Source organism: Paracoccus sp. KR1-242 (assembly GCF_049446195.1).
In the GTDB taxonomy this organism is placed as follows: Bacteria; Pseudomonadota; Alphaproteobacteria; order Rhodobacterales; family Rhodobacteraceae; genus Paracoccus; species Paracoccus broussonetiae.
Window position 1 is genome coordinate 1 of the sequence record NZ_JBMSED010000014.1, and the last position, 113223, is coordinate 113223.

Here is a 113223-nt window from a genome sequence, read left to right on the forward strand (position 1 = left end):
ATCCCGTCCCGAGCCAGCGTCGCCGTCTCGGTGAGCGGGTATTTACGGACCAACCCAAATACCCGCAAGGGCAAAAGTGACGGAAATAGATATTAAATTGCAACTTGTTGATTATAAACGGTAATGTCTCCTCCGCCGGATCGGTGATGCGGCAGAGGTAGATTGCGACAGCGGATCACGCACCCGCACGCCGCGCCGCGCTCCGGCCCGCCCTGGGCAGAAACCTCAGCAAACGCAGGGCCAAAAGCACCAGAATCAAACCCAGCATCGTCAACGGCTTCGATTCCCACAGCTTCAGCGCCCAAAGCCAGTGCACGGAGACAAGAACCCCTACCCCTCGACTCGCATATCGCAGGCCACCGCTAAAGGCTCGACAGGCAAAACAACGCGCCGCCCAAGCGTGAGTGGCGAAAAAGGATGAGATGAGGAAACTAAGGTGATCGCGGCATGCTCTCGGTGCATACACAGCCACTAATAGATCGCAGGACGCCGCGATGGTGATGCCCTCAAGGTGTCAACTCGCTGACCGCACACCACGCGGTACATTCTTGGCCCCGGAAAAACAGAAGATTGCCAATTGGCAATTTCCTACTTCGCTAAGATCTCGCTTCGAAGGAACTCGTCAAGCGCGATCCGCAGCGCGGCTTCGGAAATGCCGCTTTTGAACTCCAGCCGGATCTTGTCGCCGCGGCGCTGCATCGTGACTTGCGCATCTTTGGCTTCACCAAACGTACGCCGCTCGGGCGCCGGTTTCTCGCCATTCGCAGCGACCTGAAGACGATGCAGCACCTTCGACACCGGGATAAGCGCCCCCTGCCCCGCTCGTGCCTCGATCTGCTGAGCGGCAATCGATCGGGCTTCAGCCAGCACCCTATCGCCTGCCTCTTGCAGAAGCGGGCGCAGACCCCTCGCGTGAAGTTCTTTCAGATCGGTGATCTGCGGCCAGGCCTGAACCACTTCCTCTGGCAAGCGGGCCAGATACAGATAGCGCGACAACCACGCCTCCGAGACTTCCAACCGGGCCGCCATCGCCTTCTGCTTGCCACCATAATAAAGCTCGAGCGCCTGAAGGTAATCCCGCGCCCGCTCATAATCGGACAGATCGGCCCGATCCCGGTTCTCGATGTCGGCGAGGCGGAATGCCTCTTCATCGCTGAGATCGCGAACCTCGATCAGATACCGAAATTGCGGATAATTGTTCGCGCGCAACCACGACACCGCGAAATGGCGCCGCGCTCCGCAGATGACCTCGTACTCCGCCCCCTGCCCCGCCGGCAGCCTGCGCACGATCGCGGGAAATTCCTGTTGGCCCTGCGCGCGGATGCTGTCGATCAGGTCACGGCAGTTACCCTCGTTCAGCAAATCATAGGCACGGTTGTGCCGATGCCACATGGCGCACCGCTCGGGATCCACCCAGCGCAGCAGCTTCTCTTCACGTTCACCACTTTCGGCAAGCGCATTCGAACGCTTCAGAAAGCGGGTCCCGGCCTTCTCCGCCCCAGCCCCGTCAGAAATGTCTTTCAGGACGTCGTCAAAAATCGCATTGTGTCGCTTGCTCACAGCAGCCCCTCCTTACGCAGGTTTTGATGATGGCTGGGCCAGGTCTTTCTGGCCAGCAACTCGACCTCGCGCCCCACGGCATCAAGATAGGCCCGGCAGCGCTTATGCGTCTCGGTCCTGCTGGCGGGACCGGTCAGCTCATAAACGGTCATCAGATTTGCTGTTGCATTGTCGATCTCCGCCGAGTCCTTCAACACCGCGCTCAGCATATCCTGCGGGAAAACCGCATCCATCATCCGCTTGATCGCCTGATGCGCCGATTTCTGATCGTTCATCTTGCTGGTCAGGATCCGGATGAAGCTGTATTCGCGCTGCCCGCCGTGGCGCGCGAGTTCAGCCAAAGTGGCCTCCATCATCTTCAGGAAGTGGGCAGTGGAGGCGAAATCGATGTTGTTCGGGGGCGCGGGGATTAGCAAAGCGTTGGCTGCGCGCAGCACCGACAGCGAAAGCATCCCCAAGGCAGGTGGTGGGTCCAGCAGAACGATATCGAACTGGTCGGCGATTGAAGCAACCCCTTCACGTAGGCGATCCAGGATGAATGCCGGATCACGGGCCATGCGGGCGGCAAACTCATACTCGGCATCATAAAGGCCAAGGTTGGCGGGGATCAGCGCGATTCCCGGCCAATAGGTCGCACGCAAGGCATAATGCAGGGTCTTCGGCCCCCCGTGCTGCAGAAAGGGATAGAGCGTGTCTTCTTCTTCGTCGATGTCGACATCGGGATTGAGCCCGAACACCGCCGTTGTCGAAGCCTGGGAATCGCAGTCGACGACGCAGACCCGGTAGCCCTTCAATGCGAAATACTGCGCCAGGTGGACGACAGCCGTTGATTTGCCGACGCCGCCCTTGAAGTTCTGAACCGCCAGGATCAGCGGGGGATCCTCGGCCGTGCGATGGGGCAAGGTTCCGAAAACCTCCCGCATCCGGTTGACCTCGGCCAGAGAGTAGCCGTTGCGGCGACCCGTTGCTTCGTCCTTTGCAGGCTCGGGCAAGCGACCGTCAGCTTCCGCGTCGCGGATTGCCTTCTCCGACCTCCCGACCATTTCGGCGGCTGTGCGAACATTGTAGATCAGGTCCAGACGTTTTTGTGTGCCGGGGGCAAAGACGCGTTCGCGCAATCTTTCGATTACCGTCGTTGCGCGGCGGCTGAGTACGCCAAGTTCATCCAACGTCACGGGGGGGAGGACTGGTGTCATGATGGCCTGACTTATGTGCAGTTTGCGAGAGTATGTCGCAACCGCAAGAACGGGTAAAGTTCGGATTTCGGACATGAATGGAGGAAAAGCCGATAGTTTCCGATTGGGCCTTTGCAGATGCGAGGTTCGCCACGATAAGCCATTAACACGGTAGGACACGCGTTCCAGCGCCCAATTTGTAAGGTTTGGAGCGCAGCCCTAAGAAGGATCCTTCCTTTCTGTGGATAGTATGAACAACCATGTTTGTTCGGATTCATAAGATTCCAGATTCATCTAGATGAAACCATTGAATCTCATGCCAAAATTCTCCGTCCTCATACTTGTTGGGATGATTTGCCTTACTTCTTGGGCGAGATTCCTTACGAATCGGGCGAGATTGCCTTACCTTTCGGGGAGGTGCAAAACCTTACAGATCGGGTGCGTCGTAATCTGTGGTCGAATGCCTGATTTTTCTCTTTTAAAAGCAAGACACTGCGAATCACTTGCCTGCCATGCCCGCCGACTTGCCTTACATTCTGGGTGAGGTTGCCTGGCGAACTATCAACCTAGTTGAAATCTTACCTCATCAGCGATACAAACGTAAGGGTTGTGAGGTAACGGATATGGCTGAGGGCAAAATTCGCACGATTGAGGCAAGACCGAATGCCGAGAGCCTCATCAAGCCCGGAGAGCTGGTTGATCTGATTGAGGTCACTCCGCTTAGCCTCAACGACCGAAGGATCTACAACCAGCTTCTGGAGAATGCCTGGGATGCGATCGACAAACCGGTAACGCATCTGATTGCGAAATCGGTCCTGCGGGGCAGTCATAACTCGAACGACCGGGTGGGCGATAGCCTTGAACGTCTGATGTCAGCTATCGTCAAGGTCGCGGTGATCTGGGACGGGGAGCCCGCGGTCGAGCGAGTGCAACTGCTCGGCGGTAACCTGGAAAGTGGACGCGCTGACGGCCTGTTGGAATACGAGATTCCGGCGCGCTTGCGAAAAATCATTCGCAACAGTCAGGTCTTTGCGCGCCTGCAGCGTGAAGTGATGTTCGCATTGTCGTCGAAATACGCGCTGACGCTTTATGAGATGGTGCAAAAGCGCGGGAATCTTCGTTGGAAGGCGTCCGAGAAGTTCACCTTGGAAGCACTGCGTGGCATCATGGGGGTTCCCAAGGGCAAGCTGACCAGCTGGTCGAACCTCAAGTTGCGGGCCATCGATCCCGCGGTGGCCGAAGTGAACGCGCTTTCGGATTTCATGGTCGAGATCGTGGCGATCAAGACGGGCAGGGCGGTGACACATGTCGAACTTCGCTGGTGGCGAAAGGACGGCGATGCATCGGGCGCCGCTGATCGGGCGTTGCAATTCTCCAAGGTAGGCCGGCGGGTCCGGGTCGAGGGCAAGACCGAACATGTCTCGGTCGAACCTGCACCGGAAGTTCGGCCCCGTCCGGCCTGGCTGGATTCCCGCGGGGTCCCGCTTCATACTTCGACGTATGAGACGGCGCGTCTTCGCCACCCTGGCTATGACATCTACTTCGTAGAGGGTGAGTGGCGCGCCTGGGCCGCGGGGAGGGAGCCAGCAAGAGATCCCGATCGCGCTTTCCTTGCATTCTTTCGTAGCTATGCTGAGAAGAACCCGCTTTAGGAAAATTGCCAACTGGCAATTTTGAAGTCGCTTGTGCGCGAAGGCAGGAGTGGTTGCGACATTACGCCATCGATGGGGGCGAACCCAGCGCCTCCGCGCGGAAATTCACTGCTTTCGAACATACCCAGTCAGACGGGAGGATCCGCAGAGGAACGTGGAAGGCGCCGCCTTGGTGATCCGCATAAGTGAATAAAAATGCGGATACACTATGCAACGAGCCTTGCCTACTTTCCGCCTTGGAATTCCACACAAGGAGGACCGGTGCCCCTCATTCTGACGCACAGCCCCAATCAGATAGTTTCGAATATCTTCATAATTGATGATAATAATGAATTTGCCCAAATAATCCCGCGCTTCTTACCCTTGAATTGACCGGAATGGCCAAGGGGATGGAGACGGTCGGGCGGACTTGTTCCGTTCGGCTGGGATGGGAACACGGCGCGGGCTTCGCCTTGCAGTGATCGGATCGCCTGGGAGGGTGCTGGGCATCCTTACAGGGTGAACGGGCAATGATCCTGAACGCCGCTACCCATCAGCCGCCTGCCCCGAAACAGGAAGAAATCCGGCGGGAGAACGATTTTAACGGGGAGTGGCAATATGAATCTGTTCGATTTTCGGCACACGGCTCTTGCGGGAGCTATCGGAGTGGCCGCGCTTAGCCTGGGTGCGAGCGCGTCCATGGCTGATGAGTTCAAGATGGGCCTGCTGGTCCCCGGTTCGGTGTCCGAGGAGGGGTGGAACCGCATCGGATACAACGCGCTGAAAGGCGTCGAAGAGCAACTCGGCGCGAAGGTCAGCTATGTCGAGCTGCAACAGAACCCGGCCTCATTCGAGAAAGCGTTCCGCGACTATGCAAGCCAAGGCTATCAGATCATCCTGGGCCACGGCTTCGAACTGCAGGATGCCGCGCTGGAGGTGGCGCCGGATTTTCCTGATACCACTTTCCTGATCTCGTCCAGCGACATTCACGAAGGCAATGTCATCGGCCTGAACACCGATACCAGCCAGCCCTTCTACCTGATGGGGGTGATTGCGGCGAAGATGGGCAAGAAAGCCGGACTGATCGGCGGCATGGAGATCCCGCCGATCCAGCAGGCCTTCGCGGGGTTCAAGGCAGGGGCGAAAAGCGTCAATCCGGAGTTCCAGGTCAGCGAAGCCTATATCGGCAATTTCACCGATACCGCGGCGACCAAGGAAGCCGCGCTCAGCATGATTGCCCAAGGGGCCGATTTTGTCGTCCCGAACGCCTCGGGCGCGACGGTCGGGGCCTATCAGGGCATTGCCGAGGCGGGAGATCAGGTCAAAAGCTTCAGCATCTATACCGATTTCACCGGGGTCGCGCCGAAGAACATCCTGGGGCTTTACGTCGCTGATTACGCGCAAGGTGTCGTCGAGGTGGTGCGCGCGATCCGCGAAGGCAATGCTCCGACCACCAATGTTGCCTTCGGCCTCAAGGATCCCAAGGTCATCAGCTTCCATTTCCGCGACGACAATCCCCAGGTCAGCGTGCCCGAGGATATTCGCAAGGATGTTGCCGCCGTCGTCGCCGATATCTCGGCGGGCAAGATCGACACGATGCCGCAATGATGTGAAGGCCGCGGCACCAACAGGTGTCGCGGCGTCATAACTTGCAGGGAGTTTCTTGCTCATGACGCAGATAGAACAATCGGGGCGGGGGCTCTCGGGGCCTGACCCGCTGCGCCGAACGGCACAGGCGTTGCGCGATGCGCTGCTCGCTGCGCTTTTTCCCATCGTTGCCGTCGCCATCGCGCTGGCATTTGGCGCCGTGCTGCTTTTCATCAGCGGTTTCAACGGGTGGGACGTGATCAACGTGATGCTGCTTGGGGTCTTCCAGGATCTCCGCTCGGTGTCCGAGGTATTGCTGAAGGCCGTGCCGTTGATCCTGATCGGGGCCGGGCTATGTGTCGCGTTCCGTGCCAACATGTGGAACATCGGGGCCGAGGGTCAGTTCTATGCCGGGGCCGTCACGGCGACCCTGGTCGGGACCAGCTTTTCGGGCCTTGACGCCTGGATCTATGTTCCGCTGGTGATGCTGGCGGGCGCGTTGGGCGGATCTTTATGGGCCGGGATCGCCGGTTGGCTCAAGGTCCGCTTCGGCGCCAGCGAGATCGTGACCACGATCATGATGAACTATATCGCGCTGATCGGGACAAGCTGGCTGGTCACTGGCCCGATGAAGGACAGCAAGGCGACCTATCCGCAGTCGCCGCGCCTTTTCCGTGAAGCCTATATCCCCGACCTGATCCCCGGCACCCGGTTGCATATCGGGCTGGCGGTGGCGCTGGTTCTGGCACTGGTGCTTTACATCTATCTTTATAAATCCAGCGCTGGCTATGCGACGCGTGTCGTCGGGATCAATCCGAACGCGGCGCGCTATGCGGGCATGAACGCGGGCCGCAAGATGCTGATCGCCATGTGCATCAGTGGCGCAATGGCAGGCCTTGCCGGCGCGTTCGAGGTCGCGGGCGTCACCCACCGCCTCTACCAGAACATCTCGCCCGGCTACGGGTTCGAGGGGATCGCGGTGGCGCTGCTCGCCGTCAACAACCCCTTGGGCGCGATTCTCTCGGGCACGCTTTTCGCCGTGCTGCGCTCGGGCTCGGAACTGATGCAGATCACCTCGCAGGTCCCGCAGGTGCTGGTCTCGGTCATTCAGGGCGTCGTCATCCTGTCGGTGGTTTCCTTCGCTGCGCTGAAGCTGCGGCGCAACCGGTAACAGAGGGTATAGGCAATGGATCAAGCGATTACGCTGGGGTTCTTCGCGACCCTGATCGGCGCGGCCTGGCGGCTGGCGACGCCCCTGATCTTCGCCTCGATCGGCGAGGTCATATCGGAACGGGCAGGGGTCCTGAATATCGGGATCGAGGGCACGATGGCCACGGGGGCCTTCTGCGGCTTTGCGGCGGCCTTCGCCAGCGGGAACCTTGCCCTTGGACTGGCGGCAGGCATTCTGGCCGGAATGATTTTCGGGCTGATCTTCGGCTTTTTCACGATCACGGTGAAAGCCGACCAGATCGTTGTCGGCGCCGCGATCAACATGCTGGGGCTGGGCCTGACGGGGTTTCTGTTCCGGACCTATTACGTCTCGACCGGGATGGGGGTCGAGATCGCCAAGCCCGTGCATCTTCCCGTCCTGAGCAATCTGCCATTCCTTGGCGAGGCGCTGTTTCGCCAGAACCTCATCGTCTATGCGACCATACCCGTCGCGATCCTTGCGGCGATCCTGCTGTATCGCACCAGCTTTGGCCTGACGCTGCGCGCGGTGGGGGATCATCCCAAGGCCGTGGACGTGGCGGGTCGCAGTGTCGGGGCCTATCGCTACGGCGCTGTCGTGATCGGCAGCGCGCTGGCGGGCCTTGCCGGAGCCTTCTTGACGCTTGGCCACTCCAACCAGTTTGTCGAGGGCATGACCTCGGGTCGGGGGTTCATCGCGCTGGCCGTGGTGGTCTTTGCCCGCTGGTCGCCAATCGGGGCGTTCTTTGTCTCGCTGCTTTTCGGGGTCTTCTATGCGCTGCAACTGCAGCTTCAGGCCCAGCCGATGCTGAACATCCCGTATCAGGCGCTGCAGGTGCTGCCCTATGTCATGACCATCCTGGCGCTGGTGATCGTGCGCGGCAAGAATTTCGCCCCGCGCAAGCTGGGCGTGCCCTATGGCGAGAGGTAGGAAGATGAATGCCCAACCCTTTCTGAAGATGGACGACATCCATAAGTCGTTCGGCAGCCTCATGGTCAGCAATGGCGTCACGCTGGAGGTCGAGCAGGGCGAGATCCACGCACTTCTGGGCGAGAATGGCGCCGGCAAAAGCGTGCTGATGAGCATCCTTTTCGGCATCCTGCGTCCGAATAGCGGCGAGATCACCTACAAGGGTCAACCGCTTCACCTGTCCTCGCCACGCGAGGCGCGCAGGCACCGCATCGGCATGGTGCATCAACACTTCATGCTGGTTCCAAACCTGACCGTCGCCGAGAACTATGTGCTGGGTCAGGGCAGCCCTCTGCGTCTGATCCGCGACATGGGTGCGGTGCATGCCCGCATCCGCGAACTCAGCGACCGCTATGGGCTGGACGTGCGTCCCGACGCTGTGATCGAGGATCTTTCGGTCGGCGAACAGCAGCGGGTCGAGATCCTGAAGGTCCTGTTTCACGGCGTGGACCTGTTGATCCTGGATGAGCCGACGGCGGTTCTGACGCCTCAGGAAACCGACCGGCTGCTGATTTTGATGCGCGAGCTGGTCCGCGACGGCAAGACGATCATCTTCATCTCGCACAAGCTGGACGAGGTGATGCGGGTCTCGGATCGGATCAGTGTCATGCGCGACTGTCGGGTGGTGCATACGACACGTGTCATGGACACCGATCCGCGCGAACTGGCGCGGCTGATGGTCGGGCGCGATGTCCTGATGGAACTGCCGCGCGGCCCATCCAAACCCGGTGAGGTGGTGCTGTCGGTCAGCAACCTGAACGTCCAAAGCGAATTGGGTTTGCCAGCGCTGAAGAATGTCGACCTGACCGTCCGGAGGGGAGAGATCGTCGGCATTGCAGGCGTTTCAGGAAACGGCCAGACCGAGCTGGCACTTGCGCTGGCGGGGTTGCTGCCGGTGGAAAGCGGGCGGATCGAACTGGACGGGCAAGACATCACGGGCCTCAGCCCGGCCCAGATCAACGCCCGTTCGTTCGCCCATGTCCCCGAAGACCGGCACAAGATGGGCATCCTCTTGCCGCTGAACCTGGCAGAGAACGCGATCCTGCATTGCCATGATGCCGCGCCCTTTGCGCGGCGGGGCATGTTGCAGAGGCGTCGGATCATCGAACACACCCGTTCGCTGATCCGACGCTTCCGTATCAAGACCCCGGATGAAACCGAAAGGATCGGGAACCTGTCCGGCGGCAACCAGCAAAAGCTGGTCGTGGCACGGGAATTGGCACGCGACCCGGATTTCATTCTTGTCAGCCAACTGACGCGCGGCATCGACATCGGCGCGATCGAGTTCATCCTGCAAGAGATGTTGCGCCAGCGCGATGCCGGTCGCGCCATCCTGCTGATCTCGACCGAGCTGGAGGAGCTTTTCGCCGTCTGCGACCGTATCCTGGTCATGTGCCATGCCGAGATTCTGGGCGAAGTGCCACCGGATCGCAGCCGTCTTGAAGAGGTGGGCCTGATGATGGCGGGCAAGAAACCTGCGGTCGAATGCGCGCAGGAGGTTGCAACCCCCGTTCCCGCCAAGTCATCTTGCTGACCACAGGATAACGACCGGGCGGGCAGCATGAACATCACGCTTCGCCAGTTGCGCGCCTTTCTCGCAGTGGCAGAGCTTGGGCGTTTCAATCTGGCGGCCAATCATCTGGGGCTGACGCAATCGGCCGTCAGCATCCTGATCCGCGAACTTGAAAGCGAAATGGGGGTGCGGCTGTTCGACCGCCATACGCGCATGGTGAGCGTTTCGGTCATGGGGCAGGAATTTCTGCCCCAGGCCCGCAAGGTGCTGGAGGATCTGGACCAGGCCACCCGCAGCGTGCGCGACAGCGCCGCGCTGAAAAGTGGCCAGGTGACGATCGCTGCAGCGATCGTTCTGGCCGCGACCATCGTCCCCCCGCTTCTGGCCGAGTTCCTGCGCCTGCATCCCGGCGTCACCGTGCAATTACGCGACATGCCCGAAGAACGGATCCGCTTGGCCTTGAAGCGGAATGAGGTCGATCTTGCCATTGGCACGCAGGTCGACGAAGACCCCGAACTGACCTCGACCCCCGTGACCCATGACCGCCTGATGCTGATCTGCCATGCTGATCATCCGCTCGCGCGGCAAAGAAAGGTCCGCTGGGCCGATCTGGAAGGCGAAAGGATGATCGTCCTGGCGCAGGAAAACCCCCTGCGCGAGATCGTCGTGCGCACGATGATCCAGGTCGTCCCCGATTTTCGCCCCAGCTACGAGGTGCGCTTTTCCTCGACCGCGATCAGCATGATCTCGGCCGGGATGGGGGTGTCGGTTCTGCCTGAAAACTCTCGGCTGCTGACTTCGGACGTGCGCGTGCGTTCGGTCGGTCTGGTCGAGCCGGATATCGGTCGCGAGGTCGGCCTGCTTCAGCACCGCTATCGTTCGCTTTCGCCCGCGGCCTCGCTTTTGCGCGAGATGATCCTGCAACGCTTTGCCGCTCAATAGGCCCTATCGCGGGGTTTCGCGCGGTGTGGAGCCCGGTGGCTGAGGTGCCATTCGTCGCAGGATGGTCAGGAAATTTCCCAGCGTGGGCGAGGGGGGCTCGTCGCGATAGATCGCGTAAAGCGGCACCTGAGGCGAATGCGGGACAATCTTCCGAAAGACGACATTCGGCTGCGCCAGACGCCGAATCGTTGCCGGCAAAAGCGCCACCCCCATATTCGCGCCGACAAGGCTCAGCAGCGATTGCACTTCGACCACCTGCTGGCGGATCTGGGGGGTGAAGCCGGCCTGCACGCAGCATTGATACAGGAACCCGGCAAAGCGTGACTGGTCCAGCCCGAACATGACGAAGGGCTGGTCGCGCAAATCCTCCAGCGCCAGGGCCGAGCGGTTCGCCAGCCGGTGCGAGCTGGGCAGAGCGACCATCAGGTCTTCGTGCATGATGATTTCGTTCTTGGCGCCGGCGATATCCGGTGGCAGGCGGAACAGGCAGACATCCAATCGCTTGTCCAGCAAAGCCTCGGTCTGGCGCTGCGGGGTCGCCTCGTGGAGCTGCCATTCGACTTCGGGGTGACGGATACGGAACGCTTCCAGCGCAGCGGGAACCGTGCCAACCAGGGACGAACTTGTGACCCCGATGTCCAACCTGCCCAGCTGCCCGCGCGCGGTCAGTCGCGCGACATTGACGGCTTTTTCCAATTGCTCGAAGACCAGTGGCACCTGTGCGCGGAAGGCTTCCCCGGTCGGGGTCAGCACCGCCCCCTGATGGCTGCGGATGAACAATTCGGCGCCCAACTGCTCCTCCAGTTGACGGATCTGTTGGCTCAGCGGCGGTTGGGACATGTTCAAGCGCGCAGCCGCGCGGCCGAAATGCAGCTCTTCGGCCAGCACCATGAAATATCGCAGCACCCTCAGGTTGAACTGCCGAATGTCGATCTTCTCCATACCAAACTCTTTGAATTCGACGGCGATGCGGTCAACCCAGCGGGCCAAGATCCTCGGGGCGATCTACGTCCAAGGCTTGTGCGGCGGCAATGTGGATCAGCTGGTCATCGGGCAGCTGGGCAATGAATGCGCGGGCGCCGAAATCGCCTTCGTGATCGGAGAGGGCGGTGGCGAATGCGGCCGCAGGAATGAAGGCGGGCGGAAGACGCGACCGCCCGTCGGTGCAGGCCCCGCCCGCGGGCATCCCCAACAGTCGCTCCAGAAGCGCGGCGTCGATATTCGGCATGTCGCCCAAGGCAAGCAGCAACCCGTCCGCACCCGTCCGCCGTGCATGATCCAGCGCCAGCCGAAATGAACGGGACATGGGCAGGCCGGGGGCGATTGTCAGGCGCGTGAAGCCATTGGGAAGAATGTCGGCGACCTGGGGCGAAGACACCACCGCGACCCGCTCGGCCACATCCGCTTCGGCCAAGGCCTCTGCCGCCCAGCTGACCAGTGGCCTGCCCCGCCAGGGGGCCAGCAGCTTGTCGCTGTCGCCGAAGCGGACCGACCGCCCCGCCGCCAGCAATGCCGCGACATATCTCATGTCACACGCCGGGCGCTGATCGTGTCACCGGCTGCGGCCATGACTTCGGCCAGGACCGAAATCGCAAGCTGCCCCGGATCGCGGGCCGAGGGGATCAGACCGATCGGACCGCGCACGCGGGTGCAGTCGGCGGCCGGAACGCCCAGTTCCGCCAGCTGACTGAGGCGGTTCCTTTGCGTGGCCCGGCTGCCCTGCGCGCCGATATAGAAGGCGGGCCGGGCCAGAACCTGGCGCAGGATCGCGGGCTCATGATCGTGATCGTGATAGAAAAGCACCGCCGCGCAGCGTTCGTCCGGCATCAACTCATCCATGTCGGGCAGGGGGCCAAGCCTGCGGACATTGCAGCCCATCCCTTCGGCCAGCGCCAGGCTTTGGTCTTCATGCGACAGCAGCATGTGGTCATGATGCAGCGAATGCACCAGTTCGGCAAAGACCGCCGCCTCTGGTCCGGCACCGAAGATGACGAAGCGCAGTCCGGCCCGGAAGGACAGCGCCAGTCCCCGACCTTCGCCAAGGCAAAGCCGCCCGCTATCCGACAGCGTCAGCGCGACATGGCGTCGCGCGGCGCGCATCCGGGACAACTCGACCAGGGCCTCATGATCGCGCAGCAGGAACAGCATCACCTCGATGGCACCGCCACAGGGCAGGCGCAGATCAAGGAAGGGAGAGCCCTCGCCATAACGCAGACGGATCGTCTGGCCATCGTCACGGACCCGCCGCGCATGGACCATCAGGTCAGCCTCGATGCAGCCCGAACTCAGCGCCCCCGCGATGCGACCGTCCGCGGCCAGGGCCATGGACGCGCCGCGGCGACGATAGGCCGGGCCCTGCGTTTCGGTCATCACCGTCATCACAGTGCCGGGACCGAACTCCAAAGCAGCTTCCCATGGATCAAGCAGGGCGGGGTGGCGACTGCGGGCGGCCACGAAGGCGTGGGGGTTCTGTATCACGAAGCCTCCTGATCATGGTGTCCAGCTTCGCTCGTCTGCCTTGGCCATGATGAGCGGGTGTGACTGAATTGTTGACAATGTTTCCCGCTCCACGCAAGCTATAAATTGTCGACAATCTGGTGATGGCATGGCTGAGACCTTTTTTCCTGGTGAAAACGACGACATGGCCCGCCGCACCAAAAGTGGCAGCGCGGCCGAGGCGCGGGTGGTCCGGTTGATCATGCAGGGCATTCAGCAGCATGTGACCCCGCCCGGACACCGGCTGGTCGAACGCGAGCTGACTGAAGCCGCGCGCGCCAACCGGCAGGCAGTGCGCAACGCGCTGCTGCGACTGTCGCAGGCGGGACTGGTCGAACTGACGCCGAATCGTGGTGCCACCGTCACCCAATGTTCGCCCAAGACCACGCGAGAGATCATGCAGGCCCGCATCATCAATGAGGGCGCGGCACTGCGGATGCTGGCGGACCGCCTGGACCAGCCGGGATCGGAACGCCTGATGGAGATCCTGCGGCAAGAGGCAGCGGCCTATGACGAGGGCATGATTGCCGAGGCGCGGCATTTCTCGCGCGAGTTCCACATCGCCTTCACCGAGATGGCGGGCAATGCGACCATCGCGCGCTTCATGCGTGAATTGATCGATTGCCAGCCGCTGCTGGGGGCGCAGACCCCGAAGGGGCCGTCACTGTTTTCCGGCGTCATTGCCCATACCAAGACGCTTGCCGCCCTTCAGCAGGGCGACGGCATTGCGGCCGAAGCGGCCAATACTGAGCTTTTGCGTCAGCTCGAGCGTGAATTCCTGCGCGAAATCGCTGGCGCTTAGGAAAGGACATCCCGGCGTAGCCCCGAACGGTAAGCGGCCAAACATCAGACCAATGAGCCGGAGGAGGGCGAATTGCGGAGATTTGAGTACCACGAGCCGATGACCCTGGAGGAGGCGTCAACGCTTTTGACGACACTGGGCGAGGGGGCTTTTTTCCTGGCCGGCGGCACCGACCTGTTCGTCGAGATCCGCGAACGTCTGCGCGAGGTCAGGCACCTGGTGAACATCAAGCGCGTGCCGGGTCTGGATCGGATCGATTATTCTGACACGGGCGGGTTGCGCTTTGGGGCGCTGGTGACCGCGGGCCAGCTTGAGGCATCCGAAGCGGTGATCGCGCATTATCCGAACCTGCGGGCCGCGCTGCGCCAGCTTGCCTCGATTCAGGTGCGCAACCGCGCGACGGTGATCGGAAACATCTGCCGCGCCTCGCCGTCTGCCGATACCATTCCGCCGCTGATCGCGGATGGCGCCAGCGTCGAGACCTATCGCATCGGCGGCGGACGCTCGATCCCGATGGCCGAGTTCTTCACCGGTCCCGGCCGCTCGGTGCTGGAAAAGGGCGAAATCGTGGTGGCGGTGACAGTTCCCGCGCCCATGCCGGGCAGCCTGCGCGCCTATATCAAGCATGGCCGCCGCAAGGCGATGGAACTGGCCACTGTCGGCGTCGCCGTCAGCCTGGACACAGCGGGCGGTGTCTGCACGGGCGCGCGTATCGCCCTTGGCGCAGTCGGTCCGGTTGTGCTGCGGGCACCCCTGGCCGAAGCGCTTCTGGTCGGATCGAAACTGGACGCGGCGACCGTCGCCGCCGCCGCAGAGCAGGCGATGCAGGAATGCACGCCGATCAGCAATGTCCGCAGCTCGGCCGAGTATCGGCGCGAAATGGTCGGGGTTTTGACCCGGCGTGCGGTCTCGCAAGCCCAGGAGGTCGCGGCATGACGAAAATTCATCTGGAGTTCACCGTCAATGGCGAGGCGCGTAGCGCCAGCGTGGACGGCTATCGTTCGCTTCTGGACACGCTGCGCGAGGAACTGGGCCTGACGGGCACCAAGAAGGGCTGTGATGTCGGCGATTGCGGGGCCTGCACCGTCATGGTGAACGGCGAGCCGGTCAATGCCTGCCTGATGCTGGCGGCCGAGGCGCAGGGCGCCCGGATCGTCACTGTCGAAGGGCTGCAATCCGGCCCCGACGACCTGCACCCCCTGCAGGAGGCGTTCATGGAGCACGGGGCCTCGCAATGCGGCTTCTGCACGCCCGGCATCCTGATGATGGCCAAGAACCTGCTGGACCAGAACCCGCTGCCCACGGATGAGGAAATCCGTTTCGGGTTGTCGGGCAACATCTGCCGCTGCACCGGTTACACGAAGATCTTCGAGGCGATCCGCACCGCCGGTCAGCGCATGGCGGCGGCCAGCTCCGCGGATGCGGCAGGCTGTGGTTGTGGTTGCCGGACCGAAATCCGGATCAAGCGTCGCGAACCCATCTCGGCGGAGGGTTGAGCCGATGACCAAGCAGGATTTCCGCATCGTCGGCAAAAGCGTCAAGCGCGCCGACGTGATCGAAAAGGTCACGGGCAAGGGCAAGTATACGGGCGACTACCACTGGCCGGGTCTTTTGCACGGCAAGATCAAGCGCTCCGAGATCGGCCACGCGCGCATCAAGCATATCGACGTGTCGAAGGCGCTGGCCTATCCCGGCGTCAAGGCGGTTCTGACCCACCATGACGTGCCAAAAGTGCTGCATTACGGATCGCCGCACCCGCGCTCGGCCTCTTGCACCAAGGACCAGTATATCCTTGAGGACAAGGTCCGCTTCTGGGGCGAAGGCGTCGCTGCCGTTGCTGCCATCAGCGAGGAGATCGCCGACGAGGCGCTGGACCTGATCGAGGTTGAATACGAGCCGCTGCCCGGTGTTTACGACGTGGACAGCGCCCAGCTGCCCGGCGCACCACAGATCCACGAGGTCGGCCCGGGCGGCAACCTAGTCATCCCACCCGTCCATGTCGAACGTGGCGATGTCGATGCCGGCTTTGCCAAGGCCGACCTGATCCTGGAAGGCGAGTTCGAGGGCGGCCGGCCGGTCCCGACCTATATGGAGCCGAATATCTGCGTCGCGGACTGGGACGGGTCGAACAAGCTGACCTTCTGGACCTCGACCCAGACCTCTTTCATGGTGCGCGGTGCGCTGGCCGAGGTGCTGGGCTTGCCTCTGAACAAGGTCCGCGTTCTGGTGGATCACATGGGCGGGGGATTCGGGGCCAAGCAGGACCTGTTCCAGCACGAATTCCTGTGCGCGCTGCTGGCCAAGAAATGCCGCCGCGCGGTCAAGATGGAATTTACCCGGCGCGAGACCTTCATCGCTGGCCGTTCGCGCCACCCCTTCAAGCTGAAGCTGAAACAGGGGTTCCGCAAGGACGGCACGTTGGTCGCCCGCGACATGCAGATCATCTATGAATCCGGGGCCTATGGCTCGCACAGTCCCGGTGTCACCACAGTCGGCACCTTCTCGGCCACCTCGCTTTTCCGGGTCGAGAACGTGCGGGTGAACGGGCGCGCGGTCTATACCAACACGCCCATTGCAGGGGCATATCGCGGCTATGGCGTGGTCCAGACCTATTTCGCGCTGGATATCCAAATGGACGAGGCGGCCGAAAAACTTGGCATCGACCCCGCCGAGATGCGCCTGCGGAACGCGGTACGCGAGGGCGACATCGCGCCGTCGGGCCATCCGATCATTGGCCGCGGGCTGGAAGCCTGCATCAGCCACGGCATCAAGGCCTTCGACTGGGCGGCCACGCGCGACAATCCTGATCGCAGCGACCCGCTGCACCCCGCCATCCGCAAGGGTTGGGGGGTCGGCTGCGAAATGCACGGATCGTCAGCCTATCCCGGCATCAAGGAACAGGGCAATGCGACCGTCAAGATGAACGAGGATGGCAGCGTGACCCTGCTGACCGGCGCCGCCGGCCTAGGCACCGGGGCGCATACCGCGCTGGCGCAGATCGTGGCCGAGGAACTGGGCGTGACCTTTGAATCGGTCTCGGTCGTGCATGGGGACACCGATGTCGTACCCTGGGATATCGGTGCCTTCGCCAGTCATACGACCTATCTCGTCGGCTCGGCCGCGCGGATCGCGGCGGCCAAGGTGCGGGCGAGGGTTCTGGCCCGCGCTGCCGAGAAATTGCAGGAACAGGTCGAGCATCTTCAGATGGTCGACGGCATCATCACTGTCGACGGCAAGCCCGGTCAGTCGCTGACCGTGTTCGAGGCGATGGGCCCCTCTCGGGGGATTCCGGCGGAGCACCTGATTGACACCGGCAGCTACAATCCCACCAAGTCCTATTCCTTCGCGGCCCATTTCGTCGAGGTCGCGGTGGATACCGAAACCGGCATCATCGAATGCCGCAAGGTGATGCCCGTGCATGATGTGGGGCGCGTGATCCACCCCATTGCCGCCCAAGGTCAGATCGAAGGCGGCATCCAGCAGGGGATCGGCCATACCCTGACCGAGGATTACATCATCGACCGCTCCAACGGCAGGTCGTTGAATGCGGGGTTGGTGGATTACAAGATGCCGCTTTCCATGGACATGCCGGATATCCAGACCATCATCCTTGAGGCGGCGCCGGATCCGGGCGGTCCCTGGGGCGCCAAGGGGGTGGGCGAGGATCCGATCATCGCCATCGGTCCGGCCATTGCCAACGCGGTTTACGACGCGATCGGCGTGCGGTTCCACCACTATCCGATCACGCCCGAGGATGTCTTGAACGGCCTGCGCAGCAAGGCTGCCGAAGACAAGACCTGTTGACGCCAACGGGCCGGCGGTCGTGCCGTCGGCCCAATGTTCTTGCCCCTAGGCTGATAAGCCGCGCGGTGAGGTCTGGATTGCGCGCTGCACGAATTCGCGAAACAGCCGGCAGGCGGGCGCGAGTGAATTGTCGCTGCGCTGGATCAACGAGATCTTGCGCGCGATCACCGGCTCGGACGGCATGATCGTCACCAGCCCGACGCTGTGGGCCAAAGGCTTGACGGTCGAGGTCATGACGGCCACGCCCAGTCCCGCCTCGACCATGCCGATGATCGTCAGGGGCAGCGCGACCTGAAGCGAGCGATGCAGCTTCAACTCCATTCCGATCCGCGCCATTTCGGCCTCAAGCCTTTCGCGGATCGGATTGCCGCGCTGGGGCCCGATCAGCGTTTCCTCGGCCAGATCCTGCCAGCGCAAGGCGCTGCGCTGTGCCAGCGGATGTTCGGGGCGCATCACAACCAGAAATGCGTCGGTCAGCAGTTCGGTCCCCACAACCTCGCTGTCGCGCTCGGAAACCGTGCCCAGCCCCAGATCCGCGGCCCCGGACTTGACCATCTCGATGACCACCCGCTCGGGGACGTCATGCATGGAGACGTCGATATTGGGATAGCGCAGATGGAACCCCTTGATCAGACGCGGCAAGGTCAGCGCCGCCTGTAGCGTGCCCGAGGCGATGGTCACGCGCCCGCGGCTGAAATCGTTCAGCTCGCGAGCGTTCTCGACCAACCGGTCCAGATCTCCGACCGCCTGGCGGGCGACGGCCAGGGCCTCGGTCCCGGCCTGCGTCAACCGCAAAAGCCGGGTGTGGCGGTCAAACAGCCGCAACCCAAGATTGGTCTCAAGCTGGCCGATCAGCGTGCTGACGGCGGATTGCGACAGACCCAACCGTTCTGCCGCGCGGGTGAATTGTCCGGTTTCGGCCACCGCGACAAAGGCCCTGAACTGTTTGAGTGTCGGTTCCATACTTAACATTCATAAGGATACTAGATTAATAAAGTAAATTGTGCCGATTGATAAATGAATTTCCTTCCCGCCAGAATGATCCCTGCATGAGGAGGACATGCAGGATTTTCACGTTGTCGGGGAGGGGAAGAGACATGAGCGGGACCCTGGAAGCAAAGGCCGTGGTCTGGGAGGACGAAAGAAGAAAAGCAGGGGATGCAGGCAAGGTCTCGGCGGCCGCGGCGGTCCCCGATCCCATCGAGGAAATGATGCCGGTTCCCAAGCTGTTCGCGCTGGGTCTGCAGCATGTGATGGTGATGTATGCCGGTGCGGTCGCGGTGCCGCTGCTGATCGGCCATTCGCTGAACCTGACCAAGGACCAGGTCGCGCTTCTGGTCAGTGCGGACCTGTTCTGCTGCGGTATCGTGACCCTGATCCAGTGCCTTGGGATATGGAAATTCGGGGCGCGCCTGCCGGTCATGATGGGCATCAGCTTCACCGCCGTGCCGATCATCATAGGGATCGGCAGCAATCCCGATCTGGGGATGCCCGGCGTCTTTGGTGCCGCGATCGGTTCGGGTGTCTTCACCGTCATCGCAGCCTGGTTCTTTGGCAAATGGGCGCGGTTCTTCCCTTCGGTCGTCACGGGCACGGTGATGCTGGTGATCGGCGTGTCGCTGATGCGGGTGGGGATCAACTGGGCGGCCGGGGGCAACCCCACGATCCGCACGGCCGAGGGCGTGGTCCCGAACCCGGCCTATGGCGATCCCTTTGCGCTGTCGGTCGCCGCGCTGGTGCTGCTGACGATCCTGCTGGTGACGCGCTTCTGCCGGGGATTCTATGCCAACCTCGCCGTGCTGTTCGGCATCACGCTGGGCTTCATTGTCGCCATCGCGGCGGGGCGGGTCGATTTTCAGGGCGTCGGGGATGCGCATTGGGTCAGCATCGTGACACCCTTCGCCTTCGGTGCCCCGGTGTTCAACCTGTCGGGCACCATCGCGCTGAGCCTGGTGATGATCGTGATGATGATCGAGGCGACGGGGCAGTTCCTGGCAATCGGTGACATGGCCGGACAGAAGATCTCGGAAGAGCGCCTGGCCCGCGGCCTGCGGACGGATGGGATCGGCAATATCATCGGCGGCATCTTCAACACCTTCACCTATACCACCTATGCCCAGAACGTCGGGCTGCTTCAGATCACCGGGGTTCTCAGCCGCTTCGTCGTGGCGGCCGGCGCGGTGATCCTGATCCTGCTGGGCTGCCTGCCCAAGGTTGCCTTCATCTCGGCCTCGATCCCCAGCTATGTCATCGGTGGGGCGGCGCTGGTGATGTTCGGGATGGTTTCGGCAACCGGGGTCAAGATTCTGGCGCGGGTCGATTTCGTGCAGAACCGGCGAAACATCTATATCGTCGCGGTCAGCCTGGCGCTGTCCATGATTCCCCTGATCGCGCCGACCATGTTCGACCGGACTCCGAAATTCATCCAGGAAATCTTCCATAGCGGTATCCTGGTCGGCACGTTCTCGGCCCTGCTGCTGAACCTTCTCTTCAACGGCATCCCCCAGCGGGAAACCGAGATCGCCGACCGCGTTCACTGAGTTATTGGAAATGCTGCAAATGGCCGGGCATTGCTCCGGCCATTTGTCATTGCCCGCTCATGTCAATACGCAGGCGCTTCGCCCCATCAGTTAATCGATTGACAGGTCCACCATGCCAAGTTAATCGATAAACGAAATCGCTGGTGCTTTGGGAGGAGCCTCGCCGATATCGCAGGGAAACGACAACCCGGTCAGTTGTTTGACCGGCGTCTTTCTGGCCGCGATGACGGTTGGCGCCACTCGGGAGGGAGTGGATGGCGTCTGGTCGTAAGAAGAACTCTGTAGCCCTGGTCGACGTCGCGCGCGAAGCGGGCGTGTCGACTGCCACGGTCAGTCTTGCCCTGCAGGAAGGCAGCCGGATTTCGGCGGAAACCAGAGAACGCGTCCGCAAGGCGGTCGAGAAGACGGGCTATCGCTATAACCGCTTCGCGGCCAAGCTGCGCACCGGGCAGTCGCGTACCATCGGCTTGCTGATCACCGACATCTCAAACCCCTATTTTGCAGCCTTGGCCTCGGGGGTGGAAACCGTTCTGGACGCGCATGGCTACATGACGTTCCTGGTCAACTCCGGGGACCAAAGCGCGCGTCAGTCCCGGCAGCTGAGCACCCTGATGGAGCACGGGGTGGATGGACTTCTGCTCAGCCCGGCCGAGGGCACGGATGTCCACAGCGTCTCCGAGCTGATCCAGAGCGGGCGGCCCGTCGTCCAGGTTTCGCGCTGGGTTGCGAACCTGCCCTGCGACATCGTTGCGCCCGACAACACCGCCATGGCCAAGGAACTGACCCGCCATCTGCTGATGCTGGGCCATCGCCGAATCGGGTTCCTGGGCGGGACCGAGGGCAGGTCGGCCCGGATCGAGCGACTGGCAGGCTATAGTCAGGCGCTGGCCGCGGCGGGTATTCCGCTTGATCCCGCGCTGACCCCGACAGGGGCTCCGACCAGGGACAATGGCGCCCTGCTGCTGCGCGAGGTCATGGCGATCGACAACCCGCCGACCGCGGTGATCTGCTATCACGACCTGATGGCGCTGGGTGCACTTCGCGCGGCGCGGGATCTGGGTCTGAAGGTCGGATCCGACTTCGCCATCGTCGGCTTCGACGACATAACCGAGGCCGCGCTGTCCATTCCATCTCTGACGACCGTCCATATCGACGCGGAAAGCATCGGGAGGGCTGCGGCGACGCAGCTGCTTGCCCGTCTGGACGGCGACGCAGCAGAGCCGCGCCACCTGACGATCCCCGCGCATCTGGTGGTGCGGGAATCCTGCGGAGGGGCGCGGCGCCAATAACGGAACCGGCAACGAAACGGGATCCGTCCAACAGGGACCTTTGAGGGAGGAACCAAATGCCTGAACTGAGACACTTGAAGGGTGCGGCCCTGGCAGGGGCGGCCTTGCTGATGGGGATGTCGTCGATCGCTTCTGCCGGCAACGACACCTCGGGCAAGAAGATCGCCTTCTCCAACTCCTTCGCCGGAAACTCCTTCCGGCAGGTGATGGTGAAAAGCTGGGAATCGGGCACCGAGGCCGCAAAAGCTGCCGGGGTGATCGGCGATGCGGCGGTGATCGGCGCCAACAACAACGCGACCGAACAGGCCGCGCAGATGCAGAACCTGATCCTTGAAGGCTATGACGCGATCGTCATCAATGCGGCCTCGCCCACGGCGCTGAACGGTGTCGTCAAGCAGGCCTGCGACGCGGGTATCGTGGTCGTCGCCTTCGACGGTGTCGTGACCGAGCCTTGTGCCTATGTCGTCAACTATGACTGGAAGCGGGTCGGCAGCTCTCAGGTCGACTATCTCTCGAAGCGCCTTGGCGGCAAGGGCACGCTTCTGGAGGTCCGGGGCATCGCCGGAAACTCGGTCGACGACGACATCAGCAACGGCGTCCACGAAGCGCTGACCGCATTCCCCGACACGAAGATCGCGGGCAGCGTGCATGGCGACTTCACCCAGACCGTGGCACAGCGCGAAGTTGCCGGCATCCTGCCAAGCCTGCCCAAGATCGATGCGGTCGTCACCCAGGGCGGCGACGGATATGGCACCGCCCAGGCTTTTGCGGCCGCGAACCGCGATGAGCCGATCATCATCATGGGCAACCGCGAGGATGAGCTGAGCTGGTGGAAGGAACAGCACGACAAGAACGGTTACGAGACGATGTCGATCTCGGCAACGCCGGGCGTGTCCATGGTTGCGTTCTGGGTCGCCCAGCAGATCCTGGCGGGCAAGGAAGTGCCGAAATTCGTCGGCGTGCCCTTCCTGCGCATCGATCAACCTGACCTGGATGCCTGGCTTTCCGTCACGGAAAAGGGCGGCGTCACCAACCCGACCTATACGCAGGAATGGGTATCCCAGCTGATCGAGGCGAACGCCAAGCACGCGGACCTGCCGGCGATCCCGGCCCCGACGAAGTAAGCTCAGGTGACTGCAAAGGCAAAAGACATGGTCGCGGCGCAGGCCGCGACCCGTGACGCCGCGGTGATCGTCTCTGGGGTTTCACGGTCGTTCGGTTCGGTCCGCGCACTTTCCGACGCCACACTGACGGTCGGAAAGGGCGAGAAACTTGGCCTCGTCGGCCATAATGGCGCGGGCAAGTCGACCCTGATGAATGTCCTGTCCGGCGTGCTCCGGCCGGATGCCGGCACCATCAGGGTCGGAACCGAAGTCTATTCTCAGGTGACGCCGGCGCAGCTGCATCGGCTGGGCATTCGCTGCGTCTTTCAGGAACTGTCGCTATGCCCGAACCTGACCGCGGTCGAGAACACGCTGGTCCGGCAGGGGAAGCTGGGGCGCTGGGGCTGGCGCAAGCGGGCACGCGCCCTGATCGCCGCCTCGCTGGACCGGATATTCCCGGGCCACGGCATCGATATCGGCCGCCCCGTGGGAGAGCTGGACATCGCCCAGCGGCAGATGGTCGAAATCGCCGAGGCCTTCGCCGGTCGACCCTCGGATATCCGGCTGGTCATCCTAGACGAGCCGACAAGTTCGCTGGATGCCAGGGTCGCGGACCAGTTGATGGCCTTTCTGGACATCGCGTCCAAGGACGGGATCGCCACCATCCTGATCAGCCACCGCCTGAACGAGATCCTGTCCTTTACCGAAAGGGTGGTGGTCATGGTCGATGGCCGGATCGTCGGGGATGTCGCCACGGCCGACCTGACGCGACCGGCCCTTGTCGGGATGATGGGCCATCTGGAGGCCGCAGGTCCGGAAAGCACCGTCGCTGCCCGGGCCGAAACCTCGGCCGAAATCGTCCTTCGCGTCGAGGGGGGCGAGGACTCTTTGAGACTGGTGCTGAGAAAGGGCGAGGTTGTCGGGCTTGCCGGGCTGGACGGGCACGGACAGCGCCACACGCTGCAACAGATCTTCGACGCGGCGGCGCGCGGGCAGGCGGGTCTTGCGAAAGGTTCGGCGGCCTATGTCGCCGGCGACCGCCAGACCGAGGGCGTGTTCCCCGTCTGGTCGGTCAGCGAGAATGCGACGGTGCGCGCGCTTCGCGACGTGTCCAGATATGGTGTCATCGATCTTGCGCGCGAACGCGAGATCGCCGCCCGATGGTTCCGGCGCATCGGCGTGCGCACGGCGGGACTGGATGCAAGGATCGGAACGCTGTCGGGCGGAAACCAGCAGAAGATCCTGTTCGCGCGGGCGTTGGCCAGCAGCGCCCCGTTGATCCTGCTGGACGATCCCATGCGCGGCGTCGATGTCGGCACCAAGTCCGAGGTCTATGCCCTGATCCGGGCCGAGGCGCAGGCGGGCCGGTCCTTTGTCTGGTATTCCACCGAAACCGAAGAGCTGGGCAATTGCGACCGGGTCTATGTCTTCCGCGAGGGCCGGATCGTCGCCGTCCTCGAGGCGGATGAGGTGAACGAGGAAAGCATCCTGCGCGCCTCGTTCGCAGACCGGCCGGAACCTCGGATCGCATTGGAGGCCGCCTATGTTTGAGGCGCTTGGACAACGCCCCGCTGATCTGCTGCGTTCGCTGCTGCCGGTCATCGGGCTGGTCGCGGTGATGTTGGGGATCTACAGCTATCGCCCTAACGCGGCCAGCTATATCGGCTTCAACCTGCTGCTGACCTATGCGATCCCGGTCGCGCTGGCGGCATTCGCGCAGATGTTCATCATCGCGGCAGGGGATATCGACCTGTCGATCGGCAACTTCGTCAGCCTGGTCACCTGCATCGTCGCGGTTGTCCTGCCCGCGTCCCCGGTGCTGGGCGGGGCGATCCTGCTGCTGCTGGTCCTGGCGTATGCCGCAATGGGGATGCTGATCCATGCCCGGCGGCTGCCCTCGATCGTGGTCACGCTTGGGTTCTCTTTCATCTGGCTAGGCATCGCGGTCCTGATCCTGCCGCGTCCGGGTGGGCTCGCCCCCGATTGGTTGGCTGCGCTGGTCCGCATCCGCACCCCGCTGGCTCCGCTGCCGGTCTGGGCGCTGTTCGTGCTTAGCCTGCTGGGGCATCTCCTGCTGCAACGCTGGTCCTTTGGCATCGTGCTGCGCGGAGTCGGGGGAAACCCCAAGGCGGTGGCGCGAGCGGGCTGGTCCGTGCTGCGGGCCAAGGCCGTGCTTTACGGGCTGGCGGGGTTCTTCGGCGTGCTTTCGGGCCTGGTCCTGACCGGGATCGCGACCTCGGGCGATGCCAACCTGGCCCCCAACTATACGCTGCTCAGCGTCGCGGCGGTCATCCTGGGCGGCGGCGAATTTGTCGGCGGCAAGGTCTCGCCCGTCGGGACGGTGCTGGGGGCGATGACGCTGGTGCTGATGAATTCGCTGCTGACCTTCATGAACGTCAACTCCGACTGGCAACTTGCGGCGCAAGGCCTGATCCTGATCGCCGTGCTGGCGGCCCGGACCGCAATCTCGAAACTCGAAACCCGGAGCGCACATGGCCATGCCAAGCTCAGCATTGGGCGATAGCCTGAGCCGCAGGCCCTGGGCCTGGTCCTTCATCGGTGCGGCCGTGGTCTGGCTGCTGACGCTTGGACTTTCGAACGGGGCCGGGGCGGTGCAGTCACTGCAGGCGGCACTGTTCTTCGCGATGTTCTATGCCATCGTGGGCCTTGGCCAGATGTTCGTGATCACCTCGGGGCCGGGCAATATCGACCTTTCGGTGCCAAGCGTCATGACGCTGGCCGGGCTGGTCGGCATGGCGGTCATGGCCCAGAACAATGCCGCGATCCTGCCCGGCCTTGGCGGAGCCCTCGCCATCGGGCTTGTCATCGGCGCCGTCAATTTCGGCCTGATCGCGCTGCTTCGCATCCCGCCGATCGTGGCCACCCTGGCGATGAGCTTTATCGTCCAGTCCGTCGCCATTGCCGCGGGCGGCGCGGCGACGTTGAAACCGCCGGCACTGCTGAACCAGATCGCCGTCGTGCGCTTTCTGGGGGTGCCGGTGCTGCCCTTCCTGATGATCGCGGTTGCGGGGCTGATGGTGATGGTCCTGCGTCGCACTCTGTTCGGACGAGCCGTTCTGGCGGTCGGACAAAGCGAGCGCGCGGCGTGGCTTGCCGGCTTGAACGCGGGGCGCACGCGCTTTTACGTCTATGTCCTGTCGGGCGGATTGGCGGCGCTTGCAGGCGTCCTGCTGGCTGCCTTCTCAGGCGGGGCGTCGCTGGATATCGGCAGCCAGTATCAATTGGCCTCGATTGCGGTCGTGGTCGTGGGCGGCACCAGCGTGCTTGGCGGGCGTGCCTATCCGCAGGGCGTCTGGGGCGCGTCGCTTTTCCTTTATGCATTGGTGAACCTGCTGAACCTGGCGGTCGTGAAGTTCGGGCTTGGTTCGGCCGGACCCGGAATCCGCCTTATCCTGACCGGAGTCATGATCGTCGCCATCGTGGCGATTGCCCGTGACGCTGACTGATACATCGGAGCCTGAATTGAAACCTGAAGTCGTTCTGGTCGGCCCGCTCATGGAGAGCGTCATGGCCGAACTTGACAGATCATACCTTGCGCGCCGTCTGTATGGCGCCGAAGCCGACGGTACCTTTGAACGGGCCCGCATCCGCGCGGTCGTGACCGATGGCGCGCTTGGTGCCGGGCGGACCCTGCTTGAGCAATATCCCAATGCCGAGATGGTCGGCGTCTTCGGTGTCGGCACGGATGCGATCGATCTTGGCTATGCGCGCGAGCGCGGAATTGCGGTCTCGAACACGCCCGATGTCCTGACCGATGATGTCGCCGATCTTGCGCTGCTTCTGATGCTGTCGGTGGCGCGTCGCCAGATTACCGCGGACCGCTTTGTGCGGGACGGCAACTGGGGCAGGGCGGGGCTGCCGCTTGCCAGCCGCTTCAGCGGCAAGAAGGTCGGGATTCTGGGCCTTGGCCGCGTGGGCCGGGCGGTTGCAGAGCGCTGCGAGGCGTTCGGTTGCCGGATCGGCCATGTCACGCCCTCGGCCCGCGACGGGTCCTATCTGCGCTATCCAAGCCTGATCGAGATGGCGCGGGACGTCGACTTCCTTGTCGTCACCGCTGCGGGCGGGGCCGGGACGGGCGGGATGGTCGATGCGGGCGTGCTTGAGGCGCTGGGACCGGAGGGGGCGCTGATCAACGTCTCGCGTGGCAGCATCGTGGAGGAGTCCGCGCTGGTTTCGGCGCTCAGCTCGGGGCGGCTGGGGGCGGCGGGGCTGGATGTCTTCGCCGACGAGCCGACCGTCCCGGCAGAGTTGCTGTGCATGGAAAACGTGGTGCTGAGCCCGCATCGGGCAAGCGCCACGGTCGAGACGCGGCAGGCGATGGGGCGGCTGCTTCTGGACAACCTCGCCGCCCATTTCTCGGGCCGGGCGTTGCTGACCCCGGTGGCCTGAAGCTGGCGGGGCGCCCTTCGAAGAAATCGGCCGCATCCAATGGGTGTAGCCACGATAAGAACTTTCGCGACGGACAGGAATATGAGCGACTTTCAGATCATCGACCAGCGCTTCGGCAAATACGTGATGGGCAATGCCCCGGTCGAACGCCTCGCCACCGGATTTCGCTGGGTCGAGGGGCCGGTCTGGTTCGGAGACGCCGGGCATCTGCTGTTCAGCGACATCCCGAATGACCGCATCATGCGCTGGTCCGACAGTAGCGGGCTCAGCGTGTATCGCCAGCCTGCCGGGTTCACCAACGGCCACACGCGCGACCGCGAAGGGCGTCTTGTCAGTTGCGAGCACGGCAACCGGCGGATCAGCCGCACCGAGCTGGATGGTCGCGTCGTGACGCTGGTCGACCGTTTTCAAGGCAAGCGTCTCAATTCGCCCAACGACGTGGTTGTCAGGTCCGACGGCACGATCTGGTTCACCGATCCGCCCTATGGGATCATGACCGATTACGAAGGGGACAAGGCTGATAGCGAGACCGGGCAGGATGTCGTCTACAGGTTCGATCCGCGGGATGGCTCGATCGAGGTGATTTGCGATGCGGCGGTCAAGCCGAACGGGCTGGCCTTTTCCCCCGATGAGCGGACCTTCTATCTGGCCGATACCGGTGGCACGCACCAGCCGGGCCTGCCGGGGCGCATCTGGGCCTTCGACGTCGCAGCGGATGGCCGCGGTCTGTCGCATCCGCGCAGCTTCGCCACCATTGCACAGGGTTTCGCGGACGGATTCCGCTGCGATGTCGAGGGCAATGTCTGGACCAGTGCCGGCACGGGCGTGGAGTGCTACCTGCCGGACGGGACGCTGATCGGGCGCATCGAGATCGGCGAGACCGTGGCCAACATCACCTTTGGCGGGCCAAAGAAGAACCGGCTGTTCATCTGCGCCTCGACGTCGCTTTACGCGATCTATCTGAACGCCCGCGGCGCGCAGCACCCTTGACCCGGCGCGGACAGGGCGATTGCCAGACCCGGCAATCGTCCTGTGCCTTGCCGGACTAGGCGCGGGTTTCGTCCAGCGTGGCGATGTCCTCGGGCGTCAGCTGCAGCGCAGCTGCCCGTGCGAAATTCGCCACCTGATCGGGGTTGGTCGCGCTTGCGATGGGGGCGGTCACGCCGGGCGCGGCCATCAGCCACGCCAGTGCGACCTCGGCGCAGGTTGCCCCGTGGCGATCCGCGACGCGGTCCAGCGCGGCCAGCACCTTTTCGCCGCGCGGCGTCATGTACTTCTGGACCGCACCGCCGCGCTTCGATTTGCCCAGATCCTCGGTGCCGCGATACTTGCCCGACAGGAAGCCCGAGGCGAGGCTGAAATAGGTCACGACGCCCAGCCCCTCGGCACGGCACAGGTCCTGTAACGGCCCCTCGAACCGCGCGCGGTCATACAGGTTATATTCCGGTTGCAGCACCTGATAGGCGGGCAGGTTCCCGGTCCGCGCCATCTCCAGCGATTGCGAAAGCTGGTCGGCATCGACGTTCGACACGCCGATCGCCTTGACCTTTCCCGCCTGTATCAGCTTCTGGAACGCGCCCAAAGTCTCGGCATAGGGGGTGCCCAAAGGATCGGGCCAATGGGCGAAATACAGGTCGATGGACTCGACCCCCAGCCGTGACAGCGACTTCTCGACCGCGTTCAGGATATAAGCTTCGGTCAACCCGCCTTCATGCGGACCGCCGGTGACGGAACCCACCTTGGTAAAGATCTTGACCCGGTCGCGCATTCCGGGCCGCGCCTTCAGCCAATTGCCGATGACCGTTTCGGATTCACCACCCTTGTTGCCGGGCGCCCATGCGGAATAGCAGTCGGCCGTGTCGATCGTGTCGAAGCCATGATCGACAAAGGCGTCCAGCACCTTGAAGCTGGTCTGTTCATCGATGGTCCAACCGAAGACGTTGCCGCCAAAGACCAGCGGGGCCACCTGAAGGCCGGTCTTCCCGAGGGGGCGTTTCTGCATGATGTGCTCCTGCTTTTGGATCGGGCCAGCGCCGCGTGGGCGAGCATCGTGCGGCATGGGATGCCAGTTTCGGGTTGCGGGCAAGGGGGGATGACAGGGGCGCCGAGAATGCGCGGGGTCACCGTTTTTGTGCCATTGCTCTAATTTAGTGAGACAAAAAGTATCAAAAAACATTTTGACTCGTGAAGTCCGGGTGGGGCAGCATCCCCGAAGCCGGTGCGAAGGGAAGAGGCCGCCGGCTTCCATCGTTACGGGGCGCGCGCAGCCCGCGCCCGCTTGCCAGGTGCAGCCCGAAATCCAGGGGAGGAGAAGCCATGCCTGATCAATCCGCAAACGGCGAGTTGCCGCAGAAGGATCCGAGCGTCGACGCATCGCGCCGAGGCCTGCTGAAAGCCGCCGGGGCGACCGCGCTGGGAACCGTTCTTGGGATGGTTGTCCCGTTCGGGCGCAATCCCGGTGCGGGTCTTGTTCCCGCCGCGCTGGCGCAGGATACCGGTCTTGACCTGATGGCCGGAAAGCAGGGGCTGGTGGTGCTGGGCGACCGTCCGCTTAATGCGGAAACCCCGGCGCATCTGCTTGACGACGACGTCACCCCCTATGAACGCCTGTTCATCCGCATGAACGGCCTCGTTCCCCAGACTGCGCTGGATCAGAACGCCGAGGGGTGGACCTTGACCATCGATGGCGAGGTCGAGACTCCGCTGGAGTTGACCATCGACGAGCTGAAATCCGGTTTCGAGAATGTCACGCGGCGGCTGGTAATCGAATGCGGTGGCAATGGGCGCGCATTCTTCCAACCCGGAACATCGGGCAACCAATGGACCGTCGGTGCGGTCGGTTGCCCCGAATGGACCGGTGTGCGGCTGGCCGACGTGCTGAAGAAAGCGGGAGTCAAGGAAAGCGCGGTCTATACCGGGCATTACGGCAATGACGTGCATCTGAGCGGTGATGAGGAAAAGGTCGTCATCTCGCGCGGGGTGCCGATCGCGAAGGCGCTGGAAGAGGATGCGATCATTGCCTGGGCGATGAACGGGCAGCCGCTGTCGGCGCTGCATGGATTTCCCTTGCGGTTGATCGTGCCCGGCTATCCGGCCTCGGCCTCGCAGAAGTATCTCAACCGCATCTGGATCCGCGACAAGGAACATGATGGCGCGAAAATGACCGGAGATTCATATCGCATTCCGGCATATCCCGTCGCGCCCGGTACCGAGGTGCCGGAAAAGGACATGGTGATCCTGACCGACATGCCGGTGAAATCCATCGTCACCTTCCCCGAGACCGGGGCCGAGGTGAAGGCGGGCGCGCCGACCGAGGTCCGGGGTCATGCATGGTGCGGCAAGGGCGACGTGGCAGCGGTGCAGATCTCGTTGGATTTGGGCCAGACCTGGCAAGAGGCGCAACTGGAACCCGCGCCGAACCGCTTCTCCTGGCAACGGTGGCGGGCCAGTGTGACATTGCCCCAAAGTGGATATCACGAGGTCTGGGCGCGGGCGATCGACCAGGACGGCATCGGCCAGCCGCCTTTGGCGCCTGTCTGGAATCCGCGCGGATATGCCAACAATATCCAGCACCGCATCGCGCTGGTCGCGGTGGGCTAGTCAGATGGTTCACGCGATGTCCAATATCTTGACGAAAGTCGCCCTGCCGCTGGCGGCACTGGTGCTGGGTGCCGGATTGGCGGCGGCCGGAACGCAGCTTGACCCGATGGGCGCTCTGGCCGGGCGGCCCGCCGGGTCCGACCCGCTTGATCCGATGACGGCGATGCGCGCCAAGGCAGAGGCGTCGGATGCCAGCGCCGGAAATGACGAATTTGGCGGTCTGCCCGATGGGGCGGGGGCCGAGGAAACCTATTACCAATGCGTCGCCTGCCACTCGACCGAGATCATCAAGCAGCAGCGCGTCAGCGATCATCGCTGGGACGAATTGTGGACATGGATGGTCGAGGCGCAGGGCATGGCAGAGCCTGATGCCGGGACGAAGCAGACGATCCTGACCTATCTCAAGCAGAACTTCTCATCGCAACGATAGGGTGCGATCCGGTCCCGGATCGGGGCCGGGTGCATCCCCGCTATGACATGGCCGATTTCACGGAAACGTGTCTTCATCCTTGCGGTTTGGCGATTTAGATGCTGTTCCATCTATTTCAAGACAATCATTCCGTATGTCATCGAATCCATCCTTGTCGTCGCAGGATCCTGCCGCGCGGCTTGCGCAAAAGCTGATCGCCATGGCCCAGATCTGGCGGCGCGAGATTGCGCGTGCGCTGACGGAACTGGGGATGTCGGATGCCGTTGCCCTGCCGCTGATCCACCTGCGGCGGGACGGTGACGGCGTGACCCAGCGCTGCCTGGCGGCGCGAGTGGGTGTCGACAACAGCTCGCTTGTCAGGGTGCTGGACGCGCTGGAGCAATCCGGCGACATCCAGCGCGTTGCCGATCCGACCGACCGCCGCGCAAACCTGATCGACCTGACCGAACAGGGACACTGCACCGCTGACAGGATAGAGGATATCCTGTCCCGGATCCGGCAGCATTACCTTGACGGTGTCGATCCGCTGGACCTTGCGGCAATGGATCGCGCGCTCAGCACGATGTTGGCCAATCACGACAGCCAGCAGCCTTCGACTGCCGCGCCGCCCCCTCAAGACTGAACGGAAGATGACCAAAACTGCCCCTGCTGCGCCCGGACCTTCGGGACCGCCGGTCGAGAACGTGATCTTCTCGATCAAGATGTTCTGCGCGGCGATGATCGCTTATTGGATCGCGTTGCGCTTCAACCTTGACCGGCCCTATTGGGCGGTGGGCACGGTGTTCCTGGTCTCTCATCCGCTATCGGGGGCAAGCACCTCGAAGGGAGTCTACCGCGTCATCGGGACGGTGGTCGGCGGGCTTGTCAGCCTGGCGGCCGTGCCGATGATGATCCAGTCGCCCGAGATGCTGACCATCTTCGTGGCGCTGTGGTGCGGCTTTTGCCTGTTCATCAGCCTGTTGGACCGCACGCCGCGCAGCTATGCGTTCATGCTGTCGGGATATACCGTCGCGCTGACCGGCTTTTCGGTCGTGCATGACCCGATGCAGTCCTTCGGCTATGTCGTGTCCCGGGTCGAGGAAATCTGCATCGGTGTCATCTGCGCGGCGGTCATCAACCGCGTGCTGTTTCCGCGACATGTCGGGCCGATCCTGGAAAGCAGGGTGAACGGCTGGTTGGACAACACGGCGCAGCTTATCGCCAACAGCCTTGAAGGAAAGACCGACCCCGAGCTTCTGGCAAGCGAACGGCGGCGTCTGGCTGCGGACGCCGTCGACATGCGCCAGTTCACCACGCATATCGCCTATGACACGTCGCATCACCGTGACCTGATCCGATCATCTCGCGCGTTGCAGCAGCACATGGTCCTGCTTTTGCCGATGCTCTCGGCGCTTGAGGCGCAGCGTGCCGCACTGGTCGCAGCGGGAGGGGAAACACCGCGGCTTGACGCTTTGCTGGCTGATCTGACCCGCTGGGTGCGCCAGCCCGACAAGCCTGCGGACGCAGAAACCGTGCGCTTGCGGCAGGAGGCTGCGGATATCGAAAGCAGCCATGCCGACGCGGTCGGCTGGACTGACCTGATGACGCTGAACCTTGCGCGCCGCCTGGGCGAGTTGATCTCGCTTTGGGAAAACTGCTGGGTTCTGCGCAATGTCATTGCCGCGCGCCCGGAACCCGAAAGCAGGGTCGCCGCGGCGATCGCACGCGCTGGCCGTCCTCGGATCCTGCGCGATTATGGCATGGCGTTTCAGGCTGGACTTTGCACCACGCTGACCGTGCTGGTCGCCAACACGATCTGGATCGCCTCGGGCTGGGAAAACGCGGTCTATGGCGCGCAACTGGCCGGGGTGATGACCTCGATCCTGGCCTTCATGGACGATCCCGTCCCGGCGCTGCGGCAGATGGCCCAATGGATCGTGGTGGCCATGGCCGCGGCCTTTGCCTTCGATTATCTGATCCTGCCGTTTGTCGACAGCTTCTGGGGCGTGATGGCGGCACTCGGCCTGTATTTCATCCCCTTCGGCGTGTTGATGGTCAATCCCAAGACCTTCGTGATCGGGCTGACGATGTGCGTGAACATGCCCTTCATGGCCGCGCTGCAATCGACGTTGAGTCCGCATCTGGTCACGACACTGGACAGCAATATCGCGACCATCCTGGCGATCCTGCTGGCGATCGTGATGACCGCGCTGATCCGCTCGATCGGGGCCGAGGCCAGCGCGCGCCGCCTGCTGCACATGGCGTGGCAACGGATCGCAAGGCATGCTTCTGGACAGACCAACGCCCTGCCAGAGCACCTGGCGCTGCAGTTGGTCGACATCCTTGGATTGCTGGCGCCGCGCATGGCCATGGCGATGGGGGCCGCGGATATCGCGTCGGCCGACCTCGTCCGGGACATGCGGGTAGTGATGAATGTCGCGCGCCTGAAGGAAGCCCGCCAGGCGCTTTCGGCCGATCAGTCCCGCCTTGTCGCGGATGTGCTTGAGGCGACGGCGCAATTCTATCGGCGCAGGCGCTGGGGGGCGATGCCCGAGCAGGTGATCCGCGCGGTCGACCGTGGCCTTGCCGAACCGGCCGGCTCCTATCCCGAAGCGGTCGCGCGCGATGTCCGCAGCGCCCTTGCAGGTATCCGCCTGGGTCTTGCCCCGCGCGACATGCCTTTGCCCGAAACCGTGCCGCTGCACCTTTCCCCACCCCAGACGGCGAAACTGGCATGATCCACGTCATCGATTTCAGCGGAGTCTATCTCCCCACGCTTCTGATCCTGGCCGTCCTGTCGGTCGTCCTGCTGCGCCTGGTCAGCCGGGGGCTGGTCACGCTTGGCTTCTATCGGCTGGTCTGGCATCGGCCGCTTTTCGACCTGGCCCTGTATATTTCACTGCTCGCGCTTTCCGACCTTGCACTCAGATGGGTGACCCAATGACCGCCGTGACTCGCAACTTTGGCAAACTGCTGCTGACCCTCGCCATGGTGGTTTGTGCCGCTGTTCTGGGCTGGAACCTGTGGAGCTATTACATGCTGGCGCCCTGGACGCGCGACGGGCATGTGCGGGCTGATATCGTGGGCGTCGCCCCCGACGTCTCGGGTCTTGTGACCGAGGTGTTGGTCAAGGACAACGATGTCGTGACCAAGGGCCAACCCCTGTTCCGCGTCGATCCCGCCCGCTATGGCATCGCCGTGGAAACGGCCGAGGCAGGACTGGCAGCCAGCCAGGCCGCAATGGATTTCGCCAAGGCAAATGCCGACCGGCGCGAACATCTGGCCAAAAGCAGCGTGGCCAGCGTCGAAACCCTGCAACAGGCCCGCGCGACCTATCTTGAGGCCGAGGCGGCTTTCCAGCAGGCCAAGGCGACCCTTGATCTTGCAAAGCTCAACCTCGATCGCTCGACCGTGACGGCATCGGTTTCGGGCAAGCTGACAAACTTCACCCTGCAACCGGGGGCATATGCTTCGGCGGGTGCGCGCGTGGCGTCGCTGATCGCTGCGGGCACGATCCGCGTCTCGGGCTATTTCGAAGAGACGAAGCTGACCCGCATCCACGTCGGCGACCACGCACGGGTCACGCTGATGAAGGGGGGCGAGGTTCTGACCGGGACCGTGCTGAACATCGCCGGTGGCATCGCCGACCAGCAGCGGTCAGAGGCCGCCGGGCAATTGCCCAATGTCGCGCCCACCTTCACCTGGGTGCGGCTGGCGCAGCGTGTGCCGGTCGATATCGAGCTGGACGGCGACAAGGCCGATCACCTGATCGTCGGCAGCTCTGCCACGGTCGAAATCCTACCCGTCAAGTGATGCAGGGCGGGCGCTGCCCGCCCCTGCCTTATCTGACGCGGATGGCGAAAGCCTTGCGGACGGTCTCCTCGGTTTTCCAGATTCCGTCGAAACCGGCCTCGATGAAAAAGACGTCGCCCGCGACGAAGGTGCGCGGTTCCTGGTCGCGATCGGTCAGGGTGGCCTTGCCCTCGAACAGCTGGATGAATTCGTCGACGTCGTATTTGACGCGATAGCTGCCGGGGGTGGCCTCCCAATAGCCGGTCAGGAATTTACCGTCCTCGGTCTGGTGTTCAATCCAGGTTTTCATGGTCGGTGCGCCCTCGACCGGATGCCACCAATCCAGATCTTCTGTGATCGGCTGGACCGATGGGGCGGTATAGGGGCCGAATTTCCGGATTGCCATGCGCGTCTCCTGTTGCTGGGGCTTAGTCCATGTTGCGGGCGGTCTCGGCAGCCCTTGCGAAATATCCCATGACCAGGGTGGCCAGGTCGGGCGCGATCGCGCGGCGGGCAATCGCGGCCTCCATGCATTTCAGCCAAAGATCCCGCATCTCGGGTCCGATGGGGACATGGGCATGTATCTCTTTCAGGCGCGAATGCCGATGCTTCATGACATAATGCTGCGGCCCGCCAAAAAAGCCGCAAAGATAGTTGAACTGCTCATCCCTGGAATGCGCGACGCCAGCGCCGCGAAGGTGCAGCAAATGCAGCGGTCTGGCGTCGTCGTCCTGTTCGACGATGTCGTAGAATTCCCTGACCAGAGCACGCACGCCATCTTCGCCCCCAAGTCGGGCAAAGATCGTGTTCTCGCGCTGTGCGGCAAGATACATCGCCGTTCCTTTCGCAGGTCACGAGGAAGATAGCATGGGCAGATATATTCCCCAAAGGCAATTTGCATTCTTGATGGGAATAATCGATGTGGCCCGTAATCCAGGTCGTCGCGGCCATAGCGGCCGATAACCTGCTGACTTGCCTGCACCGTCATGAAATATGGCTGCGAAAAGGATCGCGCGGCCTGCGATTCCCCCATGATGACAAGGATCCCAGCGATGATCGGAACCTCGGACGCCACGACCCAGCTTGCCGCGATCACCGCGCGGTCCCGGCAGGCCCTTCCGATTGGCCGGGCTGAGCGTCTGGATCGGATCGAACGGGCGCGACAGTTGATGGCCGGGCAGGGGGCGGATGCGCTGATTGTCGGTGCAGGGGCAAGCCTTGCCTATTTCACCGGGATACGCTGGTCGATGATCGAACGGATTGTGGCGATGGTGCTGATTAGGGATCGTCCGCCTGTCATCATCTGCCCCGCTTTCGAGGAAGGCTCGCTTTCCGCCGAGATTGCCGTCCCGGCCGAGGCGCGTTTCTGGCAGGAAGAAGACAGCCCCTATGCCCTTGTCGCGGGTTTGCTTGCGGAAGCCGGCGTAAGGACGATGGCGGTGGATCCCGCACTGCCCTTTGGCATGGCCGATGCCATCCAGCAGGCGGCGCCGGGCGTCAGGATCTCGTCTGCTGCGCCGGTCATCGACGGTTGCCGGATGCTGAAATCTCGTGCCGAGCTGGCCATCATCCGAGAGGCGATGTCCATGACGCTGGAGGTGCAGGAGCGCGCCTCGCGCATCTTGCGGCTGGGAATCCGTGCCAGCGAAGTGCGGCGTTTTGTCGAGTCCGCGCATCGCGCCATCGGGAGTGACGGGACCACCTTCTGCATCGTGCAGTTTGGTGCCTCGACCGCCTTTCCGCATGGGTTGCCGCAGGACGATGTCCTGGCCGAAGGCGATGTCGTCCTGGTCGATACGGGCTGCCTTCTGGAAGGTTATAACTCTGACCTGACGCGCAGCTATGTCTTCGGCGCGCCTGATCCGCTGCAGCGCCAGGTCTGGGATATCGAGCGCGAGGCACAGCTGGCCGTCTTTCAGGCCGCACGTCCCGGCGCGCCTTGCAGTGCCCTTGACGATGCTGCGCGGACTGTCCTGCAGGCCCATGGAATGGGACCCGATTATCGACTGCCCGGCCTGCCCCATCGGACCGGGCATGGCGTCGGCATGACCATCCACGAGGCTCCCTATCTTGTGCGCGGAAACGCGATGCCGCTGGCGCCGGGCATGTGCATGTCGAACGAGCCGATGATCGTCATCCCCGGCCGCTTCGGCATCCGGCTGGAGGACCACTTCCACATTACCGAAACCGGCGCCGCCTGGTTCACCGAACCCTCTCCAAGCCTTGATCGTCCCTTTGCCTGAAAAGCGCCTGGGGCGCGGATCATGGGTCAGGGCCGATCAGTGGTTGAGGCTGCGTGCCAGGATCGCGCGCACCGCCGGTTCGTCCATTGGTTCGCCCAGAAAGGCGTGAAGCGCGCGGATATGGCCGATGTCCGAAACCAGCCCTTCGTAATCGATGATATGGCAGCTGTCCGGATGATCCTTGGCATAGGCTTCGAACATCCGGTTGGCCAAGCCCAGGGTTGACAGGACGTGTTCGCGCGGATGGTCCCGCCACCAGCCCGACCGCGCCACCTCTTCCAGGTTCCGGCGCTGGAACAGGATGCGCGCCTTGGGGAAAAGCGTCCGCAGGATGTCCATATGGGTCGAAAAGAAATCCGGATCTTCGTGAAAGCGGATTTCTTTGAAGCCCGCGACCCGGCAGTGCTTGGGCGGGCGCAGCACCTGTTTCACGAAAAGATCCATGAGACCAAGGGCAAAGGCGTCCGGGTCGACGCGTTCGGCCCCGGCCCAGGGATCGAAGGGCTTGCCAAGGATCGGGCGCAGGTATGGCCGCCGTTCCTCTCGTGGCTTCGCCAGATCCTCGCGCCGCCAGCGATACATGTCGTCATTCGCAACGATGTCTATCGCGCGCCCGAGAAATTGGGTCAGGTTGCCGTTCTCGCCCCGAATGACAAAGCCCGGGATCGCGTTCAGCAGGTTTTGCGTCAGCGTCGATCCCGACCGGCCATAGGTGACGACGAAGACATAGCCGTCGGCAGGGGCGTGAAGGTGGCGAAAGTTATTCATCCGGTTCCGTCAATGGCGCAGGGCCCAGGTGGACGGACCACCTGGGCCATTCGGTTCAGGCGGCCGCCTGGTCAGCGGCCGATTTCGCCTGCGCGGCGATATCCAGCAGGTAGGATGCAGGCTTGAGACCCGCCGATTGCAGGAAGTCGACATAGCGCGCGCATTTCATCGAGCGGTGCTTGTCATAGGCGACCCCATCGAACGAAATAAGCTGCTTCAGGCGCTGACGGGTCAGCGGTTGGGTCAGTTCCTCTGCGCGCAGGAAGGGCACGCCCGTTTCGCGGCACATCTCTTCGGTACGGGTGTCGATGGTGACGGTGCAGGCCATCCGCTCGGCCTGGATCGCCAGTTGCGCACCGTGGAAGCGCGGTCCGATCAGCAGGTCGTGACGGCGCAGCTCGTCCATCCACGTCGCGACGTCGTAATAGGAGCGGGCATAATTCAGCGCCCAGGCCTTGAACTGTTCGCGGCTGTAATGGGGCACGGTGTGACGGTGGATGCGATCCAGCACTTCCGGTTCGATCTCGTCGAAAAGCCCGCGCGAGATCTTGATCATGTTGCCCATGGACTGGACGATGTAGACGCCCGGAAATTGCGGGTCCATCATCAGCGAAATCAGCTGCTGTTCGATCTCGCGGGTATTGCGCCAGCTTTCATGACCACCAGCGACGGCAATGCGCTGGGGCAATTCGCTGGAGTTCCAGTTCTTCTCGATCCGCTGGCCCAGGTCGGGGCGCGGGTTGATGAAATGCGACGGGCAGCCATTGGCCAAGGTTTCGGCACCGGTCAGCTTCTTAATCTGTTCGGACGTGTAGGGGCCACGGGTATAGATGTTCTGAATGCCATGCCGGCGGCCGTTCTCGATCAGTGCGTCAAGCCAGGCGCGGGTGCCGTCGGTCAGTTCGACGTCAGCGCCGAACTCTTTGGCCTGCGCACCCAAACCGATGGCGACGATCGGCTTTTCGACTTGTGCAAGGTTTGCGGCCAGTCCCCCCAGATCGGTATGCTTGCCAAGCTGGTTGGCGCAAGGGATCACAACGAAGTCTGCCTGATTGAAGACCTCGGGGCGCGTGTGCCAGGGATGAAACGAAATCTCTCCTTCAATCTGAGTCTTTACGGCATGCACGAATGCAAGGTTGCCATTGTTGTGGCCGATCTTGCGATAGAGCGTATTGAAATCCGAGTTCGAATAGAGTCCGCAATCCTTGCTTTCCCAGAGAAGAGCAATTTTCATGATTTTCCTTTAGGTTTCAGTAATCTTTAAGCTTCAAGTGCTGGCGGGCCGTCTTCTTGTCAGGGCTCAAGCGTTCATGCGTTTTCCGATATTCGGGATCTCCTGCATCTGGTCGAAGGCAATGTCGCAGGCCTCTCCCCATTCGGCCGCAAATCCCGCCAGGTCCAGCGGTGCGGTGATGCGGGATCTGTAGTCGGTCAGGATATCGACATCACCGTGGACCGACAGAATGGCGCTGGCCAGCGCGGCCGGGTCGGCGGTGCGGAATTGCAGGCCCCAGCCTTGGGTCTTTTCCGCCATGCCGCCGATATCGGATGCGATCATGGGTGTGCCTGCGGCGCGGGCCTCCTGGATGACGACGGGCGAGTTCTCCCACCAGATCGACGGGATGATGATCCAGCCATATCCGCGCATGATGTCGATGCAGTCCTGCGGACGATAGCGTCCGCGGAAATGGACCGAGGCCGGGATCTCAAGATCCGGCCACATGCGCGAGAAGCTGTCCCGGTCGACACCGTGGATCTCGATGCTGAGGGGAACCGTGAAGGTCTCGTCGCGCGCCTCGATCAGGGCCGCGGCCCGGACCAGAACGTCAAGACCCTTGGTCGGGGTTGCCTGCCCGAAAAAGGCGAAGCGTCCCGATTTGACCTGCATCTCGGCCGCGGTTTCTGATGCGATTTCGGCCAGGTGGTCGAGGCCATTCTCGATTACCGAGATGCGGCCGGGGGTGACGCCCCAATCCTCGAAGCGCTGGCGCAGGAATTCGCTGGGCGACAAAAGATGGTCGAACTGCTCCAGCATCTCCTGCATCCGGGCCTTGCGCAGCACGAAATCGATCGGGGGGCGGGCGATGCAGGAGGCGCAGGACACCTCGCTGGAGGCGTGGCACAGTTCGCCCGAGCGCTTCACCATTTGGCCGTGATTGGCGCAGATCGCGGTCATCTCGTGCAGTGTGCAGATGAATTTGGAATCGGGCAACGCGGTGCGCAGCCGACGGATGGTGCCCGCGCCGATGTTCCAGAAATGGTGGAAGTGATAGACATCGCCGCGAAGCGCCAGCAGGAACTCGAAGATCCAGTCCTCGTCCCGGATATCGGCGTGCTCCATGGTAAAGCCATCCATGCCGCGTCCGCGCAGGCAGAAGTCGCGGGGGCCGAAGCTGATGACCTGCTGGCTGGGTCCGAAGAAGCGGTCGCTGTCTTCGGGGCCGATGGTCGAGCCGACGAAATGCACGTCCTGGCCCAGCGACAACAGGTGCTGGAACTGACGATAGGCAGCGACTTCGCCGCCGCCATAGCGCAGGTTGGGATGAGAGTGAGAGACGATGACGGTGCGGCTCATGCGGCGGCCTCCGGGATCAGGCGGCGGCTTTCGGCATCATAGGCATGCCAATCGCGGCCATCGGCAAAGCTTTGGCAATGGGGACCGGCCTTGCCCTCGAAATAGCGGCAGGCGTCGACGCGGCGCAGGGTCGCGCCGTTGCGCGCGACCAGTTGCTCGACCAGCAGCCGAACGCGCGCCTCGAACGTCAGGAAGCATTGCGGGGTCTGCGCCAGCATCAGGAAGAAGGTCGGGCCCTCCATAGACAGCGCGAAGGGAAGCAGGTCGCGCGCAAAGCGGTCGGCCTGCGCCGGGGGCGCGTCCATCACCGTGCCGATGGGATCAAGCAGCAGGACAACCGGCCCTGCGGGCTGCGGCGCGAACAGCTGGGCTGCGGGGAACTGGAACAGCGCGGCGCTGCGGGCAAAGACCACGCGCGCGGGCATTGCTCCCGGCAGGCCCAGGGTCAGTGCGGCCGCGTCGAGCACAATATCCCTCGCAGTCTCGCGCGCTGCGCCCTCGATCCCGTTCTGCATCGCGGGGCTAATGCGCTGGCGCAGCAGGTGCAGGCGCAACTTGCCCGGCACATGCGGCCCGATGCGGCGCAGGACGTCGCGCAGGTCGTGGTCGGGCAAATCGTGGTCCAGCACCAGAAGTGTCTCATCGCCCATCGATACAATGGCCTGATCCCCGACATGCGGCGTGGGATCGGGCAGGGCGACGGGCAGCATCGCGCGACGCAGTTTGCTGCGGGCTTCCATGTCGTCGATGCCCAGGGACATCGTCGTGACTTGCTGGGCCAGGTCCGCCGCCTCGGCCGGCTCGACATCCACGATGACGCCGGGCAGGAAATGCTCGCCCGGAACCATCAGCAGCAGGCGGACCGGACCGGAAGGCGGGCGCGGGAAACGCCAGCCGCCGCCATATCCGTCGCGCCCCGTGAAGCGATAGCGCGAGGCATAGCCAGCAAGGTCGGGTCGCGCCATTGCCCCCGGCATCAGATCGACGGGGACCACCATCTCGTTCTCGACGGCCAGCGCGCAAAGCTGGTCGGGCGAGGCCCCGGCGGGCATGAACCAGCCAATGATCGCGCCTTGTCCGGAAGCGGTGCCACGGCAACTGTCGACGGCAAGGACGTGGTTCTCGCTTTCTCTCGCCACCGAGGACGATGAACGCAGGCGGGTGGCGATCTCGCGTCCGACCTGTGGGTCATCGATGCGAAGATGCCGGCCCGCGATGACGCGCAGAAGGGCGAAAAAGACCTCGTCCACGCCGATCTCGACCAGCCGCCGCGCGTCTTCGCCCAGACGCTGGCCGTGGATCTCGGAAAAACCCTGCTGGTCGGCAAGGTGGATCGTGCAGCGGTCGGCGGCGAAGCCTCCGGGCAGCGCGGAAAGATCGAAAAGCGCGATGACGCCCATCGGTTCGGCACTGCGCAGGTCGCGGCGGACATGGCGCGTGACCAGCACGGGACGCAGCACCTCGTCATCGACATGCAGGCGCAGGTCCGGGCCGGGGCTGGTGGTCCAGCCCGTGACGGCAATGGTCTGCGCCCCGTCCATGAAACAGAAGTCGAGGTTCATCATCATGCGACGCGATCCTTCGTATGGAGGAGGGTCTTCGGTGCTGCGCGCATCTTCCGGCTCAGGTCAGCGTGATGGCGAGGCGGTCGAAGATCATGCGCGAGGCCGGCTGGCGCAGGTGCACTATCACGCGACGGTCGACTGCGTATTCCGAGGCTTCCGGCATTTTCAGGTTGCAGACGGTGATGCTGTCCATGGTCAACTGGCATTCGCGATGGCCCGCATCCTTGACCGAGCCATCGTCCAGGATCTCGCGCACGAAGATGTCGACCACGACCGGCTGATCGCAGCTGACCTGCATTTCCAGATAGACCCGCTCGGCCGGAACATTGCTGGGCAGGGTGCCTTCCAGCGTCATCCATTCGGCTCCGCTGGTGCGCAACTCAATCCCGGCATTGTCCCCGGTCGTCAGCACCTCGGCGCGGGCATTGGTCGGCAGGCATGCGCCAAAGGACGCGGTGACGTTGTTGTAGCCGCCTGCCAGACCCAGCCGCGGGCGACCCGTCAACCCGGCGCGGGCTTCGTTCACCAAATCCAGGCGGGTGGCCTGAAGCGCTTCTAGAATATCGGCAGCAGCGCGGAAGTTGCGCATGGCGGCGTCAAAGATGGTCGTCATAGAATGCTCCTGTACATATCAAATTCCTCAGTGCCGGTGTCGTCGGCGGCCGGTCCGACCTCGGTGCGGTTCAGCCAGACCAGCAGCGGCGCGATGGCCAGCGACCAGTCCCGCGCCATGCGGTCGGCATCGCCCGAGATCCGCGCGAGCAGCGGGCGGTCGGCATCAAGCCGCAGGATCTGCTGCGTGAACGATTCCTCGCAGTCGTCCTCGGGCAGGATGAAACCGGTAATACCGTGCTGGATTGCTTCCTCCATCGCACCGACATCGGTCGCGATGACCACGACGCCGCAGCGCTGTGCCTCAAGAATGGACAGGGGCAGACCCTCGTAATGCGAGGGCAGGACCATGATATCCGTGTCCAGCAGCAGCCTTGTCAGCGCTTCGGCACCGCGCACCGGTCCCAGCATCCGCGTGCCGCGCGGGAACGAGAAGTCTGCCCCGCCCTCGTCCACGACCGAGCCGCCCGCGATGGTCAGGCGGATGTCGGGCACCCTCAGCGCAAGGGAGTGGAAGATCGTCGACAGGCGGTGAACGCCCTTCTGCGGGTCAAGACGCCCCATGAACAGGACGCGCAGGGGCTTGTCCACGGACCGCTCCCCGCGTCGCTCGATCTGGTCGCGCGCGCCATGCGGAAGGGGATAGCCGGGCGCGTTGACCACGGACATCAGTTTTTCGCGCGGGATGCCGTGGCTGTGCATCCAGCGGCGCAACGCATCCGAGCAGGTCAGGATCAGGTCATAGGCATATTCATAGGCCAGCGCCAATTTCGGAGGGCCGTAGCTTCGACCGTAATGGCTGCGTTCCAACAGATGTTCATGGTCGATCATGGTGACGCCGCGACGGCGCAGCAGGTCCGCGACCTTGTGCAGCGCGCCGGAATGGGCGTTGATGACCACGTCCATGCCGGAAAGCAGCCCGATCAGATCGGCCTTTTCCTCGGCATTGCCCCAGCTCGGCTCGGCTGTTCCCAGAAACTCGGTTCCGGTCCAGTCGATGGCGCTGGGGTCGGGCATCCAGCTGACCGTCGCAAAGGCCTGAAGCGCCCATCCATCCGGATGGATCGGACGGTCGCTGACCACGAAAAGATGGCAGCGACAGCCGTTTTTCTGAAGCTCGCGCGCCATCGAGGCCACGACCTTCTCGACCCCGCCAAAATCGAAGATCGGCAGCACGAAACCGATATCGCGCTGCCCCGGCTGCTTCAGCATCGGAAAGACCACGCCGCCTGCTGTCATGCGGCGGGGGATCAGGGGCGCGGTGGCGCGATCGACGGCGCCTCCCTGTTCACGCCATTCCCAGCGCTGGCCAAGTGCCGCGCGGAAGCGGCTGCGGCTAAGCCGCAACAGAAGCAGCCGCAGCAGTTCGGGGGCGCTGGCGGTCTTGGGTTCAAGGGGCGTCATCCCCTCCAGCGCGAAGCCCCAGCTTTTGACCTGAAACTCCGAGGGTGCCTGATCGATGCGGCGCAGCATCTGATCGCCCGTGCCGGTCATCAGGTCACGAAGCGCCTGCAGATCGATCACAACGCCATCCGCCATCCGGTCGGTGTTGCCAAGGTCGTTCTGGACGTGATGCCCGCTTTCGGAGGCATTTAGGTGGAACAGGTCGAACTGCGGCCTGCTGCCAGCGCGCGACCAGCGGCGTTCGGCATTCCACAGGAAGCTGTGCAGCATCCGTTTCTCGGCCAGCCGCGCCCAGACCCCGTCACGCAGCAAGACCAGATAGGCCGGAGCATGGTTTGCGAAGGGCTCGGCGAAATGCGCCATGATCTGGCGCTCAAGCTCATCCAGAGAGATGTCGCGGCGCTGGCCGGGGTCGGTCAGAAGGCGCGTCGCGCCTGCCTGCCCCTCGATCACGGCAAAGCGGGGAAAGCGCGCGGCCTCAAGCGCCAGCAGCTTCGGCGTGTTGAACAGCCATGCGTGCTTGGTTTCCAGGTGCCTGCGCAACTCGCTGTCGGCGTCATGCGAGTTGCTCAGCATGCTGACCGGGCGTTTGCGATACAGCAGCAAAGGTCGGGCCGCCGAATGGCCGCGGAACCCCGCCTGCGCGGCGGAAAGCCAGAAATCCCAATCCTCATAGCCGCGTCTCATGCCTTCGTCGAAGCGGATGCCGGCGTCCAGAACGCGGCGGCGGATCAGGCTGCCAGCCTCGCACAGGTTGATCTGGGCGTGAAACAGCAGGTCATAATCGCGATCGGTGACATAGTGGCCATTCTGGCCGAAAAAGTCGAAATCGGGATAGAACCAGTCGGCCTTCGGGCGGGACTCCAGCAGCGATTGCATCGCCGCTCCCGCACCGCGGACCAGCATGTTGTCGGCGTCCAGCAGGAACACGGCGTCAAGCTGAGGATCGGCCTTGAGGGCCGCGGCGATGCCACGATTGCGCGCTGCGCTGAGACCGGCATTCGTGCAGTTCAACACGCGCATTTTCGTGCCCAGCAAAGCCTGCCAGGCGGTCAGACTGTCCATCGTCTCGGCATATTCGCAGCCGTCGTTCACCACGATCAGGCGCTGGACGGTACCGGCTTCGATCTCGCGCTGGACCGAGGCGATGGCGTCGTCGATCAGGACCGGATGTCCCTTGACGGGGACAATGACGGTGACCCCATGAAGAGGCTTGCACGGCGACGGTTGGTTCGCCGGGACCGAGATCGGGGTAAAGGCAGGTTTGCGACGGCTCATCCCCGCTCCTCTTCCTCGGAGGCCCCGCGCGACACGCGAAAGCCCCGGAACAGGCCCCAACTCAGGTCATTGGGCACGTCCGCTGCCAGCGATACCGCCAGCAGCAGATCGGCGCGTCCCGTGATCGGCTCCACCGGAATGCAATGGGCCTGCGCCCAACCCTGTGCCGGCAGGCCGGAAACCCAGGGCCCCATGCGGCGCTGCCAATAGCCGTCTTCATCCACCGCGCCATGCGGCGCGACACCGATGGCGAAATTCAGGCTGGGTGCGCGGGCATGGCCTACGGTGACAAGGGCCGAAACATGGGACAGCCCGGCAAGGTCGATATCGCGCAGGATCGCGCAAACCGGGCCCTTGCGTGACGGATGGACCAGGATCGCGTTCTCGTTTTCCCAATGGGCGGTCGAGACATGGTCCGCTGCCTGCAGGGGGCGCGCAAAGATTTCGGGCGCGGGCAGGCTTGAGGCAGGCACGAATTTGGATTCCGCGATGCTGACCGCCTGGCTGCCCGAGATCTTCGGGCTGCAGCTGGGCAGACGCACCCCGCCCAACGACTGCCACGCGCGCAGGGCCAGCGTCTCGTCAGCCAATGGGCCACCGGCCCCGGTGGCACGGAAGTCCGGGTCCGGTACGGGCTGGCTCAATCCCAAGGTCAGGCTGCTGTCGTCGGTCATCTCGATGTGCAGCTTGCAGTTGCGCCCAACGCCCTCGACTGGTTCCGGCAGGGTGAACCGCAACCAGCCGGTTTCCAGTCCCATGTCCGGTTGCGCGGCCTGCATTGGATAGATGGCCCCTGAGGCATCCTCGAGCATGACCGAAAAAGCGTCGATCATCGGCATCACGACGCCCGGAAACCACAGATCGACGGCGGTCAGGCCAACTGCGTTGACCGGCAGGAATTGCGACAGGGATTGTCCCGCGCCCAGATGCAGCATCTGTCCGGTCGGTTGCCAGGACAGGGCATTGACCAGCTGCGGGTTGCCCAGGGTGTAAAGCAGCGTTTCGATTTCCCGCAGCCGCGCCGTGGTGCCCATGCTTTCCGTGCGCAACCGGGCTGCGGCCAGACGCGCCTCTCCGATTTCCCGGCGGGCAGAGTTCAATTCTCCCAGCAAAAGGCTGATGACGGATTCCGAGAACGTCCGAGGTTCCCCGGGGTCCAGTTCAAAGACGGCGACTTTCGAAAACGGCCCATCCGATAACGCGGCCTTCAGCGCCTTTTTCTGGCCGGCAAGAGAAACCGCCCCCAGAACGTCGCCCTCGATCAGCTGGTCGGCCGGAAAACGGCGTTCAGTCTGGTCCAGAACTTCTATCTCTACACTTTCGGGCAGAAGGCGACGTGCAATATCCTGCACGCGCGCATCGACGATGAGCGTGGTCATCAGCTTCTCTGTCTAATGGGGAACGTCGGGGGCGTGGCTTGCGGGAACTGGCCACGACCGCAGCTATATTCTCGGGGATCTACCCAATCTTAATGGATTATTGGATCTTCTCCGAAGAAATGGCGCGGCCTGAATGAATCAGGCGTCTCGTTGAAACTGGATGTATGCGGGCGGGTTCATTCAGCGGCCTTCCGCATGGACATGATGTCTGCGAGATAGTCGCTGAATTCGTCCTTCAGCTCGTCCCTGGCCAGTCCGAATGCGACGGTGGCCTGCAGGAAGCCCGCTTTCGAGCCGCAGTCGAAACGCTGCCCCCGGAAGCGCAGGCCGAAGACGTCGCGGCCCTCGGCGATCTCGTCGGCGATGGCGTCGGTCAGCTGGATTTCCCCGCCCGCGCCCTGCTTGAGCTTGTTGAGGTTCTCCATCACCGTCGGCGCCAGGATATAGCGTCCGATCACCGCCAGGTTCGAGGGCGGGTTGTCCTTGGGCTTCTCGACCATGCCGCGGGCGCGGACGATGGCGCCCATGTCCTCGGCCACGTCCAGAACGCCATAGGACTTGGTCTTTTCAAGCGGAACTTCCATGGTCGCGACCATGGTGCCGCCGGTGTCCTGATAGGCCTCGATCATCTGCTGCAGGCAGGGCGGCTCGCCCATGATCACGTCGTCGGTCAGGATCACGGCCACCGCCTCGTCCTGCAGAAGACGCCGCGCGCACCAGACCGCGTGGCCCAGACCCAGCGCCTTGTGCTGGCGCACATAGGCGATCGCCCCGGAATCCATGTTGGTCGCCCGCAGCACGTCCAGAAGATCGGTCTTGCCGGCCTTCTTCAGGCTCGATTCCAGCTCATGCGCGTGGTCGAAGTAATCCTCCAGCGCGCCCTTGCCACGAGAGGTCACGAAAATGAACTCCTCGATCCCGGCAGCCCGCGCTTCGTCAATCGCGTATTGGATCAGAGGCCGGTCGACCAGCGTCATGATCTCTTTCGGAATGCTCTTCGTGGCCGGCAGAAAGCGGGTCCCAAGTCCCGCTACCGGGAAAATGGCCTTCGTCACTTTGCGGCGCGTATCTGCGTTCTGAGAGGCGGCAAGGTGGCGAGCAGAAGTCATATATTCAATACTTTAGTTGTCGTTCAGGAAAACGCTTCTGGAAGGTTGGAACATGAGATTTACCAACCTTTAAGGGCAATTAATGGAGCCAACACAACCAGTCAATCGATTTTGGGAACATGCGCAAGACTTCGCAAATCCTTCACATTTTTAGGCAGGTGACCTTATTCCATGCAGGCTGGCGTGCGGAAGTTGGCGGCTGTCTTTGGTCAAAATGACCCTACCGGTCGGGTCCGGATCGACCCCCGTCGTGACCTGGTCTCTGAAGATATGCCGCGCATTTGCTGCCCGTGCTGATGGCTCGCTTGCAGATGGTTTCCGGCGTGACCAGCCGGCAGCCCATGCCCTGACCCTAGATGATGCCGTGCCGTCTTAGCACGGCCTGTTCATCGCCCGTGACCCAGCCAAAGACACGGGCCATTCCGCCTTCGAGCCGGACAAGGTAATGCACTTCGAAATCGATCTTCGCATCGAGCCGGTTCGGGCGGGCATAAGTCGCAATCCACGCGACATGCGCCACGCAATGGCTGTCGCCCATCGGGGAAATGTCGATATGCCGGACCTGCATTTGCCTTGTGCCAATGGCGCGGTAATGTTCGTAACCCTCAAGCAGGCTCTGGCGGAAGCGGGCATCGATCTTGCCCGACATGACCCCTGCAGGAGAGGCGGCGATATAATCCGGGGTGTAAAGCTCCTCGAGTTCGGCCATGTCGGCTTCGCCCGCAAGTGCGCGAAGAAAAAAGCCTTCATATCGTTCGAAAAGGCCCTGCACTTCGGTTTTCATCACGGTTCCTCTGGTTTGCCTTGATGTCTACGTCCAGAGGGCGTGGCGGGTTGCATGGGTTCTTGCAATGTCCCCCCGGCAAGCTGCTAGATTCCGGCAGGGGGCCGAATGCGATAAGGGGCATACCTTGAAGATGTTTTTAAGCTGGCCTGTCTGGGCCTTGCTGTCTGCGGGCTTTGCCGCGCTGACGGCGATCTTTGCCAAGGTCGGGGTCGAGAACGTCAACTCCGACTTTGCGACCTTCGTCAGGACGATCGTCATTCTTCTGGCCGCTGGCTTGATGGTGCATGTCACCGGCAACTGGCAGGAGCCGGCTTCGGTATCGGCCCGAAGCTGGGTTTTCCTTGTGCTGTCGGGGCTGGCCACGGGCGCGTCGTGGATCTGCTATTTCCGCGCCCTGAAGCTGGGTGATGCGGCGCGCGTGGCCCCGATCGACAAGTTGTCGGTCGTCTTTGTCGCGGTCTTTGCCGTGCTGTTTCTTGGAGAACGCCTGACGTTGCTGAATTGGCTTGGCGTCGTCATGATCGCGCTGGGGGCCGTGCTGATCGCCTATCGGGGATAGTCTTCCCGAGGCCCCTGACATTGCACGGCGGCCCGCCTTCGAACATAAGTTCGCCGTCGCCGGAAGAAGGGTCAACCATGCCAAGCCGTCTCGCACTTTTTTCACTGCTTGTGCCGGATTATGACGAGGCGCTGGCGTTTTTCGGTGGCATCGGGTTCGAATGCCGCGAGGATACCGATCTGGGAAACGGCAAACGCTGGGTCAGAATTGCCCCCCGAGGCGGAGAGACAGAAATCCTGCTGGCGCGCGCCGTCAATGAACGCCAGACCTCAGCCATTGGCGAGCAGGGGGGCGGCCGGGTATGGCTTTTCCTGCAGACCGAGGATTTCGACGGCGATTACCACCTGATGCAGGCGGCGGGAGTCACCTTCGAGGGGCCGCCTCGGGATGAGCCCTATGGCCGTGTCGCCGTCTGGGGCGATCCCTGGGGCAATCGCTGGGATCTTATCCAGCTCGCGCGACCCGACCGCAGCGGCACGACCCGCTAAGCCTGCGGTGCGCCCTTGACGTGACAGTGCGCGCGCAAGTGTGTCAGAAACGGGGCCGCGACCCGAGGAGATGCGAAGATGCCTGCCTATTTCATCTGCACCATGACGATCCACGACCCCGAAACCTATCGCAAGTATACCGCGCTGACCCCCGCGACGCTGGCGCGCTTCGGTGGCCGGTTCCTGACTCGTGGCGATGCGGTCGAAACGATCGAGGGCGAGCCCGCCTTTGCCGAACGCATGGTCCTGCTCGAGTTTCCCGACCGCGACAGGGCGCTGGCCTGGTATCACGACGCCGATTATCAAAGCGCGGCGGAACTGCGGCGACTGGCCTCGACCGGGCGGATTCTGCTGCAGGTTTCCCGCGACGATACCGGCAGTCCCGACCCGAAGATCTGACACTTGCCACGACGGCGGGTTCCTGCATCAGTGGCGGACCGATGAATTCTCGATTCCGAGGAGCGATCATGACGCGTCCCTTGCGGCGTCCGGGACTTGCCAGGTGGCTGGCCGATTCCAACGACGTCACGCAGATGTTCTTGGCGGCGGGCCAGATCCCCGACCTGATCAACATGGCGGGTGGGCTGCCCGATCCCGAGACATGGCCGGTATCCGATCTGTCCCGACTGGCCACCCGCGCGATCACAGAGCATTCCGGCGAGGCCTTGGCCTATGGCCCGATCGAGGGGCTGGCCGGGCTGCGGGACGCCATCGCCGCCCGCTTTTCGGCGCCGGGCCTGCGCCTTGGGCGCGAGAACGTCCTGATCACGACCGGCGGGATGCAGGCGCTAGACCTGATCGGAAAGGTACTGATCGACCAGGGCGGGCTGATCGCGGCGCAAAGCCCGGCCTATCTGGGGGCGCTGGATGCCTGGAAGCCTCGCTCTCCGACCTATCGCCCGATGCGGGTCGAGGCGGCGGATTTCGATCCGGCTGCGGCGCTGCGGGACGCGCAATTCGGCTATGTCGTGCCGAATTTCTCGAACCCGACCGGGCGGCTTGTCGGGGTTGAGGATCGCCGTGCCTTCGTTGCTGCGGCCGAGGCCACGGGCACCTGGCTGGTCGAGGATGACCCCTATGGCACGCTGTATTATGATGGCGCGCCACTTCCGCGGATGCTGACGCTGTCGGGACGGGACGAGCCGGTCTATGACGGTCCGATCATCTATCTCGGGACGCTGTCCAAGGAGTTGGCGCCGGGGTTCCGCATCGGCTGGGTCATCGCCGCGCCGGACATGATCCGGGCGCTGGTCAGTGCCAAGCAGGGGTCGGACATGTGCACCTCGGGCCTGTGTCAGCGCATCGCGCAGGATGCCTTTGCGGCGGGATTGACCGAGCGGATCCTGCCACAAGTCCTTGGGCTTTACCGGTCGCGCCGCGATGCGCTTTGCGCCGCCATGAGCCGCCATCTGGACGGGTTGTTTTCATGGGAAATCCCGACCGGTGGCATGTTCGTCTGGGCGACGGCACTGAACCCGGCACTTGATACCGATGTCCTGCTGCGTGAGGCGCTGGCGCATAAGGTCTGCGTGACGCCGTCCAGTGTCTTCGACCCCGAGGGGCGCGACCGCCGTTCGATCCGGATCAACTTTACCCTGAACGCACCGGGCAAGCTGGAAGAAGGGGCGCGCCGTCTGGCACAGGCCACCCGTGCGGCCCTTGGCGCGGCCTAGGCGTTCCGCCTTATCCTTTGCGAAGCTGCGCGACGACCATGTCCAGTGGCATGGCGCGCAGGTCGTTCGCGACGGGAATGTCGCGGTCGCCGGCATAGACCAGCAGCTTGCGGTCGGCGCGGATGTCGTCGACCGCAAGGTGGAACCCGCGTGAGACTTTGGGCGCTGTCGTGCGCTTGATCTCGATCGCCCAGATCTCGTCGCCGGGCAGGCGCAAGACAAGATCAAGCTCTGCCCCGGCCGAGGTGCGATAGAAGAATGGCTCGGTCCCGGCAGGGGCGGCCGCGATGATCGTCTCGATGCAGAATCCTTCCCAGCTTCCGCCGACCACGGGATGGCCCAGCAGACTTTCCAGCGATCCAAGGCCAAGCAAGGCATGGACCAGGCCGCTGTCGCGGACATAGATCTTTGGGGACTTGACCAGCCGCTTGCCGACATTCTCGTGCCAAGGGGCAAGGCGGCGGACCAGCATCAGGTCCACGAGAAGGTCAAGATAGCGCCCGATCGTCTGGCCGGAAACGCCCAGCCCCTCGGCCAGCGCAGCGGCGTTCAGAAGCCCGCCCTGCGCATGGGCCAGCATGGTCCAGAAGCGGCGCAGGGTGGTGGCCGGAATGCGCGGGCCAAGGGCGGGAATATCCCGTTCAAGATAGGTGCGCAGGAAATCCTCGCGCCAGCTCAGGCTGGCCCGGTTGCTGGCCGCCTGGAAGCTGTCGGGAAAACCGCCGCGCAGCCAAAGCTCGTTCAGGCGATCCCGGCCCACCTCGTCCAGTTGCAGGGGCGGCATCTCGACATAGCGGACACGTCCGGCAAGGGATTCCGCCGACTGGTGCAACAGCACGTTCGAAGCCGAGCCGAGCAGCAGGAACTGTCCGGTCCGAAAGCCCTTGCGGCGGCGCATGTCGATCTGTCCACGCAGGCTGGCGAACAGGCCGGGCATCTGCTGAACCTCGTCAAGGATCACCAGCTTGCCTGCCTGCTCGTCCAGGTAAAGATCCGGTTCGATCAGAACCTGCCGATCCGCCTCGCGTTCAAGATCAAGATAGACCGAGGGGCGCGCATCCGCGATCTCAAGGGCAAGGGTTGTCTTGCCGACCTGCCGCGGCCCCAGCAGCACGACGGCTGCCTGTTCCTCAAGCGCGGAAATCACGGTTCTGTTGATCTGGCGAGAATACATACCTTGCAATTACTCCATGACATGGATGATATGCAAGGATAATCGAATCCGGATCTAGGCCTCTTCAACCATTCCGCGCAGCCGTGGCAAAGGCGTTAAGCTGGACCAGCGTGTCGTCGAAACGGTCCTCGACCTCGGCGCGGCGCAGGAAGGCGACGCGGGGCACCATGACCTCGGCAGGCGTCGGCTCCAGCGCCAGCAAGGCCATGACCTCGTCCGCGAATTCGCCAAGCGGTTGATAGCCCGGCCGGCTTTCCTGTCCCGGAGTCAGACCGGTCTGGACGGCGGGCGGGGCCAGTTCGATCACTTCGACGCGCCCCTTCAGCACTTCGCGCAGCGCGACGGTATACGAGTGGATCGCGGCCTTGGTCGCGTTATAGGTCGGCGTGGTCAGCAGCGGCACGAAGGCAAGGCCCGAGGTGACGTTGATGATCGCGGACCCGGCCTGCGACTTCAGGTGATCGACCAAGGCATTTGTCAGGCGGATCGGCCCCAGCAGGTTGGTGGTCACGGTCGCCTCGGCATCGGCAAGATCACGGCCCGCCGAGGCATCCTCGAACCGCATGATGCCCGCATTGTTGACCAGCACGTTCACTGCCGGATGGGCGGCAAGCAGCCGTTCGGCGAAATCCGCGATCCCCTCAGCACTGTCGATATCGAGGGTCAGGGCATGCATCCCGTCACGCCCCGCAATGGTTTCCTGCAGCGCCTCGATCCGGCGACCCGCGACGATGACGGTATTGCCGAGGTCGTGGAATCTGCGGGCCAGTTCCTGGCCGATGCCCGAGCCGCCGCCGGTGATGAGGATCGTGTTGCCCGTCTGTTGCATGACTTTCTCTCCGATGGGTGTCGCGCCTATATCGGTCATTCGGGCACCCGTGGTAAGAAGGCACCTGGAATATCCATACTTACCGAAAGGAGAGTGGCGATGAGCGGGCCCCCTGCGAACGGCTCGGAACACCCGCACGTAAGCCCCACCACCACGGCAGATTTCCCCAGCGCGCGGGGAGAGGACGTCGAGGCATTGGTGAATGACCTGATCGGACGCGTCGCGGACAAGTGGACCATGATCGTGCTGGAGGTGCTGGCCGAGCATGGAGAACTGCGATTCACCCAGGTCGCCCGCCGGATCCCCGGCATCAGCCAGAAGATGCTGACGCAGACGCTTCGGCATATGGAACGGGACGGCATGATCATCCGCACCGTCCACGCAGTCGTTCCGCCACGGGTGGATTACCGGCTGACGGATCTGGGCGAAAGCCTTGGCGCGGCGTTCTGCGGCGTCTGGATCTGGGCAGAGCAGAACCTTGGGCGTATCCAGTCTGCACGTGATGACTTTGACCAAAGGCAGGCATCCCGCGACTGACGATGCGCGCGGTCGTGTCGGCGTGGCGCGCTAATCGCCCGCGACCTGCCGGGCAAGATACCATTGCGTGCCGTCCGGCGTGCGCAGCCCCCCGCGCCGGTCGCCGTCGCCTTTCTCCATCATCGGCTGGATGGCCTCGGCCCCGGCCAGGATCGCGCGGTCGAAAGCCGCATCGGGATCGGGCAGGTAAAGATGCAGCATGGCGGGCGGCCCCTCAGCCTCGCCCATCATCAGGACGGTATCGCCGATCCGGCATTCCGCATGGACGATTCTTGTCCCCTCGCCACGGATGACCCGAAGCCGCTGCGCCCCGAAAACGGTCTCGCAAAAGCGCAGGACCGTTTCCGCGTCCGGCACCAGCAGATACGGGGCAAGGTCGGTGTATCCGTCAGGCTTATAGGGCATGGCGCAAGCGTGGCCCCCGCGCGAGAGGCTGTCAAGCGCCCCCGGTCGAGGCGGGGCCGCCCGTTGGTCACTCGGTCTTGATGGGGGCGTCCCAGGCTTTCAGCTCGGTCTTGCTCCAGGTGCCGTAACCGGCGTTCGGAAGCACGATCCAGTCGCGGCCGACATGCTCGGCCTGCTCGGCCACCAGGTCGCGCTGCTTGTCGACGGGAACCTTGCTGGTGAAATCCTCCGAGAAGTCATGCAGCGTATCGCCCAGCAGCATCACGACCTTGTGGTCCTTTTCGACCAGCTCGCGCCGCTCTTGCTTGGGCGGGCCCAGCAGCAGCACGGTTTCGTCCGTGACCTTGGGCAGGCCCAGCGTTTCAAGCGTCGCCTTGGTCTGGGCCTTGTTCTCGTCATAGCGGTCCGAAAGGTAATAGACGGCGACGCCTTTCTGGTCCGCATAGGTAAAGAAATCCAGCGCACCGGGGATCAGGGTCGGGTTGCCTTCGCGTTCCCAATGCTTCCAGGTGTCCCAGGTGGTATAGTCGTGGCAAGCCTGCATGTCGCGCACCAGCAAGGCGCTGTTGTCGATCACCGTTTCGTCGAGATCGGTGACGATCGCCAGCTTGTCGCCGGGAGCGGCCTTGGCAAGCGCCTCATCCAACCGGATGCGAGCCAGGGCATAGGCCTGGCGCTGAAGGGCTGCGACCTCGGCCGACTGCTGCTGATAGCGCAGGCCCATCGCATAGCTGTCTTCTGCGCAAGGGGGCTTGGCTTCGTCGGCCGCAGCCGGGCCAAATCCAAGCGCCAGCCCAAGGCCAAGAGTCAGTGCGGCAATTGCGGTGGTTGATGTGGTTTCGATCATGTCGGCCTCCGTCCCAAGGATCGATTCTTTCGGGGGACCAGCAAGCATCTTTGGCGGAATTATGACAGTGATTTCTTTCTGTTAGCGGACCAATCCAGAATCCAACGGTGAGGATGGCCGGCCCGGTGCCGGAGCTGGCGCGCCGCGGCTGCGAAAGGCCGTGACAAGATGCCCTGCCTCGGAGAAGATCGACGGGTAATCATTGTGACGCCTTCCGTTCCTGCCGGAGCATTTGAATGGCAAGTTTGTTTCTTCCCGATCCCGCGGGGATGCTGCGTTTGCAAGCCGACCTGCACGACCGCCTGCACCTGTCCCTGACCCATCTGCTGACCGAAGTGATTCCGCCCGAACCTGACGAGGTCGCGGCGATCACCGAAGGATTGGGTCGCCTGCGCGCGCAGTTTCCCGAACCGGCCCTGTTCGCGTTGCACATGGCCTTGCGCGACAGCCTGCTGGCCGAAAACGCCGAGGCATTCGCGTTGGCGCGCCGCCGGTTCGCGGCATGGGATTTCCGCGACCACCCCTCGCCAGGTCCAGTCGTCAGCCCGCTTGCGGCGGATCGGCTTGGCAGCGCCCGGGCGGAACTGATCGCGCGTGCCCTGGCCGATGATGTGGGCCTGACCACGTCCCTGACCGCACCACCCCCCGAGGCCACGGAAGCCATGGCCGCGACCATTGCGCGGGCCGATGCGCTTCTTGCGCTGGCGGCTCCGGATTGGCGGGCCGAATTGCGGCTGCTCGTCTCGGAGGTGTTCCTTGCGGTGAATGGCGGCGCGGATGGGCGGCAAGGCTTCGCCGGCGGCTCAAGCTTCGATCTGTTCGGCGCGATCCTGATGAACCCGCTGCACCGCAACGATCTGGCCCATGTCCTGATGACGCTGATCCATGAATCCTCGCATCTGCGGCTGTTTTGCTGGCATCTGGATGACGAGGTCGTGCTGAATGGCCCCGAGGAAACCTTCCGCTCGCCCCTGCGGAAACAACCCCGCCCGATGGAGGGGGTGTTTCACGCGACCTGGGTCTCGGCGCGAATGGCGGTCTGTGGCCGGGCAGTGCTCTCAACGGCGGGGAACGCGCTGTCTGATGATGAGGCTCTGCGGCTCGGCAAGGACGTCGACCAGGCGCTGGCCACCTTTCGGGACGGACTGGGCATCGTCCGCGAGCATGGCAGGCTGACCGCGCAGGGCGCGCGTCTGGTCGCCGATGCCAGCGATGCGGTCGAGGATGCGGCCCTGGAACGGGTCCGCGCCGGATGATGGGCGAGGCGGGGTTCGCCCAGGCCCTGCGGCACAGGCTGGTCCGGGATACCGCGCGCGAGGTGATCCGGGAACCGGGGCGCAGCCTGACCGGAGGTGACCTGCTGCGCCGCGCGGACGCCATCGCGGCGTGGCTGGTCCGCCAGCCGGGATGCGCCGATATTCCGACGCTGGGCCTTGCCTTGCACCGCAACAGCTGGATGATCGCCGCGGCGCTTGCCTGCTGGCGGCTGGGCAAGACGGCCTTGTTCCTTGACCCTCGCCTGTCGCCGGCCGACGCCAAGGGCTGGTTGCGTCGGGCAGGTCCGCTGGTGATCCTGGCCTCGCAAGCGCGGCTGCGGGATGTCGATGCGGCGGTCCTGCTCCTGCCGGACCCCGATGATCTTCCCCTGGCTGGTTTCACGCCTTGCCACCCGTTGGCGAACCAGATTGCAGAGTTCATCACCAGTTCCGGCGTCAGTGGAGAGCCAAAGCTGATCCCCCTTGATCAGCGCCGGTTGCTGGACATGGCGCTAGAGGCCGCCCGGGACGGCCGACGCGGCCCCTGGGGGCAGGCGCTGTCGCCGCTGAGCGTGGCCTTTGGTGGATCGCGGCATATCTGGTGGCGCAACCTGCTGGCGGGCAAGCGCATCCACGCGATGGAGTTGCTGTTCTCGATCCCCGAGCTTGATCGCGCGCTGCGCAGGCCCGAAGTCGAGGAATGCAGCCTGCCGCCCCATCTGATCCGGGCATTGCTGGACCATGCCGCGCGCGATCCCGGTCCCGTGCCCCGCTATCCCCATCTTCTGAAGCTGCAAAGCATCGGCGGCCCCGCCCCGGTAGCGGACAAGCTGGCGGCGCAGGCGCGGCTTTGCCCTGGCTACCTGATGACCTACAGCTCGACCGAAACAGGTGTGATCAGCCATATCTCGGGCGCCGATCTGCAGCGGAAACCGGCCTCCTGCGGACGGATCAGCCTGCCCTCCGGCGGCGGGCTGGATATTGTGGATCCAGACGGCACCGTCCTGCCGCCGGGCCGGACGGGTCGCATCCGGGTCACGCGTCCGCCCTTGGGCGATGGCGTTTCCCGGCAGGCGTTTCCCGGCGATCACGGTTGGCTTGACGGTGAAGGCTTCCTGTTCGTCGCCGGGCGCGGCGAAGGGATCATTTGCCGCTATGGCGTGAATTTCTCGGCCGATGTGCTGGAGGCGAAGTTGATGTCCAGCGGGCTGCTGCGCGCCGTGGCGGTCCTGCCCTTGCGGGACGCCGCCAGGGAAGACGGGCTGGCCATTGCTGTCCTGCCGCTAGACTTGGCCGCCAAGGGCATCGGTCCGGCGCTGCGCCGCCATCTGGTCAGCCATGAGCAGCCCGAGCATCTGATCCGCCTTGCGCCTGCCGACCTGACCGCAGGGGGCAAGATCCCTCGTGCCGCGCTGGTCGAGCGTCTGCGCCTTGCACCCCAAGACCTGACCTTTATCTGAGAGCACGCTTATGGATGAACCGACCCTGCGACGCGACATCAACCGGCTTTTCTCGCAGACACTGGGCTGCGAGGTGGGGGATTTCGAGAATTTCTTCGATCTTGGCGGGGACTCGCTGAAGGCTGCCGACCTGATCGACGCAATCTCGGCCCATGTCGGAATCAACCTGGAGTTTGCCTTGCTGCTCGACTGCCCCAGTTCGGCCGAGATGTCGGGACGGGTGCTTCAGAAACTACGCCGCGCATGACCCGCCCGGTGACCGATCCCGCTCCGGTCGATCTCGCCACCGTGATGCGCCGGATCGAACTGGTCAGCCGCAGCTGGCCGGGTGAAAGGATCGACCCCGCGGGATGTCTGCGCGGCGTCCGGCTGGAGGGCACGCAGCCCCCGATCTTCTGGACCTTCAACACGGCGGCGGAACTGCCTGCGCTGGCGGCGCACATGCCTGCGGGCCAGCCCATCATCGGATCACGCTCGCTGAACGAGATCGTCGACAAGCCCACGCGCGAATCCACCCGACTTGTTGCCGATGTGGCCCAGATCTATGCCCGGCACCTGCTGGAACGCTTCGGCACTGGTCCCTGCATCGTCGGTGGCAATTGCCAATCCGCCGAGGTGGCTTGGCATATCGCGCTGCACCTGATTGCCGCTGGCGCCGATCTGCGGGGGTTCATTACCCTGGATGCGGGCTGGCAGCTTCCGCTGCCGGTTCCTGTCCGCATGATCTTCGGGCGGACGAGCCGATTCAATCCGCTGATCCGGGGCGATGCCGCGGCGATGGAGCGACGACACGCGAATTGGCGGGCGCTGTTTCCCGCATATGAGTTGCGCATCATCGCAGGAAATCATGGCGAGTATTTCCGGCCCGAGCATATCGGCGCGCTCGCGACCGCGATCCTTGCCCCCCTTCCCAAGACAGGCTGGCGGCCACGGGCGAGCGCGCAGCAGTGCTGGGGGGTGCGGACGGGAAATGGCGGCTGGACGCTGACCTTGCCCGTGCGACAGGTACCGCCGGGGACAAGCGCGGTCGTTCTGGCGCCCCTGTTGGGGCGGCAAGGCGCCCTGCCGCTGGCGCGGCCCGACCTATTCGACGTGGCATCGCTGCCCGAGCGCCGTGGTCGTTACTGGCACGTTCGACTGACCGCCCTGGCCGAGCCCGGCCCGTGGCAGATCGCGCCGGTGCTTTGCGCGGAAGGTATAGGACCGCTCAATTGGCCGCAGGGGGCGCAAGTGCTTGACCTGCCTGCCGTCACGCCCACACAAACGGAACCCGCCAACCGCAAGGGCTGGCGGGAACGGTTTCGCGCCCTATGGAACAGGCTGTCAGGTCGGAACGCCGGGTTCGCCGATCTTGGGCGCCGAAGCCGCCACGCCACCCTTGAGCATCAGGATTTTCGAGAGATTCAGTTTCGAGAGGATAGGTGAACTCATTGGTCGATTACCCTTTCACAATGCAAAACTACTGCAGGTGAATGCTAGGCCCGGACCCGGGTTCTGTAAATGATCGTCTTTGCGCTTCCATAACAACGCGCATGGTGCACCCAAATTGTGCGGACTTGCCACGAATGATCCCCGCGAAGGTCGCTAAATCAAGCTTGCGCCATTTGCATAGCGGCCTTGCCAAACCGGCGGCTGGTTTCCCGGATTGCGCCGATTATATCCGCCTTGTCCGAAGCAAAGCCCAGGGATTGGGCAAGATGATAAAGGTATGAAATGTCCGTCGTTGAAATGAACCGCAATGAAGTCGCTGGTGGCCTTGGCCACGCCGTTTCGCGTCTTTCCGCGATGATCGGCGGCTGGAACGAAGCGCGCGCAACCCGCCGCGAGCTGAACCGCCTGACCGACCGCGAGCTTGACGATATCGGCCTGAGCCGTGGCGATATCGAACGCGTGGCGCGCGGCGCCTGACGCCCCCCAGCCTTCAATGAACGAACCCCCGACAGGCGCTGCCGCGGGGGTTTTTTCATGATCGGCCACTGGGCGGAATGGCTGGATCCTTGGCGCCCGTCATTGGGCCGAAGGGGAGTTTTTCCACTCCGGCAAGGGGAACAGCCGGTCATAGGCCCAATTGAAGCCAAATGCATAGACCATGTAGAAGAGCGCGAAGGACACGTCCATCACGAAGGCCTGCCACAGCGAGATGCCCAGGTACCAGGCGATGAAGGGCATCAGGATGACCAGAAGGCCGGCTTCGAACAGGACCGTGTGAACGACCCGGATGCGCGCCGTTTTCCGGGTCGTGCCGGTAAGGCGACGCAGGCCCAGGTCGAAGATGTAGTTGTAGATCATGTTCCACAGCGTCGCGAGGCTGGCCCCCACCACGCCGACGACGCCGATTTCGTGCATCGGCATGTGAAAGACCGCAGCCCCCAGCGGCGTCACCAGCAGCAGGGCAATGATCTCGAAACTGAGAGCGTGGCGAAGGCGATCAAGCGGGGAGCGCATGGCAACCTCAAACTGGTGCCGGGTCGTCCCGGCAAGAAACCATCTCGAGAGGTCGTCCTCACGAGCCTTCATATCGCATCGGTGGGTCAAATCTTCAAGCGCGGGTCGGGGCGCCGCCGCGGCAGGGCGGGGGCCTTCGCAGGCTGTCAGACTTGCCGGGCGGACAGGCTGGCTGCAAACCCAGCGATGAAATCGGACAGGGCGGCGCGGGATTTCTCGTCCGTCAGATCGGCATTGGCATCGAACAATCCGCTTGCGCGCGACACCAGAAGCCGACCTTCGGCCCAGACCGCACAGCGCAGCGTGCGCAACACCGGCAGCCAGTGGTTCTGGGCCATGATCGTGCCGAAGCCGCCGGGCGATGCACCGATGACGGCCACGGGCTTGGCGACGAAATGTCCCAGCCCTTCGCCGCGCGACATCCAGTCGATGGCGTTCTTGAAGACACCGGGGATGCCGTTGTTATATTCGGGCGTGACCAGCAGCAGACCATCCGCCGCCTTCAGCCGGGCCTGAAGCGACGCGACGGCGGGCGGGATCCCGTCCCGCGCCTCAAGATCGCCATCATACAGGGGCACGTCGCGAATGCTGCCGATCTCGATGGTCGTGCCTTGCGGGGCAAGCTCGGCCGCGGCGCGCAAAAGGCCCGCATTGAAGGAACCCCGGCGCAGGCTGCCGGACAGGCCCAGAATCGTGGTCATGACGCGTTCCTCGTGCAGATTGGCGCGTGGACGATGCAGGGGCGCAGTGGTGAAGTCCAGACCTGACCAACTGCGGCACAAACTTGCAGGACGCTGACAAGCCGCGTCAGCGTGCTGTCAGGTGGGTGGTGCTAGGTTCCTTCTCAAGCCGTGGCGATCCGGATTGCGGACAGCCCGGCCAGGGAAGGGCCACAATCACAGGACCACGATCATGGCAAGAATTCTTGGAACCTCAGGCAACGACATCCGCATCGGCACGCTGCTGGCCGACACTTTGTTCGGCCTTGACGGTAACGACACACTATATGGCCGCGGCGGCAACGATACCGTCCAGGGCGGAAACGGCCATGACCGCCTGTTCGGCGAGGCCGGGAACGATTTCCTTTCTGGCGGTGCGGGCAATGACCGGCTTTTCGGCGGCGCGGGCGCGGATTCGCTGTATGGGGGCACCGGGGCAGACACGCTTGAAGGCGGAGACGGCAATGACCGCCTGCTGGGCGATGTCGGCGACGACGACCTTGAAGGCGGCGCGGGTCATGACTTTCTGTCCGGCGGCGTGGGCAATGACGAGCTTGAAGGCGATTCCGGAAATGACTCGCTTTACGGGGGCGAAGGCAACGACGAGCTGGAAGGGGATGATGGTGCGGATCTCCTGAATGGTGGCGCAGGTCGGGATACGCTGGACGGCGGAAAAGGGGTTGACCGCATGGTGGGCGGATCCGGCGTCGACTTCTTCAAGTTCGAACATGGAGACGGGCGCGATATCGTCAGCGACTTCCAGAACGGCACGGACCGGTTGTTCTTTGACGATTTCAGCGTTGCGCAGGTCCGCGGCGCGATCAATTCGGCCGTGCAAAGCGGGACGAACGTCGTGATCACACTGGATGCGAATACCAGCGTGACGCTGCATGATTTTCGGCTGAATCAGCTGGATATCGGCGATTTCGTCTTTGACCTGTAACTGACGTGCAGAGGCCGGCGCGGATCGCCGGCCTCTGAGCCAATGCTTTCAGGCGGCCTGCGCGGGTTTCTTGCCCATGATGATCATACCAAGGATGTCGTCATCTGTGACCTCGTCCACCCTGACCGTGCCGACCCGCTTGCCGTTCTTCATCACGACGGCGCGGTCGCAAAGTTTCATCACGGCATGGATGTCATGCTCGATCAGAAAGATGCCCAGGCCCTGCCGCTTCAATTCTTGGATCAGTTCGGCGACCATCTGGGTTTCCTGCGGGCCAAGCGCTGCGGTCGGTTCGTCCATGATCAGGATGCGGGCATTGAAATAAACCGCGCGCGCGATCGCCACGGATTGCCGCTGACCGCCTGACAGGGCCATGACGGGATCCGCGAACTTGCGGAAATTGGGATTCAATCGCGTCATGATGCGGCGCGTCTCGGCCTCCATCCGGGACTCGTCCAGCAGGCCCGAAGGGGTGACCAATTCGCGACCCAGAAACAGGTTCGAGGCCGCGTCCAGATTGTCGGCCAGCGCAAGTGTCTGGTAGATTGTCTCGATATTCAGGGCACGGGCGTCACGGGTATTGCGGATATCGACCTTTTGCCCGTCGACGAAGATTTCGCCCGCGTCGGGGCGATAGGCGCCGGACAGGCATTTGATCAGCGTCGATTTCCCGGCCCCGTTATGTCCCAGCAGGCCCACGACCTCTCCCGGGTAAAGATCGACCGAGACGTGATCCACCGCCTTGATCCCCCCGAAGGCGATCGAGATGTCGCGCATTTCCACCAGCGGTGTCATCTCATGCCCAGCCTTCTGCGGTATTGGATGTCGATCCAGACGGCCAGAACCAGCACCACGCCGACCACGATGTTCTGCAGCGGCGCGTCGGCCCCGACCATGGCCATGCCCGATTGCAGGCTTTGCATGATCAGCGCGCCAAGGATCGCGCCATAGATCGTGCCGATCCCGCCCGACAGCGCGGTCCCCCCGATGACCGCCGCGGCGATCACGCGCAATTCGTCCAGAGTGCCGATGTCATTTGGATGCGATTGCAGCCGGGCTTGCGCGATGATGGCGGACAGCCCGCACAGGAAGCCCATCAATGCAAAGATCTTGACCGTCAGCAGCCGGGTGTTGATGCCCGAAAGCTCGGCCGCATCGGGGTTGCCGCCGGTGGCAAAGATGTAGCGGCCAAAACGGGTGCGCCGCGCGATGACGGTCATCGCCACAGCCACGATGATCAGGATCAGGACCGAGATCGGCAACCCGTAGCCCGCCGTGAAACCATCAGGCATGACCTCTCCCCGCGCCTCGAAGATGCGCTTCAGCTTGGCCTGCGGCACCTCATAAGCGTTCAGAATTGCGACGAAACCCATGATGGTGGCAGTGACCAGCACCATGACCGCGCCCTCGGCCCAGATGGGCCGCGCGGGAAAGCCATGCGCCTGCTTGCGGCGACGACCGCTATAGATCACCCAAAGCGCCGCGGCCGAGGCAAGGGCGCCGACAACCCAGCTTGCGGTGACGCCCAGCGTCCCCTCGGCCCCGCCGAACAGCAGGAAGGTCTGGTCCAGCGGTGCGATGGTCTGGCCCGCGGTCAGGTACCAGCCCACATAGCGCCAGATCAGCAGCCCCCCCAGCGTGACGATGAAGGCCGGGATGCGCTGATAGCCGACCAGCCAGCCGTTCAACGCGCCGATCGCCGTTCCGACCAGCAGGCCCGACAGCATGGTCAGTGGGGCGATCAGCGGATGGCCCAGCCCCAGCCCGAAGACATTCGGCAGCCACCGCGCCTGCATCATCCCCATCACTGCCGAGGCCAGCGCCAGGATCGCGCCGACGGACAGGTCGATATGACGGCAGACGATGATGAAGACCATGCCCGTGGCCATGATCGCGACCGAAACCGTCTGGATGGTCAGGTTGAAGATATTGCGTGCCGACAGGAAACGGCCATCGGTCACGATCCAGAAGCACAGGCAGACCAGCGCAAAGGCCCCGATCATGCCCAGCAATCTCAGGTCGATCTCAAGCTGATCCAGCACATTGCGGCGACCGGGCGGGGCGGCGGGGGAAAGATCACTCATCCTCGTGGTGCGGTGGCGGCGCGAACGCCGCCACCTGTCCCGTCAGTTGCAAGGCGCAGGGCCGTTCTGGACGCCCTGGCACAGCGCGTCCTTGGTGATCCAGCCGGCATCGACCACGGTGGACAGATTGTCCTTGGTGATCGCGACCGGGGTCAAAAGGATCGCATTCATCTCTTTTCCGCCGGGCGTGGTGAACTTGATCGCATTCGGCACCTCGGCGGGTGCCTTGCCGCCCGCCAGCGCCAGCGCGATTTCGGCGGCATTCTTGCCCAACTCGCGCGAGTCCTTCCAGACCGACACCGTCTGAGTGCCAAGCGCGACGCGGTTCAGCGCGGCATGGTCGGCATCCTGCCCGGAAACCGGGATGCCCTGCATCCCCTGCGCCGTCAACGCGGCCACGACACCGCCCGCCGTACCATCATTCGAGGCCACGACCGCATCGACCTTGTTGTCGTTCTGGGTCAGGATCTGTTCCATGTTCTTCTGCGCGTTGGCGGGCAGCCAGCCATCGGTATAAGCCTCGCCCACAATCTTGATGTCGCCCGCGTCGACCGCCTTCTGGATGACCTCTTGTTGTCCGCCGCGCAGGAAATCGGCGTTGGGATCGGTGGGCGAGCCCTTGATCATGACGTAGTTGCCCTTGGGCGCGGCCTTGAAGACCTCGGCGGCCTGCATGCGTCCGACCTCGACGTTGTCGAAGGTCAGATAGAAGGCGCGCGGATCCTCGATCAGGCGGTCATAGGCGACGACCGGAATGCCTTCGTCGGCGGCGGCCTGGACAGCGGGCACCACGGCCTCGGTATCCTGGCCCAGCACGATCAGCGCGTTCACACCCTGCGCGATCAGCGCCTCGATATCGGAAAGCTGCTTGGCCGAGGACGATTGCGCGTCGGCCGAGACATACTTCGCCCCCGCAGCCTCAAGCGCGTCCTTGATCGCCTTTTCATCGGTCTTCCAGCGCTCTTCTTGGAAGTTCGACCAGGACACGCCGACGGTCATGTTTTGTGCAAGGGATGCCGTTGAAAAGCCCACCGTCGCAAGGACGGCGGCCAGAATGACAGTGCGCATCGTTACCTCCCAATAGATGCGACCATCCGGTCGAGTCGCCGGATCTGCATCAACACTGCGCCCGGCGTGACCACCTGTCAAAAACAAAAGAAAGACGTATGTCAAAATCATGATTGACGTCTGCCATCGCGTTTGGAACCCTTGCCCTCGGAGGAGAATCCCGCATGCCAAACCCGACGCTGCATGATGTGGCACGGGCGGCAGGTGTCAGCTATTCGACCGCCGACCGCGTCCTGAACCGGCGTGGCGGGGTGGCCGAGAAGTCGATCCTGCGCGTCCAGCGCGCCATCGAGGAACTTGGCTATCAGCGCGACATTCATGCCGCGAACCTGTCGCGGCGGCGCAGTTACGATTTTCGCTTCTATCTGCCCTTTGGCGATCATGGGTTTTTCTCGGTCCTGCGGCGGGCGGTGGAGGGCCAGGTCCAGCAGCGTTTGGCCGAGCGGGTGCAGATCACGGTCCATGACGTTCCGCCGCTGGACGCCGATGCGCTTGCCGCGGAACTGTCCCGGATTGGGGCGGGCGAGTGTGATTGTGTCGGCATCATCGGCAGCGATTCCGCCGCCCTGACCCTGGCCGTCGAGCGGTTGGAGGGGATCGGCATCCCGGTGGTGACGCTGGTGTCGGATGCGGCCATCGACGCGCGTTCACTTTATGTCGGGATCGACAATGTCGCAGCGGGCCGCACCGCGGGCCGGTTGCTGCGCTTCGCCCATGGTCGCGGATCGGGAAGGGTGCTGCCGATCCTGGGCAAGCTTGACTCGCGCGATCACCGCGACCGGCTTTCCGGCGCGCGCGAGGTACTGGCCGAACCAGGGAGAGACCTGCATCTGCTGTCCCCACTGGAAGTTCTGGACCGTCCCGAGGCGATGCGGGAAAAGCTGGCTGCCGCGCTGGCGTCGGACCCGCAGATCACCGGCATCTATTCCATCGGTGCCGGCAACCGCGCGCTGATCCAGATCCTGCGGCAGATCACCGGCCCGCGTCCCTTTGTGGTCCTGCACGAGCTGACCGCACATTCCCGCGCGGCGCTGGAAGCGGATCTGATCGATGCGGTCATCGATCAGAAGCCGGATCAGGAAATTGCCCTTGCCATCCAAGCCATGAAGACCATTGCCGACCAATTGCCGGTGGTGCATCCCGAGGTGAATCCAACCATCTTCCTAAGGGACAACCTGCCGGCCTGACCGACGCCCCCGGCGCGGGGCCCTACAGAAGGATCGATACCGTGGAGGAGCCGCAAACCACATGGACCGACGGGGCACGTCGCGTCGATCTCGAGACGTCCTTTGGCCTCATGCCTTTGGTGGTGGCTGAACCCGGTCCGCCGCCCGGTGGCACCGTGCTGCTGGTCCACGGCCGCAATGGTGCCCCCGGACAAATCCAGATTGCCGAGATTGCGAATGCCTATCTGGCGCGCGGATGGCGCGTCGTAGCGCCCGAGCTGCCCCATTCGGTGGCCCTGCCGAATTCCGGTCCGCCGGAACAGCTGACCTTCTCTGGTCACACCAGCGCCGCGGCAATTGCCTGGGCCTGGGTCGCTCAGGAATGGTCCAAAGGTGCTCGGGGTCTGGCGGGGCACAGCCTTGGCGGCTTCGCCGTCGCACATCTTGCGGCGGGTTCGGCCCAGACGCATCACGTTCTGGCCATGTCTCCGCCAATGTCGGGGCGTGTCCTGCTTGCCGCGCGCGAGGCGATGGGACCGGCCGCGATCGAAGAGGTCCGCCGCGAGGCTCCTGCCTATTTCGCCGAGATGCAGACCGCCGATGCCGAAGCCGCCCTGAACCGGGTGTCGGCGCCCTTGGCCGTGGTCACGGGGGCGGCAGACGGGCTGATCCCGCTGAAGGATGCCCGCGCCTATTTCGCGGCGGCCCCGAATGCCCGCTTTTTTGCCGCCTTGCCCGATGAGCATCACTGCCCGGCGGGTGAAGCCTGCGCCCGCGTCCTGGCGGTCGCCCTGTCCGCGCTGGGTGTCTAGGGTGGGCACACCCGACCCTGACTGGATCGCGGCGCAACACGTTGCCTCGGCCCAAGCGATGCGCAATGCCTGCTCGGCGACGCATCTAAGCCGGCATCGCGCAGGGTTCGGCTGGACCGTGCGGCCGGTCGCGGGTTCGGTCCTTGCCTCTGCGCGCGTCGCGAACTGGGATCCCGAGCCCGATTACTTCCACCACTGGATACGGGATTCCGCCATCGTCCTGCGGGCGGTGCCGCTGGCCATCGCGGCCGATCCGGCGGCGCGTTCGTTCTGGCTGCGTTTCATCGGGGATTTCATCGGGTTTTCCCTGTCGATCTCGGACCCAGGACGCAACGGACCGGCAGTGAATCCGCTGCGCGGATCAACCCTGCCCAGCCATAGCCGTTTCCTGCGTCCGGATGCGGAACTGGCGGCGCTGCATGGCGATGCGTGGCAGGGCGAGCCACGCGTGGCGCCGGATGGATCGCCCGACCCAGAAAATTGGAGCAGACCGCAAGATGACGGCCCGGCATTGCGCGCCTCGGCCCTGATGTCCGTCTTGGCGGATTTGCCCGATCTTGCGCTTCCCAGCGCCGAGGCCCTGATCGCGCGTGACCTGGCGCATGTCCTTCGGGTCGCGGGCCGCGCCTGCATCGGTCCGTGGGAGGAAGCACCGCCGCGGCGCTCCACCTTCACGCTGCTGGTTGCGTGGGATGCGCTGGACCGGGGGATCGTCCGGCTTGGTGATCCCGGCGGCCTGATGCTGGCGGCAGCCCGGCGGATCGAGGCGCTGATGGTTCAGGCCGAGGATCCGGAGACCGGTGGCTGGCGGGAAAGCATCGAGGCGCCCAATGGCGTTCTGGACAGTGCCACCTGCCTTGCGCTTCTCAATGCCCGTCGTGTGGATGGTCCCTTTGCCATGACGGGGCAGCGCGCCCTTGCGACCGCCGCGGCGCTGGAACGGGAATTCGCGCGGCTTTACCCCATCAATCGCGGACGCGACGTGCCTGCCATTGGCCGCTGGGGCGGGGACGCCTATTTCGACGGAAACCCCTGGTATCCGACGACGTTGGGCTTTGCCGAATTGCATTACCGCATCGCGGCCGAGACAGGCGACCACGCGGCTTTCGCCAAAGCCGAGGCATGGCTGCACCTGATCCAGCGGGTTGCGCCACGTCCTGCGGGCCCCCTGCCGGAACAGTTCGATCGCGTCACCGGATCTCCGGCTTCATGCCTGGACCTGACATGGTCGGCAGCGGCATTCCTGGAAGCTGCCGCGGCACGGGAAACGGCAGTTCGGGCGATGGCTGGCGCTGAAGCCAGGGGGCGGTGAAGCCAAGCGACCTCAGGCCGCGTCGTACCTCGGGCCGACCCGAGACCAGCCGCCACAGCAGCCCCGAACGATGGTTCTCAAGCCCGATGACGATGGGGGCCTGATCGACCGCAAGCCGGCTTTCAGCGGTCCAGTCCTGCGCCACGCTGAAGGCATCGACAAACCCGGCCTCGCCCCAGATCCGTTCGCCCAGGTCGTCATGCAGATGGCGCAGAACCGGCATCACCTCGCGCGGGGCGAAGGGAAGCGAAGAAAGCGCCGCGGTGGGGGTGATGACGCCGGTATCCTCGGTCGGGGAATGGGCGACATAGCCCGTCGGATCGTCGCTGGCGGTCAGGCCCCAAAGCTTGGGGCCATAGCCCTTCCAGCCGTGCGGATTGAACAGGCAATGGGTTCGGTTGACCAGCGCATGGGCGCGGGCCTGCACGCCATAATCGGCATAGGCGTCGCGCAAGCCGCGCGGGTCGATGCCAAGAAACGGATATTGCGACAGAAACAGCGGACCGCCCCAGTCCAGCCCCAAAGGCAACTTCGTGCGGCCATAGACTTGTCCATTGCGGAAGGCCGGGGCCCTGGCCCAGCTCTTGTGATAGGAGGTGGCGGGCAGCGGGTGGCTGCGCGATCCCGCACCCAGGACGAAGACCGGAAAAGCCTCGTTCCAGCCGCGGATCGGCAGCGATTTTTCCGTCCATGGCCGGTCAGGATGGCGATGCCACATGACAGCGCCATCCTCGCGCAGATGCGCGGCCCAGTTCACCCCGTCAAAGAGCGCCTGAATACGCGCGACAAGCCACGGTTCTTCGTCGAAATAGGCGCCCGCGCCCAGCAGGCCCAACATCAGGAAGGCCGTCTCGACCAGATCGCCGCCATCATCGCCGACCATGAAGGGCAACACGCGCCCGGTTGTGCCGTTCAGGAAATGCGGAAAGACCCCTTCGAAGCGGTCTGCCCGTTCCAGAAAATCCAGCACCCGTTCGAGCCGGTCAAGGATCTCGCGCCCGGGCCGCCATCCGCGTTCGACGGCCACGATCTGGGCCAGAAGACCGAAGCCGGTGCCGCCCGTGCAGACGGTTTCCGCGACATCGTAACCGAAGTCGCCGGCGCTGCGTTCGCGGGCCATGCCGCTGACGGGATGGCTCCAGTCAAGGAAATAGGCTGCGCTGGCCTGCGCAACGCGGTCGCGCAGGGCGGCATCGTCAAGGCCCCGGATCACGTCAGCCATGTCAGCTCCTTCATCTGGGTGTCTCGGCAGTTCGGGCCCACATGCAACCGGATCAGTCCGGGATCGCGGACCCATTCAGCGGTCTCCAGCGTGGGCGCGACCGGATAGCGGAACTGGTCCGAGCTGATCTGGAAGGTGACTGTCCTGCGCTGGCCGGGCGCAAGCGAGACTTGCTTGAAGTCGATCAGCTTCCGCCCGGGGCGCGTCACGCGCGCGACGGGATCGCTGGCGTAAAGCTGGACGGTCTCGACAGCCGCGCGGGTTCCCGCATTCTGGATTGTGATGCGAAGCTCGACCGTCTCATCTGCCCGGACCGCATCACGGGACAGGCGCGGCGCGGCATAGCTGATGTCAGAGTAACCAAGCCCAAAGCCAAAGGGAAAGTTCGGCAGGTCATCGGGCAGGTCCAGCCAGCCGGTCAGGAACTTGGTGAAGCGGTCATTGCCCGGTCGCCCGGTCGTGTCGCAGGCATAGGTCAAGGGTGCCTCGCCCGGATGCCGCGGCAGTGAAACCGCGAGGCGCCCCGAGGGTTCTGCCACCCCGAAAATCAGGTCCGCGACCCCTTCCGGTCCACCCACGCCGCCATGCCAGGCGTAAAGAAGGGCATCCGCCTGCGCCGCAACCTCGCCAATCGCAAGGGGCCGCCCGGCAAAGACTACCACCACCAGGGGTTTTCCCGTCCGGGCCAGGGCCGCGATCAGGCGCCGTTGCGAGGCGGGCAGGTCCGGTGTCAGGCGGGACGAGGATTCTCCCGCATGTTCCTTGGCCTCTCCCACCGCCGCCACGATCACATCGGCCGAACGGGCCAACGCCACGGCTTCGGCAAGTTGCCGGGCCTTGCTGCGCCTGTCCCGCGTCACGGTCGTCCCGTGCACGTTCAAGCGCTGTTCCAGCCAGGGTTCGTCCACCACATTCGCGCCCCAGGCCATCGCAGGCGCGTGGCCGGTCAACGCCGCAATCGCCTTGTCCAGCGGAACGACATCCTCGGCCCGGCCGGACACCGCCCAGGTGCCCAGCATGTTCGCCCGGTCGGTCGCGAAGGGGCCAATCAGGGCCAGCTTCGTGCCCGGTGCCAGTGGCAGCAGACCGTCATTCTTCAGCAGCACCGCCGATTGGGCGGCTGCCTTGCGGGCAAGCTTGCGCCCGCTGGATCGTGACGGTGCCCTTGGCGTGCCACCAAGCCCGCGGAAGGGATCGTCCAGCAAGCCCAGCCGCTGCTTGAAGGTCAGGACGCGGCGGCAGGCACGGTCGACAAGGGTGGAGAGACGCTGGGCGGACAGAGAAAACCCCGCATCGGGCGCGTCCAGCCCGTCGCGGACAAGGGCGGGCAATTCGCGCAGGTAATCCTCGCCCACCATGTCCATGTCGACACCGGCATGAAGGGCGCGCGCGACGGCGACGGGGGCAGGGCCGATCCCATGGGCCATCAGCTCCTTCACGCCGGTATAGTCCGAGACGACAAGTCCGTCGAAGCCCTGCTGTCCGCGCAGCCAGCCTTCGATCAAGGGGCCATTCGCGTGCATGGGCAGCTTGTTCACCGCATTGAACGCCACCATGACGCTTGCCGCCCCGGCGGCGATCCCGGCGGCAAAGGGGGGAAGATAGGTCTCCAGCAGGTCTTCCGCGGACATGCTGACATTGTCGTAATCCCGTCCGCTTTGTGGCGCGCCATAGGCCACGAAATGCTTGAGGCAGGCGGCCACGCGACCCGCCGCGCCATGCCCCGCCCCCTGAAATCCCCGCGTCGCCGCCGCCGCGATGCGAGCGGCAAGCAAGGCATCCTCGCCCGGTCCCTCGGCCACGCGGCCCCAGCGGGGGTCGCGGCTGATGTCGATCATCGGACCATAGACCTGATGCAGGCCTTCGGCCGCGGCCTCGGCTGCGGCAAAGGCCGCGGTCCGTTCGATCAGGTGCATGTCCCAGCTGCAGGCCAGCGCGATGTTCAGCGGAAAGACGGTCCGGTGGCCGTGGATCACGTCCTCGGCAAAGAACAGGGGAATGCCCAGCCGTGACCCGGCCAGCGCGCGTTCCTGCATGGCGCGGGCCGAAGCCAGGGACTTGGTGCCGAAGATGGCGCCGACCTGTCCCGCGTCCAGGCGTTTCGACAGCGAGGTCGGCTGGCTTGCGCCGGTCACAAGCCCCTCGCCCGCCGGCAGCAGATTCAACTGTCCGATCTTTTCGTCAAGGCTCATCCCCGCGATAAGGTCCTCGACGGTGGTGCGGGGCATCATTTCGTCTCTCATGCGACGGCGTCCTTATTCCGCCGCATGACGGGCGGCGTGATAGGTGTCGGCCAGGGCCGGGCGAAGCGTTCCGATGCCGTCGCGGATCTCGAGCATGGCGGAATAGAAGGGTTCGCCATCAGGCGCGTGCGGGGCGGTTTCGCCATGCAGCACCGCAAGCACAGCGGTATCGGGCAGGCATTCACACAGCGTCAGGTGGAAATCGACGACCCCATCGACATCAAGGGCCGCGGTCGCCTCGTCCAGAAGCAGGATGTCGGGCCGCGCCAGCAGGATCCGCGCCAGGACCAGCCGCTGTTTCTGCCCGCCGGACAAAACGTTGCGCCAGTTCCTGCCCCGGTGCAGGCTGTCGCCAAGGCAGTGCACGAAATCGCCAAGCCCGACCCGTGACAGCGTCGCCGCGACGGCGATGTCGGACTGCCGCTCCGGCCCCTCGGGATAGGTCACCAGCGCCTTCAGCGACAGGCGGTCGGGGAGGTCGGCGTCCTGACCGGCAAAGAACAGGCGCGCGCCATCCTGCCGTGCCACCCGCCCCTCGCCATAGGGCCAGATTCCCGCCACCGCCTTCAGCAGGCTGCTTTTCCCGCAGCCGTTCCGACCCGTCAGGTAGACCCGGTCGCCGGGATAAAGCTGCAGCCCCGGAACCGTCAGGAATGGCGCGGTGTCATGGCCGCGATGGTGCAGATGCAGGTTCCGCAGTCCAAGCACCGCGCCGTTCTGGATGCGGGTATGCTCAAAGCGGCTGACGCCGGTTTCGGCATAGAAGTCCTGACGGTTCCGCACGCGTTCGATCGCCGCGGCCAGCTCGTTCAGTCGCGTCGCATTGGCCTTGAGCGTGGCAATGGCCGGCATCACGTTGATGAACCAGGACAGGTCGCCGATCAGTTCGGCCGTCAACTCGCTGCTGGCGACAAAATCGCGAAAGCCCAGCCGACCGGCCATGAACGAGGGCAGCGCCGGCAGATAGGCCAGCAGGCGGGACGACAGGAAGCTGTAGAGCGTGTTGAACAGCAGCATCGCCGCTTCCAGCCAGTTCTGCTTGCCCCAGGTCCGGTCCAGATCGGTGTAAAGCTGGCCGTTGATCCGGTTTTGCAGACGCTCGCCACGACCGGCGGCCATCTGGTCCACGCGGCTCAACATCACGCCCAGCTCTCCGCGCCAGGCTCCATCGCGGCGCTGGCGCTGGATGCTGAGCCGTTCCAGAACATGCCCAAGTTTCCAGGCGATGAAGGTGATGGCGGGAACATAGATGGCGACCAGCAGCAGGCACAGCAGGGCCGAGCCATAATCCCCCGGCACGAAATTGACATGCGCTGCCACGCCCGGACCGAACCGATCCGCCAGCAGGCCGTTCGCCATCTCTCCCCAACGGTCCAGGAAAGGAACCGCCCTGCTGCGTTCGATAAGGGCCGAGGACACGAACCAGATCGCCGCGACCGCCCCCCAAAGCCCCATCGCCAGTCCGATGACGCCACCATAAAGGTTGGCCGAGCATTCATCGACGCGCTGGTCGATGGCGTCGGGCATCCGCGGCGTCCCTTCGGACAGGGATCGGTCGCTCATCAGGTCAAGCGCGATGCGCCCGTCGGACAGGATCGCATCGTTGAACTGGGCAACCAGCCATCCACGCGCCCGCCGATGCAGCGTGGCCGAGGTGAAATGCCGTGCCGCCAGCCCCGCAGTGCGCCCAAGAAAGATCGCCAGATAGGCCGCGCCCGCCAAAAGGATCGCCTGTCCCGGGTCCGTCCCTTCGTCCGGAGAATGAAAGCTTGCCAGCGAGGACAGGAAGTCGGCACTGGCCAGCGCAACCCAGACACCGGCCTTGCTGAGCAGGGTGGTCATGGCAAAGATGATGACGGTCAGCAGCCAAGCCTCTCGCCAGCGATTGGACAGCCAATACGCGAACAAAAGACCCCAGAACCGACTCAGACGTTCCACCCGCATTGCCTTTCGGGTGCCGAGACACGGCCATACCTTCCATCAGCAACCAAGGTCACCGATGGGCCGAATTTCGGCACATTGTTCGAAATGTTCTGGCCGCAATGCTCGACTCGTCAGCGATGCGACCCCTCCATATGAATAGCCTAGCAAACCAAGTTGTCGGCGGTAAACCGCCGGTGAGTCCGGGGCAGTTATATTAATGGGCAGGTTTTTGGCTGTTCGTGGCCGCGACAACCGTTTCATGGGAAAAATCGCGTGTGCTTTCGCCGGAAACGTGCAGAGCGCGCGGGCTGGCTCCGAGAGTCGGACAGATCTAGCGCGGATGCAGATCACGGCCAACAAGCGGTTAAACTGCCTTGATAAATGGGATCGGTAACTGGGCATGCAGGTTTTCCGGTGCCGGTCACTTTCCCGCGCACGGCTCGGCCATTCGCACAAGCCCTGGACCCGTAGCCCGTCCGTTCACCCGCCCCCCTGACACGCGGGCGGGTGCATCCGGCTGTTGCCTTTGCGCCCCAGTCGGAGCGGAAAGCGATGCCGTGGGAAAACGGCATCAGGTCGTTGTGCATTTGTCAGGCGTGGTGCGCGTGCAATTCGCCCCCGACCACCCCGGTCCAACGAGGATTGGGCAACGATTTGCACGCACCTCCGGTCGCATGGGCGGAAAAACGGCAGGACCAGCAGAGTCGCCGCACCGCCTTTGCTTTGGGCACGTGATCGTGCCATCTGATTGGAAAAACGAGGGATAAAATGAAGAGGGCTATTCTTGCCGCTGCCGTGCTCCTGTCGCTTGGGGCCTGTGCGAGCAACGTCAGGCAGCCGGACAATACCGAAAATGCGTGCCGCCTGTTCGCCGAGCGGCGCGACTTTGGGCGGGCGGTCATGGCCTCCGAGCAGAAATGGGGCATCCCGGCCGGTGTTCAGCTGGCGACGATCTATCACGAGTCCAGCTTTCGCGGGAATGCAAAGCCTCCGCGGAAGAAACCCTTCCTGTTCATCATCCCGCGGGGACGGATCAGTTCGGCCTATGGCTATTCGCAGGCGCTGGACGGGACGTGGGACGAATATCGCGCGGGACCGGGCCGCGGCGTGGCGCGTCGCGACAATATCCACGATGCCGCCGACTTCATCGGCTGGTACATGGCGGGCACCTCGCGTTCGCTGGGCGTATCGCCCGATGACGCCTATAACCAATACCTCGCCTATCACGAGGGCAGGGGCGGCTATTCGCGTGGCAGCTATCGCAGCAAATCCTGGCTGAAAAGCACCGCCTCTCGGGTCGAGAGACGGTCCGAGCTTTACCAGTTGCAACTTACCGCTTGCAGGTAAGGCGGGCACCCTGACCGGCCATCGGCCGGTCGGGATCTCAGGTCAGCGCTGGAAGTCGCGGTCCAGTGGCCAAAGCGGGCGGGGCGCGCGGATATAGGGTCGTCGCTCGGCGCGGGGGGTTGCAAGCGCGCCTGCATCGCAGACGATGACTTTGCCCGCGATGGGTTCGAAGGCGGCGCGGAAATGCTGCATCGACTTCAGCGCCAGCACCCGCCGCCGGGTCGGCTCGATCCCGAAGGCGCGCAGTTGCTGCAGGTCTACCATCTGCTGCGCCTCGGTCACGACCAACACCTCGATTCCGCCCAGGTCGATGACCGCCGTCGGGCCAAAGCTGTGGGACAGCCCGCCCTGGATCGGGCCGTCGCCGATATAAGCCCCGTCGGACAGCTTGCGGATGATGCCGGTTACGGTCAGCGGTCCGCCCCCGAAGCTGGGGTCGCCCTTGCCGCCCAGCGTCACGGTGACGGTCGCGCCCTCGGCATGGCGATGAAGTTCGGCCGCCACCTCGGGATCGATCATCGGGGTGAAGACGGCACCCGTCACCCCGGCCTGCATCAGCCCCGCCAGAAGCGCGGTCGAGTCGCCATAGGATCCCGCGCCCGGATTGTCGGCGTAATCCGAGATCACCAGCGGCCTGTCGCCCTGCCAGGCCAGCGCCTCGGCCGCGGCCTCCTCGACCTCGATGAAGACATTGCGCTTTTTCGTGCGTCCGTCCCAGATTTTCGTCGCCAGTTCCTCGGTCACGGCCTTGGCCGCCGCCTCAGCCGCGGGATCGCGGCTGTCATAGGTGGCAAGGACCGTGGGCCCGACGCAGAAGACATCTGCGCCCGTAAAGGCAGCATTGACGGACACCGCTTCCAGCCCGGCCTCCTCTGCCGCCGTGGCGCGCTGGTACAGGGCCAGCGTCTCGGGGATGTCGGTGCGGCCCGAATTCGCCTCGTCCAGCATCGGGACATAGGCGCGGATGGTCCGGGGCGCGATCTCGCCCTTCATCGCGCGGTCCAGGATCCGGGCGGCATGGGCGCCGGTCACGCGCATATCGACATGGGGATAGGTCTTGTACGAGACGAAGATCTGCGCCCGCTCGACCATCTCGGCCGACGCCATCGCATGCAGGTCCAGCGTCACCGCGATCGGGATTTCATCGCCCAGTTCCGCGCGCAGCAGGCGCAGCAAAAGCCCCTCGCCATCCTCGCAGAAATCGGGAACCATCGAGCCGTGCAGCGACAACAGGACACCGTCGAGCCGATCCCGGTTGTCGCGCGCGGTTTTCAGGATGACGCCCGCGATATGATCGAAGGCCGCTTTCGTGACCTGCCCGCCCGGGACGGCGTGGGCGGTGATCGCGTGGATGACCTTCCAGCCTGCGGGTCGTGCCACGTCAAGGAAACCGGCCAGTTCGGTATTGGCGTTCCCCCGCGCGGCGATGGCGTCGTCGCCGTAATGCAGGGCATCCGCGGCAAATTGCGGCAGGTCGGTGCGATAGCGCGAGAAGGTATTGCTCTCATGCTGGAATTCGGCGGTCAGGACGGTGAAGGTCATCTGGGTCTCTGGTCTAGTGCTCAGTCGGCAAGGCGAACGCGGTGATCGGGCCCGATCGACACCAGGCTGCTGGGATCGGGGGGCAGGCCGGGATCGGGGCGGGTGGATATATCGGGCGCGAAACGCCGCCCCGTGGGAATCGCCACGCCATCGGGGACACCGCGCGCGCCGGTCATGATCGCCTCGGCATCGGGGACCGATCCGATCAGGCGGCGGGTATAGGGATGGGTCGGCCGGGTGAAGACCGAATGCCAGTCGCCTTCCTCGACCACGCGGCCGAAATACATCACCGCGACCCTGTCGCTGACATGTTCGACCACCGACAGGTCATGCGAGATCATGATATAGCTGAGCTTCAGGGATTCCTGCAGGTCCATCAGAAGGTTGATGATCTGCGCCTGGATCGAGACATCAAGGGCCGAGACCGGCTCGTCCAGCACAAGGATCTTCGGATCCAGCATCAGCGCGCGGGCGATGCCGATCCGCTGGCGCTGGCCCCCCGAGAATTCGTGCGGGTAACGCCCGGCATGGTCGGGCTGCAATCCGACGCGTGCCAGCATGGCCGCGACGCGGTCCTGCGCCTCGGAACCCGAAGCGAGACCGTGCAGCTTCAACTGCGACATCAGGGTAGAGCCGATGGTCTGGCGCGGGTTGAGCGAGGCATAGGGATCCTGGAAGACCATCTGCGCGATCCGGGCGCGCTGCTTTCGTCCCGGCGCGCCGGGACCGTTCAGCGGCTTGCCCTGATAAAGCACCTGCCCCTCGGTCGGGTCCTGCAAGCCCATGACGGTCAGCGCGGTCGTGGACTTGCCGCAGCCGGATTCGCCCACGATCGACAGGCACTCGCCCTCATTCAGGGTCAGGTTCACGCCTTCGACCGCGCGCAGGGTGCGGCGGGGACCAAGCGGCGTCTGGCGAGGCAGGGTGAAATGGACCTTGAGGTCACGGATTTCCAGCAGGGGCGCGGTCATGCACTGGCCTCCGCCGTGCGCAGCCCGCGCGGGGTGATCAGCGTCGGCATGTCGCGACCACGGTCCTTGGGCCTGACGACTTCCTCCAGCTCGGTCAGGCGACCGCGCTGGCCCGGCTCGCGCGATCCAAGCCGCGGCCGAGCCGCCAGCAGGCCGCGCGTATAGGGGTGCAGCGGGTTGGTGAAGATGTTGCGGGTGTCCTGTTCCTCGACAAGCCGGCCTTGATCCATGACGCCGACGCGCTGGCACATGTTGGCGATGACGCCCAGGTCGTGGCTGACCAGAAGGACCGCGGTGCCTTCGGCGCGGCAGAGGTCGGCCATCAGCTCCAGCACGCCGGCCTGGACCGTCACGTCCAGCGCCGTCGTCGGTTCATCCGCGATCAGCAGGTCCGGGCGGCAGGCCAGGGCAATCGCGATCATCACGCGCTGCCGCATGCCCCCCGACAATTGATGAGGATAGGCGCGGGCGCGTTCTTCGGGTGCGGGAACGCGGACGCTGTCCAGCGCCTCGACAGCCTTCCGCCGCGCCTCGGGCCAAGGCATCCCACGATGGATCACATACATCTCGGCGATCTGGCGACCGATCGTGACCAGCGGGTTCAGCGCGGTCATCGGCTCCTGGAACACCATCGCGATACGGTCGCCGCGCAGCTTGCGACGTTCCCGCGCGCGCATCCCCAGCAGATCGCGCCCCAGATAGTGGACCGTACCGCCCGTCACTTCCAGCGGACGCTTCAGCAGCCCCATGATCGCCAGCCCGGTCACGCTTTTGCCCGAGCCGGATTCGCCGACCAGCCCGTAGGTTTCGCCCGGCAGGATGTCGAACGAGACGCCATGCAGGATCTCGTGCCGCTTCCCGATCCCAAGGCGCAGGTTGCGGACGGACAGGATCGGGTCTGGAAGAAGATCGCTCATGCCCTTTGCGTCCTCATGTGCGGGTCGAGCATGTCGCGCAGACCGTCGCCCAGCAGGTTGAAGCCCAGCACCGTCGCGAAGATCGCAAGCCCCGGGAAGATCGCGGCCCAGGGCGCGGTGCGGATCAATTCGCGCGCGTCGGACAGCATGTTGCCCCAGCTTGGTTGCGGCGGGCGGATGCCGACGCCCAGGAAGGACAGCGCCGCCTCGGACAGGACGGCGCCACCGATGCCCAGTGTCGCGATGACCAGCACCGGCCCAAGGATGTTCGGCAGGATCTGGGTGCGCATGATGTTCAGATCACCAAAGCCAGCGGTCTTGGCCGCCTGAACGAAACCCTGGCTCTTCAGCGACAGGGTCGACGATCGTGCGATGCGGCAGGTCCAGGACCAGTTGGTCAGGCCAAGCGCGATCAGCAGGCTGGGCAGCCCCGGTCCCAGAACCGCCATGATGGCCAGTGCGAAGACCAGCGACGGAATGGCCAGCATGACATTGGTCAGGCCGTTGACCAGATCATCCCACCAGCCCCCGAAATACCCGGCCGAGACGCCAAGCGCCGTCCCGATCACCGAGTTGATGAGCTGCGAGACCAGCCCCACCGTCAGCGAGACCCTGGCCCCGTAGAGCACGCGCGAAAACACGTCCCGACCCTGTCCGTCCGTGCCCATCCAGTGCTCCCAGTCCGGGGGCAGTTCGGAACTCATCAGGTCGGCGTCCATGATCGGATCAAAGGGGGCAAGATGCCCCGCCAGCAGTGCACCAAGCAGGACCAGAACCACCAGCACCAGGCCCAGCACGAAGTTGAAACGCAGCCTCATGGTTCAGCCCACCTTGATTCGCGGGTCGATCAGCGCATAGGCGACATCGACCAGCATGTTGATGACCAGGAACCACAGCACGATCACCAGGACCGCGCCCTGCACCACGGGGATGTCGCGGACCGAAACGCTGTCCACCAGAAGCGACCCGATGCCGGGCCATGAGAACAGTTTTTCGACCACGATGGCCTGTCCCATCAGGGCGCCGATCTGCAGCCCCATCGTCGTCAGGATCAGCACCAGCACGTTGCGCGCGACATGGCTGCGCACCAGACGCGGCTCGGCCAGGCCCTTGGCGCGGGCGGTGCGGACAAAATCGGCGTTCATCACGTCCAGCACGCCAGCCCGCGTCGTTCGTGCCAGAAGCGCCATCGGCGACACCCCCAGCGCGATGGCGGGCAGGATGATGTGCCGGATGCTGCCCGGCTGGTAGCCGAAGCTTGGAAGCCACCCCAGCGTCAGTGCAAAGACATACATGAGCAGCAGGCCGAACCAGAACTCCGGCAGCGAAAGTCCCGAAATGGCGACGACCATCGTGCCGCTGTCAAAGATGCTGCCGGGTTTCAGCGCGGCCAGAAAGCCAAGCGGTATCCCGACGACGGCGGCAAAGCCCATCGCCGACAGCGCCAGCTTGATCGAGGGCCACAGCCGCGGCTCGATCACGTTCCAGACCGGTTCGCGCGTGCGATAGGAAATGCCCAGGTCGAAATGCGCGAGTCCCCAAAGATAGTTCCACAGCCGGACCAGCAGGGGCTGATCCAGCCCGAACTGCTCGTTCAGATGCGACAGCACCTGGGCATTGGTGGCGTTGCGGCCCTCGGCCATCAGCGAGGTGATGAAACTGCCGGGCACGACGCTGAAGATCACGAAAATGATCAGGATGACCGCCAGCATGGTGGGGATCATCTGCAACGTCCGGCGAAGGATGAATCGCATCATCTGCGCGTTCTGCCTTTCGTTGGAATTGCGCGGAAGGCTGGAAGGGCCCGGAAATCCGGGCCCCTCGCTCCGATGCCTTTGGCGTTACTTGCGGCCCGCAGGGGCGGTGTCGTCGATCCAGATGTCTTCGTAATCCTGGATCGCCAGCTCCATCGCGTTCGGCTTCAGCCCGTGAACCCAGGGCTGATAGGCCATGACGGCCTTGTTGTAGTTGAAGAACCAGACGGGCGCTTCTTCCTGCAGCAGGTTGTTGGCCTGGCGAAGCAGGTCGTTCTGCTTGGCAGGGTCGGTTTCGTTCCCGGCGGCATCCAACAGTTTGTCGAAATCCGCATTCGCGAACTTGACGTAGTTGCAGGCCGTCTGCGACGTGGCCGAGTGGAAGCAGTTCAGATATTTAAGCGGATCCGGCCCCGAGGAGTTCGACCAGATATAGCTGTCGAAATTGTCCGACAGGATCTTGTCGGACAGGACCGAGCCATCGACCGGATCGGTCGTGACCTCGACCCCCACCTTGGCCAGCATCGGGATGATCGCCTCGACGATGGGCAGGCCCCAGCTTTCGTTGTCGGTCGCCGTGACCGAGAATTTCAGCCCGGTCTCATAGCCCGCTTCCTTCAGCAGCGCCTTGGCCTTGTCCGGGTCATAGGCATAGGGCTTGGCGTCCTTGTCGAAGGCGGGGGAGGAGGTCGGCAGCCATGACACCGCCGGGTAGGCCTTGTTCTTCAGAAGCTTCTGAATGATGAGGTCACTGTTGATCGCATAGTTGATGGCCTGCCGGACGCGCTTGTCCTTGAATGCCTCGATCTTCGGGTTGAAGCCGATATTGCGGGTATAGACCTCGGCCACCTCAAGGATATGGTCCTTGAGCGCGGCATCCTGCGTATAGGCCTCATACTGAACCGGACCCAGCACGTTCGCGTCGATCTCTCCGTTCCGGAAAGCGACGTCACGGGCCGCGGCTTCGCCCATCAGCATGATGTCGAGCTTTGCCAGGTGCGGCTTGCCCTGCTCATAGTAGTCGTCGAACTTGACCAGCTCGACCTTGGAACCCGGAACGTAATTCGCCAGCTTGAACGGGCCAAGGCCGTTCGGCTTCGAGGCAAGCTGATCCTCGGGATAGTCCTTGGAATAGATCGGGGCATAGTTCGACATCAGGTTCCAGCCGGGATCGGCCAGGTTGATGACCGTGATCGCGACCGTCTTGTCGTCGATCTTCTTCACGCCCGAGATGTGGTCCGCCTTGCCGTCCTGGAATTCGGCCACGCCTTCGATCTGCAGCATCTGTTCGGCGCCGGGCAGTGCCTTTTTCGGGTCGGCGAGGCGGTTGTAGGACCAGACCACGTCATCGGCATCCAGCTTGTCGCCATTGTGGAAAGTCGCGTCCCGCAGCTTGTAGGTATAGGTCTTGCCGTCCGCCGATTTTTCGACCGATTCCGCCAGATCAAGCTCTGGCTTGCCACTGTCCGGGTTCCATTTGTAAAGCGAGCGGTTCAGCGCCTTGCCCACGATTTCGTCCTGGGTATGGGGCGTCGCCGTGATGTCGAGCGAGGTGATCGAGTTGCCATAAGGCGCGGTGAACACGAAAGTCCCGCCGTCTTTCGGGGTCGCATCCTGCGCAAGGGCGGTTGTCGCGGTCCCAAGCGCAAGTGCCGCCATCAGGCTAAGTCTGGTCAGCATGTTCTCTCTCCCTGTGGGGACGAATTTCGCCCCCGTTTGTTGGCCGTCTCCGTCGTCAGGCGCCCCCCGCGCCCGGCCTCAGCTTCTGTCGTGGACGATGTGTCCATCCAGAATCGTCATCTCGCAGCGCGTATGGTGCAGGATCGTTTCGGGATCGGCGGTCAGCAGGTCCTGGTCGAAGACCGCGACATCCGCCAGCATTCCCGGCTGCAACCGGCCCTTGACCTGTTCGGCACCCTGCGAATAGGCGCCATTCTCGGTATAGGCGCGCAGGGCTTCCTCGGGCGTCAGGATCTCGGACGCGTCCATCACCGTCCCCTTGTGGGTCTTGCGCGTCAGCATCGCATAGATGTCAGGGAAGGGATTGGGCGAACAGACCGGCGAGTCGCTGCCGGTCGAGGGCTTCAGCCCCAGCCGGTCCCAGGTCGCGATCGGATAGGAGCGCAGCCCCCGTTCCGGCCCCAGCACCGAAACATAGGCATCGCCGAAATCATAGATGAAGGCCTGCTGCGGCGCGGGCAGGATGCCGGCCTTCAGCATGCGCTGGTTCATCTCGGCATCGGCATAGCCGCAATGTTCGATCCGGTGGCGCTGCCCGTGATCGGGATCGGCCGCCCGCACGCGTTCATAGGCACGGATAAGCTGGTCGATGGCCGCGTCGCCGATGCCGTGGCAAACCATCGTGTAGCCCATCGAGGTATAGCGGTCGACCAGCTCGAAAAGCTGTTCGTCGGGCAGCATCTGCACGCCGTAATTGTTGGTCTGGCCGTGATAGGGCTGGCGCATCCACGCCGTGCGCCCGCCCGCCGAGCCGTCGGTGAAGATCTTGACGCCGCCGATGCGGAACATGTCGTTGCCGACGCCGGTGACAAGCCCGACCTCGTGGCAGGGCTCGACAATGGACGATCCGGGATCGCCCAGCAGCGTCGCCCAGACCCGGACCGGCAGGCGCCCGTCACGCAGGGCAAGATGATAGGCCCGGATCTCGGTCATGCCGTCGATCTGCCCCGTCGCGGCATCCATGCACGAGGTGATGCCGAATTGTGCGAGATGCTGGCCCCCGGCCTCGATCGCATCGACGATCTCGTCAAGCGAAGGCGTCGGCTGCACGTTGTAGACCAGGTTCTGAGCGTTCTCGGCCAGCATCCCGGTCAGCTCGCCATCCTCGCGCCCGATGACGCCGCCATCGGGGTCGGGGGTGTGGGCCGTGATGCCCGCCCGGGCCAGCGCCAGCGAGTTCACCACCGTGACGTGGCCGCAGGCGCGCGTCACCGAAACCGGATGGTCGGGCAGGGCCGCATCCAGTTCCTGCACGGTCGGCATCAGCCCGTCGTCATAGCGCGTCTGGTCGAAGCCCCGTGCCCGGATCCAGTCCCCCTTTGGGGTTTCGGCGGCACGGGCCTGCAGGGCGCGGAACAGATCTTCGCGTGTCGGCGCGGCATCGGCGGTGGCGTCGACCTGCCCACGCAGCAACCCGGTCGAAATCAGGTGAAGATGCGCGTCATTCAGCCCCGGCATCGCAAAGCGCCCGTCCAGATCGACCACCTTCGTGTTCGCTCCGATCAGCGGCTGGATCTCTGCATCGCTTCCCAGTGCCAGGATCCGGTTGCCCGCGATCGCCAGGGATTCGGCCAGCGGCAACCCGTAACCGGGCCAGATTTTCCCGTGCCGAAGCACGAGATCGGCGGCAATTGCAGAGGTCATGACAGAAACTTTCTTCCCTGTGCTCGGTCCCAGAAAGCGGAGCCTGTTGTTTAGACAAAATGCACCAGATTCCGTGACTGTCTGTCAAGACATTGACCTGCAAAACTTTCCTGTGCAGCGTCGCCCTTTTTCTCTGCCCGGTTGCAGTCCCAGCGCTACGGGTGGCCGGCAGGATTCCAATGTGGCAAAGGCGGCGCGCCTTGTTCGGACTTGCACATCACCGGACCCCATCACTGGCATCGACGTCTTGGTTTCGGCGAAAGCCGCGCCCGACACAGGGGTGACGGGCGCGGGGTTGTGTCACGCGCGGTGATGCACCTCCTGCAGGCCATAGACGGGTGTCTCCAACCCCTCCATCCGGGCTTTCAATTGCAGGGCGAGATACAGCGAGTAATGCCGCGACTGGTGCAGGTTGCCGCCGTGGAACCACAGGTTTTCCTGCTGGGTCGGCTTCCACATGTTGCGCTGTTCGCCCTCCCACGGACCGGGATCCTTGGTGGTGGCAGAGCCAAGCCCCCAGACCTTTCCGACCTTGTCGGCCACCTCCTGGCTAATCAGGTCGGCGGCCCAGCCGTTCATCGAGCCGAAGCCGGTCGCCAGCACGACCAGATCCGCCGGAAGCCGGGTGCCGTCGGACAGGACCACCGCATCCTCCTCGAAATGATCGACCTGGCCCTTCACCAGCTTGATTTCTCCGTCGATGATCAGCTGGCTGGCGCCGACATCGATGTAATAGCCTGACCCGCGCCGCAGATATTTCATGAACAACCCCGAGCCGTCGTCGCCCCAGTCGAGATCGAACCCTGCCTTTTCCAGCCCGGCATAGAATTCGGCATCACGCTCGCGCATCTGGTCGTAAAGCGGGATCTGGAACTCGTGCATGATGCGATAGGGCAGAGAGGCAAAGATCATGTCCGCCTTTTCCGTCGTGACCCCGTTCGCCACAGCCTCTTCCGAATAAAGCGCGCCCAGCCCGATATCCATCAGGGTGTCAGAGCGCACGATATGGGTCGAGGACCGCTGGACCATCGTGACATCCGCATCGGCCTCCCACAGGGCGGCGCAGATGTCATGCGCCGAGTTGTTCGACCCGATGACCACCACCTTCTTGCCCGCCCAGGCATCCGGGCCGTCATGTTGCGACGAATGCTGGATCTTGCCCTTGAAGCTGTCCATGCCCGGAAAGGACGGCATGTTGCGTTTGCCGGACATGCCGGTCGCCAGCACAAGCTGGGTGGGGTGCAGGGTGATCTTTTGTCCGTCGCGGTTGACCTCGACCGTCCAGGTGCCGGAGGCTTCGTCGAAGCTGGCCTTTTCCACCTGCGAACGGGTCCAGTAATTGATCTCCATCACCCTGGTATACATTTCCAACCAGTCGCCCACCTTGTCCTTGGGCGTGAAGACCGGCCAGTTGTCGGGAAACTTGATATAAGGCAGGTGGTCGTACCAGATCGGGTCATGCAGGCAGAGCGACTTGTACCGGCCGCGCCACTGGTCGCCCGGCCGGTCATGCTTGTCCAGAACGATCGTCGGCACGCCTAGCTGGCGCAGCCGGGCACCAAGCGCGATGCCGCCCTGACCGCCGCCGACGATCACCGTATAGGGTTGGGTATCATGACCCAGCGACGCCTCGTCGGCCTCGCGCCGCTCTTTCCAGCTGGACCGGTTCTTTTGCGAGCCATGCTCGGCCCCCATGGGGCGGCGCTTGCCACGGCTTTCCTCGAAGCCCTTCAGCTCCTGCAGGGCCGTCAGCAAGGTCCAGATGCGGTCGTCCTTCAGCCGCATCAGGCCCCAGCCGCGGCCGACCTTGGTCTCGAAGGTGATCCATGCCGTGATCACGCCCCCGTCCTCGGTCGGGATCTCGCCATCCTGGATGCGGAAATCATGTGGGCGGGTCTGCGCAAGCTGCTGCGCCAGCATGTCGCCGACGCCCTCGACCCCCTCGACGGTCTTCAGGTTCCAGGTCACGGCCACCAGGTCGCGCCAATAGCTGTCGGTGGCGAAAAGCGCCTTGGCGCCCTCGACATCCCCTGCCTCAAGCGAGGCATTCAGCGTATCGAGCACGGCCTGCGCGCGGGCCGTCACGGTTGAATCGAGCATCGCGTCTCCTCCTCCTCAACGTTTTGCTGGATGCAGTATCGCTGGCGTGGGGCCGCGCGATCCATCGGGACATGCGATCCTGGTGGTCAAAATCGACCGCTGCATTGCGGCATGTTGCAGGCGCAACGGCGCGCAACATGTCAGGTCGAGGGCTGCAACCCCGCCCGGCGCAAGCGGCGCAGGATGGTCGAGCGGTTGACCCCAAGCCGGCGCGCGGCACGGGACATGTTCCAGCCGCAGGCCTCCATCACCTCCTCCAGCGGCTCTTCGGCTGCGGGCGCGGATGCGGTGGCGTCAATCGGCGCGGGCAGGTCGGTCTGGTCGATGACCCGCCCTTCGGCAAGCGCGATGGCAACATCCAGAACCTGCTCCAGTTCGCGGATGTTTCCCGGCCATTGCCGCCCCAGCAGCACCGCGCGCGCCGAGGGCGACAGGCGCATGTCATCGGGGGCGCGGCGGCCAAGCAGCCGGTCCACCAGCCAGCCCAAATCCTGTCTTTGCCGCAGCGGGGGCAGTCGCAGCGTCGCGCCGGCCAGCCGATGGAACAGCGGGCGCGGGAGCTCCAGTTGGGCGGGCGCAAGGCATGTGGTCGCAAGGGGCCGGAGGCTGTCGTTCCGGTCCAGAAGCGCCGACAGGGCCACAGCCGTCGTTGCGGGCAGATCCTCGACACGGCGCAGCAGCAGGGTTGAGGGGCCAGTGACACCCTGGCAGGCCTGCTGCATTGCCTCGGGCGACAGGCCCGCGCAATCCAGCGCCAGAAAGCTGCGGGGAACTCCGGCCATGTGGATCGCGCGGGCCAGCTTGGCCTTACCCGTTCCCGTCTCGCCAGTGATGAGCAGGGGCACAGGGGTGCGCGCAAGCTTTGCCGCCTGCTCCAGAACCAGCGACATTGCAGGGTCGTCGCCTGCAAGCCCGCCCATCGGTCCAGCGCCGCGCGGCATGCGCGCGATGTTCCGAGGGGCCTGTGGGGCGATGGCATGGCCGAAAAGCGCGCCGCCATCGCGCATTTCGATGATGCGATCCTCGGTCGGGCGGTCGCGCATCAGGTCGGGAAGATCGTCCACCGTCAATCCCAGCACCTCGTCTATTCTTTGCCCGATGATCGCGCCGCCATCCGGGAACAGCCGCCGCGCCGCGCGCGTATAGCCCAGCACCCTCCCCGAGCCGTCCAGCCGCACCGCGGCTTCCGGATCGACATCCAGAAATTCCGGGCTGGAGGACAGGCGCAGAACCCAGTCGCGGCGGCTTTCGGCCATCAGGTTCGCCATCTCGACCCGGCGCGCCGCGTTGGTGACCAGGCTCATGGCCAGGTTCTGGCTGCGTTTCGGCATCGGAGAGCGCAGAAGCGAGATGTCGAGGACTGCGGCCAGCCCGCCCAGCGTGTCGAATATGGGCGCGGCCGTGCAACTGAGCGTCGTATGCGCATTGCCGAAGTGATCGTCCTGATGGACCGTCACCGGCTCCTGCGTGACGATGCAGGCGCCGACGCCGCAGGTTCCGGCCAGATCCTCGGACCAGTTCGACCCCAGGTAAAGCCCGGCGCCGCGCAATCCGTCCATGAACAGGTCGTCGCCGAAGAAGTCGACGCAGACCCCCTTTGCGTCGGTCAGAAGCAGGACATAGTTCTGTCCCGCAACCTGCCGGAACAGGCTCAGCAGGCTGGACCGGGCCGCGCCGATCATCCATTCCGCCTGCTTGCGATGGTCGCGCAGTTCGGACTCGGTCACGATATGGGCGGGATCCCTGCGCGTCGGATCCATGCCGTAAACCTCAACGCAGCGCCGCCATGACGCCGAGACGAAGCTGTCGCGCCCCGTCTGGGTGCCCTCCAGCACCTGTTCGATTTCCTCGACGTGCTGACGATCCGTCATGCCGGCCGTCCTCCCCCGCGGGCGAGGCTAGCACATGGACAGCGGCTTGGCAGTGCAGACTTTCGTAGGCCCGCTCATCAGCGGGTGGACTGCTCCAGCGTGATATCGGCAGTGGCGCTACGCTCCCGGACCAGATCGGCATTCAGCGCGTCGTTGCCAAAGACCTTCGCCTCTGCGTCGTCCCGGCTCATGCCAAGGTCAAGCCAGCGGGACAGCAACCGTCGGATCAGTTCGGGACGCGGAACCTCAAGCCGGATGGTCAGGTCGAACATCGGCCTTAGCCCCGCCCAGGGTGGGTCGTCCAGAAGCAGGTAGTTCCCCTCGACCAGCAGCAGAGGAGTCGTTGCGGGGATCAGTCTTGCCCCGGCACGGGCCAGTTCAAGCTCGCGGTCGAAGACGGGGACGGCGATCTCGGGTTCGGCATTTGCGCGCAGCCGTGCCAGCAGGGCGTGGAGGCCGCCCACATCAAAGGTAAAGGGCGCGCCCTTGCGGGACAGCGTGCCCCGCGCCCGCAGGACCGCATCATCGAAATGGAACCCGTCCATCGGCACGACGGCGGCAAGGCCGGGTTGATCCGCATTCAGCGCAAGGCAAAGCGCCTCGCCCAGCGTCGACTTTCCGCTGCCCGGCGGTCCCGCGATGGCGACGAGCCGTCGCCCTTGACCGGCCAGCGCGACAAGCCGCGGCAGGAGATCTTCCATGCTGGTTTCAAGCTGCCCGGTCATCCGCGCACCACCATCCAATGCCCCCCTGCGCGGCAGTTCATGCCGCAATCTCTTCCATGGCCAGAAGCGCCGCCCCGCGCACGCCCAGATCCTCTGGCTCCGGGGCCAGCGCGATGACCAGTTGCCGCGTCGCAAGCGGCAGGCAGCGCTTGTAGATCAACTCTCGCACCCCGGCCAGCATCGCTTCGCCGGCGCGGGCCAGTTGGCCGCCGATGACCAGGACTTCTGGGTTCAGGATGGCGACCAGATCGGCGCTGACCTTGCCCAGGACGCGGCTGCCGCGGTTCAGCAGGTTCAACGCCTCTGGCTCGCCTCGCAGCCACAGCTCCATGACATCGCGGGCATCCTGGCAGTCGAAACCCGAGGCGCGCAGGTCGCGCGCAAGCGCCCAGCCGGCGGCATGGGCCTCGGTGCAGCCCTCCTTGCCGCAGCGACACAGGGGCGCCGGCTGGATCCCATGTTGCACATGCCCCAGATCACCCGCGGTTCCCGATCCGCCGCGCACAAGCCTGCCTTCGACCATGATCCCGCAGCCGATCCCGGTGCCGATCTTGATGAAGGCGAAATTCCGGCAGTCCGGCCAGTTCGAGCGATGCTCGGCCAGACAAAGCAGGTTCACGTCGTTGTCGACGCGGACCGGCAGCCCGATCCTGCGCCCCAGTGCCGCGCGAATGTCGAGATTGTCCCAGCCATACATGACCGAAGGCATCGCGACCATGCTGGTCAAGACGTCGACAGGCGCTGGCACCGAAAGCCCCAATGCCGCAATGGGGGCGGTCCGCTGCGGCGATCGCGCCAATGCGTCCGTCGCCTTTGCGATGCGGCCCAGCGTGGTGTCGGGATCGGCGCGCAGGTCCAGGTCAAAAACCTGCTCGTCAAGGATGCGCGCGGACATATCGAACAGACAGGCACGTCCCATCCTTTCGCCCAGATCGACGCCGACGACATTGCGATAATCTGGATTGATCGCATAGCCCCGCGCCGGCCTGCCGCCGCCCGAGGGACGGGCTTCGCCCTCGCGCAGCAGGCCGGTTTCGACCAGCTCATTGATTCTTTGCGCGGCGGTCCCTCGTGACAGCCCGCTTTCGCGTTCGATTTCGCGCTGCGTGGTGGCGATTCCCATGCGGACCAGATGATAGATCGTCGCGCCCGCGTCTTTCCTCATGATTTCCTTGGCTTTCTACAGTGCAGCATCCCATTTCAACTTCTGCATAATATTGGGCAAAAGATTGGTGTTCAATGTTTTTATTGACAGAACTGGAGCCCGCCCGTTCACTGGGCCGGTGCGTGGAGGAGCACGCATAAAGGGAGGAAATCATGAGCAAAACAAGCTGGCTCGCCTCGGGCGCGGCCGTGGCGGCGCTTTGTCTCGGCGTCTCGGCGGCACAGGCCCAGGACAAGGACATCCTGGTCGGGCTGATTACCAAAACGGATACGAACCCCTTCTTCGTCAAGATGCGCGAGGGAGCGTCCGCCAAGGCCGACGAACTGGGCGTCAAGTTCCAGGCCTTCGCGGGCAAGTTCGACGGCGACAACGATACGCAAGTCCAGGCGGTCGAGAACCTGATCGCGGCCGGCGCCTCGGGCATCCTGATCGTGGCCTCCGATACCAAGGCCATCGTGCCGACGATCCAGAAGGCCAAAGATGCGGGCCTGCTTGTGATCGCGCTGGACACGCCCCTGGAACCGATGGAGGCCGCGCAAGCGACTTTCGCGACCGACAACTTCCATGCCGGACAGCTGATCGGCGAATGGGCCAAGCGGACTTTGGGCGACGATGCTGCGGCCAAGGCCAATATCGCCTTCATCGACGCGCATGAAAGCCAGCCCACCGTCGACGTGGCCCGCGATCAGGGCTTCATGGACGGGTTCGGGATCGACATCAAGGATGCCGCCCGCCGCGGGGACGAGGACGATCCGCGTATCGTCGGCCACGAGATGGGTGAAGGTTCGGAGGTCGGCGGCCGCAACGGGATGGAGACATTGCTCCAGAAGAACTTCGACGTGAACGTCGTCTACACGATCAACGAACCGACAGCGGCAGGCGCGTGGGAGGCGTTGAAATCCGCTGGCAAGAATGACGGCTCGGTGCTTGTCACCTCGGTCGACGGCGGCTGCCCCGGCGTGAAGAACGTTGCGGACGGCGTCATCGGCGCGACCTCGATGCAATTCCCGCTGCTGATGGCATCCCTGGGGGTCGAGGCGATCGTCGAACATGCGCGGAACGGCACGGTCCCGGCCCCGTCCGAGGGGCTGACCTTTACCAATACCGGCGTCAAGCTGGTCACGGACAAGCCCGTCGAGGGGCTTGAATCGATCACCAGCGACGAGGCGATGAAGCTCTGCTGGGGCTGAAGCGCCGGGGTGCGCGGCCTGCCGGGACCGGTGGGCCGCATCTTCAACATGATGCATCACGGGGGTGAAGGATGTCGTCCGACGACACGCCGCATTTCTCGGAACGTGCGGGTCTTGGCCATCGCACAATCAATTTCCTGCACAGCAATCCGACGATCATTCCGCTTCTGGTTCTGCTGATCGGTCTTGCGGTCTTTTCCGCGATCGTCGGCAAGCGCTTCTTCCATCCGTTCAACCTGTCGCTGGTCCTGCAGCAGGTGACCGTCATCGGCATGCTGGCGCTGGCCCAGACATTGATCATCCTGACCGCCGGGATCGACCTGTCGGTTGGGGCGATCATGGTTCTAAGTTCGATCGCCATGGGTCAGATGGCGCTGACATTGGGCTTGCCGCCGGAAATCGCACTGATCGGGGGCATTCTTGTCGGCGCCGGATGCGGGGCGCTGAACGGGCTGCTGATCACTTGGCTGCGTCTGCCGCCCTTCATCGTGACGCTGGGCACATGGAGCATCTTCAACGCCATCGTGCAATTCTGGTCGGGCGGCCAGACGATCCGCCAGCAAGAGATCCAGGCCGACGCCGCGATCCTGCAATGGACCGGCACCGCAATGCAGTTCGGGGCGTGGCGGCTGACCATCGGCTCGGTCCTGATGCTGGGGCTGGCGGCCTTCCTGTGGTACATGCTGAACCGCACAGCCTATGGCCGCCACGTCTATGCCGTCGGCAACGACCCCGAGGCCGCGCGTCTGTCCGGCATCCGCACGAGGCGCGTGCTGTTTTCTGCCTATCTCCTGGCCGGACTGATCTGCGGGCTGGCGGGCTGGGTTCTGATCGGCCGGATCGGGGCGGTCAGCCCGCTGGGCGGCGGCTCGGCCAATCTGGACAGCATCACCGCGGTGGTGATCGGCGGCACCTCGCTTTTCGGGGGACGCGGTTCGATCCTTGGCACGCTGATCGGGGCACTGATCGTGGGCTTTTTCCGCAACGGGCTGGCGCTGGCCGGGCTGGACGTGCTGTGGCAGGAATTCTCGATCGGATGCCTCATCATCATGGCTGTCGGTTTCGACCAGTGGCTGCGGAGGATCTCGAATTGAGCGGCCCGGCTCCCGATGCGGCGGGGCGCCTGCCGATCCTGGCCGCGCGGGATTTGCGCAAGGCCTATGGCCGGGTGGTCGCCATGGATGGGGCCGATTTCGACCTTTACCCGGGCGAGATTCTGGGCGTGATCGGCGACAACGGCGCGGGAAAATCCTCGATGATCGCGGCACTTGCGGGGGCGGTGCGTCCCGACAGCGGCGAGATCTGGCTGAACGGCCAGGAGGTGCGCTTCGCCAATCCCATGGACGCACGTGCCAAGGGGATCGAGACCGTCTTCCAGACTCTGGCCATGGCGCCTGCGCTGACCATCGTCGACAACCTTTTCCTGGGCCGCGAGTATCGCAAGCCGGGGCTTCGTGGTCGCATGTTTCGCGCACTCGATCGCGGACGGATGCGGGCCGAGGCGCGCCGGCATCTGAGCGAGCTTGGCCTAGCGACGATCCAGAACATCGACCAGGTGGTCGAGACCCTGTCGGGCGGCCAGAGGCAAGGGGTCGCCGTCGCTCGCGCCTGTGCCTTCGGCTCGCGCGTCATCATCCTTGACGAACCGACCGCGGCGCTTGGCGTCAAGGAAAGCCGCAAGGTGCTGGACCTGATCCTTGACGTGCGCAGGCGCGGCATCTCGGTCGTGCTCATCAGTCACAACATGCCGCATGTGTTCGAGATTGCCGACCGCGTGCATATCCACCGGCTGGGCCGTCGCATCGCGCAGGTCAGCCCTGCGCAGATCAGCATGTCGGATGCCGTCGCCATCATGACGGGCGCGATGGCACCGCCCCAAGTTTCAATCTGAGATCAATGGAGAAGCCGATGTACAGGATGGACGAGAAGCTCGCGCAGATCCGGGCGGGAAAATATGCCAAGGGCGATTTCATCATCGCCGATGCCAAGGACGGGGACATGGGGCCGTCGATCAATTCGACCGGACCGCACCGGGCCAAGGACGGAACTTGGTCGCGCTATCGCACCCGCGCCGAGTTCCTCGACAAGATCCAGGCGGTGGTCGAACAGGACGTCGTCGACATCATGCTGACCTCGGTGTCCAACCTTGAGGCCCTGAACGAGCGCGGCGTCTACAGCAACAGCCGGGTGAAGCCGGTGATCCGCGCCAATGACGCGACCGATTGCTGGGTGTTCCGGGGGGCGAGCTATGCCAGCGAACCATCGCGTCCGTTCCGCACCGCGGACCTTGCCGTCGCAAAGTCTTTGGGGGCGGATCTGGGGCTCTACTCGATCACCTTCAACAACGACCTTGATGCCGATTATTTCTCGCTGGAAGAGTTCGCAGCCTTCCGGCAGGACGCCTTGCAGAACGACTTCAAGTATTTCCTGGAGGTGTTCAATCCAAATGCCCCGCTCGGCCTAGCCGCCGAGGATATCCCGGCCTTCGTCAATGACGCGATGATCCGCTGCCTTGCCGGCCTGAGCAGGCGCGAGCGGCCCGAATTCCTGAAGATTCCCTATAACGGACCGGCGGCGCTGGAAGAGCTGGCCTCGTTCGATCCGTCGGTGATCGTCGGCATCCTGGGTGGTGGCGCCGGAACGACGCGGGACTGCCTTGAACTGATCGCCCAGATCGAGCGGTACGGCGCGCGGGTCGCGTTGTTCGGGCGCAAGATCAACCTTGCCGATGACCCGCTTGAAATGGTGCGGATGATGCGCGCGGTGGCCGATGGCGCGCTGAACTCCGAGGCGGCGGTGCGCGAATATCACGGCAGTCTTGCTCGCAATGGCATCACGCCGACCCGCGCGCTGGACGAGGATGTCCAGATCACCGAGGCGGTCCTGAAAGCCGCAGCCTGACCCCCTAGCATCGACAGGATCAGCGATGGAACGTTCGGGTTTCGTCACCGGGGGCACCTGGTGCGTCGATTACAACATGACCCTGCCCGATTGGCCACGCGAGGAAAGCGCGACCCGCATCCTGTCGAGCAGTCGACAGGGCGGCGGATCGGGCTGCAATTTTGCGGTCGACATGCGCAGGCTGGCTCCCGAGATCCCGGTCGCCACCATCGCGCTGTGCGGTGCGGACAGCGATGGCGAATTGCTGCGCGCCATCGCCGCGGAAAACGGGATCGACGCGCATTTTCACGTCGATCCCGGCATCCGCACCCATCGCACGATGGCTTTCACGGCACTGGATGATGGCCGCCGCACCCATCTGTTCGAGGCGGAATCGAGCGACCACCTGACCCCCGATCATTTCGACTTCACCGGCTCGACCGCCTTCATGCTGCATCTTGGCCTGCCGGGGACACATGCCGTCATGGATGCCCCGTGGCAGGGCGACGCCAATGGTTGGGTTGCGGTGCTGCGCAAGGCGCGTGCCGCCGGGCTGCGCACGAACCTTGAGGTCATGACCATCGATCAGCAGGCGCTGCGGGAACTGGTTCTGCCTTGCCTGCCGCATCTGGATTACCTGGTGGTCAATGATTACGAGATCGGTGCGCTGACCCGAACCGAGACTCTTCGGGATGGCACGACCTCGGTCCCGGATGTCATCAATGCGGCACGGCAGGCGTTGGATCAGGGCGCGATGGCGCTGATCGTCGTCCACTTTCCAATGGGCGCCGTGGCCGTCCTGCGGGACGGTTCTGTCCACCACCGTGCGTCGGTCGATGTGCCCCGATCCACGGTCGCCGGAACCAACGGGGCGGGCGATGCCTTTGCGGCCGGGTTCTTCTGCGGGCTGCATCGCGATCGCGATATCGACGAATGCCTCGCATTCGCCCATGCCGCCGCTGCCGCCTCGCTACGATCCGTCGATACCTATGGGGCGATGGAAAGCATCGAAGCCTGCATGGCACTGGCCAACAGCCAAGGCTGGCGCGCCCCGCTGGACTTTCCGACCCTTCGAAGCGGGGCTTGCGGCAGGGGATGATCGGGACCGTGTGGCGAATTGTGTCCTGTCACCAACAGGCTGAGGTCATTCACATATAATTTGATTCTCGGCCCGAACCGTCCCCGCTAGGCTGGCGACATGAAGAAACGCCATCCCGCCGAGCCGGGAACGCAACTTGAAATGTTTCCGCGCGAATACCTGCTTCGACGCATCGATCCCGGCTGCAACATGCGGCGCTATTACCGCATGTCGATTGAACGTGATCTGTTCGGCGGCGCCAGCCTGATCCGGGAATGGGGGCGGATCGGCGCCCGTGCCCAGCGTCTGATCGAGCCGCATACCGATGAGGGCGAAGCCATCAGCGCCTTGCTGAAACTGGTGCGCATGAAGCGCCGGCGGGGATATGTCGCCTGACAGAAAATGTCGTGGCACCTCGTTCAGATGAATGCCGCGGGCCTCGCGGCGTAAAGATTCGGTCGAAACTGTTTTGATCTGCCTGAATTTTCAGCTAGCTCTGCACAGAAACCGTTCAAGCAATCGAGGTATCTGTGCAAATTGACGACAAACTGGTCGGCATCTACGACGAAGTCACCCGCCGCAATGCTGGCGAGGCCGAGTTCCATCAGGCCGTGCGCGAGGTTCTTGAAAGTCTTGGCCGCGTCGTCGCCAAGCATCCCGAGTATCTTGAGAATGCGCTGATCGAACGCATCTGCGAACCTGAACGGCAGATCATTTTCCGCGTGCCGTGGCTGGATGATCGCAACAATGTCCAGATCAACCGCGGCTTCCGTGTCCAGTTCAACTCGGCAATGGGGCCTTACAAGGGCGGGCTGCGGTTTCATCCCTCGGTCAATGTCGGAATCATCAAGTTCCTTGGCTTCGAGCAGACCTTCAAGAATGCGTTGACGGGGCTGCCGATCGGCGGCGGCAAGGGCGGGTCCGATTTCGATCCGAAGGGCCGGTCCGAGGCCGAGGTCATGCGTTTCTGTCAAAGCTTCATGACGGAACTGCACCGCCATCTTGGCGAATACACGGACGTCCCAGCGGGTGATATCGGCGTAGGCGCCCGCGAAATCGGCTATATGTTCGGCCAATACAAGCGCCTGACCAACCGCTATGAGGCAGGCGTACTGACCGGGAAAGGGCTGTTCTATGGCGGCTCACTGGCCCGCAAGGAAGCCACCGGCTACGGCAACACCTATTTCACCCGCGCCATGCTTGAAGCGATCGGCGACAGCTTCGACGGCAAGTCCGTGGTTGTTTCGGGCTCTGGCAATGTCGCCATCTATACGATCGAGAAAGTCCAGGAGTTCGGCGGAAAGGTGATCGCCTGCTCGGACAGCTCGGGCTATATCGTCGACGAGAATGGCATCGACCTTGCTCTGCTGAAAGAGATCAAGGAACTTCGCCGGGGGCGCGTCACCGATTACGTCCGACTGAAGGGGGAAGGCGACGGGGTCTATTTCGTGGCCTCCTCGGACGGCGCGATCTGGGATGTGGCCTGCGATATCGCAATGCCCTCGGCGACGCAGAATGAGCTCACCGGAAAGGATGCCAAAACCCTGATCAAGAATGGTGTGATCGCGGTTGGCGAGGGCGCAAATATGCCCTGCACGCCCGAAGCTATTCGCCTGTTCCGTGAAGCAGGTGTCCGCTTTGGGCCAGGAAAGGCGGCGAATGCGGGCGGAGTTGCGACATCGGCATTGGAAATGCAGCAGAACGCCTCTCGTGACCGTTGGTCGTTCGAGAAAACTGAGGCGCGGCTGGCCGAAATCATGCGCGATATCCATGACAGCTGCTTTGCCACGGCCGAGGAATACGGCGTGCCGGGCGATTATGTCAGCGGCGCCAATATTGCCGGATTCATTCGGGTTGCCGAACCGATGCTCGCCTTCGGCGTGATCTGATGGCGCGGTGCCTGCGCGATGAAGCCGCGCAGAAATAAGGCTTTTTTCAGGAAAGGGCGGTGAAGCACGACTTCGCCGCCCTTATCGCATTTAGGTCCATCGGGATGGCCGAGTTGGACCGATATTCGATGCGGTGCCATTGTGCTAAGCAGACCATGCCCAATCGGCAACATTTCGCACATTTCCGTGCGAAATTCGCACAAATCAATGCGAATTTTCAATTGCCATTGCGGGGTGCAATTTTATTACCTAACTGAAAATCTTACAGGGATCAAAAGATCCGAACGAGCTCATGTTTCAAAGGAAAGCATCAGGCATGGATTTCAGTATCGACGCACTGGACCTGAAAGAACTCAAGGCGCTGCGCAGCAAGCTTGATCGCGCCATCGATGGCTTTGAAGCCAAGCAAAAGCAGAAGGCGATGGAGGCAATCAGGGTCGCGGCGCAGGAGCATGGATTTGCCCTGAAGGATCTTCTTTCGGATGAGGGGCTTAAGACGACGCCCGTGGCACCGAAATACGCGCATCCCGAAAATCCGGAACAGACCTGGACCGGTCGTGGCCGCAAGCCGCGTTGGGTTCAAGAGGCGCTGGATGCCGGAAAGTCCATGGATGATCTTGCGATCTGATCGGCAATATCTTCCTGTAATCTGATTGATTTAAACGATCAATGCGGCTGTTCCGAAAGGAGCAGCCGTTTTGCTGTCTGGAGGATCGGCATTGCCGATATTCCTGATATCCTTCGCTGAGCTGCCGGGTAGGCAAAACCCTTCCCACCCGGCCCGCTTAACAGAGCACTCGTGAATAACCCAATTTCTAACGATTTTTTGAGCGGCGTGAACCTGACGGTTTGGACAGGGTTGGATCATGTCCGGACCGGTTGAATTTGAACCCATTCACCCTGCGCGGAATTCAGGATCGGCGGGCTTATCTTTGGCGAAAGTCCCTGATCCCCTTGGGGTTGGGTCACGCTTCGGGTGCCAGTAAATGGCGCCAGGTCAGGCCGAAGCCACCGATTGCCCACCCCCCTCGGCCATGACGCACAGCAGTTCGAACATCATGGTCGCGCCTGCAAGCGCGGTCATGCCGCCCAGGTCAAAGGGCGGTGCAACCTCGACCACGTCGGCCCCGACGATGTTCAGGCCCGAAAGCAGGCGCAGCATGGTCTGTGCCTCGCGCGTGGTCAGGCCACCGATCTCGGGCGTTCCCGTCCCCGGCGCCATCGAGGGGTCGATGCTGTCAATGTCGAAGGTCACATAGGCCGGTCCAGCGCCGATGATGGCGTGAACCTCGGCCATGATCTCGGCAGGGCCACGTTCGGAAAACTCTTCGATATAGACGATGCGAATGCCCTGATCCTTTGCCCAGCGATGCTCATCCGCCGCATAGACCGATCCGCGAATCCCGATCTGGACGATCCGCGCGGGGTCAAGGATGCCTTCCTCGATCGCGCGTCGAAAGGGCGTCCCGTGGGTATAGGGATTGTCGCCGAAATAGCTGTCATTGGTGTCGGAATGGGCGTCGAACTGGACCAGCCCAAGCGGCTCCCCCAATGCCTTGCTGATGGCACGCAAGACGGGCAGGGTGGTCAGGTGATCGCCGCCGACGCTGAGCGGACGCGCGCCTTGGGCACAGATTGCCGCGATGCCCTCCTCGATCTGGCGCAGCGCGGACATGAGGTCGATGGGCTGCACCGCTAGGTCGCCCACATCCGCTACCGAGGCGATGTCATAGGGTGCAATCCCGGTCTGGTGATTGGCCCTGCGCATCAGGCTGGACTGGTTGCGCACCTCGCGTGGGCCGTGCCGGGCGCCCGCGCGATTGGTGGTCCCGCCGTCCCAGGGGATCCCGACCAAGGCGATGTCCAGCCCGGCGGCGCTATCAACGGCCGGCAGTCGCATGAAGGTCGAATGTCCCGCAAAACGAGGGACCAGCGCCGCGTCGATCGGTTGGTGGCGCGTTTTGGTCATGCTGTTCCCTGTCCGATGTTCATTGCCGCTTGGCCGGACCGATCACGCCCCGACGGTTCGCCATTGAGAGCACAAGTGCCCCGGGCCTGTTAAGGACAACCGCCGCCGGGGTAGGCAGGCACGCGACCTGTGACGCAAGGGCAACGGATCGCCGCCGCCGTCCCGCACCGATCGCCAAACATGCGGGCCACCCCCTTTCGCCAGACGGGCACCCTGCCTAAGAGGCGCGGATTGCAGCCAGACAAGGAATTCATGACATGTCATTCATCGCAAGAATTATCGCGGCAGTGGTCGTGGCGGCGGTCGTCGGGTTTGGGCTGATGGCCTATGACAAGAAAACCGGTGCAGAATGGGTTGTCTCACCCGAAGAGATCGCCGCGAATAACGGCTCGCTCGAGACACGCCCCGGCACGGTGGCCGTCCTGCCCATCCGCAGCGAAACCGCCGATGTCCTGCCCTTCAAATGGGCCGCGGCCGGGATCATCGCGGGGCTTCTGTCCTTTACCGCGCTGCGACGCCGCAGCGCCTGAGGCGGAAATCTTGGGGGCGGGCATCCCAAATCCCGCCCCCGCATCTGGACCTTCGGTATCGGGGTCGACGCTGACGGCTTTCGAAATCCGCGCGAATGGGCTTTCCTTTGACATCTGGAAGCAGGGGGAGTCCGCAATGCCACCCAAAGCGATCCGCCCTGTCGGGTCCCCGGCGTTGTGCTGGCCGGAATGGCTTCGCCACAGTGCCGACATCGGATGACGAACATGCGTGCGCAACCCAACCTTCGGGACATCCTGTTCACACTCAACGGCTCGATCATTCCGGTGATCGTCGGGCGGCTGGCGGTGATCGGGTTTGTCTGCCTTGTCGCCGTTTTGGCGGCGCGGCTGCATCCGGGCATCTTCGCCCGTATCAGCGCCATCCCCTTTACCCTGATCGGCATCGCGCTTTCCGTGTTCATGAGCTTTCGCAACAGCACCTGCTATGCCCGCTGGTGGGAGGGGCGCCAGCTTTGGGGTCAGGTGATCGTCGCCTGCCGGGGGCTTGCCCGGGCCAGCGCGGGGCTGGATCCCACAGCACGGCGGAGTTTGCTGACATCGGCCTGCGCCTTTGCCGCCGGCCTGTCAGCCCGGTTGCGCCGCCGGGACGAACATGCCGCCCTTGCGCGGTGGCTGCCGGACGAAGACATGGCCGACCGGCCCAATCCCACCGACCGGGTCTTGCAACTGGCAGGCGCGCGACTTGCGGAACTGAACCTGTCGGGTCAGATGGGAGAGATCCGCTGGTCGGTGCTGGAGGGCCATCTTGCCCAGCTTTCCGCCGCGCAGGCCGCGTGTGAACGGATCGCCTCGACCCCGGTTCCGTTTGCCTATTCGCTGCTTCTGCATCGCACGGCGCTGATCTTCTGCCTGTTGCTGCCCTTTGCGCTGGCCGGGTCGCTGGGCTGGTGGACGCTGCTGCCGGTGTTGCTGGTTGCCTATACCTTCTTCGGGCTCGACGCCCTGAGCCACCAGCTGGAAGACCCTTTCGGACAGGCCCTCAACGCCCTTCCGCTTGATGCGTTCTGCCAGACCATCGAACGCGAGATGCAGGACGCGCTGGCTGGCTGACCACGCCCCCTATTCCGCCCATTCAAGATCGGTCGTGAAGACGATGGTCAGCCAGCGATCCGGCCCTTCGTCGCCAAGCTCTTCACCGATCTCGTCGCGCAGGGCGTCCCATTCCTCAAGCTTTCGCGCGGGGGAGTTGGGCGGAACGATGAAGTAAAGCTCGATCTGCTTTCCCCGCCCGACCCGCGCCACATAGGCGCGAAAGCCCAGGAAACCCTGGCGGCGGACGATCTCTCGGGCGACATCGTCAACCTCGGTCTTCAGGTCGCGCGGGGTCACCAGCAGGATCTCGGCCAACGCAGTGCGGACGGTGGCGACCGGAACCGGGATCAGTGCCAGGCAGACCAGCGCCAGCACCGCCGGGTCGATATAGGGCGACATCCACGCGATCGAGGTGCCCTGGATCAGCGCGCCGATCAGAAACGCCACCAGCAGCGCCGCCGTCAGGCAGGTCGCCATGATCCACGAGCGGCCGTCCAGCGCGACCAGTTCTGAATCGATCTTCCGGTTTGCCCGACGCACATAGATCACCATCACCAGATCGCCAATCAGCGAGACCACGGCGAATGCAATGGCATAACCGAACGCCAGTGGCCGCCCGCCGCTCAGGAAGCTGTCGATCGAGGTCACAAGGGCATAGGTCACGGCCACGATCAGCAGCATCCCGTTCAGACCAAGGACCATCGGCTCCAGATGCCAGAACCCCATGGTGAAGCGTTCATCCAGCTTGCGCGAGATGTTGTCGCGGGACCGGGAAAGTGAAATCAGCCGGGCGACCAGAAGGGCAAGCCCGGTCATCACCGCATCGGTCAGCCCGAAGATGCCGTCGAAGACGATCGAGGCGGACCCCGCCATCAACCCGAAGACGATCCCGGCTATGGCCAGAACCACGGTCATCGCGATCGAGGTGCGAAGGATGCGCTGTTCCCTGTTCATCGTCACCCCGCCCCATGATTGTGCCCTTCCGACAGGTTCCCGCAGGATCGCCTCGAAGGCAACCGCGCAGCGAGAAAATCGGGACGGCATTGCATTCCGGCGTCAGAGGCCGTCGATCAGGCTAATGTTATCGGTCGGTTAGCGACTGTTGGTTGAAAAAATGGGTGATGTCGGCATAATCCTGCCTAATCCCGGCCGAATAACGGCCGACCGATCCGCAGAAGATCGGCAGTGACTGAGGCGACGAGTATGCAGGATCTAAGGGCGCCAGCCCTGCTGCTGACATTCCTGATGCTGCTGGCCAGCGTGCTGGCGCCCTTCGGCGCAGGCGCGACCGAATTCACGATGCCGATCCCGGTCATGCAGGATGACGGCCTGCAACCGGGTGACGATCAGACCGGCGAAGCCGCCTCTCCCGATGCGGCGGATCACGACCACCAGCAATTCGCCGTGCTTCCCATGTCCCACGCGCACCCTCGGGCCGGTCATGCCGAGCTACCTTTCCCCGAAGAAAGCCTGGTCAGGGGGGTGTCCCCGCCATGCCCCGAGCCGCCTCCGCGGATCGAGGCAATCTGAAGGGCTGACTTGCCCATCAAGTGCAGTGGCGCGTGCCCCCACGGGATCATCTGCCGATCCATTTCAGGGACGACGCCTTGCCGGGCGACGCAAGAGTCGTGCGCCATCCCAAGGTCGCGCGTGACGCCTGACGACGCCTGCCTCCAGTGAAACCTCGGGACGGGATCCGCCACGGACGCGGCCACGTCGGGACATCATCATGCCAACAATCTCGCGCAGGAATTTTGCGCTGCTGTTGCCAGCTGCGCTGGCGGCCTGCGGCGCTTCCGAAAACCGAGGGCCCGTCTTCAAGTCTTATGGCGGCCCACCGGTGACGCAGGTCGTCGTCCAGAAAAGCAATCGCAGAATGTACCTGTTGAGCGGGCGAAGCGTCCTCAAGTCCTATGACTTCGGACTGGGCACCCAGCCGATCGGCCACAAGCAGTTCGAGGGTGACGGCAAGACGCCAGAGGGCCTGTATTTCATCGACAGGTTCAATCCCCGCAGCCGGTATCACCTGTCAGCCGGGATCTCCTATCCGAATGCTCATGATCGCGCCTTTGCCGCGCAGCACGGTCTTTCGGCCGGGGGCGACATCATGTTTCACGGCCGCGGTCCCGAGGGGCGGCAGCTTGTCAAGCAAAGGAAGGACTGGACCGCCGGCTGCATCACCGTCACCGACGACGAGATCGAGGACATCTACGCCATGCTCTCGCTTGGCCTGCCGGTGATGATCCATGCCTGACATCCGCCGGGATCGCGGGCGGGATGCCCCCGCGGCCCCGGATTCCAGACCGGCAGGCAGGGCAGCGTCCTGTCGCCGGACAATCCATGCCAGATAACGGAGACTGAGCAGTGACACAGAATTCGGACACGCGCAGCGCAAAGATGGGACGACGCCGTTTCCTTTACGGGGTGGCCGGTGCGGGCGTCGGCCTTGCCGCCTCGGGAGCCTTTGCCCAGCAGATCGATCCCAGCACGGGCTTGCCGGTCTATGGAACCGCCGAGGCTGGCCGCGCGCCCGATGTCGGAACCTTCCAGATCGACCCCAACGCGGACACGCGCCGCAACATCTCGTCCTTCCGCTCCCGGCATTGGAGCGAGTTCTTCCCGGAACTGGGGGTTGGCGTCATCCTGGCCGATGTGAACTCGAAGGCGCTGCATTACTGGTCGGGAGATCAGGCGGTCTATCGGCTTTTCCCGTGCTCGATCCCCGTGTCGGAAGAGCTGACCAAGCGCGGCAAGACCGAGGTGGTCCGAAAGGCCGAGAAGCCGTCCTGGACCCCGACCGCGGACATGCGGCGACGGAACCCCGATCTGCCACTGCGGGTCGAGGGCGGCTCGCCCGACAATCCATTGGGGCCGTTCGGACTTTACCTGTCCTGGCCCGCCTATCTGATCCACGGCACGCATGACACGCGCAAGATCGGGCGGCGCTCCTCCAGCGGGTGCTATGGCCTCTACAACGAACATATCACGCAGCTTTACGGGTTGGCCGAGGTCGGGACCAAGGTCGCGATCTTCTAGATGCACAAAGGGTATGGGACGCGCCGGGAACGGCGCGTCACCGGGACGGTCTTATCCGCCAAGGATCGACAGGATCAGGTTGGCGTTCAGCCCGATGATCAGCACCGCGATCAGCCCGCACAGCACGGTCAGCCATAGCGGCGCGACCAGGTCGCCCATCTTCGCCCGGCTTGCTGTGAACATCACCAGTGGCACGATCGCAAAGGGCAGCTGGAAGCTCAGCACCACCTGACTGAGGATCAGCAGCTGGCCGGTCCCTTCCGAACCCCACAGCAGGATCACCACCACCGCCGGCACCAGCGCGATGGACCGGGTAATCAGTCGCCGCAGGACCGGGCTGATCCGCAGGTGGACAAAGCCCTCCATCACGATCTGGCCCGACATTGTCGCGGTCACGGTCGCGTTCAGGCCGGAACAGAGCAGCGCGACCCCGAACAGGACCGGCGCCAAAGCACCCCCCAGAAGCGGGGCCAGCAGCGCGTGGGCCTGATCGATCTCGACGATCTCGGTGTTCCCGCTGGTGTGGAAGGTCGCAGCCGCAAGGATCAGGATCGATGCGTTGATCGCCAGCGCCAGCATCAGGGCAATGGTCGAATCCCATGTCGCCAAGGTCAGCGCCTGACGCTTGCCCTCGGGGCTTTTGCCCCAGTTCCGGGTCTGCACGATCCCTGAATGCAGATACAGGTTATGTGGCATCACCGTTGCCCCGATGATCCCCAGTGACAGGTAAAGCATCTCGGGATTGGTGGCGATCTCGACCGAGGGGGCAAAGCCGCGGATCACGTCGTTCCAGTTCGGATCTGCCATCGCGATCTGCACGAAGAAACAGGCCGAGATCACAACAAGCAGGGTGATGACGAAGGCTTCGACCCAGCGGAACCCGCGATTCTGCAGCCACAGGATCAGGAACACATCCGCCGCCGTCAGAAAGACGCCAATCTCCAGCGGGATCCCGAACAGAAGGTTAAGCCCGATGGCGACGCCGATCACCTCGGCCAGGTCGGTCGCGATGATCGCGGCTTCGGCGAACAACCAGAGCGGCCAGGACACCCAGGCCGGAAATGCATCGCGACAGGCCTGCGCAAGGTCACGCCCTGACGCGATGGCAAGGCGCGCGCAAAGCGATTGCAGCAGGATCGCCATGATGTTGGACAAAAGCGCGACGAAGAGCAGCGTATAGCCGAACTTCGCCCCACCGGCGAGCGAGGTCGCCCAATTGCCGGGGTCCATATAGCCGACGGCCACAAGGTAACCGGGCCCGATGAAGGCCAGAAAGCGCCGCCATGCGCTGCCTCCGCGGGGAACGGCGACCGAGCCGAAGACCTCGGACAGCGACGGGATGGGGCTTTTGCTGCGCCAGCCATCGGACTGGCCGGCTTTGGGAAGAGAGGCGAAGGTCTGCGATTGATCGGACATGTCAGCCAAGTTGCGAATGCTTTGCAACTGCATTTGCGCACCGATGTCCGATCCTGTCAATCCCGATCACGAACCGACATGCCAATCCGGCCGCGGCCGGGCGAGTTTCGGCGGGCCGTGGGGGCTGTGTGCAACTCAAAAGGACAGGGGCCGAAGTCCCGCTTCAGCCCGCCGCTTGAACCAGCGATCTTCGCCGCTGACGACCGGGCGAGACGCCGATCACTCGACGGAAGGCACGGGTGAAGGCCGCCTGCGACCCATAGCCCAGCCTGAAGGCGACATCGGCGACCGAGCTGCCCTCTTGCTCCAGCCATTGGGCCGCGATCCGCATCCGTAACTCGGTCACATAGCGCGAGGGACTGACGCCGACGATCTCGGAGAAACGGTCGGAAAAGACCGAACGGGATGCCCCCATCAGGCCCGCCATGGCCGGAATGTCCCAGTCGCGGCCCGGATCCTTGTGCAGCGCGACCAGAACGCGGGCCAGCCGGGGATCGCGCAGCGCGGTAATCACACCGGACGCGCTGTCGCAGCCGCATTCCACCCATCCCCTGACGATCAGTGCCGAGATGACATCGGCCAGACGCGCCAGCACGCCCGCCGATCCCGGCCGGTCCTGCGCCATCTCGGTCTCCATTGCGGACAGGATGGCGTGCATCTCGGGCTGGCGGTCCAGCAGGGCGCCGACGGTCATCGCCTGGGGCATCAGCCCGACCAGCGGGTGCATGGTCACCAGGTCCAGTTCCATCGCGCCGGTCAGGATGGTCGTGTCGCCTGTCCGGCACGCCTGGGAATCGCAGGCCTTGATCTCGCAAAAGGCGGGGCAGAGCGTTTCGGGCGTGAAGCTGTCGAAATCCCGCGACGTGACGCGCGAACCCGAAAGCAGCTGGTGGGGGTGCCCCCGCGGAATCAGGACGGCGTCCCCCGCCTTCATCAGGCGCGGTGCCATCTGCGGCAGAATCAGCAGCGCCTCTCCCTGGCCGATGAAATGGAACCTGGCGCCGTCATGGGCATGGAAATTGATCCCGAAGGGCGGCGACAACCGCAGCCGCCAGTAGCGCGCGCCGCGCAGCCGCATCCCCAGAAGCAGTTCACTGACGGCATCACGGATTTCCGGCGTTTCGGATTTTCGATCAAACATGCCGGATAAACTGGCATGGTTTGTCCGGCCGATCCAGCCAAATTCAGATCCTTGAAGCCACGGAAAGCAAGGACCGGATCATGGCCACCGATACATCATTGATCGAAACAGATTTTTCAGTCGCCCCGGATGTCGGCGCACCGGATCGTCCTGCCTGGGGTGCGGTCCTTTCCATGTCACTGGGTGTCTTTGCGCTGGTGACGGCCGAGTTCCTGCCCGCAAGCCTGCTGACGCCTCTGGCCGAGGGCTTGCAGATCAGCAAGGGCGCGGCGGGGCAGGCCGTTACTGCAACCGCACTGGTCGCGCTGGTCACCAGCCTGTTCGTGTCGGTTCTGGTGCGGGGCCTGGACCGGCGCTGGGTGCTGATGGGCCTGTCGGTTCTGCTGATCGTATCGAACCTTCTGGTCGCCAGCGCGCCGGGCCTGGGCGTGCTGCTGGTCGGCCGCATCCTGATGGGGATCGCGCTTGGCGGGTTCTGGAGCCTGTCGGTCGCCACCGTGATGCGGCTGGTCCCCGAGGATTCGATTCCCCGCGCATTGGCCATCATGTTCATGGGGGTCTCGGCCGCCACGGTCTTTGCCGTGCCGGTCGGCAGCTATCTTGGCGCTTTGATCGGCTGGCGTGGCGTCTTTGTGGCGGCGACCGGTCTGGCGGTGCTGGCGCTGTTCGTGCAATCAGTCACCCTGCCGCCGCTGCCCGCGCAGGGATCGGCCCGCATGGGCACGCTGTTTCAGGTGCTCGCTCGACCGGGGATCGGCATCGGCATGATCGCGGTGCTTCTGGTCTTTGCCGGTCACTTCACCTTCTTCACCTATATCCGCCCCTTCCTTGAAACAGTGACTGGGGTCGGGATCGATGGCGTGACAGCGATCCTTTTCGGCTTTGGTCTGGCCAACTTTGCAGGCACCTATCTGGTGGCCTTTGTCATCGAACGCTCCTTGCGGCTTGCCCTGATCCTGCTGCCGCTGGTCATGGCGACGCTGGCGCTGCTTCTGACCAGCTTCGGGGGAATCCCGATGATGGATGCCGCGCTGGTTGCGCTTTGGGGGCTGGTCTTTGCCGGGATTCCGGTGTCCTGGTCGACCTGGATCACGCGCTCGATGCCGGATCAGGCAGAGGCAGGGGGCAGCCTGATCGTCGCCGCCATCAACTTCGCCATCGCAAGCGGCGCGGGTCTGGGCGGGGCCTTGCTGGAGGTTTCAGGGCCGCGGGGCGTCTTTCTGGCCAGCGGCCTGATCCTCGCGACCGCCGTCCTGACGATCATCAGTCGCGTCAGGACGAGCTGAGCGATTTCGCGGCCCCCACCGATCGGGGGGCCGCATTGCGCAAATCAAACCGCAGTCAGATGCTCGAACAGGATCAGCGCACCCAGCCCGAACAGGGCACAGCCGCCGACCGCCTCTGCGACCCGGCCAAATCGCTTGCCAAGGAAGCGCCCGGCAAGCATTCCGGTCGAGCTCATCACCATGGTCGCAAGGCCGATGGCGCTGGCGATGATGAAGATGTTCACATCCAGGAAGGCAAGTGAGACCCCGACCGCCATTGCGTCCAACGAGGTGCCGACAGCGGTGCCAATCGTGGTCCAAAGCGAAGATGGGCCGGCTTCTTCCTCGGCATCCCGCGCCCAGGCCTGAAAGACCATGTGGACGCCGACCGCCGCCAGCAGCAGGAAGGCGATCCAGTGATCGACCTGCGCAACATACTGGCTGGCTGCGACTCCGGCGCTCCAACCGATCACGGGGGTGATCGTCTCGACAAGGCCAAAGATCGCACCGGTCCGGATCGCATTGCCAAAACTGGGACGACGCGCCGAGGCACCTTTTCCAACCGAGGCGATGAAGGCGTCGATGGACATCGAGACGGCAAGGACGCCGATGGAAATCGGGGACATGATGTATTCCTCTGGGCTGAACCGAGCGATGGACGGACCCCGCCCGCAGAGTCCCCTCGCCACGGTCTCGCAAAGTCCCAAGGACCGGACACGCCACGCGGAATGTTCCGCGAGTATGTTGACGTGCCTCCACCGTTTCCGGTGTCGCTACTCCCCGATAGGGGCGGGGTAGGTCATACGGAGATTTAAGTCAATAAAAACAATTACTTCTAAATGAGACGCATTTGCACCAACCTATCGGCACTCCTTCGGGCCGAGTGGAAGATGAGGCTTGCCGGATCGCAGGATTGTCTACTATTGTATCACGATGCAGCAGAATGACATCGACATCAGGATTGGCGCGCGCATCCGCGCGGAACGGGAAAGCCGCCATTGGTCCCTGACCGACCTGGCCGAGCGGGCAGGCGTCTCGCGCGCGATGATCCACAAGGTAGAGCGGGGGACCAGCAGCCCGACCGCCAATCTGCTCGGCAAGCTTTCGGGGGCTTTCGGGTTGAGCATGTCGGCCCTGCTGGCGCGCGCCGAAGCAGCGGGCGGTCACCTGATGCGCAGGCTTGATCAGCCTGTCTGGATCGATTCGGAAACCGGCTATATTCGCAGGCAAATTTCGCCCCGCTCGGACCTGCCGCTTGATCTGGTCCAGATAGTCCTGCCCGCAGGAAAGCACGTTCCTATGCCGGCATCTGCCTATGCATTCCAGCGGCAACTGATCTGGGTGCTCGAGGGTGAGTTGGAGTTCGATGAAGGGCCGGTTCGGCATCGCCTGAACGCTGGCGATTGTCTGCAGCTTGGCCCGCCTGCCGATTGCATCTTCCGCAATCCGGGCAAGTTCCCTTGCATCTACGCCGTCACTGTCTTGCGGAATGATTGATGCGGGGCGCCGGGAAACCTTGACCAATCGTCTAACATAGTGGACATTCGGACGGTTTGATGGCGGCGGGACTGACCATGCATATTCGCGATGCGTCCGAGGGTGACCTCGAAGGGATCATGTTGATCTATAACGACGCTGTCGAGCACACGACAGCGATCTGGAACGAAACCCTGGTGGACCTTGCGAACCGGCAAGCCTGGCTCGCAGACCGAGCGCGGGCGGGTTATCCAGTGCTGGTGGCAATGGGCGAGGGGGGCGATGTGCTGGGCTATGCCTCGTTCGGGGACTGGCGCGCCTTCGAGGGTTATCGCCACACGGTCGAACATTCCGTCTATGTCCGCGCCGATCAGCGCGGCGCGGGTCTGGGCCGGGCGCTGATGGAGGCGCTGATCGACCGCGCGCGGGCAATCGGCAAGCATGTCATGGTCGCCGGAATCGAGGCGGGCAATACCGGCTCGATCCGGCTACACGAAAAACTGGGGTTCCAGCAGGTCGGGCTGCTCAGTGAAGTGGGCACGAAATTCGGCGGCTGGCTGGATCTGGCTTTCCTGCAGCTCAGGCTGGACCAGCGCAGGATTCCCGATCCGCCGCCGGGAAAATGACGCGCTCCGGCCCCCGGGGGCCTGCGAAAGCGTTTAGCCGCGCCGGGCGTAACGGATCATCCGTGCGCGCGACAGAACCAGATCGACATGATCCGGCCCGACGCGGTGCAGACAGACGCGCCGGGTCCAGGGGCCGTCAGTCAGCGTAAACAGGAAGCGGCCGCCCCCCAGCGATTGCAACGGCATGGCGCGGCGTTTCGGCCCGGCACCCATGACCACCGCCCCGTCGCGGATCTCCAGCACGGCGCCGAATTCCTCGCAAAGCCAAGCGCCCGCAAGATCCGCGGGAACGAGTTCGGCCTGCGCGGGCAGGAAGCGGGCGGGTGAATGGCCGACCTCGCCCACGACGGCATCGCCCTCCATCCGCAATTCAAGCCGCGAGGTGGGGGACATGCTGTCGACCCCACCGCCGACAACCGGATAAACCGCAACCTCGTCATCAAGGCGTGTGACCGACGCATCGCGAACTTCGATCCAGTCCGCGCCCTCGGCGGCGGCATAAAGGCCGGGGACAAGGTCTGATCCCGCTTCGGGCAGTGTCTCGCCCAGAAGCGCAGCCATCGCCTGCGCCGCCAGCCCCGACCCGTTGGTGTCGTCCCGGTTCGAGACGACCGCGCAGCCGGTCCCGGTTTCGGGATCGAGCAGAAGATAGCTTTTGAAGCCCGGCTGCGAACCGCCATGCCCGACCAGCTCGCGCTGCCCGACCATCTGGCGGCGCATTCCCAACCCATAGCCCGTGGCCCGCCCATCGGCGAGATGGCGGGTCGCCGTCAGCGCAGCAAGGCGTCCGGCAAAGCTGCCTTCTCCCGCCAGAAGCGCCCGGCCCCATTCCGCGAGCGAGCGCCCGCTGCCGATCAGGCTGCCCGCCGCCGAAAGGTGCATCCCCTGCAGACCCATCCGCCAGGACGCGCCGTCGTGCCAATAGCCAGTGGCAAGCCCCGCGACCGGGTCCGTCCACATCTCGGCCGCGAGCATCTGGATGCCCCGACCCTCGCGCAGCTCACGACGCAGGAAATCGTCAAAGAACAGGCCGTGGGCGCGCATCGCCTCTTCCACCAGACGATAGCCGCCGTTCGAGTAATGGACCTCGGTGCCGGTCGGATAGTTCAGGCGTGCCATCCCTTCGTGAAAGGCCAGCAGTTCGGGCGCCGTCGTCTCGCTGAAGATGGAGAGGCCGATCAGGGTCAGGCATTCGCGGGTGTCGGGAATACCGCCCGACATGTCCAGCGCGCGACCCACCGTGACCGGTGCCAGGGCCGGGGCCAGCCGGGGCAGGTGCTTGCCCAGCGGATCGTCAAGCGAGATCACATCGGGATGGGCCAGCACGAAGCTGGCAAAGACATGTTTCGTCACCGAGGCATAGCGCACCACAGTGTCGATCCCGAAAGGGGCAAAGGTCGAAAGGCTTTCGACACCCGCCGCGCGCGATGCGCGCAGGCCGCCCCGATCGAACAGGATGACCGCGCCGCCCGGTTCATCCCCGTCCCAGGCGACCGATGCCAGCAAGGCCGCTTCGGCGGCCGCCCAGTTCAGCACACTCATCCCGTCCGTTTCCCTAGCCTTCGACTTCTTCCAGCGCCACGCTCAGGCGGCGCAGTTCCTGCGTATGGGGATGGTTGACCCGGCCCTCCCGCAGCTCATCGGCCGTGCATTGCTCGACCATCTGACCGCCTTGCATGACGCCCAGGCGATCGCAAAGGTGGCTGATGACCGCAAGGTTGTGGCTGACCATGACATAGGTCAGGCCTCTTTCCTCGCGCAGGTCGGCCAGCAGGTTCAGCACTTCGGCTTGGACCGACACGTCCAGCGCCGAGGTCGGCTCGTCCAGCAGCAGCACCTGCGGTTCCGAGATCAGCGCGCGCGCGATCGCCACGCGCTGCCTTTGCCCACCCGATAGCTGGTGCGGATAGCGGAAGCGCGCGGATTGCGGCAAGGCCACAGCGGACAGCGCCCGGTTGATGCGCCCATCGACATCGCCGATGCGATGGACCAGCAGGATCTCGGACAGGATGCGGTCGATGGTCTGGCGCGGATGCAGGGAACCGAAGGGGTCCTGGAACACCATCTGGACCTTGCGGAAGAATTCCGGCGGACGACGATGCGGAAGCTCTGCCCCGTCGATCAGCATCCGGCCCGACCAGTGTTCGTTCAACCCGGCCAACGCGCGCAGGACCGTGGATTTGCCCGAGCCGGATTCGCCGACGATGCCGAAGCTTTCGCCCCGCGCGACCGAAAAGTTGACGCCCTTGACGACTTCCTGCCCCGAGAATGCGATCCGCAGATCCTGAATGTCGATCATCGGCGCGCTCATCGGGCCTTCTCCTTCAGCCATTCCTCATCCCGCTGCAGCACCGGCAGGCGGCGCTTGGGGTGAAGCAGCGACGGCATCCCGTTCAGCAGACCCCGCGTATAGGGGTGCTGGGCGCGCAGAAGCTCGGATGCGCGCATCTCTTCCATCACCCGCCCCATATACATGACCGACACCCGGTCGCAGAAATGCGAGACCAGCGGCAGGTCGTGACTGATGAGGATCAGGCCCATGCCCCGGCTTTCGACAAGATCGTCGATCAGCTTCAGGATCTCGGCCTGGACCGTGGCATCCAGTGCCGAGGTGGGTTCGTCCGCGATCAGCAGCTGCGGGTCGGGGGCCAGCATCATCGCGATCATCGCGCGCTGCCCCATGCCGCCCGAGATCTCGTGCGGATAGCTGTCGAACACCTTCTTCGGGTCACGGATCTTGACTTGATCCAGCAGGTCCAGAACGGCCTCGCGCACTTGCCTGCGCGATCCGCCCTTGTGCTCGCGCCAGGCCTCGCCGATCTGGGTGCCGATGCTTTTCACCGGGTTCAGCGAATATTTCGGATCCTGAAGGATGAAGCCGACGCGCTTGCCGCGGATCTTGCGCATGTCCTTTTCGCGCGCGGACAGGATATCGGTTTCACCAAGCTGCATCCGATCCGCGGTGACATGGGCGGTCTTCGGCAGAAGCTTCATCAGCGCCCGCGCCGTCAGCGACTTGCCCGAACCGGACTCGCCGACGATCCCCAGCTTTTCGCGCCCCAGCGACAACGAGATGCCGCGCACCGCCTCGGACCGCTTGCCGTCGCGCTCGAAGGCGATGCGGAGGTTCTGGATATCAACCTGCATGTCGCCTCCTCAGTTCTGCTTGGGGTCGAGGACGTCGCGCAGACCGTCGCCGAGAAAATTGAAGGCCAGCGAGGTCAGCAGGATCGCCACCGCGGGCGCAACTGCCACCCACCATTGCTGCAGCATGTATTGCCGCGCCGTCGCGATCATCGCACCCCATTCCGGCGAAGGTGGCTGCGCGCCCATGCCAAGGAAGCCAAGGCTCGCGGCCGTGATGATGATCGAGGACATGTCCAGCGTCACCCGCACGATCAGCGAAGGGATGCACATCGGCGCGATGTGACGCATGACGATCCGCCAGCGCGAGGCGCCGGTCAGACGGCAGGCCGCGATGAAGTCGCTGTTGCGGATGGTCATCGTCTCGGCCCGCGCGATCCGCGCATAGGGCGGCCACGCCGTCAGCGCGATGGCAAGGATGGCGCTTTCGACACCGGGCCGCAGCGCGGCGACGAAAGCCAGCGCCAGGATCAGGCGCGGGAAGGCCAGAAAGACATCGGTCACGCGCATCAGCAGCGCATCGACCTTGCCCCCGAAATAGCCGGCGATGCAGCCGACGGCCAAGCCGATCGGCGCGACCAGCACGACGACCGAAATCACCATCCCCAGCGTGACGCGCCCGCCGTAAAGGATGCGGGACAGGATGTCGCGTCCCAGCTCGTCCGTGCCGAAAAGATGTTCGGCCGCGGGGCGGGCAAGGCGGTTGTCCAGGTTCTGCAGGGCCGGGTCATAAGGAGCCAGCAGTGGTGCGAAGATCGCCAGCAGGATCGCGGCGGCAATGATGGTCAGCCCGATCATCGCCAGGGGGTTGCGCCGCAGCGCAAGCCAGGTGCGATAGCGGCGGCCCCACCCCGCCTGTGCGCGCGAGGTGGGCATGTCGTCCAGCGCCCAGGCGCGGAAATTGCTCAGCATGTTCGTTGGCCCTTATTGAACGCGCGGGTCGAACACGCGGTAGAGAACATCGGCCAGAAGGTTCAGCCCGACATAAATCAGGCCGATCAGCAGCGTCGCCCCGATGACCGGGTTCATGTCCGCGTTCAGCAGCGAGATGGTCAGAT

At 63.9% G+C, this 113223-nt stretch carries 106 protein-coding genes, 1 pseudogene and 1 riboswitch (1 of these 108 only partly in view); of the genes and pseudogenes, 56 read left to right on the forward strand and 51 right to left on the reverse strand.

The genetic code is table 11. The features are described 5' to 3' along the window. Positions 1–588: 588 nt before the first annotated feature. Entirely contained in the window at positions 589–1560 is a 972-nt protein-coding gene (locus ACO2Q4_RS19590) for a ParB/RepB/Spo0J family partition protein (RefSeq protein WP_395135874.1), read from the reverse strand. Beyond that, positions 1557–2756: an AAA family ATPase gene (locus ACO2Q4_RS19595; RefSeq protein WP_395135873.1), complete on the reverse strand. Its 1200-nt coding sequence runs from the start codon at positions 2754–2756 to the stop codon at positions 1557–1559. The genes ACO2Q4_RS19590 and ACO2Q4_RS19595 overlap by 4 nt, the downstream gene beginning before the upstream one ends. Before the next feature lie 602 nt (positions 2757–3358). Here ACO2Q4_RS19595 and ACO2Q4_RS19600 point away from each other — a divergent pair. From ACO2Q4_RS19600 to ACO2Q4_RS19625, 6 genes are all read left to right on the forward strand, one after another. Continuing rightward, positions 3359–4387 carry a replication initiation protein gene (locus ACO2Q4_RS19600; RefSeq protein ID WP_395135872.1) on the forward strand — a complete coding sequence of 343 codons (1029 nt, stop codon included), beginning with the start codon at positions 3359–3361 and terminating at the stop codon, positions 4385–4387. A gap of 678 nt (positions 4388–5065) precedes the next feature. Further along, on the forward strand, positions 5066–5974 hold the full coding sequence (locus ACO2Q4_RS19605; RefSeq protein ID WP_423321323.1) for a BMP family protein: 909 nt from the start codon (positions 5066–5068) through the stop codon (positions 5972–5974). Positions 5975–6035: 61 nt separating this feature from the next. Then, on the forward strand, positions 6036–7124 hold the full coding sequence (locus ACO2Q4_RS19610) for an ABC transporter permease (RefSeq protein ID WP_423321324.1): 1089 nt from the start codon (positions 6036–6038) through the stop codon (positions 7122–7124). Between the two features lie 15 nt (positions 7125–7139). Continuing rightward, positions 7140–8072 (forward strand): ABC transporter permease, encoded by a 933-nt coding sequence (locus tag ACO2Q4_RS19615; RefSeq protein ID WP_311761644.1) that lies wholly within the window; start codon positions 7140–7142, stop codon positions 8070–8072. A 4-nt stretch (positions 8073–8076) separates the two neighbouring features. Next, positions 8077–9645 (forward strand): ABC transporter ATP-binding protein, encoded by a 1569-nt coding sequence (locus ACO2Q4_RS19620; RefSeq protein ID WP_423321326.1) that lies wholly within the window; start codon positions 8077–8079, stop codon positions 9643–9645. A gap of 27 nt (positions 9646–9672) precedes the next feature. After that, positions 9673–10566: a LysR family transcriptional regulator gene (locus ACO2Q4_RS19625; RefSeq protein WP_311761642.1), complete on the forward strand. Its 894-nt coding sequence runs from the start codon at positions 9673–9675 to the stop codon at positions 10564–10566. A gap of 3 nt (positions 10567–10569) precedes the next feature. On the opposite strand, the gene ACO2Q4_RS19630 is transcribed toward ACO2Q4_RS19625, so the two are convergent. Genes ACO2Q4_RS19630 through ACO2Q4_RS19640 form a run of 3 tightly spaced genes read right to left on the reverse strand, consistent with a single transcriptional unit; the run spans position 10570 to position 13044 of the window. Beyond that, a complete protein-coding gene (locus tag ACO2Q4_RS19630) occupies positions 10570–11508 on the reverse strand; it encodes a LysR substrate-binding domain-containing protein (protein ID WP_395135867.1) in 939 nt (312 codons plus the stop codon). Positions 11509–11539: 31 nt separating this feature from the next. Next, positions 11540–12094 (reverse strand): nucleotidyltransferase family protein, encoded by a 555-nt coding sequence (locus ACO2Q4_RS19635; protein WP_423321329.1) that lies wholly within the window; start codon positions 12092–12094, stop codon positions 11540–11542. After that, positions 12091–13044: an XdhC family protein gene (locus ACO2Q4_RS19640; RefSeq protein WP_423321331.1), complete on the reverse strand. Its 954-nt coding sequence runs from the start codon at positions 13042–13044 to the stop codon at positions 12091–12093. The genes ACO2Q4_RS19635 and ACO2Q4_RS19640 overlap by 4 nt, the downstream gene beginning before the upstream one ends. Before the next feature lie 127 nt (positions 13045–13171). Here ACO2Q4_RS19640 and ACO2Q4_RS19645 point away from each other — a divergent pair, with 127 nt between their 5' ends. The 4 genes from ACO2Q4_RS19645 (at position 13172) to ACO2Q4_RS19660 (ending at position 17668) form a co-directional block, all read left to right on the forward strand. Then, entirely contained in the window at positions 13172–13864 is a 693-nt protein-coding gene (locus ACO2Q4_RS19645; protein WP_311761638.1) for a GntR family transcriptional regulator, read from the forward strand. Between the two features lie 72 nt (positions 13865–13936). Further along, positions 13937–14800: an FAD binding domain-containing protein gene (locus ACO2Q4_RS19650; RefSeq protein WP_423321333.1), complete on the forward strand. Its 864-nt coding sequence runs from the start codon at positions 13937–13939 to the stop codon at positions 14798–14800. After that, entirely contained in the window at positions 14797–15360 is a 564-nt protein-coding gene (locus tag ACO2Q4_RS19655; RefSeq protein WP_423321334.1) for a (2Fe-2S)-binding protein, read from the forward strand. The genes ACO2Q4_RS19650 and ACO2Q4_RS19655 overlap by 4 nt, the downstream gene beginning before the upstream one ends. 4 nt (positions 15361–15364) lie before the next feature. Then, positions 15365–17668 carry a xanthine dehydrogenase family protein molybdopterin-binding subunit gene (locus tag ACO2Q4_RS19660; RefSeq protein ID WP_423321336.1) on the forward strand — a complete coding sequence of 768 codons (2304 nt, stop codon included), beginning with the start codon at positions 15365–15367 and terminating at the stop codon, positions 17666–17668. 45 nt (positions 17669–17713) lie between these two features. Here the strand turns inward: ACO2Q4_RS19660 and ACO2Q4_RS19665 are convergent, their stop codons facing one another. After that, complete coding sequence (locus ACO2Q4_RS19665) at positions 17714–18631, reverse strand: LysR family transcriptional regulator (RefSeq protein WP_395135856.1); 918 nt, start codon at positions 18629–18631, stop codon at positions 17714–17716. A gap of 134 nt (positions 18632–18765) precedes the next feature. On the opposite strand from ACO2Q4_RS19665, the gene ACO2Q4_RS19670 reads away from it, so the two are divergent. From ACO2Q4_RS19670 to ACO2Q4_RS19705, 8 genes are all read left to right on the forward strand, one after another. Further along, positions 18766–20208: a nucleobase:cation symporter-2 family protein gene (locus tag ACO2Q4_RS19670; protein WP_311761633.1), complete on the forward strand. Its 1443-nt coding sequence runs from the start codon at positions 18766–18768 to the stop codon at positions 20206–20208. Positions 20209–20462: 254 nt separating this feature from the next. Then, on the forward strand, positions 20463–21497 hold the full coding sequence (locus tag ACO2Q4_RS19675; RefSeq protein WP_423321339.1) for a LacI family DNA-binding transcriptional regulator: 1035 nt from the start codon (positions 20463–20465) through the stop codon (positions 21495–21497). 56 nt (positions 21498–21553) lie between these two features. Beyond that, positions 21554–22621 carry an ABC transporter substrate-binding protein gene (locus ACO2Q4_RS19680; protein WP_423321341.1) on the forward strand — a complete coding sequence of 356 codons (1068 nt, stop codon included), beginning with the start codon at positions 21554–21556 and terminating at the stop codon, positions 22619–22621. A 27-nt stretch (positions 22622–22648) separates the two neighbouring features. Further along, positions 22649–24151 (forward strand): sugar ABC transporter ATP-binding protein, encoded by a 1503-nt coding sequence (locus ACO2Q4_RS19685; protein WP_423321343.1) that lies wholly within the window; start codon positions 22649–22651, stop codon positions 24149–24151. Continuing rightward, the gene (locus tag ACO2Q4_RS19690; RefSeq protein WP_423321345.1) at positions 24144–25124 is read left to right on the forward strand and encodes an ABC transporter permease; all 981 of its coding nucleotides are present in this window, start codon (positions 24144–24146) and stop codon (positions 25122–25124) included. The genes ACO2Q4_RS19685 and ACO2Q4_RS19690 overlap by 8 nt, the downstream gene beginning before the upstream one ends. After that, the gene (locus tag ACO2Q4_RS19695) at positions 25093–26067 is read left to right on the forward strand and encodes an ABC transporter permease (protein WP_423321346.1); all 975 of its coding nucleotides are present in this window, start codon (positions 25093–25095) and stop codon (positions 26065–26067) included. The genes ACO2Q4_RS19690 and ACO2Q4_RS19695 overlap by 32 nt, the downstream gene beginning before the upstream one ends. A gap of 61 nt (positions 26068–26128) precedes the next feature. Continuing rightward, positions 26129–27010: a 2-hydroxyacid dehydrogenase gene (locus ACO2Q4_RS19700; protein ID WP_423321348.1), complete on the forward strand. Its 882-nt coding sequence runs from the start codon at positions 26129–26131 to the stop codon at positions 27008–27010. A gap of 81 nt (positions 27011–27091) precedes the next feature. Continuing rightward, positions 27092–28000: an SMP-30/gluconolactonase/LRE family protein gene (locus ACO2Q4_RS19705; RefSeq protein ID WP_423321351.1), complete on the forward strand. Its 909-nt coding sequence runs from the start codon at positions 27092–27094 to the stop codon at positions 27998–28000. 55 nt (positions 28001–28055) lie between these two features. On the opposite strand, the gene ACO2Q4_RS19710 is transcribed toward ACO2Q4_RS19705, so the two are convergent. After that, on the reverse strand, positions 28056–29012 hold the full coding sequence (locus ACO2Q4_RS19710) for an aldo/keto reductase (protein ID WP_423321352.1): 957 nt from the start codon (positions 29010–29012) through the stop codon (positions 28056–28058). A 314-nt stretch (positions 29013–29326) separates the two neighbouring features. On the opposite strand from ACO2Q4_RS19710, the gene ACO2Q4_RS19715 reads away from it, so the two are divergent. From ACO2Q4_RS19715 to ACO2Q4_RS19740, 6 genes are all read left to right on the forward strand, one after another. Beyond that, entirely contained in the window at positions 29327–30610 is a 1284-nt protein-coding gene (locus ACO2Q4_RS19715; protein ID WP_423321354.1) for a sulfite oxidase, read from the forward strand. Positions 30611–30626: 16 nt separating this feature from the next. Then, entirely contained in the window at positions 30627–31040 is a 414-nt protein-coding gene (locus tag ACO2Q4_RS19720; protein ID WP_423321356.1) for a cytochrome C-552, read from the forward strand. Between the two features lie 151 nt (positions 31041–31191). Then, a complete protein-coding gene (locus ACO2Q4_RS19725) occupies positions 31192–31662 on the forward strand; it encodes a MarR family winged helix-turn-helix transcriptional regulator (RefSeq protein ID WP_423321358.1) in 471 nt (156 codons plus the stop codon). Positions 31663–31669: 7 nt separating this feature from the next. Beyond that, on the forward strand, positions 31670–33757 hold the full coding sequence (locus ACO2Q4_RS19730) for an FUSC family protein (protein ID WP_423321360.1): 2088 nt from the start codon (positions 31670–31672) through the stop codon (positions 33755–33757). After that, a complete protein-coding gene (locus tag ACO2Q4_RS19735; protein WP_311761620.1) occupies positions 33754–33963 on the forward strand; it encodes a DUF1656 domain-containing protein in 210 nt (69 codons plus the stop codon). Before ACO2Q4_RS19730 ends, ACO2Q4_RS19735 begins: the two co-directional genes overlap by 4 nt. Next, a complete protein-coding gene (locus tag ACO2Q4_RS19740) occupies positions 33960–34832 on the forward strand; it encodes an efflux RND transporter periplasmic adaptor subunit (protein ID WP_423321362.1) in 873 nt (290 codons plus the stop codon). The genes ACO2Q4_RS19735 and ACO2Q4_RS19740 overlap by 4 nt, the downstream gene beginning before the upstream one ends. Before the next feature lie 28 nt (positions 34833–34860). Here ACO2Q4_RS19740 and ACO2Q4_RS19745 read toward each other — a convergent pair whose 3' ends face one another. After that, positions 34861–35217: a cupin domain-containing protein gene (locus ACO2Q4_RS19745; protein ID WP_311761618.1), complete on the reverse strand. Its 357-nt coding sequence runs from the start codon at positions 35215–35217 to the stop codon at positions 34861–34863. Between the two features lie 22 nt (positions 35218–35239). After that, positions 35240–35644, reverse strand: coding sequence for a globin (locus ACO2Q4_RS19750; RefSeq protein WP_423321364.1), 405 nt, complete (start codon positions 35642–35644; stop codon positions 35240–35242). Positions 35645–35863: 219 nt separating this feature from the next. Here ACO2Q4_RS19750 and ACO2Q4_RS19755 point away from each other — a divergent pair, with 219 nt between their 5' ends. Then, a complete protein-coding gene (locus tag ACO2Q4_RS19755) occupies positions 35864–37054 on the forward strand; it encodes a M24 family metallopeptidase (RefSeq protein WP_423321366.1) in 1191 nt (396 codons plus the stop codon). A 36-nt stretch (positions 37055–37090) separates the two neighbouring features. Here the strand turns inward: ACO2Q4_RS19755 and ACO2Q4_RS19760 are convergent, their stop codons facing one another. The 9 genes from ACO2Q4_RS19760 to ACO2Q4_RS19800 all read right to left on the reverse strand — a co-directional run bounded on the left by ACO2Q4_RS19760 (position 37091) and on the right by ACO2Q4_RS19800 (position 48528). Then, complete coding sequence (locus ACO2Q4_RS19760; protein WP_423321368.1) at positions 37091–37822, reverse strand: sulfotransferase; 732 nt, start codon at positions 37820–37822, stop codon at positions 37091–37093. Positions 37823–37877: 55 nt separating this feature from the next. After that, complete coding sequence (locus ACO2Q4_RS19765; RefSeq protein WP_311761614.1) at positions 37878–39056, reverse strand: polysaccharide pyruvyl transferase family protein; 1179 nt, start codon at positions 39054–39056, stop codon at positions 37878–37880. A gap of 66 nt (positions 39057–39122) precedes the next feature. Continuing rightward, complete coding sequence (locus ACO2Q4_RS19770) at positions 39123–40397, reverse strand: glycosyltransferase (RefSeq protein ID WP_423321370.1); 1275 nt, start codon at positions 40395–40397, stop codon at positions 39123–39125. Beyond that, positions 40394–41965 carry a hypothetical protein gene (locus ACO2Q4_RS19775; RefSeq protein WP_423321373.1) on the reverse strand — a complete coding sequence of 524 codons (1572 nt, stop codon included), beginning with the start codon at positions 41963–41965 and terminating at the stop codon, positions 40394–40396. Before ACO2Q4_RS19775 ends, ACO2Q4_RS19770 begins: the two co-directional genes overlap by 4 nt. A 55-nt stretch (positions 41966–42020) precedes the next feature. Then, the gene (locus ACO2Q4_RS19780; RefSeq protein ID WP_311761611.1) at positions 42021–42575 is read right to left on the reverse strand and encodes a hypothetical protein; all 555 of its coding nucleotides are present in this window, start codon (positions 42573–42575) and stop codon (positions 42021–42023) included. After that, the gene (locus ACO2Q4_RS19785) at positions 42572–45256 is read right to left on the reverse strand and encodes a glycosyltransferase (RefSeq protein WP_423321375.1); all 2685 of its coding nucleotides are present in this window, start codon (positions 45254–45256) and stop codon (positions 42572–42574) included. The genes ACO2Q4_RS19780 and ACO2Q4_RS19785 overlap by 4 nt, the downstream gene beginning before the upstream one ends. Continuing rightward, entirely contained in the window at positions 45253–46635 is a 1383-nt protein-coding gene (locus ACO2Q4_RS19790) for a DUF6212 domain-containing protein (protein ID WP_423321377.1), read from the reverse strand. The genes ACO2Q4_RS19785 and ACO2Q4_RS19790 overlap by 4 nt, the downstream gene beginning before the upstream one ends. Before the next feature lie 176 nt (positions 46636–46811). Then, the gene (locus ACO2Q4_RS19795) at positions 46812–47744 is read right to left on the reverse strand and encodes a UTP--glucose-1-phosphate uridylyltransferase (protein WP_423321378.1); all 933 of its coding nucleotides are present in this window, start codon (positions 47742–47744) and stop codon (positions 46812–46814) included. 352 nt (positions 47745–48096) lie between these two features. Beyond that, a complete protein-coding gene (locus ACO2Q4_RS19800; RefSeq protein WP_395135515.1) occupies positions 48097–48528 on the reverse strand; it encodes a nuclear transport factor 2 family protein in 432 nt (143 codons plus the stop codon). Positions 48529–48661: 133 nt separating this feature from the next. Between ACO2Q4_RS19800 and ACO2Q4_RS19805 the strand changes: the two genes are divergently transcribed. The 4 genes from ACO2Q4_RS19805 (at position 48662) to ACO2Q4_RS19820 (ending at position 51251) form a co-directional block, all read left to right on the forward strand. Further along, the gene (locus tag ACO2Q4_RS19805) at positions 48662–49090 is read left to right on the forward strand and encodes an EamA family transporter (protein WP_423321509.1); all 429 of its coding nucleotides are present in this window, start codon (positions 48662–48664) and stop codon (positions 49088–49090) included. Between the two features lie 77 nt (positions 49091–49167). Continuing rightward, positions 49168–49578, forward strand: coding sequence for a VOC family protein (locus ACO2Q4_RS19810; protein ID WP_423321382.1), 411 nt, complete (start codon positions 49168–49170; stop codon positions 49576–49578). Positions 49579–49656: 78 nt separating this feature from the next. Continuing rightward, the gene (locus tag ACO2Q4_RS19815; RefSeq protein WP_395135519.1) at positions 49657–49977 is read left to right on the forward strand and encodes a DUF1330 domain-containing protein; all 321 of its coding nucleotides are present in this window, start codon (positions 49657–49659) and stop codon (positions 49975–49977) included. A gap of 68 nt (positions 49978–50045) precedes the next feature. Further along, a complete protein-coding gene (locus ACO2Q4_RS19820) occupies positions 50046–51251 on the forward strand; it encodes a PLP-dependent aminotransferase family protein (protein ID WP_423321384.1) in 1206 nt (401 codons plus the stop codon). Between the two features lie 10 nt (positions 51252–51261). Here ACO2Q4_RS19820 and ACO2Q4_RS19825 read toward each other — a convergent pair whose 3' ends face one another. Beyond that, on the reverse strand, positions 51262–52425 hold the full coding sequence (locus ACO2Q4_RS19825; RefSeq protein ID WP_395135522.1) for an ATP-binding protein: 1164 nt from the start codon (positions 52423–52425) through the stop codon (positions 51262–51264). Between the two features lie 64 nt (positions 52426–52489). Continuing rightward, positions 52490–53293 (reverse strand): SDR family oxidoreductase, encoded by an 804-nt coding sequence (locus ACO2Q4_RS19830; RefSeq protein ID WP_395135524.1) that lies wholly within the window; start codon positions 53291–53293, stop codon positions 52490–52492. A gap of 60 nt (positions 53294–53353) precedes the next feature. Here ACO2Q4_RS19830 and ACO2Q4_RS19835 point away from each other — a divergent pair, with 60 nt between their 5' ends. Continuing rightward, complete coding sequence (locus ACO2Q4_RS19835) at positions 53354–53791, forward strand: winged helix-turn-helix transcriptional regulator (protein ID WP_423321386.1); 438 nt, start codon at positions 53354–53356, stop codon at positions 53789–53791. A gap of 30 nt (positions 53792–53821) precedes the next feature. On the opposite strand, the gene ACO2Q4_RS19840 is transcribed toward ACO2Q4_RS19835, so the two are convergent. Beyond that, complete coding sequence (locus ACO2Q4_RS19840; RefSeq protein ID WP_311761173.1) at positions 53822–54196, reverse strand: VOC family protein; 375 nt, start codon at positions 54194–54196, stop codon at positions 53822–53824. Between the two features lie 67 nt (positions 54197–54263). Further along, a complete protein-coding gene (locus ACO2Q4_RS19845; RefSeq protein WP_423321389.1) occupies positions 54264–55043 on the reverse strand; it encodes a 5'-nucleotidase, lipoprotein e(P4) family in 780 nt (259 codons plus the stop codon). A gap of 236 nt (positions 55044–55279) precedes the next feature. Between ACO2Q4_RS19845 and ACO2Q4_RS19850 the strand changes: the two genes are divergently transcribed. From ACO2Q4_RS19850 to ACO2Q4_RS19870, 5 genes are all read left to right on the forward strand, one after another. Next, entirely contained in the window at positions 55280–56299 is a 1020-nt protein-coding gene (locus ACO2Q4_RS19850) for an aKG-HExxH-type peptide beta-hydroxylase (protein ID WP_423321391.1), read from the forward strand. Then, complete coding sequence (locus tag ACO2Q4_RS19855) at positions 56296–57759, forward strand: class I adenylate-forming enzyme family protein (protein ID WP_423321393.1); 1464 nt, start codon at positions 56296–56298, stop codon at positions 57757–57759. Before ACO2Q4_RS19850 ends, ACO2Q4_RS19855 begins: the two co-directional genes overlap by 4 nt. Before the next feature lie 10 nt (positions 57760–57769). Next, on the forward strand, positions 57770–58006 hold the full coding sequence (locus ACO2Q4_RS19860) for an acyl carrier protein (RefSeq protein ID WP_311761169.1): 237 nt from the start codon (positions 57770–57772) through the stop codon (positions 58004–58006). Further along, positions 58003–59184 carry a hypothetical protein gene (locus tag ACO2Q4_RS19865; RefSeq protein WP_423321395.1) on the forward strand — a complete coding sequence of 394 codons (1182 nt, stop codon included), beginning with the start codon at positions 58003–58005 and terminating at the stop codon, positions 59182–59184. The genes ACO2Q4_RS19860 and ACO2Q4_RS19865 overlap by 4 nt, the downstream gene beginning before the upstream one ends. A gap of 288 nt (positions 59185–59472) precedes the next feature. Further along, complete coding sequence (locus tag ACO2Q4_RS19870) at positions 59473–59667, forward strand: DUF1127 domain-containing protein (RefSeq protein WP_311761166.1); 195 nt, start codon at positions 59473–59475, stop codon at positions 59665–59667. A 99-nt stretch (positions 59668–59766) separates the two neighbouring features. Here the strand turns inward: ACO2Q4_RS19870 and ACO2Q4_RS19875 are convergent, their stop codons facing one another. Then, complete coding sequence (locus tag ACO2Q4_RS19875; protein ID WP_423321397.1) at positions 59767–60204, reverse strand: PACE efflux transporter; 438 nt, start codon at positions 60202–60204, stop codon at positions 59767–59769. Positions 60205–60350: 146 nt separating this feature from the next. Further along, positions 60351–60905 carry an NADPH-dependent FMN reductase gene (locus tag ACO2Q4_RS19880; RefSeq protein WP_395135536.1) on the reverse strand — a complete coding sequence of 185 codons (555 nt, stop codon included), beginning with the start codon at positions 60903–60905 and terminating at the stop codon, positions 60351–60353. Between the two features lie 211 nt (positions 60906–61116). Here ACO2Q4_RS19880 and ACO2Q4_RS19885 point away from each other — a divergent pair, with 211 nt between their 5' ends. After that, positions 61117–61866 carry a calcium-binding protein gene (locus ACO2Q4_RS19885; RefSeq protein WP_423321399.1) on the forward strand — a complete coding sequence of 250 codons (750 nt, stop codon included), beginning with the start codon at positions 61117–61119 and terminating at the stop codon, positions 61864–61866. Positions 61867–61914: 48 nt separating this feature from the next. Here ACO2Q4_RS19885 and ACO2Q4_RS19890 read toward each other — a convergent pair whose 3' ends face one another. From ACO2Q4_RS19890 to xylF, 3 genes are read right to left on the reverse strand one after another with little or no spacing between them, the layout of a single operon-like run. Then, a complete protein-coding gene (locus ACO2Q4_RS19890) occupies positions 61915–62661 on the reverse strand; it encodes an ATP-binding cassette domain-containing protein (RefSeq protein WP_423321401.1) in 747 nt (248 codons plus the stop codon). After that, positions 62658–63950 (reverse strand): sugar ABC transporter permease, encoded by a 1293-nt coding sequence (locus ACO2Q4_RS19895; RefSeq protein WP_423321403.1) that lies wholly within the window; start codon positions 63948–63950, stop codon positions 62658–62660. Before ACO2Q4_RS19895 ends, ACO2Q4_RS19890 begins: the two co-directional genes overlap by 4 nt. Positions 63951–63992: 42 nt before the next feature. After that, positions 63993–65018, reverse strand: coding sequence for a D-xylose ABC transporter substrate-binding protein (xylF, locus tag ACO2Q4_RS19900; protein ID WP_311761160.1), 1026 nt, complete (start codon positions 65016–65018; stop codon positions 63993–63995). 164 nt (positions 65019–65182) lie between these two features. Between xylF and ACO2Q4_RS19905 the strand changes: the two genes are divergently transcribed. Genes ACO2Q4_RS19905 through ACO2Q4_RS19915 form a run of 3 tightly spaced genes read left to right on the forward strand, consistent with a single transcriptional unit; the run spans position 65183 to position 68308 of the window. Next, positions 65183–66205: a LacI family DNA-binding transcriptional regulator gene (locus tag ACO2Q4_RS19905; protein WP_423321406.1), complete on the forward strand. Its 1023-nt coding sequence runs from the start codon at positions 65183–65185 to the stop codon at positions 66203–66205. A 41-nt stretch (positions 66206–66246) separates the two neighbouring features. Beyond that, entirely contained in the window at positions 66247–66996 is a 750-nt protein-coding gene (locus ACO2Q4_RS19910; protein WP_423321408.1) for an alpha/beta hydrolase, read from the forward strand. 1 nt (position 66997) lies between these two features. Further along, complete coding sequence (locus ACO2Q4_RS19915; protein WP_423321410.1) at positions 66998–68308, forward strand: glycoside hydrolase family 15 protein; 1311 nt, start codon at positions 66998–67000, stop codon at positions 68306–68308. Positions 68309–68363: 55 nt separating this feature from the next. On the opposite strand, the pseudogene ACO2Q4_RS19920 reads toward ACO2Q4_RS19915, so the two are convergent. From ACO2Q4_RS19920 to ACO2Q4_RS19930, 3 genes and pseudogenes are all read right to left on the reverse strand, one after another. After that, positions 68364–69605 (reverse strand): annotated as a pseudogene (locus ACO2Q4_RS19920) (glucoamylase family protein); the annotation flags it as partial. Continuing rightward, positions 69518–71773 (reverse strand): glycoside hydrolase family 3 N-terminal domain-containing protein, encoded by a 2256-nt coding sequence (locus tag ACO2Q4_RS19925; protein ID WP_423321411.1) that lies wholly within the window; start codon positions 71771–71773, stop codon positions 69518–69520. The gene ACO2Q4_RS19925 and the pseudogene ACO2Q4_RS19920, both read right to left, overlap by 88 nt. Before the next feature lie 12 nt (positions 71774–71785). Beyond that, entirely contained in the window at positions 71786–73711 is a 1926-nt protein-coding gene (locus ACO2Q4_RS19930; protein ID WP_423321412.1) for an ATP-binding cassette domain-containing protein, read from the reverse strand. A gap of 753 nt (positions 73712–74464) precedes the next feature. Here ACO2Q4_RS19930 and ACO2Q4_RS19935 point away from each other — a divergent pair. Then, positions 74465–75043 carry a lytic transglycosylase gene (locus ACO2Q4_RS19935; protein WP_311761154.1) on the forward strand — a complete coding sequence of 193 codons (579 nt, stop codon included), beginning with the start codon at positions 74465–74467 and terminating at the stop codon, positions 75041–75043. Between the two features lie 42 nt (positions 75044–75085). Here ACO2Q4_RS19935 and ACO2Q4_RS19940 read toward each other — a convergent pair whose 3' ends face one another. The 11 genes from ACO2Q4_RS19940 to ACO2Q4_RS19990 form a co-directional block, all read right to left on the reverse strand. Further along, positions 75086–76585: a M81 family metallopeptidase gene (locus ACO2Q4_RS19940; protein WP_423321414.1), complete on the reverse strand. Its 1500-nt coding sequence runs from the start codon at positions 76583–76585 to the stop codon at positions 75086–75088. 20 nt (positions 76586–76605) lie between these two features. Further along, a complete protein-coding gene (locus ACO2Q4_RS19945) occupies positions 76606–77556 on the reverse strand; it encodes an ABC transporter ATP-binding protein (RefSeq protein ID WP_311761152.1) in 951 nt (316 codons plus the stop codon). Beyond that, complete coding sequence (locus ACO2Q4_RS19950) at positions 77553–78473, reverse strand: ABC transporter ATP-binding protein (RefSeq protein WP_311761151.1); 921 nt, start codon at positions 78471–78473, stop codon at positions 77553–77555. Before ACO2Q4_RS19950 ends, ACO2Q4_RS19945 begins: the two co-directional genes overlap by 4 nt. After that, the gene (locus tag ACO2Q4_RS19955) at positions 78470–79291 is read right to left on the reverse strand and encodes an ABC transporter permease (RefSeq protein ID WP_423321417.1); all 822 of its coding nucleotides are present in this window, start codon (positions 79289–79291) and stop codon (positions 78470–78472) included. Before ACO2Q4_RS19955 ends, ACO2Q4_RS19950 begins: the two co-directional genes overlap by 4 nt. A gap of 3 nt (positions 79292–79294) precedes the next feature. Then, positions 79295–80230 (reverse strand): ABC transporter permease, encoded by a 936-nt coding sequence (locus ACO2Q4_RS19960; protein WP_423321419.1) that lies wholly within the window; start codon positions 80228–80230, stop codon positions 79295–79297. A gap of 84 nt (positions 80231–80314) precedes the next feature. After that, positions 80315–81907, reverse strand: coding sequence for an ABC transporter substrate-binding protein (locus tag ACO2Q4_RS19965; protein WP_423321421.1), 1593 nt, complete (start codon positions 81905–81907; stop codon positions 80315–80317). A gap of 78 nt (positions 81908–81985) precedes the next feature. Further along, the gene (locus ACO2Q4_RS19970) at positions 81986–83611 is read right to left on the reverse strand and encodes an amidohydrolase (protein ID WP_423321423.1); all 1626 of its coding nucleotides are present in this window, start codon (positions 83609–83611) and stop codon (positions 81986–81988) included. A gap of 300 nt (positions 83612–83911) precedes the next feature. Continuing rightward, the gene (locus ACO2Q4_RS19975) at positions 83912–85711 is read right to left on the reverse strand and encodes an NAD(P)/FAD-dependent oxidoreductase (RefSeq protein WP_395135551.1); all 1800 of its coding nucleotides are present in this window, start codon (positions 85709–85711) and stop codon (positions 83912–83914) included. 140 nt (positions 85712–85851) lie between these two features. Beyond that, positions 85852–87582, reverse strand: coding sequence for a sigma-54-dependent Fis family transcriptional regulator (locus ACO2Q4_RS19980; protein WP_423321426.1), 1731 nt, complete (start codon positions 87580–87582; stop codon positions 85852–85854). Between the two features lie 77 nt (positions 87583–87659). Next, entirely contained in the window at positions 87660–88307 is a 648-nt protein-coding gene (locus ACO2Q4_RS19985; protein WP_423321428.1) for a nucleoside triphosphate hydrolase, read from the reverse strand. Positions 88308–88344: 37 nt separating this feature from the next. Next, a complete protein-coding gene (locus ACO2Q4_RS19990; RefSeq protein ID WP_423321430.1) occupies positions 88345–89472 on the reverse strand; it encodes an ROK family protein in 1128 nt (375 codons plus the stop codon). A gap of 152 nt (positions 89473–89624) precedes the next feature. Here ACO2Q4_RS19990 and ACO2Q4_RS19995 point away from each other — a divergent pair, with 152 nt between their 5' ends. The 8 genes from ACO2Q4_RS19995 to ACO2Q4_RS20030 all read left to right on the forward strand — a co-directional run bounded on the left by ACO2Q4_RS19995 (position 89625) and on the right by ACO2Q4_RS20030 (position 97137). Further along, on the forward strand, positions 89625–90662 hold the full coding sequence (locus tag ACO2Q4_RS19995) for a substrate-binding domain-containing protein (RefSeq protein WP_311761142.1): 1038 nt from the start codon (positions 89625–89627) through the stop codon (positions 90660–90662). 71 nt (positions 90663–90733) lie between these two features. Beyond that, positions 90734–91756, forward strand: coding sequence for an ABC transporter permease (locus tag ACO2Q4_RS20000; protein ID WP_311761141.1), 1023 nt, complete (start codon positions 90734–90736; stop codon positions 91754–91756). A gap of 83 nt (positions 91757–91839) precedes the next feature. Beyond that, positions 91840–92553: an ATP-binding cassette domain-containing protein gene (locus ACO2Q4_RS20005; protein ID WP_311761180.1), complete on the forward strand. Its 714-nt coding sequence runs from the start codon at positions 91840–91842 to the stop codon at positions 92551–92553. Between the two features lie 17 nt (positions 92554–92570). Continuing rightward, on the forward strand, positions 92571–93563 hold the full coding sequence (locus ACO2Q4_RS20010; RefSeq protein WP_423321433.1) for a hypothetical protein: 993 nt from the start codon (positions 92571–92573) through the stop codon (positions 93561–93563). A gap of 25 nt (positions 93564–93588) precedes the next feature. Further along, on the forward strand, positions 93589–94641 hold the full coding sequence (locus ACO2Q4_RS20015; protein WP_423321434.1) for a carbohydrate kinase family protein: 1053 nt from the start codon (positions 93589–93591) through the stop codon (positions 94639–94641). 99 nt (positions 94642–94740) lie between these two features. Further along, complete coding sequence (locus tag ACO2Q4_RS20020) at positions 94741–95016, forward strand: WGR domain-containing protein (protein WP_311761138.1); 276 nt, start codon at positions 94741–94743, stop codon at positions 95014–95016. A 134-nt stretch (positions 95017–95150) separates the two neighbouring features. Then, a complete protein-coding gene (gdhA, locus tag ACO2Q4_RS20025) occupies positions 95151–96509 on the forward strand; it encodes an NADP-specific glutamate dehydrogenase (RefSeq protein WP_311761137.1) in 1359 nt (452 codons plus the stop codon). 316 nt (positions 96510–96825) lie between these two features. Continuing rightward, positions 96826–97137 (forward strand): H-NS histone family protein, encoded by a 312-nt coding sequence (locus ACO2Q4_RS20030; protein ID WP_311761136.1) that lies wholly within the window; start codon positions 96826–96828, stop codon positions 97135–97137. 369 nt (positions 97138–97506) lie between these two features. Here ACO2Q4_RS20030 and speB read toward each other — a convergent pair whose 3' ends face one another. Next, entirely contained in the window at positions 97507–98478 is a 972-nt protein-coding gene (speB, locus tag ACO2Q4_RS20035; protein WP_423321437.1) for an agmatinase, read from the reverse strand. Positions 98479–98735: 257 nt separating this feature from the next. On the opposite strand from speB, the gene ACO2Q4_RS20040 reads away from it, so the two are divergent. Both ACO2Q4_RS20040 and ACO2Q4_RS20045 read left to right on the forward strand, forming a co-directional pair. Then, positions 98736–99008 carry a hypothetical protein gene (locus tag ACO2Q4_RS20040; protein ID WP_423321439.1) on the forward strand — a complete coding sequence of 91 codons (273 nt, stop codon included), beginning with the start codon at positions 98736–98738 and terminating at the stop codon, positions 99006–99008. Positions 99009–99233: 225 nt separating this feature from the next. Beyond that, complete coding sequence (locus ACO2Q4_RS20045; RefSeq protein WP_423321441.1) at positions 99234–100079, forward strand: bestrophin family protein; 846 nt, start codon at positions 99234–99236, stop codon at positions 100077–100079. 9 nt (positions 100080–100088) lie between these two features. Here ACO2Q4_RS20045 and ACO2Q4_RS20050 read toward each other — a convergent pair whose 3' ends face one another. Continuing rightward, on the reverse strand, positions 100089–101015 hold the full coding sequence (locus tag ACO2Q4_RS20050; protein WP_311761131.1) for a cation diffusion facilitator family transporter: 927 nt from the start codon (positions 101013–101015) through the stop codon (positions 100089–100091). A 249-nt stretch (positions 101016–101264) separates the two neighbouring features. Here ACO2Q4_RS20050 and ACO2Q4_RS20055 point away from each other — a divergent pair, with 249 nt between their 5' ends. The 3 genes from ACO2Q4_RS20055 to ACO2Q4_RS20065 all read left to right on the forward strand — a co-directional run bounded on the left by ACO2Q4_RS20055 (position 101265) and on the right by ACO2Q4_RS20065 (position 103097). Continuing rightward, complete coding sequence (locus ACO2Q4_RS20055; protein ID WP_423321443.1) at positions 101265–101591, forward strand: hypothetical protein; 327 nt, start codon at positions 101265–101267, stop codon at positions 101589–101591. 199 nt (positions 101592–101790) lie between these two features. After that, positions 101791–102315, forward strand: a complete 525-nt coding sequence (locus ACO2Q4_RS20060; RefSeq protein ID WP_423321445.1) for a L,D-transpeptidase family protein — start codon at positions 101791–101793, stop codon at positions 102313–102315. 143 nt (positions 102316–102458) lie between these two features. Next, complete coding sequence (locus ACO2Q4_RS20065; RefSeq protein WP_395135605.1) at positions 102459–103097, forward strand: L,D-transpeptidase; 639 nt, start codon at positions 102459–102461, stop codon at positions 103095–103097. A gap of 51 nt (positions 103098–103148) precedes the next feature. Here the strand turns inward: ACO2Q4_RS20065 and ACO2Q4_RS20070 are convergent, their stop codons facing one another. Continuing rightward, complete coding sequence (locus ACO2Q4_RS20070) at positions 103149–104513, reverse strand: Nramp family divalent metal transporter (protein ID WP_395135562.1); 1365 nt, start codon at positions 104511–104513, stop codon at positions 103149–103151. Between the two features lie 163 nt (positions 104514–104676). Further along, a complete protein-coding gene (locus ACO2Q4_RS20075; protein ID WP_423321447.1) occupies positions 104677–105654 on the reverse strand; it encodes an AraC family transcriptional regulator in 978 nt (325 codons plus the stop codon). A gap of 80 nt (positions 105655–105734) precedes the next feature. Between ACO2Q4_RS20075 and ACO2Q4_RS20080 the strand changes: the two genes are divergently transcribed. After that, on the forward strand, positions 105735–106940 hold the full coding sequence (locus ACO2Q4_RS20080; RefSeq protein ID WP_423321449.1) for an MFS transporter: 1206 nt from the start codon (positions 105735–105737) through the stop codon (positions 106938–106940). A gap of 44 nt (positions 106941–106984) precedes the next feature. Here the strand turns inward: ACO2Q4_RS20080 and ACO2Q4_RS20085 are convergent, their stop codons facing one another. Further along, complete coding sequence (locus ACO2Q4_RS20085) at positions 106985–107545, reverse strand: manganese efflux pump MntP family protein (RefSeq protein WP_423321451.1); 561 nt, start codon at positions 107543–107545, stop codon at positions 106985–106987. 5 nt (positions 107546–107550) lie between these two features. After that, a riboswitch (yybP-ykoY riboswitch) is annotated at positions 107551–107713 on the reverse strand. A gap of 139 nt (positions 107714–107852) precedes the next feature. Here ACO2Q4_RS20085 and ACO2Q4_RS20090 point away from each other — a divergent pair. Together ACO2Q4_RS20090 and ACO2Q4_RS20095 are read left to right on the forward strand one after the other, a co-directional pair. After that, positions 107853–108416, forward strand: coding sequence for a helix-turn-helix domain-containing protein (locus ACO2Q4_RS20090; RefSeq protein ID WP_423321453.1), 564 nt, complete (start codon positions 107853–107855; stop codon positions 108414–108416). A gap of 77 nt (positions 108417–108493) precedes the next feature. Next, positions 108494–109021, forward strand: coding sequence for a GNAT family N-acetyltransferase (locus tag ACO2Q4_RS20095; RefSeq protein ID WP_423321455.1), 528 nt, complete (start codon positions 108494–108496; stop codon positions 109019–109021). Between the two features lie 33 nt (positions 109022–109054). Here the strand turns inward: ACO2Q4_RS20095 and ACO2Q4_RS20100 are convergent, their stop codons facing one another. The 5 genes in view from ACO2Q4_RS20100 to ACO2Q4_RS20120 are tightly spaced (at most 13 nt apart) and all read right to left on the reverse strand, a layout consistent with a single transcriptional unit that may run on beyond the window. Beyond that, entirely contained in the window at positions 109055–110563 is a 1509-nt protein-coding gene (locus ACO2Q4_RS20100; protein WP_423321457.1) for a serine hydrolase domain-containing protein, read from the reverse strand. Positions 110564–110576: 13 nt separating this feature from the next. Then, the gene (locus ACO2Q4_RS20105) at positions 110577–111332 is read right to left on the reverse strand and encodes an ABC transporter ATP-binding protein (RefSeq protein ID WP_423321459.1); all 756 of its coding nucleotides are present in this window, start codon (positions 111330–111332) and stop codon (positions 110577–110579) included. Beyond that, a complete protein-coding gene (locus tag ACO2Q4_RS20110) occupies positions 111329–112168 on the reverse strand; it encodes an ABC transporter ATP-binding protein (RefSeq protein ID WP_423321461.1) in 840 nt (279 codons plus the stop codon). The genes ACO2Q4_RS20105 and ACO2Q4_RS20110 overlap by 4 nt, the downstream gene beginning before the upstream one ends. 9 nt (positions 112169–112177) lie before the next feature. After that, positions 112178–113077, reverse strand: coding sequence for a nickel transporter permease (gene nikC, locus ACO2Q4_RS20115; protein WP_311761118.1), 900 nt, complete (start codon positions 113075–113077; stop codon positions 112178–112180). A 12-nt stretch (positions 113078–113089) separates the two neighbouring features. Further along, positions 113090–113223 carry the end of an ABC transporter permease gene (locus tag ACO2Q4_RS20120; protein WP_395135571.1) on the reverse strand. It continues 880 nt past the right edge of the window, so the window shows 134 of its 1014 coding nt (coding positions 881–1014); its start codon lies beyond the right edge, outside the window — the gene reads right to left on this strand; its stop codon occupies positions 113090–113092.

Coding starts and splice junctions, on each gene's coding strand:
- ACO2Q4_RS19935 (WP_311761154.1), top strand. CDS start 74,465: ATGAAGAGGGCTATTCTTGCCGCTGCCGTGCTCCTGTCGCTTGGGGCC.
- ACO2Q4_RS19795 (WP_423321378.1), bottom strand. CDS start 47,744: ATGACTTCTGCTCGCCACCTTGCCGCCTCTCAGAACGCAGATACGCGC.
- ACO2Q4_RS20010 (WP_423321433.1), top strand. CDS start 92,571: ATGTACAGGATGGACGAGAAGCTCGCGCAGATCCGGGCGGGAAAATAT.
- ACO2Q4_RS19815 (WP_395135519.1), top strand. CDS start 49,657: ATGCCTGCCTATTTCATCTGCACCATGACGATCCACGACCCCGAAACC.
- ACO2Q4_RS19675 (WP_423321339.1), top strand. CDS start 20,463: ATGGCGTCTGGTCGTAAGAAGAACTCTGTAGCCCTGGTCGACGTCGCG.
- ACO2Q4_RS19745 (WP_311761618.1), bottom strand. CDS start 35,217: ATGGCAATCCGGAAATTCGGCCCCTATACCGCCCCATCGGTCCAGCCG.
- ACO2Q4_RS19630 (WP_395135867.1), bottom strand. CDS start 11,508: ATGGAGAAGATCGACATTCGGCAGTTCAACCTGAGGGTGCTGCGATAT.
- ACO2Q4_RS19635 (WP_423321329.1), bottom strand. CDS start 12,094: ATGAGATATGTCGCGGCATTGCTGGCGGCGGGGCGGTCGGTCCGCTTC.
- ACO2Q4_RS20080 (WP_423321449.1), top strand. CDS start 105,735: ATGGCCACCGATACATCATTGATCGAAACAGATTTTTCAGTCGCCCCG.
- ACO2Q4_RS19670 (WP_311761633.1), top strand. CDS start 18,766: ATGAGCGGGACCCTGGAAGCAAAGGCCGTGGTCTGGGAGGACGAAAGA.
- ACO2Q4_RS20055 (WP_423321443.1), top strand. CDS start 101,265: ATGCAGGATCTAAGGGCGCCAGCCCTGCTGCTGACATTCCTGATGCTG.
- ACO2Q4_RS19850 (WP_423321391.1), top strand. CDS start 55,280: ATGGCAAGTTTGTTTCTTCCCGATCCCGCGGGGATGCTGCGTTTGCAA.
- ACO2Q4_RS19750 (WP_423321364.1), bottom strand. CDS start 35,644: ATGTATCTTGCCGCACAGCGCGAGAACACGATCTTTGCCCGACTTGGG.
- ACO2Q4_RS19950 (WP_311761151.1), bottom strand. CDS start 78,473: ATGAGCGATCTTCTTCCAGACCCGATCCTGTCCGTCCGCAACCTGCGC.
- ACO2Q4_RS19975 (WP_395135551.1), bottom strand. CDS start 85,711: ATGCTCGATTCAACCGTGACGGCCCGCGCGCAGGCCGTGCTCGATACG.
- ACO2Q4_RS20005 (WP_311761180.1), top strand. CDS start 91,840: ATGGATGGGGCCGATTTCGACCTTTACCCGGGCGAGATTCTGGGCGTG.
- ACO2Q4_RS19995 (WP_311761142.1), top strand. CDS start 89,625: ATGAGCAAAACAAGCTGGCTCGCCTCGGGCGCGGCCGTGGCGGCGCTT.
- ACO2Q4_RS19855 (WP_423321393.1), top strand. CDS start 56,296: ATGATGGGCGAGGCGGGGTTCGCCCAGGCCCTGCGGCACAGGCTGGTC.
- ACO2Q4_RS20065 (WP_395135605.1), top strand. CDS start 102,459: ATGGGACGACGCCGTTTCCTTTACGGGGTGGCCGGTGCGGGCGTCGGC.
- ACO2Q4_RS20100 (WP_423321457.1), bottom strand. CDS start 110,563: ATGAGTGTGCTGAACTGGGCGGCCGCCGAAGCGGCCTTGCTGGCATCG.
- ACO2Q4_RS19785 (WP_423321375.1), bottom strand. CDS start 45,256: ATGAGCCGTCGCAAACCTGCCTTTACCCCGATCTCGGTCCCGGCGAAC.
- ACO2Q4_RS19705 (WP_423321351.1), top strand. CDS start 27,092: ATGAGCGACTTTCAGATCATCGACCAGCGCTTCGGCAAATACGTGATG.
- ACO2Q4_RS19600 (WP_395135872.1), top strand. CDS start 3,359: ATGGCTGAGGGCAAAATTCGCACGATTGAGGCAAGACCGAATGCCGAG.
- ACO2Q4_RS20050 (WP_311761131.1), bottom strand. CDS start 101,015: ATGAACAGGGAACAGCGCATCCTTCGCACCTCGATCGCGATGACCGTG.
- ACO2Q4_RS19865 (WP_423321395.1), top strand. CDS start 58,003: ATGACCCGCCCGGTGACCGATCCCGCTCCGGTCGATCTCGCCACCGTG.
- ACO2Q4_RS20015 (WP_423321434.1), top strand. CDS start 93,589: ATGGAACGTTCGGGTTTCGTCACCGGGGGCACCTGGTGCGTCGATTAC.
- xylF (WP_311761160.1), bottom strand. CDS start 65,018: ATGCGCACTGTCATTCTGGCCGCCGTCCTTGCGACGGTGGGCTTTTCA.
- ACO2Q4_RS19775 (WP_423321373.1), bottom strand. CDS start 41,965: ATGATGATGAACCTCGACTTCTGTTTCATGGACGGGGCGCAGACCATT.
- ACO2Q4_RS19760 (WP_423321368.1), bottom strand. CDS start 37,822: ATGAATAACTTTCGCCACCTTCACGCCCCTGCCGACGGCTATGTCTTC.
- ACO2Q4_RS19955 (WP_423321417.1), bottom strand. CDS start 79,291: ATGAGGCTGCGTTTCAACTTCGTGCTGGGCCTGGTGCTGGTGGTTCTG.
- ACO2Q4_RS20060 (WP_423321445.1), top strand. CDS start 101,791: ATGCCAACAATCTCGCGCAGGAATTTTGCGCTGCTGTTGCCAGCTGCG.
- ACO2Q4_RS20000 (WP_311761141.1), top strand. CDS start 90,734: ATGTCGTCCGACGACACGCCGCATTTCTCGGAACGTGCGGGTCTTGGC.
- ACO2Q4_RS19720 (WP_423321356.1), top strand. CDS start 30,627: ATGTCCAATATCTTGACGAAAGTCGCCCTGCCGCTGGCGGCACTGGTG.
- ACO2Q4_RS20085 (WP_423321451.1), bottom strand. CDS start 107,545: ATGTCCCCGATTTCCATCGGCGTCCTTGCCGTCTCGATGTCCATCGAC.
- ACO2Q4_RS19740 (WP_423321362.1), top strand. CDS start 33,960: ATGACCGCCGTGACTCGCAACTTTGGCAAACTGCTGCTGACCCTCGCC.
- ACO2Q4_RS19940 (WP_423321414.1), bottom strand. CDS start 76,585: ATGACCTTCACCGTCCTGACCGCCGAATTCCAGCATGAGAGCAATACC.
- ACO2Q4_RS19800 (WP_395135515.1), bottom strand. CDS start 48,528: ATGAAAACCGAAGTGCAGGGCCTTTTCGAACGATATGAAGGCTTTTTT.
- nikC (WP_311761118.1), bottom strand. CDS start 113,077: ATGCTGAGCAATTTCCGCGCCTGGGCGCTGGACGACATGCCCACCTCG.
- ACO2Q4_RS19770 (WP_423321370.1), bottom strand. CDS start 40,397: ATGAGCCGCACCGTCATCGTCTCTCACTCTCATCCCAACCTGCGCTAT.
- ACO2Q4_RS19860 (WP_311761169.1), top strand. CDS start 57,770: ATGGATGAACCGACCCTGCGACGCGACATCAACCGGCTTTTCTCGCAG.
- ACO2Q4_RS19605 (WP_423321323.1), top strand. CDS start 5,066: ATGGCTGATGAGTTCAAGATGGGCCTGCTGGTCCCCGGTTCGGTGTCC.
- ACO2Q4_RS19690 (WP_423321345.1), top strand. CDS start 24,144: ATGTTTGAGGCGCTTGGACAACGCCCCGCTGATCTGCTGCGTTCGCTG.
- ACO2Q4_RS19680 (WP_423321341.1), top strand. CDS start 21,554: ATGCCTGAACTGAGACACTTGAAGGGTGCGGCCCTGGCAGGGGCGGCC.
- ACO2Q4_RS19880 (WP_395135536.1), bottom strand. CDS start 60,905: ATGACCACGATTCTGGGCCTGTCCGGCAGCCTGCGCCGGGGTTCCTTC.
- ACO2Q4_RS19965 (WP_423321421.1), bottom strand. CDS start 81,907: ATGCTGACCAGACTTAGCCTGATGGCGGCACTTGCGCTTGGGACCGCG.
- ACO2Q4_RS19985 (WP_423321428.1), bottom strand. CDS start 88,307: ATGACCGGGCAGCTTGAAACCAGCATGGAAGATCTCCTGCCGCGGCTT.
- ACO2Q4_RS19790 (WP_423321377.1), bottom strand. CDS start 46,635: ATGACCACGCTCATCGTCGATGCGCGCGTGCAGGATATTGCACGTCGC.
- ACO2Q4_RS20095 (WP_423321455.1), top strand. CDS start 108,494: ATGCATATTCGCGATGCGTCCGAGGGTGACCTCGAAGGGATCATGTTG.
- ACO2Q4_RS20090 (WP_423321453.1), top strand. CDS start 107,853: ATGCAGCAGAATGACATCGACATCAGGATTGGCGCGCGCATCCGCGCG.
- ACO2Q4_RS20105 (WP_423321459.1), bottom strand. CDS start 111,332: ATGAGCGCGCCGATGATCGACATTCAGGATCTGCGGATCGCATTCTCG.
- ACO2Q4_RS19840 (WP_311761173.1), bottom strand. CDS start 54,196: ATGCCCTATAAGCCTGACGGATACACCGACCTTGCCCCGTATCTGCTG.
- ACO2Q4_RS20045 (WP_423321441.1), top strand. CDS start 99,234: ATGCGTGCGCAACCCAACCTTCGGGACATCCTGTTCACACTCAACGGC.
- ACO2Q4_RS19825 (WP_395135522.1), bottom strand. CDS start 52,425: ATGTATTCTCGCCAGATCAACAGAACCGTGATTTCCGCGCTTGAGGAA.
- ACO2Q4_RS19665 (WP_395135856.1), bottom strand. CDS start 18,631: ATGGAACCGACACTCAAACAGTTCAGGGCCTTTGTCGCGGTGGCCGAA.
- ACO2Q4_RS19755 (WP_423321366.1), top strand. CDS start 35,864: ATGATCGGAACCTCGGACGCCACGACCCAGCTTGCCGCGATCACCGCG.
- ACO2Q4_RS19885 (WP_423321399.1), top strand. CDS start 61,117: ATGGCAAGAATTCTTGGAACCTCAGGCAACGACATCCGCATCGGCACG.
- ACO2Q4_RS19620 (WP_423321326.1), top strand. CDS start 8,077: ATGAATGCCCAACCCTTTCTGAAGATGGACGACATCCATAAGTCGTTC.
- ACO2Q4_RS19970 (WP_423321423.1), bottom strand. CDS start 83,611: ATGACCTCTGCAATTGCCGCCGATCTCGTGCTTCGGCACGGGAAAATC.
- ACO2Q4_RS19810 (WP_423321382.1), top strand. CDS start 49,168: ATGCCAAGCCGTCTCGCACTTTTTTCACTGCTTGTGCCGGATTATGAC.
- ACO2Q4_RS19895 (WP_423321403.1), bottom strand. CDS start 63,950: ATGAGTGATCTTTCCCCCGCCGCCCCGCCCGGTCGCCGCAATGTGCTG.
- ACO2Q4_RS19765 (WP_311761614.1), bottom strand. CDS start 39,056: ATGAAAATTGCTCTTCTCTGGGAAAGCAAGGATTGCGGACTCTATTCG.
- ACO2Q4_RS19805 (WP_423321509.1), top strand. CDS start 48,662: ATGTTTTTAAGCTGGCCTGTCTGGGCCTTGCTGTCTGCGGGCTTTGCC.
- ACO2Q4_RS20020 (WP_311761138.1), top strand. CDS start 94,741: ATGAAGAAACGCCATCCCGCCGAGCCGGGAACGCAACTTGAAATGTTT.
- ACO2Q4_RS20075 (WP_423321447.1), bottom strand. CDS start 105,654: ATGTTTGATCGAAAATCCGAAACGCCGGAAATCCGTGATGCCGTCAGT.
- ACO2Q4_RS19710 (WP_423321352.1), bottom strand. CDS start 29,012: ATGCAGAAACGCCCCCTCGGGAAGACCGGCCTTCAGGTGGCCCCGCTG.
- ACO2Q4_RS20030 (WP_311761136.1), top strand. CDS start 96,826: ATGGATTTCAGTATCGACGCACTGGACCTGAAAGAACTCAAGGCGCTG.
- ACO2Q4_RS19990 (WP_423321430.1), bottom strand. CDS start 89,472: ATGAGGAAAGACGCGGGCGCGACGATCTATCATCTGGTCCGCATGGGA.
- ACO2Q4_RS19610 (WP_423321324.1), top strand. CDS start 6,036: ATGACGCAGATAGAACAATCGGGGCGGGGGCTCTCGGGGCCTGACCCG.
- ACO2Q4_RS19835 (WP_423321386.1), top strand. CDS start 53,354: ATGAGCGGGCCCCCTGCGAACGGCTCGGAACACCCGCACGTAAGCCCC.
- ACO2Q4_RS19870 (WP_311761166.1), top strand. CDS start 59,473: ATGTCCGTCGTTGAAATGAACCGCAATGAAGTCGCTGGTGGCCTTGGC.
- ACO2Q4_RS19735 (WP_311761620.1), top strand. CDS start 33,754: ATGATCCACGTCATCGATTTCAGCGGAGTCTATCTCCCCACGCTTCTG.
- ACO2Q4_RS19845 (WP_423321389.1), bottom strand. CDS start 55,043: ATGATCGAAACCACATCAACCACCGCAATTGCCGCACTGACTCTTGGC.
- ACO2Q4_RS19925 (WP_423321411.1), bottom strand. CDS start 71,773: ATGAGAGACGAAATGATGCCCCGCACCACCGTCGAGGACCTTATCGCG.
- speB (WP_423321437.1), bottom strand. CDS start 98,478: ATGACCAAAACGCGCCACCAACCGATCGACGCGGCGCTGGTCCCTCGT.
- ACO2Q4_RS19615 (WP_311761644.1), top strand. CDS start 7,140: ATGGATCAAGCGATTACGCTGGGGTTCTTCGCGACCCTGATCGGCGCG.
- ACO2Q4_RS20040 (WP_423321439.1), top strand. CDS start 98,736: ATGTCATTCATCGCAAGAATTATCGCGGCAGTGGTCGTGGCGGCGGTC.
- ACO2Q4_RS19660 (WP_423321336.1), top strand. CDS start 15,365: ATGACCAAGCAGGATTTCCGCATCGTCGGCAAAAGCGTCAAGCGCGCC.
- ACO2Q4_RS19905 (WP_423321406.1), top strand. CDS start 65,183: ATGCCAAACCCGACGCTGCATGATGTGGCACGGGCGGCAGGTGTCAGC.
- ACO2Q4_RS19595 (WP_395135873.1), bottom strand. CDS start 2,756: ATGACACCAGTCCTCCCCCCCGTGACGTTGGATGAACTTGGCGTACTC.
- ACO2Q4_RS19685 (WP_423321343.1), top strand. CDS start 22,649: ATGGTCGCGGCGCAGGCCGCGACCCGTGACGCCGCGGTGATCGTCTCT.
- ACO2Q4_RS19830 (WP_395135524.1), bottom strand. CDS start 53,293: ATGACCGATATAGGCGCGACACCCATCGGAGAGAAAGTCATGCAACAG.
- ACO2Q4_RS19780 (WP_311761611.1), bottom strand. CDS start 42,575: ATGACGACCATCTTTGACGCCGCCATGCGCAACTTCCGCGCTGCTGCC.
- ACO2Q4_RS19820 (WP_423321384.1), top strand. CDS start 50,046: ATGACGCGTCCCTTGCGGCGTCCGGGACTTGCCAGGTGGCTGGCCGAT.
- ACO2Q4_RS19730 (WP_423321360.1), top strand. CDS start 31,670: ATGACCAAAACTGCCCCTGCTGCGCCCGGACCTTCGGGACCGCCGGTC.
- ACO2Q4_RS19715 (WP_423321354.1), top strand. CDS start 29,327: ATGCCTGATCAATCCGCAAACGGCGAGTTGCCGCAGAAGGATCCGAGC.
- ACO2Q4_RS19875 (WP_423321397.1), bottom strand. CDS start 60,204: ATGCGCTCCCCGCTTGATCGCCTTCGCCACGCTCTCAGTTTCGAGATC.
- ACO2Q4_RS20110 (WP_423321461.1), bottom strand. CDS start 112,168: ATGCAGGTTGATATCCAGAACCTCCGCATCGCCTTCGAGCGCGACGGC.
- ACO2Q4_RS20070 (WP_395135562.1), bottom strand. CDS start 104,513: ATGTCCGATCAATCGCAGACCTTCGCCTCTCTTCCCAAAGCCGGCCAG.
- ACO2Q4_RS19960 (WP_423321419.1), bottom strand. CDS start 80,230: ATGATGCGATTCATCCTTCGCCGGACGTTGCAGATGATCCCCACCATG.
- ACO2Q4_RS19945 (WP_311761152.1), bottom strand. CDS start 77,556: ATGACCGCGCCCCTGCTGGAAATCCGTGACCTCAAGGTCCATTTCACC.
- ACO2Q4_RS19625 (WP_311761642.1), top strand. CDS start 9,673: ATGAACATCACGCTTCGCCAGTTGCGCGCCTTTCTCGCAGTGGCAGAG.
- ACO2Q4_RS19700 (WP_423321348.1), top strand. CDS start 26,129: ATGGCCGAACTTGACAGATCATACCTTGCGCGCCGTCTGTATGGCGCC.
- ACO2Q4_RS19645 (WP_311761638.1), top strand. CDS start 13,172: ATGGCTGAGACCTTTTTTCCTGGTGAAAACGACGACATGGCCCGCCGC.
- ACO2Q4_RS19890 (WP_423321401.1), bottom strand. CDS start 62,661: ATGACACCGCTGGTGGAAATGCGCGACATCTCGATCGCCTTCGGGGGG.
- ACO2Q4_RS19695 (WP_423321346.1), top strand. CDS start 25,093: ATGGCCATGCCAAGCTCAGCATTGGGCGATAGCCTGAGCCGCAGGCCC.
- ACO2Q4_RS19655 (WP_423321334.1), top strand. CDS start 14,797: ATGACGAAAATTCATCTGGAGTTCACCGTCAATGGCGAGGCGCGTAGC.
- ACO2Q4_RS19980 (WP_423321426.1), bottom strand. CDS start 87,582: ATGACGGATCGTCAGCACGTCGAGGAAATCGAACAGGTGCTGGAGGGC.